Raw genomic sequence first — 115,343 nt, 5'->3', positions numbered from 1 at the left:
ATATTCAGGGTTCTCCCTTAACATTTCCATCTCCGCAACCGGCACGAACTGCAGTGTCCCATCTTCCATCACGCGCACTTCCCGCGGAAGATTGAAAAAACCGCACCAGCCTTCCTTATACGTCGGGCCCCAGTCCTTCCACAGCGGCATCCACTCCCATTCATTGGACCAGCCGACCATAATCCGCCTTCCATCCGGTGCCAGGAAGGACTGCGGCGCGTAAAAATCAAAGCCCCAGTCAATCTCGCCATTGACATGGTAGTCGAACTTCCCGGTCTCATAGTCGAAGTCACCGACCAGATACACCGCGGTATGCTCTCCTGAACCCATCGGTGAAAATGTGAGGACATATTTATCACCTAATCTATAAAAGTCCGGGCATTCCCACATAAATCCCCATTCACCGCGGCTCTCGGCCAGCACATTGAAAAAGTCCCAGTGGAACATATCCTCCGACCGGTAGAGCAGCGCCAATGCATTATTATCCCGGCTTGCGCCGCATACCATATAGTACATATTCCCGTGTTTCCACACCTTCGGGTCCCGGAAACGGTCTGTCGGAATGCCGTCCGGGGCAGTCAGTACCGGGTTTCCCTCATATTTCTCGAAATGGATTCCGTCTTCACTGTATGCGATGCACTGTGTCTGCTCGAACCCGTCCCCTTCATTGGTAGTTCCTGTAAACATCAGGAACAGCCTGCCGTCATGCTCGATCGCACTGCCTGAAAAGCAGCCGCCCCGCAGATGATTGTCATACGGTTCACTCGGAGCCAGTGCAAGGGGCAGGTACTCCCAGTGCAGCATGTCATCACTAACCGCATGTCCCCAGTGCATACTGTCCCAGAATCCATTATATGGATTATACTGGTAAAAGAAGTGGTATTTCCCCTTATAATAAATCAGCCCGTTCGGATCATTCATCCATCCTGTCTGCGCCATAAAATGATAATGCTGACGCATTTTTCCGTTTTTTATCATCTCTTTCTTAGTGTCTATCTCACGCTGAGCCTTTTCTATATTCTGTTGCATCAATTCTCTGGACATAAGACTCCTCCATTGTTTCTACCCCTTAACGGCCCCGGCAGTCATGCCCTGTACAATATACTTCTGAGCCGCAAGAGAAATAATCATTACCGGGAAACTAAATAAAAACGCTCCTGCACACATTGGCCCCAGATCCAGGTTGTATGCTGACAAAAATCCGGCCAGTCCGACTGTAAACGTCTTTGCGTTCGTACTGGTCAGCAGCAGAGCTACAAGGAAATCGTTCCATGCAAGGAACAGTGTAAATATAAACGCCGTTGCCAGTCCCGGCTTGCAGATCGGCAGAATAACCTTCCTGAATGTCTGCAGACTGCTCGCCCCGTCTACAAAAGCCGCCTCATCCAGCGTTGTCGGGATTCCCTCATAAAAACTGAGCATCGTCCACATAACAAACGGCATGTTGATCGCCGCGTACACGATAATCAGTGCAATTTTTGTATCGTATAATCCCAGATTGCAGATCAGTTCATAAATCGGCACTACGATACTGGATGTAGGGATCATTTTAAGGCATAAAACCAAAACCACCAGAATGATAGACAGTTTTGCACCTGAACGCTGGATCGCATACGCCGCAAGGGAACCCAGAATCAGCGCAATGACCGTGCTAATCAGGGAGACACTCAGACTGTTGAATAAAAACTTCAGTGCGTCCATTCGATTGAGCAGTTCCGAAAAACTTTCTATTGAAAAAACTTTCGGGAAAAATCTGGGTGGAACTGCGATGACTTCTGCTCCCGGTTTAAAGGAGCAGCAAATTACATATATGTACGGGAAAAGCCAGAACACGGTGAGAATCACAGACAGAGTAATCCCCAGCTTTTTTCCGATTTCGCCTTTTTTCTTCACTTTTTTCGCCTCCTATCAGACCACTAGCTGCTCTTTTTCTTCGGATTCCAAAGGCTCTGCATGAATACGAGTGTAAATATTACCAGTACGGCAATGAATACGACTGCCATTGCACTTGCATAGCCAATATCGTTATATCGTGTCAGTGTCTTATAGATAATAATACTGATCGTTTCCGAAGAACTGTTAGGACCGCCCTCGGTCATCGCCCATATAATGTCAAAGGTTCTGGCGGCGTCAATAATTCTCACAGACAATGCCGTCAGCAAAACCGGTTTGATAACCGGAAGCTTAATGGCAAACACCTGCTGGACCATATTTGCCCCGTCTATCTTTGCAGCCTCCAGCATACTGGAATCCAGTCCCTGAAGCCCGGCCAGTATCATCAGCATCATAAATGGTGTGGTGAGCCAGATATCCGCAATACAGCACGCAATCAGCGACCATCTTTCGTCTGCGAGCCAGAGAATATCCGTGCTACTGGATAAAATTCCAACCCTTGTCAGGAGTTCATTCACAATTCCAAAACTGGAACTCATCATCAGTTTCCATGTAAGACCTGCAACTAATGGTGCTATCATAAGAGGAGCCATCATAAACGAACGTATAATCTTGCTTCCTTTATAATCTAATTCAAAAAATAATGCGAACAACAAACCCATAACCGTCTCAATTCCTACGGCAATTACGATATAAAGTAATGTATTTTTTAACTGTTTTAAAAAACCACCGGCTGTAAATGCATGGATGTAATTCTCCAGACCGATAAAGGTCTTATCACCTGTAATCCCAATCTTAAAGAAACTGTCGATTACCATTGTAATAATCGGGTATATCAGAAACGCACCCATAAATACCGCACCCGGCAGAAAGAATAATAATAAGGTTTTTCTTGAAATCAATCTCATTTTCACTACCGCCTTTTTAAACAGAGGGCGCTGCGGGCGTTATCCCTAACGCCATGTAACACCCTCTGCTGAACATTTCACCTGTTTGAACGTGCTCTTTTCACTGTCTTCCTTACTATCTGCCGATTGCTTCAATCTCTGTCTTAGCCGACTCCAGTGTTTCTTTCACATCAGCACCGCCAAGGCTGGACTCTACAACACCTGTCAGAACTTCTTCAATCTGGGACCATGTCGTTACCATAGGCCTTGCCTGTGACTGTCCTGCTTCCAGTGTCTCAAGAACTGCGGTTGTATGCTCATTACCTGCTGTTTTTCCGGCTTCCTCATATACAGATGTTCTTCCGGCGATCTTTAAAGTAAGATTCATATAATCTGCATTGTGATCATACATAAATTCCACATATTTTTTAGCCATCTCTTTGTTTTCAGAGTTCTTCATTACGCATTCGTACCAAGGGCCTGTCGTTGCCCCGACTCCTGCACTTCCGCCGATCATCGGCGCACAGCCTACTTTATCTGCCCCGAGAGCTTCTACTGCAGCCGGATACTGGTGGCTCCAGTTCAACTGCATGGCTACCTTCTCGTTCGTGAAGAGTTCCTGAGATTCCGTTGCTGCTGTTGACAGTGAATCTGCAGGTGTGTAATCGGCATTTGCATTCTCAACCATGAAGTTCAGTGCATCCACATAAGCCTGATCTGTAATGTTTACATTGCCATCTTTATCAAACACAAGCCCTTCCGCCCCTGCCTGACATGCAAAATCAAGAAATGAACATACTGCATCAGAACCGCTGCCGAAAACTGTTGTTCCAAACATATCATCCGTCTTCAGTTCTTTTGCAAGTGTCTGGTATTCTTCCCATGTCTTAGGAACCTTTTCTTCCGGAATCAGGTCTTTTCTGTAAATCAGCACTTTGGCGTTCACCCACATCGGATATCCAAGCAGTTTCCCGTCAATCGTTCCGCTCTCCTGCAGTGTCGGAAGGAAATCACTTGTATCCGCATCCGTAACTTCTTCAATTGCCTCTGAAAATGCCGCCAGCCATACAAAATCCATGCATGCTACATCATGTGCTGCCTGTTTTGCCTTAATCTCTGTGGAAAGCTTGTCATACATGCCTGTATAGGCAACCGCATCCACAACCACTTTACATCCGGTCTCCTCTTCAAAGGATGCCGCCGTCTCATTCGCCAGCGCCTCCGCGGGTGAACCACTTTCTACAAGGACCGTAATACTGTTCGCATCCCCCTTAGACTCCTTTTTGTCTCCGCCTGATCCACATCCTGCAGCCATTGTTCCTGCCATTACTGCCACAAGCATGATACTGAGAACTTTCTTCTTCATCTTTTTCCTCCTTTTACTTTACACATGAGTCAATTTCTATATAATGACCATTTATATGGTTCATCATATTCTTCTTACACCCATAATGTGGAACCCGTTCCATATTATGTAAAAAATATTGTCTTCTTTCGTTTTCTGACTATGGAACCCGTTCCATGTTTATGAAAAAAAATAAGACAACTGCTTTCTATAAATCTATTATATGCCAAACTTTTCATAAGTCAATACTATTTTTTACTTTACGAAATTTTAAGAACTAATATCCAAAAATAGACTGTCAGTTTTGTGCATTTTTTACATTTATATTATCGTTGTCTTTCCTTTACGCAATTCGACCTTAAGACTCACCTGCTTGTTTTTATAGACTTTTCCATTTACAAGACTGCACACAAGTTTCACAGACTCCTTTGCAAGGTCTTCAATAGGCTGGACTATCGCTGTCAGTGCAGGCTCTACCATCTCCGTAATAAACGTGCCGTCATATGCCACAAACTTCACGTCTTCCGGAACTCTCTTATGTCTTCTAATTACTTCATTCATGCATTCAATGACAGGCCTGTCCACGCCAAAAACGCCGTCGAACTCAATTCCTTTAGCGAATACGTCTTCCACGACTTTCTTATAATACTCTGAATCCAGACGGTTCCTGCCCAGCTCATAATTATAAGTCTGTATGTTATTTTCCTTCATAATACGTGTAAACTCAAAATGCCGCTCATGATATGGAGATTCCACTGTTACTTTTCCGCAGAAGTGAAGTACATGCTTACAGCCGTTCCTGATCAGCGTCTCGGCCGCCAGCCTTCCGCCTTCCTTGTGATTCACTGCAATAACAGGAATATCTTCACCTAAATATCTGTCCAGTGCAACAATCGGTTTATGGATTTTCCGGTACTCTTCCACTGCAAGGGAATGTGCCCCCGTAATGACGCCGTCAACGATATGGCGGTTCAGCATATCCAGATATTCCATCTCGGCATTGAATTCCTTCTCCGTCGTACAGAGCATCATCTTATAACCGGCTTTATAAAGTTCATATTCCACGTGGTCAACAAATCCTGCAAAGAACGTATTGGAGACATTTGGCACGAGAACTGCGATGATCCCTGTCCTTTTATGGTACAGGTTCCTGGCAAGTTCGTTCGGCGTATAATCCAATTCTTTCATTGCTGCTTCGATTCTGCTCCGGGTCTCCTCTGACACATACCCACTGTCATTGAGCATTCTTGACACCGTACCAAGTCCCACATTCGCCCTCTTTGCAACATCTCTCATACTCGCCATATATCTCACCTGCTTCTTTTCTCTCTTACTTACATTTTAGTTGCTTTTAGGTAAAAGTCAATCAGAAAACGTACGCCACTTTTAAGATTGTAAAAAGATTATGGAAAACAGTACATCAGGTAAGTCACTATTAGTTTGAAATCCTTATACAATATTAATATCATCAGCAAAAACATTATCCCTTTTTTACAGGGAAGCTTATATGATAATCCTAATTCAAATAAATCTATATAAGGAGAATATATCATGAAAAAATTAATATTTAAAGGTGTGGGTACTGCCCTTATTACCCCTATGAATAACGACTTTTCAATCAATTTTTCTGCTTTTGATGATCTGTTAGACATGCAGATCCGTGAAAATGCAGATGCCGTCATCATTGCCGGAACAACCGGAGAGGGTTCTACACTGACCGATGGCGAACACATAGAGCTCGTACAACATGCAGTCAGGCATGTAAAAGGACGGATCCCCGTGATCGCAGGAGCCGGCAGCAACAACACTGCCCATGCAGTCTATCTGTCAAAGGAATGTGAAAAAGCTGGTGCAGATGCACTACTCCATGTTACACCATATTATAACAAGGCTTCCCAGCAGGGATTATTTCTTCACTTCTCGGCATGTGCAGAAGCAGTAGAGCTTCCTATCATTCTCTATAACGTTCCGTCCCGCACCGGCGTAAATATTTATCCGACGACTTTCAAACGGCTCAGTGAAATTGAGAATATCGCGGCAGTGAAAGAAGCAAGCGGCAATTTTTCCCAAATTGCAAAGATCGCGGCGTTGTGCAAGGATGACCTCGCTATTTATTCCGGAAACGATGACCAGATAACCTCTGCACTGGCCCTTGGAGCAAAAGGTGTGATTTCCGTCCTCTCCAACATTGTTCCGTCAGAGGTGCACACCATCTGCGCCTCATACTTTGAAGGTAATACCAGTCAAAGTGACAGCCTGCAGCTGAAATATCTGGAACTGATTGAAGCTTTGTTTTTAGATATCAATCCAATCCCTGTCAAACAGGCTATGCGCGCATTAGGCTATCAGGCCGGCCCCTGCAGGCTCCCCCTTTGTGATATGTACCCGGCGATGGCTGAGAAACTATATTCCACACTGCAGAAATATGGCCTGCTGAGCTCCGGGAAACGTATGAATTCCGTTACTATACATACTCCAGAAAATTCGGGTTACATCTTAAAACATAATCAATAAGCAGTAGAAACAGGAGGTGCCTTATGAAAACTGCATATATTCTATTCAGCAAACAACTGCCGGAAAACCGTAAAGCGGTTCTGGATTTAATCAAACATTTCTGCCGTGAACATTGTTTAACATACAGAGTCTGTCCGGTTCCTGACTACAGTAGAATTACCATTGACGGATATGATTATAAGATCAGTCTGCTTGAAATCAACGATGCATCCGAACCCACATACTGGATGATATACTGTTCGCTTATAAATAAAACCTGTCACCTGAAACACCACACGGCGGCATAAAAAATATACTTTCATTCAAATTTTACAGAGACGAAAAGCCGGATGGGGGCTCTACCTTAATCTTTACGAGATGGCGCGTGGATCTGGACAGAGTATCCATATAATTCATATTTTTATATCGTCTGATCTGACTTTCCGTAACTCCCATCTCCTGTGCAACCTGGCCGGGGGCTGCATGATACGCAAACATGGCATAAGCACAGGAATTGCGAAGTGCCTCGGCACTGTAGGAAGGAATTCCCGCAATCCCTGTGTATTTCTTCATCATACGGCTGATATACATTGTATTCAGTTTATTTCCACGGCTGTTGTAAAACAGGAATTCATGGCCCTGATGTAAACTTAAATATTTTTCTAGTATTAAATAAACATCTTCTGAAATAAATACAGGTCGCAGACGTTCTGATATATTCAGATATACACCATTGTCATATGCAGTGAAATCTTCTGGACGGATTTCTATAATCTCGGTTGATGACAACCCCATGCGGTGGATCAGGGTTATGATGCAGTAAGACATATAGTCATCCTCCGCCGCTTCTAATAACTTATCTATGTGCTCAATCGGAATGGATCTTGCATGTTTGCTTATCTTTTCAATCTCTTTCATATACGGGTTAAAATAGTTCTGGTAAGCGTCAGGAACCTGATAATGTGACCTGTTTTCACATATGAATGATGCAAAAGAATTCAATTCACGCATCTTTTTCGAAAGCGTGCCCGGCTGGATCAGGCCTTTGCTTATCTTTTCTTTCATCGTCTTGTAGTAGTCTGAGACATCTCTGTCTGTGAGACTAAGAAAATCCTTTTTATACAGATTCATAATCTCGCAGATATCCCCGTGGTAAGATGCCGCGGTCGTATTATTCTTAAAATGTGCAGTGAAATCTGGCCAGATTAATTGCTTTATCTGCTCCGATGCATAGATACTGTTCATATTGGCCTCCCCCTGGCTTGTATGTAGTCCGCGAAGCGGAAAGATTTATTAGCGTTATAAGTATGTTCATACTATAACATATTAAAAAGAGCCTTGTAAAGAGATACTGCCGAATATCTCTTTACAAGGGCTCTTTTGGCAAAAATCTGGTTTTAAACCGTTTTATTTAATAAATCCTACCTGTTTGCATATCTCTTCAATGGCCTTATCTTTCCTCTCATTAAAGATTACCTTATTCTCCTCAAACAGATTACGTCCTTCTGTATCAATGGATACGATCAGCGGCCCAAATTCTTTTACACGGCAGTGCCACAATGTCTCCGGCATTCCAAGATCACGCCACTGGGCATCTATGATCTCTTCCACTTCAGTTGCCGCTACTACTGCATTTCCCGCCGGGAAGACGCAGTGGACTGCCTTATAGTTTTTGCATGCATATTCCGTGTTCGGCCCCATACCGCCTTTTCCAATAATTACCTTTACACCTGTCTGTTCCACAAATTCTTTTTCAAACTTTTCCATACGCATGCTTGTAGTCGGTCCTACAGATACCATTTCAAATTTATCATCCTCTAAAGGGCGAATGATCGGGCCGGCATGGAAAATAGCGGCATCTCTTACATCAACCGGAAGCTCACGTCCGGCCTCAACAAGCCGTCTGTGTGCCACGTCACGGCAGGTTGTCATGCTTCCGTTCAAATAAATAATGTCTCCAATATGTATATCAGACAAGTCTTCAGCGGATATTGGTGTTGTCAGTATTTTCTTTCCATTCTTCATTTCCAGCATTATAAAGTCACCTCCGAATGAGTCGTAATTGTATAGTTAAGATCCTTATCAAAAATGATATGCCCCCGCCTGTGTGACCAGCATCCAACGTTGACCGCAACACCGATTGTAGATGGATGCCTTGCTGTATTCTCAATATGAACACCCATAACAGAATACTTTCCGCCCATGCCCTGTGGTCCGAGGCCGATTGAATTAATGCCGTCTTCCAGCAGCCGCTCCATAGATGCCGCGCGCTCATTTTCGTTATGGCTTCCAAGGGGCCTCATCAGGGCTTTCTTGGAAAGCAGGGCCGCCGTCTCAACGGAAGTCGCCACGCCAACACCCACAAGAAGTGGCGGGCAGGCATTCAATCCATAAGATGTCATTACGTCCATAACAAATTTTGTCACACCCTCATATCCGGCCCCCGGCATTAGAACCATAGCCTTTCCCGGGAGTGTACATCCACCGCCTGCCATATATGTATAGATTTCACACTGGTCACTGTCTGGTACAATATCCCAGAATACAGTCGGCGTACCCTTCCCGACATTCTTCCCCGTATTGTACTCGTCGAATGTTTCTACACTATTATGACGAAGGGGCGCCTCGACCGTGGCTCTTACAACAGCCTCTTTTAACAGCGCTTCCAATTCTCCGATCAGAGGGAATTTTGCACCACATTTTAACCAGAACTGGAGGACCCCTGTATCCTGACAGCTCGGTCTGTTTAACTCTTTTGCCAGTACCTGATTCCTTTTCATTGTCTCATAGATAACCTTAGAAAGCGGGCCATCCTCTCTCTCCGCAAGCTCATCCAGCTTAGCAATAATATCATCCGGCAGTACTTTTCCAATATAAGACACAAATCCAGCCATATAATTGGTAAGCTGCTCTACCTGTTCTTTCTTATCCATATCTTTACCTCCTTGTTTTTGTATTCTGTTTTCATATCACGATCTTTTCCCTTATGGGAAGAATGGAAACGCAATCGGGAGAATAACCATGCTTACAATTGTTGCAATAATAATTAACGGGAATCCCGCCTTTACATAATCCATAAATCTGTACCCGCCGACACCTACCACCATCGTATTAGCCGGCATACCGATTGGTGTTGCATATGCACAGGAACCGCCGATTACGCAAGCCATCAGTACCGCTCTGGGATCTGCTCCCATCCCTTGGGCAATCGAAAGACAAATAGGAACCATAAGCGCCGTAGTTGCCGTATTGGACATGAAATTTGTCAATAAGCAGCAAAGCAGGAATACGGCTAAAGTCAATATGTATGGCGAAGGGTTATCTCCCAGTGCGCCGATTACTTTACCGGCAATCAGTCCCCCTGCCCCTGTTTCCTGCAGGGCCGCAGCCAGAGAAAGTGTTCCTCCAAATAAAAAGATTGTTTTTAGATCTATAGATTTTAATGCATCTTTTTCAGAAATAACACCTGTCAAAATCAATAACAAGGCTCCGATTCCACCGGAAATACAGAGTTTAATACCTATCTTGTCTTCAAAAATCATAGCCAGCAGTGTAAAAATCAAAATTACCAATGATAACCACTGTTTCCATGCCGGGACCTGGCTGAAATCTCTTTCTGTATCGTATGTCCCGTCATCCTTTACATCATTATTAGGAAGCAGCTTATAGCCAATGGTTGCATAGAATATAATTCCTACGATTAAAATGGGAAATCCAACAATGGCATATTCAAAAAATCCGAATTTCAGACCAATCTCCTGCAGTGCACTCTGCGCAATAAGATTTCCCGGTGCACCGATCAGTGAAAGATTACCTCCCATTGCCGCCGCAAATACCAGCGGCATCAGAAGCCGGGATCTTTTATACCCTGATTTCGCAGCAATTCCTATTACAACCGGAATCAGCACGGCAGCCGTACCTGTATTAGACAAGACACCGCTCATCAGGCCTACGATTACCATGATCGCAACTACAAGCATACGCTCAGTTTTCGCAAACCTCGTTACGATGCTGCCGATCTTGTTTGCCATGCCTGTCTCGAATAAAGCACCCCCGACAATGAACATTGCAACGAATAAGATGACATTGCTGTCAATAAATCCCGCAAAAGCAGTCTTAACATCCAGCACCCCTGTTATGACCAGTCCTATACAGACAATCATCGAAGTGACTCCAAGCGGAACCTTCTCAAACACAAACATGACTACCGCAAACAGGAGAAAGAGCAGGGTTATTATAGATGGACTCATTCTTTTACCTCCATTCCTTTTTATAATTGTTTATTACAGACCAGATGATCTTAGTCTTTGGCAAAATCAAAAGTAACAAGACGGCCGATTCATTACGATTTGCTATGCCTTTATTATATCGGCTGTATTTTTATTTGTACATTTATGAAAACTGATACTACTATAAAAAAAAATTAACACAATTTGGAACTTTGAGTATTTTTACCAGAAATATGCTATAATGCAGATTAACAGAAGATGGTTTTTCAGTAAATTTGTTCAAAACGACTATCTAAAAAAAGAAAGGGAATGTCATGAAAATCATTCAGTTAGAATACTTTTGTGCCGTGAGCCGTTATCACAGCATTACACAGGCGGCCCAGAAACTCTATGTAACACAGCCGGCAATATCCAGTGCAATCCGTGAATTGGAAAAGGAATTCTCAATTAGTTTGTTTACCCGTACGAAAAATCACATGACCCTGACAAAAGAGGGCGAGGTCTTCTATCAAAAAGCAAGTGAACTGCTCAATACTATAAATCAGACGTCCTCCGAGCTCCTTGACCTTGGCAGGAAGGTTACTCCGATCCGGATTGGCATTCCGCCGCTCTTAAGTACAATATTCTTCCCGGACATGCTCATCGCATTCCAGAAAGAATATCCTGACATTCCAGTAGAACTGCTTGAATATGGTTCCATCCGTGCCGCCAGCCTTGTACAGGAAGATATACTGGACCTTGCGCTGGTCAATATGAATTTTTATGAAATAGATAAATTGAATTCCTATCAGATTCTTTCTGACCAGATTGTATTCTGCGTGTCTTTTGAACACCATCTGGCAAAGGAAAAGGAAGTATCCATCGGGATGGTAAAGGATGAACCACTCATCATGTATAACACAGACTCCGTGCAGAACACCACGTTAAACTCACTGTTCGAAAGCATTGGAGTAAAGCCGAATGTAATTCTGCAGGCAAGCCAGCTGTATACGATTCAGAATTTTATTAAAAACAATCTGGGAGGTGCCTTCCTCTACTCTTCCATTCTGAAAAATATGCCTGATCTGGCCAGTATTCCTGTCTCACCGGCAATCAGACAGGAAATTGGGCTTGTATGGAAAAAGGGAAAATATATTAACAGCAGTGTAGAAAAATACATCTCATTTACCAGAAAATATGCGGCTGATATGAGATATGTCAAGTAAGTATACTTTTATTAAATGAATAGTGCAACGGCGCAATATACAAGCAAAAGCGCCATTACCATATTAACGGCCTTTGTATGCCTCGAAAGAACCCTGCAGAAAGCAGAACCAAACAGTGCCCACACAAAGGACCCCGATGCTCCAATCAACGTCAGAATAACTGTAAATGCAATCATGGAACTAACAGAATGATACATAGGCAGAATATAAAGGGACATTGCGGTTATTGCATAGATGTAGATTTTAGGATTCGCAAACTGCAGTAACATACCGGAAAGGAAACCTGCCTCTCTTCCGGCACCTGCATCCAAATCCGCAGAACTCCTCCAGACTTTCCATGCCAGATACAGCATGTAAGCAGCTCCCGCTATCTGCATGAACATCTTTACTTTTGGCAGAAGTGAATAGAGCGCTGCACTGAAGGCGGTACAAACAGACATCACTACTGCAAATCCGGCCAGTATACCGATATTAAAACGGATGCTCCGCCTAAATCCCATCCGTATTGCATTACTCATGGAAAGCAGATTGTTTGCTCCCGGTGTGTAGGCTGTAATAAAGCAGTAAATCAAAAAATCATATAAATGAAACATATCTGACCTCTTTCTACATTACACTTTACAATGCGCCACAAAAAACAGTATAATGTTATAAAATGAATATTATATCGCACTTGTACGATATAATGATACATCTCGTACATTATGTTGTCAATAGAAGGGAGTGTTTTTTTGGATTCAATGAATTTAATTGTTGCTAAAAATATTAAGAGACTGCGTGAAGAAAATAAATTAAGCATGGATGAACTCGCCAGACTAAGCGGGGTCAGCAAAAGTATGCTCGCACAAATCGAACGTGGTGACGGAAATCCGACTTTGTCCACACTATGGAAGATTTCAAATGGAATGAAAGTGCCATTTGACGCTTTAACCGTCCGGCCTGAAAGCCCGTACGAAATTGTAAAAACTGCAGAGATTCAACCAATACTTGAAGATAATGGGAATGTGAAAAACTACCCTCTTTTTCCGGACGATGAGAACCGCAGGTTTGCAGTTTACTATCTGGAACTGGATATGAATAGCTATTGGCAGTCGGAACCGCATTTAAAGGGAACCACTGAATTCATTACAATATTTACAGGGAAAATTGAAATTTTCGCTGACGGCGAAAGATTCGTAGTCGAAAAGGGTGAAAGCATCCGCTTTAAGGCCGATGTTGTCCACTCATATAAAAATACAGGAAAGGAAACAGCTGTTCTGCATATGATCCTTTATAACCCCTGACTCTTTTGGAGATTAAAAATGCATACCCCCAGTCTACGGTCTGCCCTTGTCAACTGGGGTATGCATTTGTATTACTGCGGATTCCCATTTACATCTGTAATCACATATCTGTTCCGCCCCTGCTTCTTAGCCTTGTACAAGGCATAATCAGCTGTCTTGTATAGGTTCTCGAAATCCGTGTCCCTCCCTATTGCCAGAGCTACCCCAATGCTTGCAGTGATATGAATTCCGTCAGTCTCTGTGCGCCTTTGCAGCACGTTCACCAGTTCCCCGGCGCGCTCTTTTGCCATCTCTGCCTTGGGAACCGGCATCAATGCAGTGAATTCATCGCCACCGATTCTTCCGACGATATCATTTTCCCGGAACTGGTTCTTAAGTGTATTGGAAAATTCTTTAAGTACCCGGTCCCCAGCCGCATGACCAAAATTGTCATTGACTTGTTTAAAGTAATCGATATCCAGTATGAAGAAAGCAAACATGCTCTCCGGCTGATCATTCAGTATCCGGCGGACATGCTCCTGCGCAGCTGCCTTATTATACAGCCCGGTAAGCGGATCCCTCTGCATCTGCTCCAGCATATACAATTCATGCTTTTTCTGTTCGTCAATATTCTGGCGGTACACCAGCATACGCACCGAATTATCTTCCTGCCACCGGAAAATCTGGGCCGTAATACGCATCCAGTAATAATGTTCACCATCTGTAGTAATCATGAAATCATACTGCAGGTTTTCAATCCCCTTCTCAAACGAATCCAGCACATGATTCGGGGAAAATGTCTGAATATAGCCTTCCCGGTACTCTTCCATGATCTGCTTTTCCGCAATGATGTAAAGAGCTTTTTCATAAGGTATATCAGGCGGGGCTCCCAGGCTTGCAAAATACTGGGCAGTAGCTTCACTGGCTGCCTGATTATGGGTAATATCAATTTCATAGATATTTTCATATAGCTGCTCGGTCGCCTGTTGAAACACTGCCTGATGCACTTTTTCAGCCCTGACAGTCAATTCTATGATCCTCTTGTTATAACGGCGTATCACGGAAGTAATCGTGACCAGCACAAGAACAATAATGACCGCCAGAATCAGTGTCTCCCGCAGAAGCTGTACCATCAGTTTCCTGCTTAAAGGTGTCGTATCATTGTCTATAATCAAAAACCATCCCAGATTCTCAATGAAACTGCTGACTACATAGCCGCTCCTGTTTTGGGAATGATACCACAGATTCTGTGTCTTTTCACGGCTTCCCAGAATTATGTCTTTCAGATCTGTAAAGGCACATCGCCCGAACAGGTTCGTTTTTCCTTCATATCTGGTATGGCTGCCGGAGATCTCTACATTGCCCTCTTCATCCACCAGATAAGCATTCACTCCAAAATCATTCTCATAACTTTTCAGCAGGGACTGGAGGGAATCTACCCGGAATCCCACACCGACCACCCCCATAACTGTCCCCCTGTCATCCATGATACGGCAGTTGATAAAGACAGTCACCTCATTCCCGGCCCCCTCAACCTGATCATTATCGATCTGTATGCCATAATCCGTATTCTGATCCAGAAAATCATAAAACCAGTTATTTTCCGGATCACCTTCCTCTAAAATACGGTCCAGGCCATTATAGTAATAGTAATTTTTCGTTTTAACCGAAGCCAGAAAGACCGAGTCATATTCATATTTATCCCTGTAAGCATTCAAGTAATCCCGCATTTTCCCAATAAATTCCTGTTCCTTAAGATGCTGCTCTTCCCCATCCAGAAACTCTTTCAACAGGCTGTCATTCGCCATAGTCATTGAGATATTGATCGGTTTTGTAAAAATGGAGTCTATCTGATGGTAAATGCCATCTGACGTCAGCATGGATACGTTCTCAATATCTTTTCTGAATATCCCCTGATTTGACTTGTAACTAATGGCAGATGTAATAATGAAACCAATAATAATGACGATACAGACCATTAAGTTAGTACGGAACAAAACATTTTTCTTCATAATAGCCCTCCACCCCCCTCAATATTATAGTGATCTCTCTGCCCACCGGCTCTGCTTCTGCCGGTACATCTTCCTGTCAGCCTCCTGAACCAGTGCCTTCCAGTCAGAATGAGAAGCGCTTTCCGCCACGCCAAAACTAATGGACAAAGGAAATTCCTCTTCGCTCATCGCATGCAGTTTCTCATTGACATTCTCCAGCCTCTCTTCCGCTGTCTTTGCTTCCATATTCCGGAAGAGTACCAAAAACTCATCCCCACCATAGCGGAAGAGAAGGTCTTCCTTATCCCGGCAGGCGCGGCAGAGCTGCCCCACTACAATATTAAGATAACGGTCCCCGGCAAGATGCCCGAACTGGTCGTTGACGTTCTTCAGGCCATCCAGATCCAGAAAACACAGCGTAAAACTTATGTTTTGTTCCATCATGGAGGCAATCGTCTCCTCTGCATACTGCCTGTTATAGAGCCCAGTGAGCATGTCGCGGATCACTTCCTGCCTGAGAAGTTCCTCTTCTCTCTTTTTTTCTTCCAGTTCCTCAAGAATCCGCCGGTTCTCCTCCCTGTAATCACTCAGCTCACAGATCCTTCTCGTATACCAGATTGCAATGTAAAAGCCGGTCGCACAGAACAGGCTGGATTTAATGCTCCAGATCTTTAAAAGCAGGCTGTTATTCGGCGTCGAATACAACAAAAGATTCAGAAACAGATAAAAGAACAATCCGATCATCATCTCCATTAAAAACGTCTGGTGCTGTGGATAGCTTAAGATCAGATTCAAACGTTTCTGGAAAACAGGACGGCTGAAAACATGCAGAATGACCCCCGCAAGCAAAAAGCCCCAGAAGATCGGAATACTCTTTAAGTTACCAACACTGGAAATACGGTTATCAAAATTCTGCAGCGGCTGCTGTATCAGAATCGCAATGACGCTTCGGCAGAAAATATTGACCGCCAGACCGCAGATAATACCAAGGGACGTGACAAACAACGCATTTCTCCACTCGCCCCTGTTAAACATGGCCGTCTCAAATAACAGCAGTACCGCGAAGAAAAGCCAGTTAATCACCAAAGAAAATTCCAATACGCTGCAGACATAGAAAAAGCCATAATTGACCACAAAGCTTAATAAAACAAACCAGCCACTCATACAGGAGTTCTGTCCGAGTCCTTTTGCCAGCCTGAAATAACGCCCGTGAAAATATAAATAGGCTGTTGCCGTCAGCAGCAGTTTCAGCATACACGCTCCCCCTTCCTACCTTGTTCTCGTCTGTTTATCCTGATACATGGCCAAATCAGCCCTTCTGAAAACCATTTCTACACTGTCTCCATCCTCTTCAGCCTTTTCCGGAAAAGTTGCGATACCATAGCTGAACGAAAAAGGCGGCTCAAGATCTTCCGCCAGATGTCTCCTGATCCCCTCCAGGCGCTGCATTGCCCTCTCAGGCATACAGCCCGGAAGAAGCACTGCAAATTCATCGCCGCCGATCCTGGCAAAAATATCTGTTGCTCTCAGGCAGGCACTGAATTCTCTGGCGAACCGGATCAGGTAAAGGTCCCCCGCATCGTGTCCCTCCTGATCATTTATCTGCTTAAGATGATCCATATCAATATAAACGACAGAAAATTGTTCCCGGTTTTTAAGCAGCCCCTCTGCCTGTTCCAGAATATACCGCCGGGAAAAGATGCCCGTCATTGGCTCCATAGCCGTTTTATTCCTCAATTCGGATGCGCTGCGGTCCTGATGTTCAAGTTCCCTCTGTAAATGATAGTGCTCCTCTTCCAAATATTGAACACTCAGAATAGAGTAGAGATGGCGCAGGAAACCGACTAAATAAAATTCCAGAAGCAGCGTGCTTCCGACCAGAAATAAAGGCAGCAGCTTCCAGCTGTTCCCAGATAAGCAAAGTATACTGTCAATCATAAGTGAGAAATTGGCAAACCAGAGAAACGTCATAAAGGGTTTGATTTCTTCGCTGTCCGCTCTGGTCTTTATGACTCCCAAAGGCGTTTTCAATCTGGGAACCAGACTAAACACAAGACTATCAACGGCCAGAGTAACCCCACATGTAGAAATCCGCCAAAACGGCTGCTGTAAAAGCTCCTTCATCGTCGCTTCCATAATCAGGGCAATTACACCAATCAGGATCAAATGAAATGCCATTGTCATCAAATGAGTAAGGTTGACAATAAAGAACTCCATATTCCGCTTAATCCCCTTCTGGAACAGGCGGAATATCTTTCCTGCAAATACCAGACCATACAGGAGCGGTATCGGAAAGTTACAGATGCACCATAGTGTAAGCAACAGCAGGACCGGAAGGGTCATCCATATTCTTTCAGTTACTCCGCCTTTTTGTGTATAACCAAGGGCCCGCATCGCCCTGTAACCCGTTATGCCATATAATAAAGAAAAAAGAACCGGTACAAGCAGACCCCAGCTGAAATATATCAAACGATCCCCTCCTCTCCTGCAGATGTCTTTAAGACATCACTTTATTGGCTTGATGCCATGCATTGGAGTACACGGCACAGTGTGAACAGAAACGATATAATTCATTTAATTATAGTTCAGGACGCATGAAAGTTCAAGTTAATATGTCCTTTACTGTCATCCTTCTGGTCTCCCCAGTCATTTTTATTTTTTCATAAGAAATTCCTAAAAAAATATTTACCTCCATTGTCTATAATAAAGAAAAAATTAAAAGGATGTGACTAATTATCATGAGGGAGAAAATCTTGATTGTAGATGATGAGAAAGAGATTGCAGATCTTGTAGAGTGCTATCTTGATAATGAAAATTATTTTATTCAAAAGTTTTATGATTCTAAAGAAGCTTTTAAATGTATCATGAATCATCCACCGGATCTGGCAATTATGGATGTAATGATGCCGGGGCTGGATGGGTATGAGCTTTGCCGCAGAGTCCGGGAGTCCTTTCATTTCCCGGTGATTATGCTGACAGCAAAAGGGGAAGAACTTGACAAAATAACCGGACTTACCCTGGGCGCGGATGATTATATATCGAAGCCATTCCTGCCTCTGGAGCTAGTTGCACGCGTGAAGGCACAGCTGCGGAGGTATAAAAGGTATAACAGTACAGCCCCGTCACAGGAAGATCAGGTCATTATGGTTTCCGGACTGGTACTCAATGCGAAAACACATGAATGTACCTTAAACGAACGCCCTCTCTCACTCACCCCTACGGAATTTAAGATTTTGTGGATTCTCTGTGAAAATCATGGCGCGGTAGTGAGTGCCGAAAGTCTTTTCAGACAGATCTGGGAGGACGAGTATTTCCGCAAAAATAATAATACGATCACGGTTCACATACGACATTTAAGGGAGAAAATGCATGATTCCTTTGAGAACCCGAGGTATATCAAAACAGTATGGGGGTGCGGATATAAAATTGAAAGCTAAGAGTATGAAATGGGTTAAGACAGCCGCCTTATTCGGGGCTGTCTTAGTATTATGTTACGGAATCTTTTATTTTGGTGATTACATACTAAATGGCAGCTTTGTTGACTGGTTTCAGGACAATTATGTATGGACACATACAGAACCACAGGATACATCCGGTCTTACAATGACTATATCAGAAATCAACTGGCCCAAATTCAAAATGCTGATACTGGAGCTGTTCTGCTTAGGAGCTTTACTTTCAGCCGCCCTTGCAGCCGGTGCAGCCAGATTCTACGGAAAGAAAATGTCAACCCGGACAATCTCAGGGGCCGGCCGGATGATACACAGCTTCATGGAACACGATATAGACGCAGACATGGTGTTTCCAACAGAATATGCAGAAATTGCAGTACAGATGACTCAAATCAAGACAAAAATGGAGCGGAACGCCCGGATTATGAAGGAGGAAGAAGCCCGGAAAAATGATATGATTACTTATCTCGCCCATGATCTGAAAACACCGCTGACTTCCATCATCGGCTACCTGAGCCTTCTGGATGAGGCCCGGGACATGCCTGCACTGCAGAGGGAAAAATATACGACTATTGTGTTTGAAAAATCCCTGCTGCTGGAACGGCTGATACAGGAGTTCTTTGACATTACCCGGTACAATCTCAATCAGATTATTCTGGAAAAGGAAACTTTAGACCTTTCTTATATGCTTGTACAAATGGCAGATGAGTTCTATCCGATCCTTCAGAAATGGAAGAATTCGATTGATTTAGATGTCGGAGAAGGAATCACGGTATATGGGGATACAGTAAAGCTAGCACGGGTTTTCCAGAACATATTGAAAAATGCAGCCGCCTACAGCTACCCGGAGTCTGTAATCAGGGTAAAGGCAGAGAAGGATGATAAAGAAGTAAGGGTTACCATTGAAAATGCCGGGAAAACCATTCCGAAAGAAAAACTGCCAGTCCTGTTTGATAAATTCTACAGGGCAGATGAGGCACGGCAGGGTAATACCGGAGGCGCCGGTCTGGGGCTGGCAATTGCAAAAGAAATCGTTGTCCTGCATGGAGGAAGTATTACGGCAGACAGTAAAAACGAGAAAACTACATTTCTTGTAAGTCTGCCCCAGATATAAATAGAACCTTAACCTTTTCTTAGGAAATCATCAACAGGAAGTTAAAGAATGACGTCCTGGAATCTTATATAATCTTCTTGTGAAAGGCAGGGTGGTTATATGAAAAAACAAAGAAGACAGCCATACCGGAGAAGGAAAAGGAAGGCTTCCCTCTACAATTATTTAGTAATTCTTATGATATTGGTGATTTTACTCACATTTCTACTGGCAGCGAAGTGGTATTTTCAGAAACCGGATGATCCTGTTTCATCTCCGGCAGGTACTTCGCAGATAAAACTCAATAATCTGGCCAGCCCCAATGCAGTACTTGTCAGGCTCAATTCTGATGGAACAGGAGAAATTATGGCACAAAGAAATGCCGCCGAAAGAATCTATCCCGCATCATTGACTAAGATTATGACGGCAATTCTGGCGATTGAAAATATAGACGATATGGGACAACGGCTGGAAGTACCATATGACTTCTTTCCCTATCTCTATGAAATGGATGCATCTATGGCAGGTTTTGAACCCGGGGAGACTGCCACTGCAGAAGCACTTGTATATGGGATCATTCTGGAATCGGGTGCGGAATGCTGTCTGGCTCTGGCAGACCTTATAGCAGGCTCAGAGGAAGCATTTACCGGACTTATGAACGACAAAGCAGAGGAACTGGGAATGACAGATACCCATTTTTCAAATACAACAGGGTTACATGATACAAATCATTATACGACAGTCAGCGATCTGGCAGTTTTACTGGAGTATGCATTAAAGAATCCAGAATTCCGAAAAATTTTCACAAGCAGTTATTATACCGTCGAACCGACTAATATGCACCCGGACGGTTTTACCATGCAGAGCACATTGTTTGAAAACCTCGGGGACCAGAATATAAAAGGTGGCAGAATCCTCGGCGGAAAGACCGGTTATACAGACGAAGCCGGCCTGTGTCTGGCAAGCCTTGCAGAGGTAAACGAAGAAGAGTACATCCTGATTACCGCACACGCCGCAGGTTCGCACGAAACGGAGCAGTACCACATAAACGACGCTTTAACTACCTACGGACAGCTAGAAAAATAATTTCATTATCCTATTGACATCTCTTTCTAAATGGTTTATATTAGCCTTGTAAGGTAGTTAGTTACTCAAGTAACTAACTCGCAAAGCGGGGTGATATATTTGAACATTGATACAAATTCAGATAAGCCCATATTCATCCAGATTGCAGAACAGCTGGAAGATTCGATATTTACAGGAATATTCCCGGAGGAAACAAAGATCCCTTCCACGAATGAAATATCCGCCCTGCTGAATATCAATCCCCATACAGTTCTAAAAGGTATGAATATGCTTGTCGACGAAGAAATCATTTATAAAAAAAGAGGTCTGGGTATGTATGTAAAAGAAGGTGCCGTAAAAAAAATCCGCGGTAAAAGGCAAAGCCAGTTTTACAATCAGTATGTGGCAGCACTGGTTGAGGAAGCATCGAAACTGCAGATGTCAAAAGAAGAAGTAATTAAGCTTATAGAGAGGGGCTATGAACATGAATGCAATCCAAATTAAGAATGTAACCAAACGATATCAAGATGTCACTGCACTGGACAATGTTTCCTTTACCTTTGAGCATGGTAAAATCTACGGATTTTTAGGGAGAAACGGGGCCGGAAAATCTACGCTCATCAACATCATCGCTAACCGGATCTTCGCAGATGAAGGAGAAGTCTTAGTCGATAACCTGCCTGCAAAGGAAAATATGGAAGTACACGAGAAGGTCTTTTGCATGAGCGAAGCTGATTTATATGATACTGGTTTAAAATTAAAGAATCACTTTAAGTGGACGGCACGCTTTTATGATAGCTTTGACATAGAAAAGGCCTTTTCCGTAGCAAAGAAATTTAATCTGGATACAGAGAAAAAATATAAAGAATTATCAAAAGGCTATCAGTCCATCTTTAAGCTTACAATCGCCCTTGCGCTTAACGTTCCATATGTGGTCTTCGATGAGCCTGTGCTGGGGCTGGACGCCAACCACAGAGAATTATTCTATGAATTATTATTACAGGACTACGAGGATAACCAGAGGACCATCATCATCGCAACACACCTGATTGAAGAAGTGGCCAACATTATTGAGGAAGTAGTACTTATTAACGAAGGAAAAGTACTGCTTCAGGAGACCGTTGAGGAGCTTATGAATACTGGATACTGCATATCCGGTCTTTCTGAGGAAGTAGATATCTACTGCAAAGACAAAAAAGTAATCGGATATGATGAACTCGGCAGCCTCAAGCTTGCCTATATACTGGGCGAAAGAGAACGTCTCCCGAAAAACAGCGGTCTGCAGATTTCTAATATCAACCTGCAGAAATTATTCGTCAAACTGACTGAGAAAGGCGGTAATTAATATGAAAAAGTTAGGTACGGTTATCCGGTACGAATGTGTCACTTCATTTAAGTTTATCTGGATATTTTATGCATGTGTATTTGGCGTGATTTCAATTATTTCCCTTCTGGTCTATATTGCCACAGGTGATTTTGAACAGATCGGTACAAATGCACTTGAAATAAATTCTATGATTTATGTGGGCATTCTGGGTATTATGGGATTCAAAGAAGATTTCAGGATGCTGATACAGAATGGATTTACTAGAAAGTATATCTATTTATCCACTTTCTCACTATTTGTCTTTGTTTCGGCAATCATGGCCCTTGTCGATACCATATTGGGAAATCTCCTGCACACGTTGTCCGACAGGTATTTCTCCTTATTTGCCGGACTTTATGGATATGGGCATTCGGTAGTTATAAACTGGCTCTGGCTCTTTCTCGCTTATATGCTAGTCTGCTGCCTGCTTTATTTAACGATCCTTGCCATAAACAAAATTGGAAAGACCGTTTCCATCTATGCGGGAATTGTCCTCGGTTTAACTGTTATTTTGATCATCCCCGCTATCTTCCGGTTTGTCCTTCCGAAAACATTTACACATAAAGCTGCGGAGTTTGCATTGAAAGGACTTGGTTTTATGACTGACGGCTCCATAAACTTTACTGCTCCTGTATTTCTGTTCATACTGCTTGCCGGCGTTCTTAGTATCTGTTCTTTCCTTGTTATACGCAGAACCGAACTCAAAATATAAATAGAAAGGATGAAATCCGATTTAGATTTCTGTCCTTTTTCTATATAAATACCGTGCACCTCTTCGCATAAAAAGTCAGGTAAACCAAAAAGATTTCCGCTATACTCTGTTACAGACAGGCGAAGGAGGAGCACTTATGAAGAAAAGCATGATAGATTTAGAAAGGTTAATAGAAACAAAATATGAAAACACTGCTGGTATTACCGTACTGAAAAATGGAAATACCGTGTATGAAAGCTATTTCAACGGATGCACGCCGGAAAGCCGGATCCATGTATATTCGGTGACAAAAAGTATTGTTTCTATACTAATTGGAATTGCCGTGGATCGTGGCTGCATCAAGAGTATTCATCAGAAAGTACTGGATTTCTTCCCGGATTACAGGGTAAAACAAAGAGAAAAAACAATCCAGAATATCACTCTGGAACATTTGCTGACAATGACAGCTCCGTATAAGTATAAATTCGCACCCTACATAAAGTATTTCACAAGTGAGGACGGAGTAACATTTTCTCTAGATTTGCTGGGTGGCAGAGGAAAGATCGGAGACTTCCGGTACACACCCCTTATAGGACCAGATATTCTATCCGGAATCCTTATAAAAACAGCCGGGCAGTCTGTGTTTGATTTTGCGTCAGAGAATTTATTTTCTCCTCTCGGAATCCATGTCAGCCGCAATATTACATTTCAGTCGAAAGAGGAACAACTTGCTTTTAATAAGGCAACAGATATCAGCGGATGGGTGGCTGATGAAGCGGGAACTAATACGGCAGGATGGGGCCTCACCCTCTCTTTGACGGACATGGCGAAAATAGGACAGCTATGCCTGCAGAAGGGGATATGGGATGGGAGGCAAATCGTCTCCGCCAACTGGATAAACGAAAGTACAAAGGAACACAGCAGGTGGGAAAAAAACGATCTGCCATATGGATACTTATGGTGGGTACATCCGGATGGATTTTCGGCAATGGGTGATGGGGGGAATGTCATTTATGTAAATACAGAGAAACACATAGTCGTCGCGATTGCCTCACTTTTTAAACGCAATGCCCGGGATAGAATCGAACTGATTAAAGAATATGTAGAACCCCTTTTCCTGTAACCGCCCTTGCAGCGGAACTAACCATTTCTCCGGGCTGCCACTATTTCAAGGCTATTTTATGGTAAGGTATTTCTTTACCAATGTTGTATCTGCGCCTTTTGTTTATTATAATATAAAGTCAAAGCCCCCGTAGCGAGCTACTGGGAATAAACGTTTCAGGAGGACAGAATTTTGATTTTATATTTTTCAGGAACAGGGAACAGCGAATATGCCGCCAAAAGGATCAGCAGCATAATAGACGATGAAGCAGTCAGCCTGTTTGAAAGGCTGCGTGACAATGATTTTTCCGAAATAAACTCTGAGCGGCCCTGGATCATTGCCGCACCGACTTATGCATGGAGAATTCCGCGTATTCTGCAGTCATGGCTGGAAAAGACAAGATTATCAGGAAACAAGAATATCTATTTTGTAATGACATGCGGCGGCAATATCAGTAACGCCGGAAAATATCTGGAAAAACTGTGTGCCGGGAAGTCTTTGAACTATATGGGCTGCATGGAAATTGTAATGCCGGAGAATTATATTGCACTGTTCTCCACGCCATCGCAGGAAAAAGCCAGTGAAATCATCAGACAGGCCGAAGAAACCATTGATAAAGCGGCCTCCATCATAAAAAAAGGCAGAACATTCCCACAGCATCCCCTTACTCTTATGGATAAATTAAACAGCGGGATTATCAATGATATCTTTTATCCTATATTTGTCCATGCAAAAAAATTCTATGCCACAGATGCCTGCATTTCCTGCGGAATATGTACGAATGTCTGTCCGACAGCCAACATCCGTCTTGAAAACGGGAAGCCTGTATGGTCGAAAAACTGCACCCATTGCATGGCTTGTATCAGCCGTTGTCCAAAAGAGGCGATTGAATATGGAAAACACAGTATAGGACTTCCAAGATATACCTTCCCAGAATAATCATTACTGTGCATGCCCGCCGGGTGTGCACAGTAATGGTATCTGCATCAGTTTTTGCTGTTCGGCCGTATCCCGGCTATCGTATCTGCCAGTCCTGCTGAAACAAGGGACCCGAGCGCCGCACCATAAGCGGCCTCCTCTTCACATACAGGAATAGTCATCGGCATCCGGAACATCTCCTCTGCGATTTCCCGCATGAGTGCATTTCTCCTGATACCATTTCCGGACCCAACCAGACGGCCGGCTTTTTTGCCTGTCATGCAGCACATTTTTTCATACATCTCGTATAATTCTTCCAGAATTCCCTGTATCATACCGATTGTCATGGCACCGGGATGAAAATTCAGCGGACTGATTCCGGTAATGCTCCCTGTTTCCTCTGGATTATCCCGTGTTCCTGAAAAAGTCGTCCTTATCTTCCATGCTTCATGCTTTCCATATTTCTCTATAAATCTTCTTGCCTGCTCTTCCATCAGGCTGTATCTTTCTTTGCCTTCTCCTGCCGCTTCACGGTAGAACTTTTCTAGCATCGCATAAGCCCTCCCTCCACACAGACTGGACCCGGCCATAAGAAAACTCTGCTTTGTAAAGGGTCGCAGTTCGATGGCCCCCTGTGTTTCCAGATAGCTGTCCGTTCCGAAGGATACCTGGCTTCCTGTCCCGATATTCACGAGAACCGTGTCCGATATATCTCCTGCTGCCCCCAGCACACTGGCCTGATTATCCCCATATGAAGCCGAAACCGGAATGCCCGCTGGAATTCCTTCTTCCTGATTCTCTACCGTCACCCCTACTATGATATGTTCATCCAGTAGTTCCGGCAAATATTCAGGATCTGCCCCTGACTCCTCCAGCTCTTTCCTGTAAAAATCACCCTTCCGAAGATCATAACACCCCCAGCTTGCGGCCATGTCCCGCACGATAAAAGGCATTCCCCGTCCGCAAAGCTTCATCGCAATATAATCACTAATCGTCGTCATTTTCCGTGCCGCTTCAGGGATCATCCCCTTTTTCCGGAGGTAAAAATGTGTCGTCATACCATATCCGGCAGATGCCGCCCCGGCCTTTTCCCGCAAGACCTGTGCATAGGTACGCCCATCTTCCATAAATTCATTCCCGCTGCCGTCCTGCCATGTGTAGAGGGGGCTCACTGCCCCACCCTCTTCATCCACATAAAGAACTCCGTGCATCTGCCCGGTCATGCCGATACTGTCTGGTTTTCCATATTCCCTGATGATCTCCCCTGCGGCCCGGACGCTTAACCGCCACAGTTTTTCCGGGTCCTGAATCCTGTTGAAATCTGATGGCCCTTTTAAAAATGCATTGTGTGGCACGCTCCTGCTGCCCAGAAGTTTACCACTGTCTTTGTCTATCATAATCACACTAATGGTCGTAGTGCCGATATCGATTCCCATTGCACGCATACAAATCCCCCTTCTTTCCTGCTTTATATACATATATCATACAACATGATGTTGCCATTTCCAACATCGTCTGTGTTATTTTGTTAATATTGGTAATGCTGCTATTTTTTAACATGCTAATCTGTAGTCAGTAACAGCAGGTAATATCAGGCATGAAAAACACTTTGCAGGAGAAACTAATAAGCATATACAAAATAAAATACCTTGGAGGCGTAATCATGGATAATAAACCGGAAATATTTACTTTTAATCCCGAGACAGCCCTGTCAGATTTTCAGGCTTATCTGTACGAACGCGAAAATGCAAAAGCCACAATATCTAAGTATATGACGGATATCCGTACTTTTTATAAATATCTGGACAGGAACTATCAGATTGATAAAAAATGTATCGTTGCATATAAGGAATGGCTGGAACCCCAATATGAAGTGACAAGTATTAATTCAATGCTCGTGGCACTAAATCAGTTTCTGGATTTTATGGGTTTTGGAAAGTGGAAGGTAAAAAGACTAAAAGTACAAAAACAGCTATTCATTCCGGAAGCAAAAGAAATGACAAAAGAAGAATACAAGCGCCTTATAGAGGCTGCCAAAAGCCAGAAAAAACACCAGCTGGCCATGAGTATAAAGACACTGGCCGCAACCGGGGCAAGGGTAAGCGAACTTATGTTCTTCACTGTAGAAAGTGTAAAAAAAGGTACGATAACCATTTCTAATAAGGGAAAACGCCGGACCATCTTAATCCCGCAAATACTGAAAAAAGAATTACTCTACTTTGCATCAAAAAACGGAATAGTACGGGGCTGTATCTTTGTAACGAAAAATGGAAAACCAAAAGACAGAAGTAACCTGTGGCGGGAAATGAAAGCACTCTGTGCCGTCTCAAAGGTTCCTGCACAGAAAATCTTCCCACACAATCTAAGACACCTTTTTGCCCGGTCTTATTATAAACTTACGAGTGATATTGCCGGCCTGGCAGATCTTCTTGGACACAGCAGCCTTGATGTGACAAGAATTTATACTGCAAACACAGAAGAAACCTATAGAAATCAGATCCAGAAACTGGGGCTTACACCTGAGTAATAAAAAACCCCCTTAAATGTCTAACAACATAATATTAGTTATGTTGTTAAACTAAGGAAGTCTTTTAGTCAGGCATACATATGAACATGCATTTATATCTTATAATTTATCAGTTTTGTCAAATTGTGTCAAGTTTTAGTTGATAAAAAGCTGCTATAAGGTATATAAAATACAAATCATATTAAATATTTACAACATAACTAATATTATGTTGTAACCTTTTCTATCCCCATTAAGCTTTTTAACAACATAACTAATATTATGTTGTTAAACCATAAAACAGGAAGAAAAGAGGAAGACAATAGAAAATGCCATGACAGAATCAACGCCGCTTCCTGTATCTGCGATCTCAGTCTACACAGAAAGCATCGCCAGAGACAAAGCACGTACTGTCATTCATTGAGTCATTCCGGCCGTTACAGTGCATACCCGAAAGGTGTGACCGTAACGGCTTAAATACGTTCATGCATATAAACAAAATGACGCTGTGTTTAATATAGATGTCCCGGCCGTGATTAATCCCTCCTAAGTATTAATGGCGGCCGGGGCTGGAATAAAGAGGTGCATGAAAGTGAAGATGAATTATCCGGTACATAAACTAAAATATTGCAGGAACTGTCTGAATGAGACCCTTGGAGTCAATTTACAGAGGAAGAATGTATACATCTATTCCTATCCTATGGAATGCCGCTGCTGCGGGGAATCAAAAAATATTGTTTATAAGACCAGATTCCCATATAATATGATTCTCCATTTCAAATTGAAACGCGTCTGGAAAGATTTATTTATTGAAGATGAACTAAATGACTGAATTAGAAATCTAAACATAAAAATTAAAACCTCACAGTGAGGTTTTAATTTTTAATGCGCACATTCAGAACATTTGTTCTTGTTTACATCAGTTGTTTTCCTGATTCATTAGAGTGCTGCCTGCAATCAATACTTTCTTTCCCTGAAATGCAAATCCGTATTTATAGATTCTTTCTTCGCATACCCCCTTTGCTTTCAGAGATGCGGCATAGTCTCTTTCCTCAATCTGGCGCAGTGCCGCCTGAGCAGTCTCATTCAAGTCTTTTTCTTTCATATCCTGAACCTTAAATTCCAGGAGCATAGCCGACTCCTTCCTGTCTTTCGGCTCCAGCATAACGTCATATCTGCCAAATCCACTTTCACGATTGGACGCAATCACATAGCGGTCTTCGAGTTCTACCATGAGTCCAAGTACAAATCCGTGATAAAAACGTTCCGGCTCACTTTCATGAGGCTTGCTTCCACTGTCAAAATAGCTGAATGTTGCAAGTGCGACCCTGTTCATATAAACATTCATTGCACTGATATCATTTTTCAGCAATGCCTGAATAAAATCATTATAGTTTGATGCAGCTAAAGCGAACCAATCCCGCACCATGTTCCGGAACATTACTTTCGTCTCAAAATTTGTAATTGCAAGCGTATACGTCTGGCTCCATCCCCCATACTTTGTCTCTTGGATTTCCGTACTGCATACTTTCAGATATCCGCTTGCAAGCAGCAGGCTCCAAATGGCACTCTCATCTATATCCAGCTGGTTATATACAATCTGCTCATCAAATTCCGTCGTTATAGTATTTCCGGACAATAGCAGTTCAAAGGTCTCCTTTACTTGTTTGGATCCTTTCTGAATTAAACTTGCTATCAGGCTATTACTGCTTGTATTTACCCAGTAGGGGCCCACCCTCTGGTTATCAAGATAACTGATAATAGACCAGGGATTATACATATCCAGCCTGTCTCCAAATCTGAAGCCGTCATACCAGCGCTTTACCTCTTCCTTCCGGTTTGAAATACCATACTCTTCCAGCGCTGCATCCACTTCTGCTTCTGTAAAGCCAAACGCATTCTCATATTTTTCCGACGTCGTTGTTACTACTACAAGATTATTCAGATCTGAAAAAATCGATTCTTTACTTACTCTTGTAATGCCCGTCATCAGTCCGCGTTCCATATAAGGATTTGTCTTAAAGGTACAGTTAAACAGACTCCGGATAAAGGAGGCCAGCTGCTCCCAGTACCCATATAAATAGGCTTCCTGCAGAGGAGTATCGTACTCATCCAACAGTATTAATACCTTTTTCCCGTAATAACGGTGCATACAAATGGACAGCCTTTGCAGAGACATAGCAGCTACCGCATCTGTCATCTCTGGTTTTACATAATTAAAATACTCTTTCTCCTGCTGATTCAGAGAATCCCCCTCTTGCAAAAAACTGCATTTTGCATATAGATTTATCAGAATCTGGATAATTCCATCTCTCGCCATCTCGTAAGTATTGCCTTTGATCCCTGCAAAGCTCAGTGAAATTACAGGATAACTCCCCTGAAGTTCCTGATACTGCTTATCCTGCCAGATATTCATCCCTTTAAAAATATCGGTATTTTTATAATTCACAGAGAAAAACTGTTCTACCATACTCAGCGTCAGGGTTTTTCCGAAACGTCTGGGACGCGTAATCAGTGTAACATCATCTTTCTTTTCCCACCAATCCCTGATGAACATTGTCTTGTCGACCAGAAAAACATTTTGCTTTCTGGCTTTTTCGAAATCCTGTATACCAATTCCAACAGTTCTTGACATAATGGCACCATCCTATTTCATAACATGTTAAATGTGTCGCTAAACTTATATAAAAATTAGTATACCACATTATAACTTTAAAAGGACTATGTTTTTCTTCTTTTTAGTCTTTTGGGGTTTCTGTCAAATCGTGCAATCACAATCCGTTCCTCTCCGCAGTCTCCAGCAAAAATGCCCTCTGCGTATCATCCAGTTTTTTAAAGGGCTTCCTGCAGTACCCGCAGTCGATGCCCTGCATTTTTAAGATTTCTTTGATACCTTTAAATATGCCGACACGACATAAGGCTGACACAACGTTATTTACTTCATTCTGTACCTCTGCCGCCTCTTTTGTTTTTCCCTGCATGAACAATTCTCTGATTTTTATGAATTTACCGGCCATAATATTATATGTACTGCCGATTCCTGCATGCGCCCCCACTGCAAGCGCGCTTAAAAATATTTCATCATGCCCGATAAAGAAATTTTTTTCCGGATACTGATGTATCAGCTGCTGGAGCTGAAACAGGTCATAACTTGTATGCTTAATCCCCGTAATTTTCTCATTAGCCAGAAGGCGTTTAAGATCATCGCCGGCGAATGTGACCGAGGACATCGCCGGAATGTTATACAGAAGTACTGGAACATCAGCAGAATCCGCCAGATCACTATAATACTCCACATATTCCTCCATCGTAAATGGAAAATAGAACGGCGGTACGGAGGAAACCGCCTTTACTCCTTGTTTCTCTGCATGTTTGGCAAGTTCTATGGCATAGTCCGTAGAAAACATTCCTACGTTTACAAGTATGTCTGCGTCATTTCCTGCCGCCTCGCAGACCGCTTCCAGAAGGTACTTCCTTTCTTCCTTCGTAAGCAGGTAAGATTCCCCTGTGCTGCCGCACACATAAAATCCAGAAACTCCTTGTTTTATATTTCTTTCCACAAGCCGCTGGACTGCCCCGGAATTTATACTTCCTTTCTGGTCAAAAGGAGTAACCAGTGCCGTGTATATACCATCAAATTTTTTCAATGTATCTTCCCTCCTTGAACCCTGCGGTTTTTACTTATACTCATTATACTTTTTCATTGCATATCTGAAGATAATAGATTTTTCCTGAGTCACTTCTTCCAGCACAGAGGACATACATTCTCTGCTGTTTCCGCTCATCTTCTTTCCGCCGCCAAAGGGGAGTTCCTGCGCCCTGAAACCTCCCGATCCGTTCACTGCCACCATTCCTGACTTCAGAGCCCCCGCTACTTTCATCGCATCCTGCAGATTATTCGTAATCACCCCTGCACTCAGACCGTAGTGAGAAGCCTCTGCAATTTCAATCGCTTCATCCAGTGTGTCAAATTCAATGATCGGGAAAAGTGGTCCGAATACTTCCATATCTCTCGCAATATCCATATCCACCGTAACGTGATCAAGGACAGTTGGTTCGAAAAAGGCACCTTCTCTTTTCCCGCCGTATACGAGCCGGGCCCCCTGCAAAATCGTATGCTGCACCTGATTTTCAACTTCGGCTGCCGCTTCTGGGCTGATTAAGGTCCCATAATCTGTCTCCATATCCAACAGGTCTCCCGTCTTAATCGTTTTCAACCGTTCCTCTATCAGGCGCCTGACGAATTCCTCCTTCACTGATTTATGTACGATGAACCGCTTCGCACCGGAGCAGCATTGCCCTGCGTTTCGGGTCTTATCCCCGGCCTCGTTGACAGCGAGATCCATATCGCAGTCTGCACAGATAATCAGGGGATCATTCCCGCCCAGTTCAAATTTATAATCGGTAAGGTTCTCCGCCGCCTTCCTTGCAATTTCGATACCGGCTTTTACGCCGCCTGTCAGGTTAACCTGTGCAATCATCGGATTTTCGACGATCCAATTTCCAACCAGGGAACCTCTTCCGGTGAGACACTGTACCGCCTGCGGGGTCACTCCCGCCTCCGCCAGAAGTCCCATTAATTTTAAAACACAGAGTGGATTAGACGTGGCCGGTTTCACGACGACTGCATTTCCCGCCATCAGTGCGGGACCCGCCTTAAACGCCCACAATGCAGCCGGAAAGTTGAATGGGACGATACACGCAATCACACCTAACGGCTCATGTACCGTCACTTGAAGGTCGTCATCATAACCGCCTTCAATGCCCATTGGCATAGTTTTTCCATACTGGTGCTTTACGATTTCGATTGCACTTTCAAATGTCATGTATACGGAGTCAATCTCTCCATAAGAGTCAAATACCGGCTTTCCGGTCTCTAACGTAAGTGTCCTCGCCAGAAGATCCCTGTTTTCTTTTACCAGTTCCAGAAATCTGCGCAGGATTCCTGCTCTCTCACGTATATTGTGGCGATACCATATTTTCTGTCCTTCCACAGCAGACTGGATTGCGAAATCAACATCAGCCTTTCCTGCTGCCGGTACCGTATCAAGTAACTCCCCTGTATATGGATTTGTCACATCTATCGTTTCTTTGTCTGCCGACTCCACCCATTCCCCGTTTATTAACATGTTCATAAATATTTTCACTCCTTATCTGTGATCCTGCACCTTATCAACTGCCTCCATATAGCTTATAAATCCTCTGTCCCACAGCCCACAATCCACAGGTACAAACTTTTCTGTTTCAAAATTATTTTCCACAATCCGCCGGATTTCCCTGAAAGAGCCGATTTCACCGTCTTCTTTCGCCTGTACCAGAAGATTTCCTATGCAGGCGCTTTCAACAGGACCTGTAAATACTGGCTTTCCTATGGCATTTGCAGCAAACTGGTTCAACATCCGGTTCTGGCTGCCGCCACCCACGATACGCAGTGCATCTAAGGAGTGGCCAGCGATCTCTTCTAATTTCCGGAATGTGATGCGGTACTGCATGGCCAGACTTTCATACACACACCTTGCCAGTTCACCGACCGACTGCGGCACTGCCTGACAGCTTCGCTCACAGTAACCCCGGATTTTCCCGGTCATGTTTCCTGTCTGATAGAACTCCGGAGACTCCACATCAATAAAAGACCTGAATGGTTCTGCCGCGGAAGCCTGTTTTACGATTTCATCCCAACTGTAAAAAATCTGCTGACTCTCAAATTCTTTCACCACCTGCTGCAGTATCCACATTCCCATAATATTTTTCAGAAGCCGGACTCCACCGTCCACGGTACCTTCATTCGAAAAATTAGCTTCATATACAGTTTTGTCTATAATTGGCTTCTCTAATTCTATTCCCAGAAGTGACCATGTCCCGCTTGAACAGAAAGCCTCGTTTTCGTGGAGCGGTGCGGCCGCAACCGCCGATGCCGTATCATGTGTTCCTACAGGCACGTACTTCAATTTTTCCAAACCTGTTTCTTCCAGAACATCCGGTACAACATCAAAGTGGACAGTTCCGGGCATCACGATATCCGAATAAATCTCCTCCGGCAGTCCCAGTGAACGCAGCATATCCCTGTCCCATTGCTTATCCCGATGATTGTACATCATAGAAGTCGACGCCATTGTATATTCATGTCTCATCTCTCCGGTCAGAAAATATGCAAGAAGATCAGGAAGCATCAGTAGGTTGGACGCCTCTTTTAATGCCGGGTCCTTGCAGTATTCTCTTTCAAACAACTGGAACAACGTATTTCCATAAATCGTCTGTATTCCGGTCCTGTAAAAAAGTTCTTCCGGTGTTATCTTTTCCTGAATCAGATCAACAAAGGTACTGTCTGCATTCCGCATACACCGGCAGCTGCCAATCAGCTGTCCGGTCCGGTCAATCAGCCCGTAGTCCGTTCCCCATGTATCAATCCCAAGACTAACGAGGTCCCCACCACACACTGCCTTGGCCTTCCGGCAGGAAACCAGAATCTCATGAAACAGCCTGAATATATCCCAATAACATTTCCCTTGTACCGGGACATAATAGTTCTGAAACCTGTGGACTTCCTGAAGCTCTAATTTTTCCCCGTCCAGTTTTCCTAAAATGCCCCTGCCCGTGCTTGCGCCAAAATCCATTGCTAAATAATATTTTGCAGACATTGAAACCTCCCTGATTTATAAAGAAATGAATATATATCTTTTTTATTGTTTTTGTTTCATTTCCTTTTCAAACTCTTCTACCCTTTTCAACCCATAAACGTTTGTGTCATAGTAATCCGAATTCAGCCACACTTTAACCATTTTTACGCCGTCTTCCGGAGACATCATCCACGCCCCGGTACAAAGCACATTTGTATTATTATCGGCACGGGACATTTTTGCCGCAAAAACGTCATACGCAATAGCTGAACGGATTCCCGAAAACTTGTTTGCAGAAATGTTCATTCCCTGTCCGGTCCCGCAAATCAGGATTCCCCTGTCATACTCCCCTGTCTGGACTGCTTTGCATACAGGCTCGGCAGCATCCAGATAATAACCCTCATTGTCCTGATAACTTCCTATATCTTTTACCTCATATCCCTCTTCCAAAAGTGCTTCTGCAACAGCTTTTTTCAGCGGAAAACCGCTTCCGTCACAGCCAATAATCACTGATAATTTCTGACTCATAATGATCCATTCCTTCCATTTATAATATAGCCTGCTTTATCTGTTCTTTACCCCTGCTTTACATGCTGCTTTCGATATATGCGGCCCTCTCCATTCCTTCCACATCACGGCCTGTATACTGGACGAGAATCCATGTCTCAATCATTTTCAGGCACTTTTCGAAGTTTTCCGCGAGCCACACTCCAGTACAGAGTACATTCGTATTATTATCCTGACTCGCAAGGCCCGCCGGAACAACGTCATATGCAAGTCCCGCCCGGACCCCTTTAAATTTATTTGCCGCAATACACATCCCGATTCCAGTTCCGCAAATCAAAATACCTCTCTGATATTCACCTGACTGTATCCCTCTGCAGACAACTTCCGCCGCATCTGAAAAGTCTCCCCCGTCTGCACTTGACGTGCCTGCATCAGTGATGTCATATCCTTTTTCCTTCATTGCTTTTACTAACTCTTCCTTCAAATCATGGGCGCAAATATCGCACCCAATCATTATCTTTATTCCACGGCGCATTTCATTTCCTCCTATTATTTCTTATTAACTCAAACTATCCTGCTCCTCTTTCATGTCAGAAGTCATGGCTTTAATCGCCTTATTCGATGTCTTTGCATAATGAATTGACAACGCAGTGCCCTCGGCAACCTCCAGCTTATCAAACGTTAACAACGGATTATCGCCCATTACCATGATCCCTGTATTATCAAGGGCAAAAAACGGTATATGTTCAATCCCGGCCTTTTCGGCAATCTTGTCCCAGTCTCCCAGCATTTCCTCAAAAGATATATGTGTAAAACTCCTAAGCACCCCGTACGACTCAGGAATCAGGGCTACTTCATATTCCTGCTTTGTTACCGCGTAAACCGATGCATATGCAGGGGCCGCCATAATGATAGCTTGTATGTCCGGATGTTTCTCGTAGATTAATCCATGTAATTTACTGTAGGCATCTGCTTCTTTCCCTTCCTCGCACCGTCCTGTTTCTGCCAGGACGAAGTCGCCTTCATCAATATATGCATTATCTCTGTACTCCGGTGAAATTAAAAATCTCTTTTCATCAACACGGGCTGAAATACACCCAAATCTGGCGTTAAAAAGTTTCTTCAGATTTGCGCGGCGGGCTAAGAGCTTTAGAGTCCTCCTGAGATCCAGTTCTTTCTCTGAATACCCCTCTCTTTTCATCGTCCCCGGTAATTTTTCTGCCTCCAGTTTCTCTGTCATTTCCTTCATTTTCACACTGCTCTGAGAAGTAATTTTATCCTCGGCCTCTGCAATTAACTGGATTCTTGCATTAAAATCAAATTCTTCAATTCTTGCAAATGCATCATACAGGCTGACGCGGCTGGCAAGAAATACAGCATGATTTTTTAGAACAGCAGCATCGTACCCCCGTTTAAAAACATCCATCACGCACTTAACCAGATTCAGTGTACCCGGCATTCCATATTCACACATTCCTGGTTCTCCCACCTCCTGAAATGATGGGAATAACGCCTGTGTCTTTGGCAGTTCATGGACAGCGCTCATTGTAACCAGGGCCGGTGAGTGTGCGTGAATAACAGCCCGCATTTCCGGACGTGTCCTCAGGATTCCTACATGGATCCTGTATTCCGAAGTCGGTTTCCATTTCCCGATTATCGTATCATCCGGAAGAATCCTGACGATATCATCTCTCTTTAAGTCACTTTTATCTATTCCGGTCGGAGATACCCATATGACGCCGTCATCATCCCTTACCGATACGTTCCCGCCTGTCAGTGTGGTGAGATCACTGTCATAGATTCTTTTTAAAATGTTACAGATCTGGTCTGCCGGATGCAGTGCCTGTATTTCTAGCATGTTTCATACCTCTCTTCCCTATCTACCGATTACCTTCAGCAAACAAATACTTCATTGCATGTACCGACTGTGATGCCTGTTCGTCGAGTCCTGCTTCGTCCGCCCATCTCGTCATATCCCTCCATATCCTGCAGCAGTCGCCTAAGGAACCCCCCGCCCTTACAAGACACTCCATCGTTAAAATGCCATCATAATGAATATAGTGCAGCGCATCCCGAAACTCATTTAACGGCAGATGCCCCGTCCCGAGAATGCCTCTGTGGTTTTCCATGAGGTGAAAATGTCCCAGCCTGCCGCCGGCCGTCAATATTGCATTCGTATAACTGGATTCCTCCACGTTCATATGAAAGGAATCCAATGTCATTCCTGCATTTGGCATATCAATCTCATCCAGCATCCTTTTTGCCTGCGCAGCTGTGTTTATAATATGGCTTTCATAACGGTTTACAATTTCTACGTTAATCCCAATGTCATATCCCTTCGCTGCCCCGGCTATTTTCCGGATAGAATCTATGGCAAATTCATATTCTTTTTCATGGTATTTATCATATGGGGCCGTGAACGGGGCATTCAGCATATTTCCGCCAACTGCTTTGATCCCCAGTTTTTCCATTCTGGGAAAAGCCTTTTTATAGAATTCAATTCCTTTTCTTCTTTCCTCCCTATCAAAGGAAGTCAGCCAGGAACCCGCAGGCGGGTCCAGTCCGAGTGCAAGCTCGATATCATAATATTGGGCTGCCTTTGCCAACTCTGTCACGTCATGATCAGAAATCTCGAAAAAAAGGTAGTCTCCTAACTCCAGTGCATCAAATCCTGCTTTTTTTGCTTTTTCAACATATGGCAGATATGATTTACAGTCTAAATCTTTTCTCCAGTATATGTAGTGAATTCCAAATTTCATATTTTTTGCAAACCCTCACTATTCCAGAACGTATCTCAATACGATTGACTTGCTCTGTGTCACCTCATCCATAACCGCTGACAAGCTTTCCCGGCTGTTTCCGCTCATACGCTTTCCACCGCCGAAAGGCAGCTCTGCCGCACGGAAGTTTCCTGATCCATTGATGGCAATGTGTCCTGTCTTCAGCTGTTTTGCAGCTTTCATGCATGTCTTTATGTCTCTCGAGAAAACACCGCCGCCTAATCCATATCTGGAATGATTTGAAATTGCAACTGCCTCTTCAAATGTATCGAATCCGATGATCGGCCACACAGGGCCAAATACTTCCATATCCCTCGCGATATCAGTATCCGGGCTTACATGGTCAATAATCGTTGGCTGAAAGAATGCCCCTGTTCGTTTTCCTCCGTAAATAACGACACCTCCCTGTTCTACGGTTAGTTTCACCTGCTCCTCAACTGTTTTTGCCGCTTTTTCACTGATCATGGGCCCCATTGTCACATTCTCATCCAGCGGATCACCCTGAACTTCCTTGCAGAGGTACTCTTCTATCAGCTTCTCAATAAACTCCTTTTTCAGGGAATTGTGGATGATGAACCGCTTTGAACCGGTACAGCACTGCCTGTTGTTCCGGCACTGGTCACCGGCTTCTTTTACTGCAAGGTCCAAGTCTGCATCCTCAAATACAATGAAGGGGTCGTTGCCGCCTAATTCAAACTGATACGGAATCAGATTTTTGCAGGCATTCTTCGCAATATCAATTCCCACCTCTGTGCTGCCGGTAAAGTTTACACCGGCGATGCGCTCATCCGCCATCAGCCAGTTTCCGATCTCACTGCCCCTTCCCGTGATGCATTGCACGACTGATGCCGGAACACCTGACTCTACAAGCATTTCATGCAGTTTTAAAAGTGTCAGCGGATTATAGGACGGTGCCTTTACAATCACCGCATTACCGGCCGCAAGCGCTGCCCCTACCTTAAATGACCAGATTGCAGGCGGGAAATTATATGGGATGATGCAGGCAAGCACACCCAACGGCTCGTGAATCGTAAACTGAATATCATGGTCATACCCTGGCTCAGTTCCAATCGGCATTGTCTTCCCGTAATAGTGTTTCGCCACTTCGCAGGAGCCTTCAATCGTGTATGCTACAGAATCAAGTTCCCAGACAGCTTCTTTCCAAAACGGTTTTCCCGATTCCATTGCCAGAATCTTTCCTAATTCTTCCCGGCGTTCCAGACACAGAGAAGCAAACTTTTTCAGTTTCTGTGTGCGTTCACGGATTGTCATTTCTTCCCACATTTTCTGTCCTTCGACCGCCGTATCAATCGCCAGCTTAACGTCTTCATATGTCGCGGCTGGAACAGTATCAATCACGGTGCCGTATGCCGGATTCACGATATTTATGACATGTCCGTCGCTGGAATCTCTGAATTCGTTTCCTACAAGCATTTGCATTTTACATTCCTCCTAAAGCTTTTCATCATATTCATTGATAAAATTCATATTTAATTCCAGACCAAGACCCGGTTTGTCCGGAATCGTCATCATGCCACTGACCGGCTCCGGTGCATCCACATAAATGTTTCTTGTAATTTCTTCAAATAAGAGTAATCTTTCAAGAAACAGCGCATTTGTACACGCACTCACGAGGTGGATGTGTATATTCTCCATTGCATGCGGTGCAAATTTTAAATTCCACGCCTGTGTAACCGCTGCCACTTTCAGCATCTCTGTAAAACCGCCCGCCCTCGTCCCGTCGAGCTGCACAATGTCCGCGGCCTGATTGATAACCAGATCCCTGACGCCGTACTTCGTATACTCATGTTCACCTGTTGCAAGCGGCAGGTCCGTGGACATTTTAAATTTTTTAAGCCCCGGAATATCATCGGCAAATACCGGTTCTTCCAGAAACATGATGTCATAGTCCTTGACACGGTTTGCAAATCTGGCCCCCGCTGCCGCATCCCAGCAGTTGTTGGCGTCCAGCATAATCCCGATACCTGGCCCCACAGCCTCTCGTACCTTCCGCACACGCTCCACATCCCTGGACGGACTGTTTCCTCCATTGAACCCAACCTTGAATTTAATCATTTGATAGCCCCGGGATACGAGTTCCTTCATTTCTTCCACTAACTCTTCATCTGAATAGGACGTCCAGCCGCCGCTTCCATATACTGGTACCTCTTTCTTATTTCCACCGAACAGGCGGTAAAGCGGCAGATTCGTTATTTTTCCTTTCAAGTCCCAAAGCGCGATGTCCACCGCACTAAGTGCACAAAACATCAGCCCTTTTCTTCCGACGCCCCGAAGGTACTGGAACATATCTGCCCAGATTACTTCCGTTTCAAACGGGTACCTCCCGATGATTCTGGGGGCGATATTTTTTTCTATCAGCAGCTTTGTTGCCTCTCCGCCGACTTCATGGTATGTAACACCGAATCCCTCTAAACCATCCTCCGTGATAACACGGACAATCGTATACCCTATCGTTTCGACTTTTCTGGTTGCGTCGGAAAATCCGCCTTGTACCGGCATAGATACTAAATGTACCTTTACATCTCTGATTTTATGATTCATCATATATCCTTTCTATCCTCTCTTGGATCTGGAGATAACGTCCATTGCGATTGCAAGCATTAATACGAGTCCCTTCACAATATACTGACTGCTCTGGCCCATATTCAGCAGGCTCATTCCGTTGTCCAGGCTTGCCATCAGCATCGTTCCTATTACCGCACCGACAATCGTTCCTCTTCCTCCTAAGATACTTGTTCCGCCGACTACGCAGCCTGTAATCGCTGTGAATTCGAATGATGTACCCGCTGTTGGCGTAGCCTGTCCGACTCTTCCGAGATAAATTACGCTTGCAACACCTACGATCAGGCTGTGAAGCATATAAATCTGCATATTGATTTTCTCCGTCTTAATTCCTGACAATTTGGCCGCCTCCGCATTGCCGCCCACCGCAAAGACATACCGGCCGAAAACCGTATTGTTGACGACATAATGGAACACTGCCGCAAGGGCTGTTAAAACAACAATCGCATAGGGGAAGCCCTTATAGAAGATAAAGATCCCGGAAACAACAAAGATTGCAGCAACGACTATCACTATTTTAATGATCTTCTTATTCCAGTTTGCTTCGATTAATCCCTGCTGTATTTTTCTTTTTTCACCACGGACGCTTATAACAATGAAGATTACACATCCGGCCAGCGCTATAACAAGGCTTGTAATATGTACGGAGCTTTCACCGAGATTTGGGAGATAGGAACTGCCGAACTTTGAAAAACTATCCGACATCGGTCCAATAGAGGCCCCGTTTCCGACTGCAAGTATGATCCCTTTCAGAACCAGCTGTGTTGCAAGGGTTACAATGAATGCCGGAAGCTTTTTATACGCAATCCAGAATCCATGCCACAATCCTAAAACCAGACTGCATGCCGCAACCACCAATAGTGTTGCCGCGGTCCCAAAACCCGCCTTTACCTGAATCACGGCAGCAATCGTTCCCATGCATCCCAAGGCTGTCCCTGCCGAAAGATCACAGTTGCAGGATACGATTACCAGTGTCATCGTAATTGCGATAATCGAACACGTAACACCCTGCATCATTAAATTGGACAGGTTTCTTGTTGATATAAAGGTTCCATTTGTAAGAAAACTAAACAATGCAAAAATAATAATCAACTCAATCAACAGGCTGTTTTTATATAGCACGCCTGTGATATTCGCTCTTTTTTCTCTCATCAAAAATACTTCCTTTCTTTTATTTCCCAGTAGAACACTGCAGCAGCGTCTCCTGTGTTACCAAGGATTCTTTTGTATCAAATTCACCTGCGATCTTCCCATCGCTCATAACATAGACCCTGTCACTCATATTGATAACTTCTGGCAGTTCTGAAGAAATCATAATAATAGAAATTCCGTCCTTTGCCATTTTATCCATAAGCTGGTAGATTTCATATTTTGACCCGACATCAATCCCCCTCGTCGGTTCATCTAAGATCAATAAATCCGGTTTCGTCAACAGCGCTTTTACAATCAATACTTTCTGCTGGTTGCCGCCACTTAGGTTTTTGGCCAGCTGCAGCACGGACGGAGTCTTAATACTCAGGTCTTTAACTCCCTGCATTGCCTGTTCTGTTTCCAAATCCAGGTCAATCACACCGCCTTTTGAAATCTTATTCAGGCTCGAGAGGGTCATGTTTACCTTTAAATCAGAATTCAAAAGAAGTCCGAACCTCTTCCTGTCCTCCGACAGATACATCAGTCCGCTGTCAATGGCCTCTCTCGGATGTCTGAATCGTTCTCTTTTCTTTCCTTTGAAATAGATCTCCCCCGAACACGGCTTATCCTGCCATGCTCCAAACAGGCTCATTGCAAACTCCGTCCTTCCGGCCCCCATGAGTCCTGAAATCCCAACAATTTCCCCTTTTCTCACACTGATGCTGATCTGGTCCAGCAAGTTTTTTTCGGGGTTTTTCCTCGTCGGCACTGTCCAGTCTCTGACTTCAAACAGCACTTCCTCTCCCGGCGTGTGTGTTTTTGCAGGATAAACATCCGTCATTTCACGCCCCACCATATAGGAAATCATCTTATTTTCATCCAATTCCCCAATCGGCCTTGTCGTAATCGTCCTGCCATCCCTCAAAACCGTAACGGTATCTGAAATTTCTTTCACCTCATTTAATTTATGTGAAATATAGATACATGTCATGCCCGATTCCCTGAGCTGTTTCAATAAATCGAGCAGATTTTTGCTGTCCTGTTCCGTAAGTGAAGAGGTCGGCTCATCTAAAATCAATATATCTACATTTTTATTCAATGCCTTGGCAATTTCGATTAACTGCTGCTTGCCTGTGCCGAGTGTTTCAACCACTGTATTCGGCTTTTCATCTAAATTAACCCGTTTTAACATTTCTACACATCTTCTGTTTTGTGCATCCCAGTCGATATGCCCGTTCTTCACTATTTCATTTCCCAGAAATACGTTTTCGCAGATTGTCATAGTCCCTACCAGTCCCAGTTCCTGATAAATGATAGATACCCCTGCTCTTTCGCTGTCTTTTACACTATTGTATTCTTGCTCTTTCCCGCTTATTTTCATGATGCCGGTATATTGTCCCACGGGGTAAACACCACTGAGAACCTTCATTAGTGTTGATTTTCCTGCCCCGTTTTCACCCACCAGAGAATGAATTTCTCCCTTTTTAACACAGAAGGTAACATCATCCAGTGCCTTGACACCCGGAAATTCTTTCGTAATATTCTGCATCTCTAAAATATAATCTTCCATTAAAATCTCCTTTCATCATAATTGATCCCCCTGTACTATCTGTAACTGTTCAGGACTGTGCTTTTACTGCACAGCCCCCCGCTGAACAGTTACATGACTGGATAAACTGAGATTATTTCCCGGAAATTTCTTCTTCTGTATAAATACCTTTATCAATTAATTCTGTCTGGATGTTATCCTTTGTAATGATTGCAGAGCTTACAATCACATGGGGCATTTCATTGACACCAAAATCAATGGTATTATCGCTCGTAATCTTTTCACCTTTTGCCAGAGAAACTGCTGTTTCAACAGCTGCTCTTGATAATGCATCACTATCTTTATAAAGCGTTGATGTCTGTGTCCCCTTTGAGATTCTCTGCACTGCTGTCAGTTCGCAGTCCATTCCTGTTACCACAACCTTACCGTCCATGCCTACTTCCTCTAATGCCTGAATCGCACCCGATGCAATTCCATCGTTCATGCAGACAAATGCAGTAATATCATTATTCTGTTCTGCAAGTGCGTTCTGTGCATACCCAAGAGCTGCTTCTGCTCCCCAGTTGGTACAGTACTGTTCCATCACAATCTCTACATCCAGGTCTTCTAATATTGACTTTTCGCCTTCAATAATCTTCTCAATACCGGAAGACTTATCACCATGCAGGAGCACTACTTTTCCGCTTACGTCCTTATCCGCCAGTATCTGGGCGATCAGTGTGCCGTTTGAATAATCACTGTATCCTACAAACGCATCTCCGTATGTGTTTTCAAGCTGCTGGTCATATACAAGAACCTTGATACCATCATCCGCTGCCTCCTGCAGTACATTTGACAAAGCCCCTGCATCCACGGCGGTAACCATGATAACGTCCACTCCCTGGGTAATCAGATTCTCAATCTGTGAAACCTGTGTCTGTGCATCCCCGTTTGCAACCTGATAAAGAAACTCAACCCCTAAATCATCTGCCGCTTTCTGGCAGCCATCCAGTTCTCTCTGCCAGCGTTCTTCCTGAACCGTCTTAAGCGAATACCCGATCGTAATCTTTCCACTATCCTTTGAATCTGTCTCACCTGTTTCCGACGATTCCGTCTTATCCTTTGTTTCGGTTCCGGAATTGGACGCTCCGCATCCTACTAATGCACTAAACGAAAAAGCCAATACCGTAATCAACGCTGCCACCCTTTTTTTGTTCATAAATCAAATCCTCCTAAAATAATTTTCTTGTGTATCTCTTGCACACCTTTGTTGTATTTATATAATATCCAATTAACGAAATATATTGAATCGAAAAAAATAACCAATTTCTTGAAAAATATTACCTTTTATATTGTCTTCATTTCATAACTTTTTTAATATTTCCATACAAAAAAGAGGCATATTTACCATATTGTGTAAATTGCCTCTTTCTTATATATGTACTTATTGTGATATTTCAAAAAAAGTGATACGTTTTAATAACAAATATTTTCCACGGTTACTCTTGTGGCTGATGAAACTTCATGTAATACAGTTCTGCTTTTTCCCTGCTCAGGGAAAATATCTTCTGCAGCTTTTCCAGAATCTTTTCTCTGTCGTATCCTTCATCAAGATAATCCTGCATCAATGCCCTGATCCCTTGCTCTCTCCCTTCGTTTACACCATCCTGATACAAATCATCCAATGCCTTACACATATCAATTCCTCCCGACTCCTGTTTTTCTGCTTTTAAACTGCTTTCCGAGCCAAGCAGCACTTTGGCTGCATTATATGAATCTTCGTCGATGTTACTAAAATATTCTTTATTGGAATTCATATAATTCTGTAATTCCGTCTTGCTTTTTCTATATTTTAACATACCAAAAATAATCTGTAAATCTGTTTGAAAACACTTCAGATTTTCCAGCCGTTTAGGTTCAATCAGATTAATTCTATAGTTGGGGACATATGTTTTTAATAAACTATATTCTTTCCTGTCGATTCCGAGAAGTCCATGCAGATCTATCTTCCCATCCCATTTTTCCTCACCATAATAAAAAATGATTGTTATTACAGGATATAGGTGATCTGTTTTTTTCAATCCTGACAGAAATTCAGCTGAGCCCTCCAACTCTTTATTTTCCCTTCGCAATTTCTTAATTTGGCTGACCTGATCCACATAGCTTAACGCATCATACAGCATCCCGCGAACAGGCATTGCGTAATGGATTATTTCATTTTTCTTTGACAAGTTCATACACTCAATACGCATCACCCACTTTTTTGTGTTACTGAATACCATTAACCATTTTCATTTTTCAAACATTGAATACTTGGACGAACATGTCCTTTGGAATGAAATCATAATTTCATCAAGTCAGATATAAAGAATGTTTGAAACGCACCTGTGATTTCAGGTGAACTAATTTTAGCATAACCTCTTTCATATTACAAGCTCAAATTTCCAGATTTTGAGCCCATATTTTAAGTTCTCTCCCCCTAACAATCTATCCTCGTAAGTAGTTTTTCTACAAAATGCAGACCTTAGCTCTACATCTGGATGAACCAGTGAAAAGAAGGGACGGCTGCAATCCTCCCGGGGGAGCACATGCCGTTTTGAAACGCTTAAGCAGGACATAGAAATTCTTGAAGAAAACAGCTGGGAAAGTGGGGAGATTTTGTGATCCCGAATCACAAAATCAGCAGACCCAGAGCGGGAAATCATCAGATTTCCCGCTCTGGGTCTGCTATGCCCCATTTTCCCGGCTGTTTTCTTCTTAGAATTTCTCAGGCCTGCGTCCGCATTTCAAAACGGCATGTACTCCCCCGGGAGGATTGCAGCCGTCCCTTCTTTTCACGTCCCTTCTCGATTCGCAGGCCTGAGCCTACCTCCCCATTTCGCGGACCGAATACCCGAATTTCTTTTTAAAGCACACGCTGAAATAATTCGGGTCCTGAATCCCGACCTTGTCAGCGACCTCATATCCCTTCAGTGAAGTCTGCCGCAGTAATATCATTGCTTTTTCCATGCGGTAATCCAACAAATATTCCCTAAATGTTTTCTTTGTCTTCTTTTTGAATACCCTGCTGAGATAATTGGGATTCATATAGAATGTCTCTGCAATCTTTGTCAGCGATAAATCCGGCTCTTCGTAATGAGTTTTTATATAGTCCTCTATACTTGCCAGCACATTCGCGTGATTTGTTTCATTTACTTTTCTGAATGTTTCAAACAACTTGTCCAGTAAGTTTAGTATGCTCTTCTCCATCTCGAAAAGATCTGTCATCGTTAATATATCAGCAACCATCTTTGTGCGGATTTTTTCAATATTGTCTAAATCAATCTTCAATTCTTTTGCCGCTGTATAAGTTTCCATAATCAGGTTGATTGTCATAAAAATTGCCTGATCCCTTGTCAGGTTCTGATTCACTGCATTATCATAGATATCTTTTAATACCTCCTTTGCTTCGCTGATCATTCCCTGACTGATGTAATCACTGTAATTTTTCATAACAACATCGTGAACCGACTGCTCCTGACTTTGATTTTTCAAAATTTCCTGAAAATAAATGCATTTTCCGCTCTGCCTCGTAAAACTATATTTCAGTGCACTTTTTGCCTCGCGGTAAGATATGGACAGCTGCCAGAGACTTTTATAAAAAGAACCGACTCCAATGCAGACCTGAATAGGAACTGTTTCCGCTATAAAACGGCATACATCCTGACAGAGTCTGTTAAAATCCACATCCTTCTGATTATTGATAATAACAATATATGGATAACTTCTCTCAAATAAAAAGATATGGTCATATCTGGAAAAAAAGTCATCCACAATTTCACGGATCCGGATGGCTTCTAGCAGTTCCTTCTCCGTTTCATATTCGATTCCCTGCCCGTACTCCAGCACGGCGACCTGAAAAATATCCTCATTTAATTCAATATGAAATACCTTTAAGTTCTCAGCCGCGGATTCCGCCTCCGATGAATACACAAGCCGGCTGATTGCCTTTTCCCTTATTTTATTGTAATTAAGTTCAAATTCTCTTTTATAGTGTTCAAACTCCTCATTATGCCGGCGCTGTGACAAGATAGCGTCCCTTACCTTACATCCGACCTCCCTTAAGGCATCTTCTGCAATCGGCTTTAAAAGATAGTCAAAAATACCGATTTTCAACCCCTCATTGACATAAGCAAATTCATCATATCCGGAGATTACCACTACTTTTATCATCGGGTATTTATCAACGATAGTTCTCGCCAGATCGAGTCCTGTCTGCCCCGGCATCCTCACATCTGTAAAGACAACATCCGGCTTTAGTTCATCTACCTTCTCGATCCCCTCTTCCGCGGTCGATGCAGTCCCTACTATAGTGAAGCCTATTTCTTCCCAGTTTACACTTAACCGGATCAGCTCTCTTACAAGCCTCTCATCATCAACAATCAATAATTTTATCATGTAATTCATTCCCCCTGTTCTTTCGGAATTCTTATTTCGATGGTAGTGTAAAGACCGGGCTCAGAATAAATATGAACAAGATTTTCCTGCCCGTAATGCAGTGTAATTCTTTCAGCCGTCCCGTAAATACCAAAACTTTTTTCTTCCCCGTTTACCTCGCCGTTTAAAATTCTTTGAATCGCATCCTCAGACATGCCCATCCCCGAGTCTTTTATTCTTAACACAAGATATCCATCTTCCATCTCCGCCGCTATTGTAATCTTTCCGCCGCCTTTCGTCTTCAGTCCATGATAAATTGCGTTTTCGATAAATGGCTGTAAAATCAGTTTCAGTACCTTTAATTCGTTAAGATCATCTGGAATACGATATTCGATTTCGAAAAAGTCTTCAAATCTATATTTTTGTATTACTATGTAATTTTTAATAATTTCAATTTCTTCCTTTAAACGGATTGTTTCGTCACCTTTATGAAGACTGATCCTGTAGTATTTACCCAGTGCCTGCATTAAAAGGTACACATCCTTGCTCTTCCCCATTAATGCAAGCGCACATACCGAATCAAATGTATTATACAGAAAATGGGGTCTGACCTGGGCATTCAGAACTTTTAGTTCATATTGCCGTTTTTGCTTCTGCTCCCCCTCGATCTGCCTCAGTAAAGAAACTGTTCTTTGAATCATATGATTGAACCCTGTCTGAAGACTGATCATATCCTGATTCGTTTCTAAAACATCTATTTCCTGCAATTGATTTTTTTCCATAACTTTTAATACATGGCTTAATGGTTTTGCAATCGAATTATCCAGAACACTCATGCATAAAAAGATAAAAATTGTATATATAATCAAAATTGCAAGCAGTCCGATATTGAACACTTTATATTGGTCATGAACTACGGCCTTGTCCATCGCAATACTGACAGTGATGGCCGCCGGTCCATAAATCCGTTTATACTCCTGCCCTTCTTTTAACCGTTCAATCGGTTCGGAGATGTAATACACATTTTTAAGTCCGTCCATGATGCTGCAATAAACACTTGAACTTTTAATCGGCTTCAGGATCTGGTCTATGGATATATTACAAATCATCACACCCTTAGGGAGAGATGTTGCCGGCTCCTTAATCAGGCTGACCACAGAAAGAAATCCATCCTCTTTTCCTTCAAAAAATCCGCCGCCACCGAAATAAACCGAACTTTTCCCCTTCTTCGCATACACAGTATGGTACCACGATGCCTCCTGTACCGAATTCATAATGGGGGTATATGTTTGACCCCGGGTTTTATGATAATAATTCCCTTCCAGATCATAAATATAAATAGCATCAATATCCGAATTCAACAAAATTCCGGAGAGTATAGATTGATCCAGATCCTCTTTAAGCTGAGTTTCCTTCGGATTATTCAAAAATGCCTGTATTTCATCCACCGACTCCATCAATTTGGAATAACCCTCGGCCTTTTCCACTGCATTGTTCAGCGCATTCTCAATCTTCAGCCACTCAACTTTTAGATTCGTTTCCATTTCTTTATTCGCATATTTGATTGTTATTCCAAAATAGAATATTAAGAAGAACAATATGATACATAATACACTTAATCCATATACATATACAATCTGCTTACGAAACGCAAAATGTCGCCATTTATTTAACAGATTCTTAACCATAACAGTTCTCCTCCTGCAATCAAATTGTTCATATTTTTCCCAAAGTACTGGATTCTGGACCTTTCTGAATTAAGTGTAATTGTACATCATAATATTTCTTAAATCAATTAGATTATCCCCTTTTGATTTTTCTCTTAAATTTTCGTTTTTTATTGTTTCAAAGCACATACAAAACACCTCCTGCGCTACAGGATTCCATGCATTTAAAGAAGTTGACAAACCTCTGGATCTACAATATAATCATTGTTATATAACACTTGTTATATTCGAGGTGAAAAGATGCCAAAACAGAAAATCACGAAAAAAATGATATTGGATGCAGCCTTTACGCTCCTCCGTACACAAGGGTACGAATCCCTGAATGCCAGAAACATTGCCAGTCAGACCGGCTGTTCTGTGCAGCCGATATATAGCTGCTACTCCAACATGTCAGAGCTGATGGAGGAATTGTTTTTATATACCCAGCAATACCTGACTGCATATATAGAAAAAAACGCAGACAAAAATTATTACTTTGCATCCATCGGGCGGTGCCATATCGGATTTGCCAGAGAGGAAAAGTATTTATTCTGCTTTCTGTTCCTATCCAAATACATGCATGTTAACAGTCTGGAAGATATCTACAGACAATGTGCAAGGCAGGACGTTGCAAAGGATATCATGAAAACGCTGTCTATCAGTGATGCCTCCGCGAAGCAGCTCTATCTGCATATGATGCTGTACACACACGGAATCGCTTCTATGATAGCTGCCGGCGCCGCAGATATCCCGGATGAAGAAATACACAGGCTTGTTAATTCTGCATTCCATGCATTTTTGAAGCAGGCCAAAGAACCCGTAGGAGTTAAGGACCTTTCTGGAATAAAGGAGGAACAGATAAGATGAAATTAATTATCCATGATTTGACCGAAGATACCCTGCAAAAGATTTATCCTGAAATCGCCGCAGAATATATCATTATTTCGGATTGTGATAATATACAGCCCTGTATCGGCTGTTTTGGCTGCTGGCTGAAAACTCCGGGAGCCTGTATCATCAAGGATGCATATTGTGAGATGGGTAAAAACATCGCCATGTGCAGTGAAGTGCTGATTATCAGTAAATGCGTCTATGGCAGCTACAGTCCCTTTATAAAAAATGTACTGGACAGAAGCATTTCCTATATCCATCCATATTTTACATTTAAAAATGGAGAAATGCACCACCAGCAGCGTTATAAGAGAGACTTTGATCTAAAGGTCATCTTCTATGGTGGTGATATAACTACAGAGGAAAAAGAAACCGCCCAGAAACTGGTAAGGGCAAATGCAGTCAACCTTTACTGTACCGTAAAATCTGTGACTTTTTTGGATTCTATACAAGAAATGGAGGCACTGGACATATGAAGATTGCTCTGATAAACGGAAGTCCAAAGGCAAAGGGCAGCGCTTCCGGCCTTATATTAAAAGAACTGCAGGAACTGCTCTCCCCTGAAAATAAGATTGTAAATCTTCACTTTAGAAAAAAACAGCCCGGCAGCAGTGATTTACAACTCCTTAGGAACAGTAATGTAATGGTCTTTGCATTCCCTCTTTACGTTGACTCTCTCCCCTCGCACCTGCTGTCATGCCTGATTCAGTTGGAGGATGAGCTTAAAAATGCTGCCTTTTCAAAGGACTGCACGGTTTATGCCATTGCAAACTGCGGTTTTTACGAAGGCTGTCAAAATATCCTTGCCCTGAATATCATGAAGAACTGGTGTGCCAGAGCCGGAGTAATCTGGGGCGGCGGGCTCGGAGTCGGTGCCGGGGGAATGATGCCTGTCATAAACAGTATTGCTGCCGGAAAAGGGCCCAAGAAGAACTTTTCCGGTGCATTAAATACGCTGTCTGACAGGATTTCTCGTCAGGAAACCATAGAAAATATATGTTTCTCCCCGAATTTCCCACGGTTTCTATATAAACTGGCCGGTGAAATGGGCTGGCGTAAGGCAGTGAAAGACAACGGGCTGAAACGCCGCGACCTGTCGCGCAAACAAGTCTGAGCACCAGACTTGTTACTGTCCGCGTTACTATTGTTGCTGTTTGCGCTCTTATAAGGTGCACGTCATGGTCTAAACTAAGGAGATACTTATGAAACTGGAAGAATTAGTAATTGAAAATTGCAATCGCCTGAATGAAAATGATTTACTCATCTGGAAATATATACAGAAGCATAAAAAGGAATGCTGTGAGATTGCGATTGAAGATCTGGCGAAGAAATGCAGCATTTCAAGGACTACCATATCCCGGTTTACAAAAAAATTGTCCTTCGATGGATTCCGGGAGTTTAAAGTCCATCTAAAGATGGAATATAATGAAGAATTGACTGAATGCGGAGTCATCATTGATGATGGATACCATATTCTTCTTCCAGATTTTCGCTGTCTGCTAAAAAATTCTCTTTTGAAGAAAGCAATTGATGCAGGAACATCCGGCGGAAATTTTTTTGTCTCTCTTCTGATTACAAATCAGCTTGCCCGGCTATTTAACTCAGGCAGACAATGATAGAACAAATATGGTGATTTCTTTAACTCCTGATATCTATTCCATAGCAGACATATCAAAACATATTTGTAAATTTACCGTATAAATTGAAGGATATCTTGCATTATATATAATTTTTATCGTATTAATAAGTTGTAAAGTATATTGTTTTGAATTTTTTCCTGCATTTTGTACCCTAATATTTGTTTTTCAAGCTGATTAAATAATTTATTTGAAACTAATTATAATATAAATTAAATATTTTTGTTTCTTTTTCATCTTAATAATTTACTTGCATTTATTATTTAATCTGCAGTCATCTTTTGTATGTCAAAAATCCTGACAAATTTCTGGTTCCCCTCCAGCCAATCTCTTCTTCCTGTCCTTTCCTTATCTGCAATTCATAAGAAAGTATCGTTTGCAAATACCATCTGCATGCTATATAATTAGAATTTAGATAATTATAACTATAACTATTGAGGTGAATCTAATGGTTGATACCACAAATGAAAGCCAATATGAAAAATGTAAAAAAATGGCACACTTTATCCAGCCGAATATCCACCCCCACATCATGACCACCTATGAAAAGGTGATCAAGGAACGCCAGCCCGGTATATACATTTATAAGAACTATATACGTGATCTGGACCCTTCTGCTTCTAAAGCCCCTTTGTTGGAAGATATCATTGCAATGTCCACTTATATTGCCCTTTCCAAAGAAAGCATTGACCAGGCAATTAAGACATACCATGAAAACCGAAGAGTTTACAAAAGGAATTGGCTTAACAGCATAAAAGAAGAAATCACCTCTCCAGATAAGATGAAGCCAAAAAATCCACAGCTACTGCGGAAATTTGCAGAATCGAAACACATGATGGATGCCCTTGACCGGTCCAATCTGCAGGAACAGACAATCGAAGAAATTATGTTGGAAAAGTATGAGGAATTAGAGAACTGGAGAAGTGATACAACGGCTCCTATTACAGATTTTTACTTTCTTGGAAAGAAACCGGTCAAATCTATTTCCAATGGCTTTGTAAATGATATTACTTTTGAATCTCTTACGATCATTAAGAATTTATTTGGAGGGTCGATTGAGGGATTCAATGTAAAATATCCTACGAATATGTCAGAATATCCGGTCTTTAATTACAGGAGTTCCTGGCTGGATTTTGAGCCCGCCCTGATCGAGAATGAGCTGATCTTTCTAAATCAGTATGAATTTGAGGATGACGATAAGAATGTATTTGGAGATATTAAGGTACAGTACAGCCCTGAGCAGAAACTGCCCGCCACTACATCAAAAAAGGCTATATCCAGAATAGAAAAGGATTATCAGGTCGATTATTTAAAACAAAAGGAGCTGGACATGAAGGATCATGAAATCATGACCCAGTTATTTAACCTGATTAATGGCGAAAACCTGAATGACCAGTATATAAGCTGTGATCTGCGGGATTTTGTAAGAAAGATATTTCATATAAAGGTACCCCGAAAAGTGCATTATGATGATGTAGAAAACAGATTAAAGAAACTTAAGAGTTTCGATTATACCATTACAGTGAAAAGTAAAGAAACTGGCGAAATCGTCGAAACAACGAGTCTTGGACTGCTGAACTATATTAATATCAACTACAAAGACAATATCCTGCAGTTTACACCTTCTGAGCAGTGGAAGCGTACCTATGTCCAGAAAAAATATATCAATATACTGGCCGATTCTTATACTACGATAGCCTCGACCCAGACAAAAGGTATTATGATGATCCTTCAGCAGGAGCGTCTGACAGAATACAGCAAGGGTTCGTCTTCCAAGACATTCAGCCTGAAGTTCTTCCGTGCCCATATGAAGCTGCAGCGTATTGGAAATGCTGCACTGATCAAAGAGCTGACCCACCATCTCTCTATACTGAAAAACGAACAGATTGTTGTAAAAGACTTTGATTTCATCAATAAAAATTCTGCACTGCATATCGAATTTATGGATCTGGAAGACAAAGAATTGTTTGCTTATGAGTATAACACAAAAAATGCCCTGGAATCATCAGATGTAATTGATACAGATTTTAAAGAAATATAGTCGTCTCTGCCCAATAATGCCGTGTACCCCCAAAAAATGCGTACAGCAGCCTACAGAGCCGCCAAAGGACCTAAATCTGCTTTAAGGTTTATGGTCCTTTTTTTCAATACTATTCTTGAATCCTTGCTTCAGACTCTTAAACCCATGATTTAGTCGCTATCTTTCCCTAAAAGCCACCTTAGGCCTATCTGGAATTCGTATATTTCCCTCGTAAATTTAGTCGCTATCTCCCTGATGTCCTTTTCTACATTTAGTCGCTATCTTTGTTCAGTTTCGGTAAAATATACCGGCCAAGCTTGTTTTTCTGCGCCTATTATTTGCATTTAGTCCGTGATTTTGTGCGTATTTTTTTTATTTTACTTCATTCAACGTATTCAGTCCGCTTTTTTGTGCGTATTTTTTTATTGGTGAATATGTGTTAACTATCTCTCCTTTTCTCTTCTGCCCTGTTTTTTTATACCGAAGGAATAATTAGTCCGTAATTTTGTGCGTAATTTTTCAACGAATTTTTCCAACAGACATCTGTTGCAGCCAATTTTGTCGCTATCTTTTTCAAAATTCTTGGTTTTCAATTTTGTCGCTATCTTTTCTTCACAGAATATATGACAACTGGATACCTTTCTTTGAAAGGCCTGAATATCATAATTTTTTTGGTTGAGCGAGGCTTGTATTCTATTCATTATCCATAATTAGTCCGCTTTTTTGTGCGTATTTTTTTATTTTATTCAATTTAGTGCGGAATATAGTGTGTGTTTTTTCGTTTTTTAAAATTTAGTTCGCAATTTTGTGTATGATTTTTTAAGTTTTTTAGTTTAGTCCGAGATTTTGTGCGCATATTTTTTATAAAAATATTTGGTCCGCTTTTTTGTGCGCGACTTTTCTAAATGAAAAATTTTTAAGATATTCATTTAATTTTTTATAACTTATTTAGTCCGCTTTTTTATGCGCGACTTTTTAACAATTATCAATTCTTAGTAATTTAGTCCGCTTATTTGTGTGTATTTTTTTATTTTAACTAAGTAATTAACATTTAGTACGTTATTTTATGCGTTATTTTTTTTTATTTTTTTTCTATTTTTTTTTCTCTTGTTTCCCCTATGTGCCAAATGCCCGTAACCCTTGTATTTTAGGCATTTTTTCTGAATTCTCCTTAGAAACTGTCTGAATTTACACAGGGAGAAAAACGCGTAATTTACGCAATTTTCCATATTTGGTTCGCTATTTTGTGCATGGTTTTCTAATTTTACAAATGCTCAAATATATAGTATATTAAAAAACATGGATAACCTAATTAAAAGTTGCAGCTTCTAATTAAACTATCCATGTCTTGAAATTATAATTTGTAGCTTTTCTCACCAGTTGAGCTACATGTTGCAACACCGACGAATCGTTAACATTATGAGGCTAATGTGAAACCAATTGCCGATACTGTGATAATATTATAGTCTATTTTATATTCTATTTCAAGTATTATTACACTTCTGGTCGATAATTGGTGTTATTGTTGTACCCGGATTTGCTTTTGCATATTCTGTCACAGCATATTGGCCGGACGGGGTGATGAACTTGGAATTGTCAAAATACGCACGCATCGGTAAAGCTCCTCTTATAAAAGCTATTGGAGTACAGGAAAATCATAAAGAAACTTATTATACGGAAAGCCAGGAGCTGGATCGGACAGCATCTGGCTGTTTTGCGTGTCCTAATTACAAGAATATTGATTTCTATGAATATATGCCTGCAGAAATTCAAAAAGAAGCCTGTAATAACTGCAAAAATTGCCCTCATGCCGTATATAAGACTATAACTCATGAGCATGTAAAGTATATAAATGAACGGAATATGTACGGAAACGCCCCCCGGCTGAAGGCTATTGCCCTGAAACTCCTTGTTATCTATCATTTTTCCTGCCCGGACGAACGTGGTTTTGTCCGCAGCCTGTCTCCTAAAGAGCTGGCCTCTTATCTGGGCTGTACGGTTCGCTCCATTAAGAATGCTAACCGCAAACTGGAGAATTATGGATACATTATGTACTGCAATGACGGCTCTAAAAACCGTTTTCATGTTATTCTTTCAGAATACACTACTTATGCACTGAGCGCCAAAGAAGGCGGACGCGGTTATGCAACTTTTAACCGCTGTTTTCTGGACGAGTTGGTCAAATTGCAGGATCTGAATCAACTGCGTGTTTTCTTACGTGCAGCCTTGGATATGGATACAAATCGTAATCCGGAACGTGAATTGATACAGGAAAACCAATATTCCTTCCTTCGCAGCTTCCTGCCTCGTTATTGTAAGCCTAATATCATTAAAAAAGCCTTATCTGCCGCCTCTAACCTCTTTCAGGTTGCTTTTGGAGAAGACGTTATTGCTTTAAAAATGAATCCAGAATGCCACGGCCGGCGTGATTTTGAGAAAAATAATAAGGAAAACACCGATATTATCAAGAAATACATAGAAAAATTAGATTCCGTAATGAAACATGCCAATGCTGCAATCATGAAGAAACAGCCTGTTACAGAGGACGATCTTGATGCATTAAAGCAGGCGGGTATCCAGAGCCGTGCCGGTTCTCTCCGTAAGCTGTATGTTCCTTTTAATCTGACTGACGATGATCTAAAGGACCTTGGCTGTCTGGGCAGTACATATTCTGTAGAATCAGTGCTTGAATGTGTTGGATATGTCTATGAACAGTATCAAAGTAAGTTTAAAATGAGCAGTATTGGAGCTCTGATCCGTACTATCTTAAAAGAAAACAATTCACAAACTGAACTTTTTTATGCTTTTAGCTAAAAAAAGGGGGTTTTTTTGCGCTTTTTTTCAATTATATGGCCTTTTCCTATTTCTAACATCTATTTTGCACCTTAAATATTTGTTTTTTAATTAAAAAAGTTATATTACTGTGAATATACTATATTTTTTTATAATTTATGCGGAAAAAAATCATCTACACCTGCACTTTATCATCTTCATTGGAAAAAGAACGTCTACACTTTAAAAAATTCATCACCATGCAAACATTTTTGTCCACACATAGAAGAAAGCATTCCTTCAAATTTTCATTTTTTCCAGTAATATCAAGGGATTGCGGTGATTTGATTTATCAATTATATCTTTTTAATTATATTATATAACTCTATCTATAAATATATGTATATAGAAGACCTCTTCTTTTCTTCTACACATTCTTTAATAAATAACTATAATTTATTAAGATAAAAATGATTATTAAATGAGAAAGTAAATTGTTATTTTTCTGAATACTTAGTAACACGTATATGTAGATAATGTTAAAAATACTATTTATAGTATAGCATATTATAGACAGTATGAACAGAATAAATTTACAATATTTAGATCCTATAAAATATTAATTAATTTATTATTTTATGAAAGTTCATATCTTAAACAAGTATTTATTATCTTATGACACATTTGTAAAAGGAATACTTATAGCTGACGAGAATAAATATCATTTTAATCATTTTGAGTATAATAAAATTGAGTTTTAAATTTATACTGATATGTAAGTGTAATATTTTACTTTCTGCAGTAACAAATTAAAGTCTGGATTTCTGAAACTTGATGAGTTGTATAAAGGTTAAGGACCTCGTAATCTGATACTTTACAAATTTATTCCTGACAATTTGCTCCATTATTTTTGAATTATAATAGAGTGCATACCTTTGGTAAATTTGCTTTTATTAGTTTATACTTGTTTTTAAACTAGATCTTGTTACTTATACTTGAAATAAATAGATCATATTAAGTCACTATAAGCTTTTATAAAAGTAGTTGTTATTTTTTCGGATGGGAGTATCAGCTTATTTTTTTCCCTTAATCTTATTTATAATGTATGAAGATCATAAAAATTTTATTAGAGTTTTATGATCTTATATTTCCAAAGTATATTAAAAAATAAAATATAAATACAATAAATACTTTAATAGTAAATATATTTAGAATATAGTATAAAAGAATAAGATATAAGTGCATTTAATTTAGTTTAATAGCTTGTAATATATGTTATATTGTAATCTATTTGTAGATTTTAATGAATACTGATGGTGGAAATTTTTTAGAAGTGATTTATTACAATTGCTTTATTATATTATATCTATTAATTAAAATAATTACTTCCTCAATTTATTCTACACTTATATATATTTACATTCTTTATATTGCCGTATAAAACTATTTTATTACTTGTCTTCTCTCTTAACTATTTTTATATTATCGCAAATTGTGAATATCAAAAATTGATTTTTTATAGATATAGTTGATTTATGAATAAAACTAATTGTGCTTATGGAAAAGTAGGGGGGATTATGGATCAATCTAATTACTTTTATTTACTATAAGTATATATTGTGATTTGATTAATGAATTTTTATTTATTAAGAACTTATTTATGATATAATAAAATGAAAATTATAATAATGGATTAAGTGATGAACCTCACCGTGAGGTTTTATGGTTTAAAAGTGAACAATTGTTATATTATATACTTATAAAATACTGTAAAGATATTAGATATGTTATTTAATTTTCATCATTCTTTTATAAACAAAAATAACTTTCTATTTTTTTATAGAATATAAAACAGAAAAGCGTATAAATTAGTTAAGAAATTTACTTTTATAAATAATATATTGACATAAGGCATACTATTATATGAAATAAAAAATATAGAAAAGTTTTAAACTATAATATGTGATAAATGTAGTTAATATTTTTTGTTAGCTAGAATAATGTGAAGAAAATAAAAATCAGAACCTCACCGTGAGGTTCTGATTTTTACAGTATTAGCTAATATAGCAATAAAATAAATGTTAAATAGCAGTTTATAGTACCTATATATAACAACAAACAAATTTAATAACTAAAAAATTAAGACTTACAGTTTAAATTATTTTATAAAATATTAAATGCAAATAATAATAAATAAAGTTAATAGATGCAATTCATTACGTTTTAAATCTAATATAATTACGTATTTAATAACAGTACAATCAAAAATACTAAATATAATATATACATATTATTACCTTTCTAATACAATAATAAATAAGTTATGTATATTCAAAATAAAAGTCGAAACCTCACCGTGAGGTTTCGACTTTTATTTTGAATATATTATTATATCTATTATGGCTCTAATAGTGATCTGGATTAAGTTCATAGGAATTGGCTCTAATTATAAATAGAAGCAAAGATTTGTCGCAGAATAGCTATATTTATATAATTACACTAGAAAGTATATAAATATAGCTATTGACATAAAATACTGTATACAATATACACTTATTCCAATTTAAATATTAATATATGTTATAAAATCATTACTGCATAATAAATACTCGTAAAGTAATAACTTTAAGCTGTTACTTTATATTTAAACTTTTCAATAAATAATAAAAATAATTATTTATTGAAATATCTATAGATATGTGTCATAATAAAAAAAGCTACTGAATTAATAGAAATAAAACGAAAAACCTCACCGTGAGGTTCACGTACAAAAGGAGGCTGTGTTGTGGCATATGTAATAGGCGATTATAACAGAAAAGGTGGCGTAGGAAAGACTAGTTCAATCATTAATATCGCAGCTCAATTCGCATTAGATGGTAAAAAGGTACTTTTAGTTGATGGCGACTCTCAAATGAACCTGACTCAATTTTTCTTTGAGGGAAATGAAGAGGTTTTTGATGATAATGGGGAGATGCGCGAAGGTATTGAAACATTATACGAGATTCTGGAGCAAGATTTGAATATTTTTAATCATATTAAGAGCCTTGAGTTCAGCGCAAGAAGAAAATGGAGGAATAAATTTCGGAAAATAAGTTTAAAACTCGATATTGTATTAGGCAGCGGCGATATGGACTACTATGGACCGGAGAATATAGATATTCTTAAGGAAAAGCTGAAATTAGCAGGAGAAGAATACGATTATATCTTTATAGATTTTCCTCCGGCTCATAACGTTCTGACAATGATGTACCTGATAGCCTGCGATTATATTATTGTACCGCTTCATTTGGCGAAAGGATCAAGTATACATGGGTATAAAGACGTAATCGGAAGATGCAGGGAAGCTCGTGAGGAGTATGGAAACCGTGATTTAGGCGTTTTGGGACTCTTTTATATTAATACGCAGCTATATAAGTCTGATCAAAGTATTTTATACGAGGAAAGTATGGAAGAAGAGACTAAAAATGCTATGAGACTGTTTACTACAACAATACGTCATGATTATGCATCCATGCAGACAAGCGAAAACATGCAAGAACCTTTATGCATATGCAGTGGAAGCAGTGAAATCACAAAGGACTATAAAACACTTGTAAAAGAAATGGAAAAAAGGATAAAAGAGGAAAGGGGTAAGGCAAATGGCTAAAAAAAGTTTGGCAAATCAGACGTTAAAGAAAAAAAGTATGCTGCATAAGGTTGCCAATCTTTCTGGGGAGTTCCAGCATGAAGTAACACAGGAAATGGTTGAGGAATCAAAGGTTTCTGAACTGCCTGAAGATGTAAAAAAAGGAATTCAATATCTACCTGACGAAAAATTGTTGGATGATCCATTAAATAAAGAGTATTATAGCGATCTGGAAGTGGAACAATTATCACTCACGATGAAAAAGTATGGTTTTCAAGGTGTAATACTGGCTTATCCATGCGGTGATGATACATATATGATTGAATCTGGTCATCGCAGACGTTTGGCCGGACGACAGGCTGGTCTTACAGAATTCCCAGTTCTTCTTACAGAACCCCCAAAACATTTATGGGAAAGAAGAATCCGATTGTTAGGAGCGAACCTTCATGGAAGAGGCGAGGGAAGCCCTCTCGAAAAGGCCCGTATTGCCCAGGGACTATATGAATCCCATAAAGATGAAATTGAATTTAAAAGGAAAGAGAATCTACTAACAGACAATGAAATTACAGCATTAAATCAATTGGTAGCACTTGATATGGAACTTACAGATAAAACAGTAGAAAAATACCGAAGATTACTGAATTTAATACCGGAGCTCCAAAGTATGGCGGATTCAGGGAAATATCCGTGGTCCTATCTTGCAGAAGCCAGCAATTTAAGTAGTGAAAAGCAAAACGAACTTGTGAGGCTGATTCTGGAAAGAGAAGAAAAGGGCAGAAATAGTGCTTCAAACGCCTGGATCAAGAATATTATCAGTAAATTAAAACTAAATCAAATGGCTGAAAGCGCAGAAGAGATAACAGAGGAAAAGAGTGTAAGCAGGGTAAGAAGAAAAAATGGTACAAAAGTAGTTATTAAGAGCGCAAAAGAACTGCATGAAGTGCTCGACAAAGATGCATTGTTCAAGAAGGCTGAATTACCTGTGGTTATTGATACACTCGAGAGCCTCAAAAAGAGTATTGAAGCTAAAATCGATGAACTAAGTAATAAAATCTAAAACCTCACGGTGAGGTTTTGAGAGGATAGTATTTGTCTATCCTCTTTTTTGTTACAAAAATTCAAATTTAAAATAGTTCGTTCAGTATATTTTCTTTTTAAAAAAGTAAGAAATCAACTTTATTATTAAAACTAATAAAGCTTGAGATTAACAATAAAGTAAATTTTGTAATTTGGCTAGTAACGTTATGAAAATGGAAAAGAATAGCAGGAGATAAAACAAGCAGGTAGAAGACAAGCTGACTGAATAATTTTCATAAGAACCTCACGGTGAGGTTCTTATGAAAATAAAAATAAGTGTTAAAATAATTAAAAATTTATTATAATAAAAGATGACTTAATAATTTATACAAATATAGTGGGAATGTGTAATTTATAATAAAAAATAAAAACAAATATAAAAGAGAAATTTATTTGATTAGAGAAAAACAAACTGAAATTAATAAAGAAATTATAAAGGTAGATTCTAACTCGATCAAACTGAATTAGCATTTTTTAAAAATAGAAATATATGCTAATATAATGGTAATATTATCTACTATAAATTTACTCTTACCATGAAATTGAAAGGAAGAATATAATATCAATATTTGATTTAAATAAGACAATTACATTTCTGAGCAGATTTCATTATAATTATTACTTTTTTACCAACTGTTAAAAGTGCAATTTATTAACATAAAATCATCTTATAATGAAATTTCCTAAAATATGAAATCGTAAAAATGAAATATGACAGAAAGTGACTTTTAAATGTTTTGGTGAAAATTCCTGCCAGTAAAAGATTTTTTGCGGTAAAGTAGGGATGGTATTCAATCATATGCGACTGGCCGTTAAAATAAAAAACTATAAATAATGCAATTTTATAAAATTCAAATTAATAAACAGGCGCATTATTTATAATTGCAGAGTATTTGAAAAATATCCAGACTCAAGAAATCATATATACACAGTGAAATCAACACTTAATGTAAAAGCAGAGCTGCTCCACATTTCTGAAGACTTCACAAATAAAATGTTATATAGAAGGCAGACATAAAAAATAAAGTTTTAAATAAACTTAAAATAATATTTAATGAATTTAATAATTAAATTATTATAATAACATAGCAAAAATGCTATAAAAACAAAAAGTAATCGCAGAATTGCAATCGAGAAAGCAACAGAAATAAGAGGAAATTTAGGGTAAAAATTAGCAGTAAAATACTAAAAAATTAAAAATTAGCTAAATTAAAAAAATACAAAAATTGTAGTACGTACGTAATACTTTGTAATGTATTACAATAAAATATGGAAATTTAATTGAGTATCATCTATAATAGATTTAGAAGAAATGATTACATATAAATTAGGAGGAAAAATATGAAGGAATTTCAGGAAGGCAGAAAATCAAAGGACCTTACGCCAAAATCTTTTAGAATAGATGATAATACAGCAGAAAAAATAAGAGAAATAACAGGAGAACTTGGTGCAGGTGCAAATACACAGGAAGCGTTTGCCAGAATGATTGAGGCATATGAGATTCAAAAAGCTAAATTTGCACTCGGCAAAGACAGTGAATCAGTAGAGGAGTTTGAGGCACATGTAAATATACTGTCACGTCTCTTTATGGGAATGGTAGAAAAAAAACAGATGCTGTCAGCAACCGTACGAACAGAATATGAGGCTATGCTTACATCTAAGGAAAAAACCATTCAAGGCCTGCAGGAGGAGATGGAATCCCTGACGGAGTCAACTAACGCAGCTCTATCCGAAAAAAGACTGCTCCGGGAGGAAAATACAAGATTGAGTGAAGAGATAAAGGAGCTTCAGAATAAAGTATTAGAACAGCAGAGTGATTTCTGGGACAAGCTGGCTGACAAGGATGCTCTGAACCAGACATTGAATGATTCCTGCATCGAACTGCGGGAAAAGAATGAACAGATGAAGGCTGCAGTTTCAGATGCAGAAAGCAGCCTGAAGGAAAAAGAGAATCTGGTTACTGTTGTAAGTGATCTAGAAAGAAAGATACAGGAATTAAAGAGCCAGATTGAAAGCAGGAAAAAAGAGGCGGCTCTTGAAAAAGAACAAGCATTGCTAGAGCAGCAGAGACAATTTGATGGAAAGTTATCACTGTTGGATGAAGAATTTCAAAAACTGGAAACAGCTATGGAAAAGCAGAAAGATGAAAATGAAAGAACAAAAGATAAGTTACAGTTAGAGATGGATAAGAAATTAATGGAAACTAACAGGCAGTTCACTGAAGCAATGGAAGAAGTTAAGAAAAAGGCACAAAATGAGATTGACTTATATCAGGAAAAATATCTGAAGCTGTTAGAACGGATGAGTAAAGAACGAGAAAATCTATAATAGAAAGCTTTAAGGAGAGAGAGTCCTGGGCTCCCCCTCTCCTTAAAGTAAAAGTTTCGTATAGTCTATACTTCTGATGTACAATGTGCACAGCGCGTTGCATCCAACGGAATCTCGCTCTTGCAATAAGGGCAGATTTTAGTCGTAGGAGCTGTTTCTTCTACTTTTTTTCCTAGGCTGGCTGCCTTATTAAGTGCTTTCATCATACAAAACAGAATAAATGCCATTATGATAAAGTTTACCACTGCAGAGGCAAACGAAGAGGCAAATCCTAATATATCGTTGGCCGTGTAACTTGTCTGGCCGGTTATAAAATTAAGTACTGGATTGATGAAATTATCCGTGAGTGAAGTTACAATTCCGGAAAAGGCACCGCCAATAATGATACCAACTGCCATATCCATCACATTTCCGCGAAGTGCGAAGTTCTTAAATTCCTGCATAAATTTTTTCATATGTATCGTTCCTTTCTTTTTCCTATTGTTAATAAATCTAACATAACATAAATATTCTTTTTATTCTAGAAGAGTGGACTATTTTGGAAAATTAAAATAGTTTTCGGTCCAGGTCAGGTTCATTCTAATCTCTTTTATTTTATCTACTTTATTTTTAATAATCAAACCGGCTGTGTTATCAGTATATTTTTTCATCGGAGAAAGTTTATTCGAAAGCCAGATCGGACCACTGCTATTGGGGGGGGCATTGTAATAATATATAAAAATGCAGTTGAAATATTGTTAAAGATTACCGAAAAAACATCTGTAATCAAATATGTTATTGACAAAAAGAGATGTAAAAACTATTATGATATCAAGTTATGAAACATTATTACAAAACTAAAAATCATAACGCAGAAAGGAGCTATGATGGAACTATTTACATCAGAATTAGTGGATGACCAAGTGATCCGGATCAGTGATATAACGGGAGTATTCCTTTATCTGGTACTGGGAAGTGAAAGAGCCTTATTGATCGACACAGGCTGCGGGATCGGGGATGTAAGGACATATGTCGAAAGCCTGACGAACCTGCCTGTAACAGTAGTCTGTACACATGGTCATATGGACCATGCAGGAGGAGCGGACCAATTTGAAGAAGTGTATCTGAATCATGCAGACTGGGAGTTATCGATCACACATTGTTCCATAGATAACCGGAAGGAATACGCCGATATAATGCGTGGTATATTACATCCGGAAATCACTTCGGAGCAAATGGAGTCCTTGTCCTATAGTAAAATAAGGACAAAAGATTATCAGGATCTAAGAAACAATATGGAATTTGACCTCGGGGGGATTACGGTTCAGCCGATTCCGCTGCCGGGACATACGCAGGGAAGTATGTGTATGCTGCTTAGGGAGAAAAGGGTCCTGCTGACAGGGGATGCCTGCAACCCAAGTGTTTTCTTATTTGACCGGGAAGCACTTTCTGTTGAAGAATACAGGAAAAATCTGGTCCGGTTTTTGAAATATGAAGAATTCTATGACAAAATCTGGATTTCTCATGGAGATGGAAAACCGATGCCGAAGAGACTTTTACAGGAATGTATCGGCGTCTGCGACTCCATCACCAACGGGGCCGATGACAGTATTGATTTTCAGTTCATGGGGATTACATGCAAATCTGCATTTGAGATGTTTCCGAACCAATTAAGGAAAGACGGAGGGCTGGCAAATATTATTTACAATCCGCAGAAGATCAGAAGAGGGAGATAGAAAACGATGATTCGGGAAAATGTAACGGAACAAGGAAATATATATGGGAAGTGGCAGATTACAGAGGATACATGGTGTATCACGGACGGCTGGCATAATTTTGTTTATCTGCTGATCGGGGAAGAAAAGGCTTTGCTGATTGATTCCTGCAGCGGTGAGGGCAATATAAGGGCCGTAGTCGAGGGAATTATAGAAAAACCAGTTATGGTACTAAATACGCACGGGCATTTTGACCATACAGGAGGCAACTCATGCTGGCCGGAAGCGTGGATGACAAAAGAGGCGGCAGTACACGCAAAAGAGCCATTCGGGCCAATACATGAAAAATGGTTCCGTTCGAAGCCATATCAGGATTACAAAATACATTATATTGAAAACGGTCAAAGGATTGACTTAGGGCAGAAAATTGTGGAAATCATTTCAATCCCCGCCCACAGTGAAGGAAGCGTTGCAGTACTTGATAAGAATACACGGTTTCTGTTTACAGGGGATGAGATAGAAAGCGGTCAGGTAATCTGGATTGTTAGAAACCAGTCCGTTTCACTGAAAGAGCTGGCGCAGATGCACAAAATGAACATGGAAAAACTGTTGGAATTCAGGCAAGATTATGATTACATCTGGCCTGCACATAATGGTGTTCCACTCTATCCTGACAGGTATATACAGGATTTTATAGAATTAGACAAGCTAATCATAGAAGGCAGACAGCAGGTGATGGAGGATACGGCAGGATTCGGGTTTCCCGCAGATAATCAGACGATAGTGAATCCATTTCAGGATTATGGAAAATTATGCCGTACGCAGTATGGAACTGCGTCTGTGATTTATTCGGAATCTTCCGTAGTTTATCATAATAAGTAAAAGGATAATAGTGTTTGTGGATTATGAACAGTTGCAGTAATATCAGGAAATGATGGAACTTGAAGAAAATGTTTAAAAGAAACAGGGGGATTTTATATGGAACATAATAAAACGTATACGGAGAATATAACGCTGGTAGAAAAAATTGCTCTGATGCTTGGCGGTATGGGAGGGGTACCACTTTTTGCAATTATTTCGGGATTTCTTACATACTTTTACACGAATGTTATCGGCTTGAATGCGGGTGTAGTCGGAGCAATCATTTTAGTATCAAAGGTATTTGACGGTGTATCCGACTTGATTTTCGGCAATATTATTGATAAGACAAGGACAAAATACGGGGTCTGCAGACCGTGGGTTATGCGGATTGCTTTCTTCGGGGCAATTGGCATTCTGGCATTGTTTACGGTGCCTGACATTGGAACAACAGGGCAGTTTATCTATGTTTTTATCAGCTATAACTTATCACAGACTGTTATCTATACTATCATGCAGTTGTCTGTCATCAGTCTTCCGACCTATATGACCCGTGATACTGTCCAGAGAACCGGTCTTTTTGTCTGGGGCAGTATTGGCCAGAGTATTATGACAATCATCATCACGAGCGTCACATTGAGCCTGGTTTCGGCTTTTGGCGGCGGCCAGAAAGCATGGATCATGGCGGGATGTATTTATGCAGTCATGAGTGCGGTCTTCTTATTTGTAACAGGCTGGGTATGTATAGAGAGAGTAAACCCAGATGAGATTGCAGGAAAAGAAGCAAAAGTTCCTTTCCTGACCGTGTTGAAGAGTATTTTAAAAAACAAATACTGGTTTGAAGTACTTGGCATTGTAGTAGTAGGAGCGGGGGTTTATGCGTCGAGCCTGCAGATGCACACGTATTATGCACAATATATTCTGGGAGACATCAATATTGCCAGCATATTAAATATGGCATATACGATTCCACTGCTGGTTGTCGGGTTCTTACTTCTGCCGCTTAGCCAGCATGTGGGTAAAAAGACTATTATGCTTACCGGAATCGGTATCCAGCTTCTTGGATGTATCTTGATTATCATTGTTCCCAGAGTGCTTCCGGTGCTGATACTGGCAACTGTTATGAAGAGTATCGGGCAGAGCTGCGCGGCAACGATGTACCAGCCTATGCTCGGTGATGCGATTGAATATGGGCAGTGGAAAACAGGCATCAGGAGTCAGGCGGCAATGATGGGGGCAAACGGGGCAGGACAGAAGATCGGGCAGGGCCTTGTTTCAGCAGTACTTGGAGGTGTTATGGCTATGGCCGGCTTTAATGGAACCGCGGCGGTCCAGTCTTCTCAGGCAATCGGAAGTGTGTCGGGATTATTCCTTTTTATCCCGCTCGCATTTACAGTAATAGAATTTATCATTGCATATCTATATGATCTGGACAAACATTTTAGCAGCATTATGAAGGACCTTCAGGAGAGAAACAAATAGGCAGTATCAGTTATGTGGAAAGGGGATAAAATGAAGTATCTAATTACAAGAGCAGATGATTTCGGAAGTGCACTGTCAGCGAATCATGCAATGATTCAGGCAGTCGAATATGGAAACTATATAAAAAATGTTTCCTGTATGGTGGCGGCACCTAGGATAGAAGAGGGATTGGACAGACTGATTGGGTTGAAAAAGAAAAAAGAATTTTGCATTGGCCTGCATGCGGTATTGAATAGTGAATGGGAGAGTATACACTATAAAAGTGTGCTGTCCCCTGAAACAATCCCTTCTCTAGTCGATTCAAACGGAATCTTTGCGTTCCATCCGATGAAGTATCAGGAGAAAATGCCGGATGTGGGGGAAGCGGTTCGTGAAATTTCAGCCCAGTTGGATAAACTGGCAAAACTAGGGGTATGTGCAGACTATGTAGATACACATATGCTGCCGGAGGCGGCTGTGCCGGGGCTGTTGGATGCACTTTCAGAATTTATCAAATCGAAGGGACTGATTGACCAGAGATATTTCTATACGTTTCCGAGGGCCCACCAGCCAGAATTAAGCGGCAGAGCAATGCCGGAAGAGGATTTGGCAGCATACAGGGAATGGTTCCAGACGTTTGAGGAAGAAAAACAGTATATCAATATTCTGCATCCGGCTTTCTATTCAGAAGAAACGGAATTATTCTGCAACAGTGTGCTAACAGGAAACCAGACTGCAAAGACGAGAGACGCAGAACAGAGAGTTATAAACAGCTGGGTTCTGGAAGAATACTGTGAGCGGATGGATATCAAACTGTTAAAATATACAGAAGCGGTACCTCAGGGAGATACTACGATGGAGGCTGTAAAATACTTCTAATATAAAAGGGAGCACTCTGGTTTACAAATTTACCTGTAAACCAGAGTGCTCCTTTTTAGTATAGCGTTTTTTCCCAGTCTGGTTTATAATTAGTTATGAAAATATGTTATAAAACTAATAAATGGAAAGGAACATAGCCGATGGGAGAGAAAAGAAGAGCAGCATTACCATCCAACTTAAGACGTAAGAATTATTTATCCATATTGAATATATTCCGTACTGGCAAGGCTTTGTCGGCAAATGACATTTCGTACCAGACAGGGATCAGCCGTGCCACGGTGATGAAAGCCATTAACAGCTTTATTTCCAAGGGGCTTGTGGAATCCGCAGGAAAAGGGGATTCCACGGAAATTGGAGGAAAGAAGCCGGAGCTGTTTCGATTCTGTATGAATAGATATCTGCTCTGTATTGGATTGTGGAGTACGGAAATGGTTGTTGCACTGTATGATCTGACAAACACACTGATTGCACAGAAAACGGCAAATTATAATATGAAAGACGATGTCCATACATTTCTCGATACGATTCAGAGAGCAGCGGAGAACCTGCTGAATGAGGTGAACAGCGAAAGTGAACTGCTATATGGAGTCAGCCTTTGTCTTGGAGGCTATCTGGATGAAGAGACCGGAGTCCTCCAGTATTCGATCCTGACGCCTGAATGGGGGAAAAAGGTCCCTCTGAGGCAGCTGCTTTCCGAGCGATTTCCAAATGCCGAGATTACAGTGGATAATGTGGCACGAATGTCAGCCTGTGCGGCGGTTCTGGATAATCCGGAGTATCTGGATAAAAGGGTCGCGACCATTTATACGGACATCGGTGTGTCGGCCTGCTACATAAACCGGGGACATGTAGAACATGGTGCCCGTTCCCTGATCGGCGAAATCGGTCTGACTGCAGTGGCACTCAATAGTGCAAAGGCATATGAATCAACGGCACCGGCCCTGTTTTCCACACTTATAAACGATCATACAATCTGTGGGGAAATACTGGAAAACAAGGAGAAACTCAAGACGAGTGTCCTGAGCAGGTATCAGGATGACCTGAGAATAGATCATGTATTTAAATCCGCGGAAGAAGGCGATTCATTTGCAAAAGAGACCGTTCGGAAAACCGCATGGCTGTTTTCTGCTGTACTAAACAATATGATTGTAAACTTTGATCCGGATTGTGTTATCATGCAGGGAACATACTCCCGGGCCGGCGAGTGGTTTGACCAGTGCCTGAGGGAGGGGCTGGAATGCTTCAGCCGGATGACGTCAGCGTCTGGACTGGAAATCATATATGATCAAAGATCCCTGATATCCCTCCAGATGAGCGGGATGACAAAGGTGATGAGCAGAAAATTTTTCTCATCTGAGGAGTGGCTGTGACCAAAGGTAGATAAATGTAACAAAAATAACCAACAAAAAATAGTAAAAAGTAATAAAAATAAGCAAATTACCTAAAAGCAATTGACAATAAAATGAGTAATGCCTATAATAAAATCACAACTTGAGAACGTTCTCAAGTTTTTAATTAAAGATAATTGAGAACGTTCTCAAAAATGGAGAGATGAAAGGGGGAACCAGAATGGAACCCAATATTACAATAGAGGATGTGGCAAAGCTGGCAGGTGTATCAAGGGCTACAGCGGGCAGAGTTGTCGGTGGCTATGGGAATGTATCTGCGAAAAGCCGTGAAAAAGTGATGAAAGCAGTACAGGAGCTGGATTACAGGCCGAATCTTGTAGCACAAGGGCTGAGAGGCCAGAGCACGAAAACAATAGCAGTTATTTTAGGCAGTATAAAGAATAATTACTGTAACAAACTGATTTATGCGGTAGAGAAAGAGGCCCAGAAGTATGGATATAACGTCATTGTGTGTAATACCCATGAAGATATTGCACAGGAAGTAGGGCATCTTCAGAATATGTACGGACGCCACGTGGATGGTGTGATCCTGATGTCGGCATGTAAAAGCGGCGATGAGTTGAAAGAACAGCACAGAGATCTTTATCAGGGAAAAACCCCTATTGTATTTGTGGATAGACGGATTAAAGGGTTGGATTCAAGGGTGATTCAAAGCAATAATGCAGAGGCCTCCTATCAGGCCGCAAAGTATCTGCTGGAGCTGGGCCATCGAAACATAGCCGTACTGGCAACAGACGAATATTCTACAGTGAATGAGAGAATTAAGGGATATAAACGGGCACTGGGTGAATATGGAATCGAATTCAGATCACAGAATCTGGCATTTGCCCCCCATAATGACAAAGAAAAGATACGGCAGGTGACGGCTACGATTCTGGATGCAGAAGAACGGGCAACCGCATTGTATGTGCTGAATAACAGTCTGTGCATCGGAGTTCTGATGGAATTAAAAGAAAGGCATATGTCAGTACCGGAAGACCTGTCACTTCTTGTGTGGGATGATGAAGAACTCAATGAACTTCTGGAGATTACCACGGTAGTTCAGCCGATCGAAGAAATTGGAAAAGTCGCGGTACAGGACTTAATGAGACAGAAAGAAAATATTGCTGATCCGGAAGGCGAGAAACGTGAGGTACTGGATGCTTCCATCGTGTTTCGGCAGTCCTGCAAAGCGTATGAAAAATGCTAATAACACTTTCAGGAGTGTTATAAATAAACAAATTCAAGGAGGAAGAAAAATGGATTTAATTATGGGAATGAACAGCGGCTCATCATTTGACGGAATCGATGTGATTCTGGCAGAAACAGAGCTGGACAGTGACGGCTTTCCGAAGGCTCCCCGCTTTATCTGCGGAGGTTCTTATGACTGGCCTGACGAGGTAACGAAGATTGTAAGAGATGCTTTTGAGAACCGTGTAGATATGGTCGGCATCAACAGGCTGAATTACATCTGCGGTGCCGTGTTTGCAGAAAAGGCGGTTCAGTTTATGAAGGAGAATCATATTGATCCGCTGGATATCAAAGTATTAGGACTGGATACACAGACCATTTATCAGGAACAGCCAGACCATGCGAAAATTGCAGCTATGACGGAGGAGGAAAAATCTGACTGGCTGCACAGGTGGCTGAATGGCCCGTATCCGGCAGGGATGCAGATGGGTGATAATTCGGTTATCGCGAATCTTACCAATATCGATACCGTTACACACTTCAGACCTGCGGACCATGTCTGGGGAGGCGCGGCGGCACCGCTGATGCCGTATCTGGACTTTATATTATTTAGAAAAGAAAAGAATCCGGTTATGACACTAAACATAGGAGGCATTGCAAACCTTCATGTTGCAAGTAAAGACAGAAGGGAAATGTTTGGTTTTGACACAGGGCCGGGAAATGCAGTTTCAAACTACCTTTGTAAAAAACTGACTGGAAAAGATTATGATAAAGATGGTGAACTGGCAGCAAAAGGAACCGTAAATGAAGAAATGCTCGATTTCTTTATGCACCATCCATTCTGGGACAGACCGGTACCGAGATCAGGCTGGGTAGGAGACTATAACGAGGAATACATAGACAGCGTATTGAAAAAGTTTGGACATCTTGCAACAGAAGACATTCTTGCAACGGCATGTGCGTTCACAGGTGCGGCAGTGGCTAAAAGCATGCTTGATAACATTCCAAAGGATATTATTGAGAAGACGGATAAGCTTTATGCAAGTGGGGGCGGAGTCAGAAATCCCCAGATTATGAAAGAAATCCAGCAAAGGATTCCGGGAAATATAGAAGTTACAACCTCTGCTGAAATCGGTATACCTCCGGAATATAAAGAAGCGGTTAAGTTTGCGACCATCGCTTACTCTACAATCCATTGCATACCGGGTAATATTCCAGCAGCAGGCCATGCATCACAGTACTCAATCCTTGGTAAAATAGCTCTGGCACCACGTCATATTGTAGGTGGTCCGCAGCTCTAATTGAATACATAAATAATCATAACATGGCACTAAAAAAAAATCTAGTGGTTTAGCGGGCAATGCGACCTGTCCGTCAGACAAGAAATGGAGAAAATAAATGAGGAAGAAAAGAATAGCAGCTTTGTTCTGTGCAGTATCAATGGCAGTCATGTTAGCCGCATGCACAAGTGAGGCACCCGGAAAAAGTTCCGATGATACAAAGGATTCCAGCCAGACAAAGAATGAAAATGTAAAAACACCGGAAGAAATTACAATAGGCGTTTCGTTTGGGCAAAATGTTCATCCGTTCTTTGTTGCCATGCAGAAAGGGATTGAGCAGGCATGTGAGGATAATCATATAAAGAAGTGTAATATCCTGTCTTCAGACAGTTCCCTTGAGACACAGAATTCACAGATCGAGAATCTGGTTACAATGGGATGTGATGTTATCCTGCTGAACCCTTATGATTCAGAAGGGGTTGTGAATGCCGTAAGCAATGCGAAAAATGCAGGTGTGGGTGTATTCACGATGGATGTTGACTGCGAGGGTTCGACTGCGTTTATTGCATCTGACAATAAAGAAATTGGAAAAATGCTGGCAGAATACGTGAAAGAACAGCTTGGTGATAAAGGAAAAATTGCAATCATAGATGGTATTACGGTTAGTTCCCTGAAGGATCGTACAGAGGGGTTCAAGGAAGCCCTGGAAGGAAGCGGAATTGAGATAGTGGCAGAACAGCAGACTGCACATGCGAGAGACACTGCACTGGCTTCTGCAGAGAATATACTGCAGGCAAACCCGGACATAGATGCTTTCGTTGGTGTCAATGAAAATTCAGGTATGGCAATTTTAAGCGCAGCAACATCTGCAAAGCTGAACCCGCTTATGACAACCGTGGATGCAACCTCTGAAAATATGACGGCAATCCGTGACGGCAAGGTAGCAGTCGGAGTCTCCCAGGATCCTTACCAGATGGGATACAAGGCTGTCGAGCAGGCCATCGCATGGTGTCAGGGAAAATCGGTTGATGAATTTATAGAGGTTCCTGTTGAATATATGAATATTGATAATATTCAGGAATTTATAGACCGTGAAAAAGGATATGGGGTCGAAGTAGATTAATGATTAGCTGAAAGTGTTGAAGAGACCGCCATAAAATGAATTTATGTTATTTTGCGGCGGTCTCTTTGACTATAAATGAAGAGGTGAAGAGATGTCGGATGTAATCGTAAAAATGGAGGGAATTTCGAAGGCGTTTGCAGGTATCAAGGCTTTGGACAATGTGCAGATAGAACTGCGCAAGGGTGAAGTTCATGCACTGATGGGGGAAAACGGGGCCGGGAAATCAACTCTGATGAAAATTATGACAGGTGTTTACACAAAAGACGAAGGCACAATGTATCTCTTGAATGAGGATAGCGGCCGGATGGAAGAAATCGAAATGAAATCACCGCTTATGGCCCAGAAGGAGGGGCTGAGCATGGTATTTCAAGAACTAAACCTGTTGGAGAATATGAATATTGCTGAAAATATTTTTATCGGCAGAGAGCCTGTTGGAAAATCAAAGTTTATCAATAAAGAGGAACTGAATAAAAGGGCATCTCAGGAACTTGCGAAAGTAAAGCTGGATATCCGCCCGGATACTCCGGTTTCCGGCCTGAGCTGCGGGCAGATGCAGTGTGTGGAAATTGCAAAGGCATTATCCTTTCAGGCCAGAGTCGTTGTTTTTGATGAACCGACGGCAAGCCTTTCTGAAAAGGAGTCGCAGGTATTATTTCAGATCATTGAGGAATTAAAGTCACAGGGAGTATGTATTGTCTATATCTCACACAGAATGGAAGAGGTGTTTGAATTATCTGACCGGATCACTGTATTCAGGAACGGAACCTATATCGATACAGTTGAAACGAGCCGAGTAACTGAGGCTGACCTGATCAAAATGATGATCGGACATGATATTGCAGGAAAAAAAGAATGCGGAAGTGCATTTATAAATCAGGACCAGGTTATCATGGAAGTAAAAGATGTAGTGGTATACCCGGAAAGCCGCCCGGTCAGTTTTAAACTATATGAAAAGGAAATACTGGGATTTTTCGGACTTGTCGGTGCAGGGCGGACAGAACTGATGAGGAAAATATTTGGCATCGATCCGATAGGAGAAGGTGAAATTTACATAAAGAACAATAAAGTACACATTACTTCCCCAAAAGATGCGATTTCAGCAGGAATCGGACTTGTCCCGGAGGACAGGAAAGGGCTGGGACTGATACTGGGAATGAGCATCAAGGATAATATGTTGATTTCTAAACTGGGACAGCTGAAAAGCGGCTGGCTGAACCGGCGGGTATTAAAACAAATCACAGGCAGCTATATCAGTGACCTTGGGATATCTCTTCGTAATGAGGAACAGGCAGTTAAAGAATTAAGCGGGGGAAACCAGCAGAAAGTAGTAATTGCAAAATGGCTTGCCATGACTCCTGATATTTTAATTCTGGATGAGCCTACACGCGGAATTGATATCGGCGCAAAAAGTGAAATATATGCATTGATGAGGAAACTGACGGAATCCGGGAAAAGTATCATCATGATTTCCTCTGAAATTGCAGAGGTCATGCAGGTCAGCGACCGCATCATTGTCATGCATGAAGGCAATATTTCTGGGGAGATTACGGCGGAAGAGGTAACGAAGAATAATATAATGCAGGCTGCGTTTGGAGGAATAGAAAATGAATAAAACAAAGAAGATGAATTTTGGAGCATTTCGGGAACTGCTTTTAGTTGGTGTTGTACTTTTGCTGTGTGTTGTATGGACAATTATGAATTCGCAGTTTTTATCTGCCAACAATATTTCCAATATACTGCGGCAGGCATCTTATACAGCAATAGCAGCGGTTGGAATGACGATGGTTATTATTATAGGTGAGATTGACCTGTCGGCGGGATCTCTTGTATGTGCAGCAGGACTGGCCGGGGCGGTTGTTTGTAAGAATACCGGAAATGTATTTTTAGCTGTCCTTGCATCCATTGCAGTAGGGGCACTGATCGGAGCGGTCAACGGTACTTTGTGTGCCATCGGTAAGTTACCTGGCTTTATTGCCTCACTGGCAAGTATGACAGTTCTGAGGGGGCTTGCGTACATTATAACAGGAGGAAATTCAGTTGTATGGAGTAACGAAAACTTTACAATGATTGGTACAGGATATATTATGGGGATTCCTGTCCCTGTTATTATTATGGTAATCGTTATTATTTTCGGAGTGGTGCTTACGACAAAAACAAGATTTGGACGCTATATCTACTCGGTCGGGGGAAATATGGAAGCGAGCCGCTGGTCAGGGATCGCGGTTGAGAAAGTCAAAATTTTTGTTTATATGATTATGGGAATACTAACTGCCATAGCAGGCCTGATCATCACAACCCGTCTGGGTTCAGGGCAGCCGTCGGCCGGACTTAACTTTGAGATGGACTGCATAACAGCGGCGGTTGTCGGAGGAACCAGCATGGCAGGCGGACGGGGAAAAGTCATGGGGACGATTGTTGGAGTCCTGCTGCTTACCGTACTGACGAACGGGATGACGCTGGTGGGGATGAATACATACTGGCAGCAGGTTCTGAAAGGGGTTATCATCGTGATTTCCGTGCTTGCAGATACGAGGGGGAAGAGGTAGGAGAAATATGTAATTGTGATATAAGTCGTATAGAGGATACTGTATAAGGAAGTATCCTCTATACGTTTTTTAATTTTCATAGGTGACTATAAAATTTACTACACACATTGTTAATTATGAGTATTACTACATAGATTCCGGAATCTGGTCATTTGAAATCAATCCGGAGTGCTGTTTCAGCGCAGTCCTGAGTTTCGCAAGAGAAACTTTTTAAGACCCTGCGTTATACCCTGCGCTATTACGAGGCGGCCCCGGGGTAAAAGGACTATTCTTTTTTAGGCAGCCTTCCAAACCGCGGATTAGAAGGGACATGCATCTACTGTAATCATTGCCAGGCATGTCCTGCAGGGGGCTGGTTAAGTTAAATATCAAAGGTATCCAGTTGCTGCAGTTTGTTCCTTTTTTCTTTCCTTTTTTGATCATTCTGTTCGAGCAGAATAGTTACCTTCTGCGCTAGATCTTCTGTGAGGCGCAGACATTCCAGAGCATCGTCTTTATTAACCTCAACGAAGTTATCGCCGGGATATCTGGCATCAAAATAAAAGTCACCCAACCATTTCATGTCTTTCGTAGAAAGGGGCAAGTCCGGATATATTTCTTTTAGCTTATTGGTAATTGCACGGAGGTTATGAGAATGCAGTAATCCTAAAGCTTCTTCTGAAAAAGTGATTTCAAGAACTGCTTTTAAATACTTTTCTGCGGACTGTGCACAAAGGGCGGCAACACCGTTATAGTTACCAAGCTGTTCGCCGACTTGCATTCCTGCCTTGGCATAGCAGTAATCATTGTAAGCCATACCATAATATGAATTTATTTTTGTCTCCATAATATAATCCCCTCCTTTTTTATTTGAGATATGAAAAGACAATCAGATTCGCGGAAAATATTTAAATCGTAAAAAACCAAATCAATATTTTCCTGCTCAAATTCACTGCATAAATCACCACGCAGTAGTCTGTCAGGCATACCGGATGATATTACTAACAAATCAATGTCACTTTTTACGGTTTGTTCCATTCTGGCATAGCTGCCGAATAAAACAATGTATTCCAGATTGGGAATCTTTCTTACTAAATATTCAACTTTTTCTCTTATAAGATATTGTATAGAGCTGTCTAAAAAGGTCATATTTTCATCAATTTTCATATTTGTTATCCTAAATTTATTTTATAAAGTTTCCCGGGGATGAGATACTGCTTTATTATAGCATATTTTATATGGTTAAAACAATCATGTGTCAGCTGAAGATTCAGCGAAGATTCAGGCAGCAGGCTATTCGTTACTGTTCACACAATGCCGTGCACTCTGTTGCACGGCATCGGGCCAGTAAAGTGATAGTCTCAAGGTACTGCTATTTTGACCGAGTTACAGACAGTGGATTTATAAAGATTTATAAAGATAGCAATTTATATTAAGACTGCCTTAATACAGCGTGTTATAATAAAATAACATCGTGAAGGGAGTTTAAAATGATGGAACATACAAATATCATAAAAAAGACAATTGACTATATAGAGAATAATCTGGATAGCCAGTTAAATCTGGATACAATTGCGAAAGAGGCGGGATATTCTAAATTTCATCTGAACAGAATGTTTTTGGAATGTGTTGGCTGTACAATATATAAATATATTCAGATGCGCAGGCTCACTGTAGCGGCTGAAAAACTTGTTTATACGAAAAAGCCTGTAATAGATATCGCCTATGAGGCAAATTACAGTTCACAGGAATCATTCACTTTTGCATTCCGACGATTGTACGGGCATCCCCCGCAGGAGTATAGGGCGATAAACGTCTATACTCCTAAATTCCATAAATTTGAGCTGAAAGGTAATCTCGTTATGTTTTATAAGCCAGCTGTGAAATGTGAGGTGATTGCTGCATGAGTACATTACCGTATGTGATAGAAACAACAAGCAGGGGGGAAAGGAGTTATGACATCTATTCCAGACTGTTATCTGACAGAATCATCTTTTTGGGTGAAGAAGTGAACGATACAACTGCCGGTCTGATCACTGCGCAATTATTATTTTTGGAGGGGCAGGACCCCGGCAAGGATATAAGTCTTTATATTAACAGCCCGGGCGGTTCAGTGACCGCAGGGTTCGCTATATTTGATACGATGAATTATATAAAGTGTGATGTATCTACTATCTGTATCGGACTTGCAGCAAGCTTTGGTGCCTTCTTGCTGGCAGCAGGGACTCAGGGTAAACGATTCGCTTTGCCAAATGCTGAAATTATGATCCATCAGCCAGCCGTATCCGGGGGGATTCAAGGACCGGCCAGCAACATTAAGATCATGTCGGACCATATACAAAAAAATAAGCAGAGATTAAATCGACTGCTTGCAAAAAATACTGGCAGGACAATCGAAGAGATAGAGCGTGACACCGACAGGGATAATTTTATGACGGCAGAAGAAGCGAAGGCATATGGTTTAATTGATGCGGTTATTTCAAAACACGGGTAAAGAGAATAAGGTAAGTTAAAAAAGCGGGGCAGGCGGGGAGAAGTCTTTGACCACAATATCATATGTAAGATACACATTCAGCACTCAGGCGAACCCCCGGGTGCTGAATCATACATTTATGAACTGTTTTATTTTTTAAGGCAGCAGTTTATTCCCGCAATCGTTCAATGACTGTCCCATTATACAATCTTTTTAGTATTAATACAGGAGCTGTGATGCATATAATTATGATGGCTATAACTAAAACCAGATTGCTGAACAGGGGAATGGAAAATGGTATCCCGTAAATATTAAGGTTATAAAATACAGCATAGCTTGACGGGATTCCTGTGAACATGGCCAGAATCAGTGATATGCCGGCATAGCCAGCACCTTCCCCGATTATCATTTTTTGAATCTGTTTTGTTGTCATTCCAATGCTTTCTAAAATTGCTAATTCTTTAGAGCGGTTCTGGATACTTGCGGCCATCATATTTATATAATTTAATATGGCAAGTATCATAACAATGATACCAATACTGTTTCCCAGTATTTTCACCTGATTTTCAGAAACTTTCATTTCGGAATATCTCTCGAGTTTGGAATCATATGATAATGCATGATTTTCTTTTATAAGCTTTAAGATTGTATTTTCTGTCTTTATTGAGTATGATTCGTCATAATCGATCTGTAGGAGTTCTGTTATTACATTATCCATGATTTTCTCCAGATAGGAATTGCTTACGATTAACTCAGGATTATAACCGCCCGCATAATAAGCCGGGCAGTCTTTTATAACAGCACCTATTTCAATATTTTCTTCCTTGTTCGTTTCAGAATTTCCGCGCGGAGTAAAGTTCAGTTTTTTGTGGACTATATGATTGTCTATGTCTACTAAATTCATTGATATGAGAGCAATCTTTCCGTTTTTAAAATCGTCCTTGTCAAGTTTGATTCCGAATTCGCGGGTTAGCTTATCGAATTGTTGCTCATCAATCCCGACTAAGCGGCAGGTAAATAAATCGTCATCCGGGTTTTGTTTGTATGATTTCATATCATCCTCATAATTTCCGGGTGAATATCTTGACTCATATAGTTTTTTGTAGTATTCACCATACATATCTTCCTGATAGGGAACAGAGGCTGCCGCAGATTTTACGACCCGTACATCTTTTACACGGTCCAGACTCCGTATTGTTTCAATCAGGTCATCGGTGATGGCCTGATATTCATCCTCATCTAACATCGTCTGATTCAGGACGCGCAGATCATAGTCATAGCTGCTGTTTAAAATCCATTTTGCGTTATTTATGCGAATTACAACATTTACAACCAGAAATAAGGATACAGCAAGGCTGAGAGAAAGCAGGATGACCACAAACTGCTTCTTATCACGGAGCAGGTTTTGTTTGATCATAGATGTAATATTGCCGCCGCGTCTATGTATCTTTTCTTTTCCAGAAACACCTGCATATCTCATTGCTTCGACCGGGGAGCAGTCCTTCGCCATATTGGCCGGTTTATTACTGCTCACAAAGGTCGTGAGAAGCGAAAATACAGCTGCGATTATGAATACCCCGGGCGAAATCATGACTACGTCTTTTTCGCTAATAGTCGGATTAACAACATGCAGGGCCTGTGGGATAATCAGTTTTGCGATGACAGCAGAAAAAGCCAGTCCCAGAGGGATTCCTTTCAGGGAATTCCAGATAACATGCCGGTAGATCAGTGCCTTTATTTGAGCAGAGGTTGTTCCCAGAGTTTTTAACTGTCCATAATAATGAATATCTTTCGAAATGGATATATACAAGGTATTATAAATGAACAGACAGCCGCTGAAAAAAATAAGAAGCAGCAGACCGAGCAGAGCGGCAGTTACTTTACAGAAGTTAGAAATCGTATCATAGTCCGCATCTATAAATTGGGTTCTGGACAATCCGATCTTATTCTGCATCTGTATGATATCTTCTTTCGAATAAAGCGAATTCCTGAGTGATATTTTTAGCATACCCTGTGTTAAATCCGTCTGTTTAACCCCGGTCTCCTGATAAAATTCTTTAGATACAAACCCCTTTGAAGAACCCGTATAATCGGTGAACCATCCGCTGAGAATAAAATTCTTTTGTGTAACTGTATTGTCTGAAATTTCTGATAATGTCTGGTACATTAAGGGGATGGCAATACCTGTCCTGGGTGAGGAAATCCCCATATCTTTTAAAGCACTTAAAGACAGCATAATTTCATTTTCCTTTTGAGGATAAGTTCCAGTATAGGTTTCCAGTGCAGGTATGGTCTGCTTCTCCCAGCAGATATCGTCCATCCAGAACAGCCGTAGTTTATCTAACAGCCGGTCCTGATACTGAGAAACAACGGCACACTTTACATAAAGCCCGGCATAAGTTACAGTATCCATCCGGCGGATAACGGAAACCTGTTCCTCTGTGGGTTCTGACAACTCGATATCGTAATCCATGCCGGTCATTCTTGTCTGGCGCAGAGAAATTGTGTTCCAGTAGCTCAGCCCCAGAGACAGTACGGTACTGATTAGGAAAGTAGTCAGGAAGATAGCTGTGACAGTCAGCAGATTTCTTTTTTTATTTGCTTTGTAAGTTAATTTTGCAAGTTCTGATATGACTTCTCTATTTTTTACTTTTAACATAAACAGCACCACCCGTTAAAATTTTTCCGTCCTCGAGGCGGATAATCCGATCCGCCATTTGAGCAATTTCATCATTATGTGTAATCATGACAACTGTCTGGGCGAAATTAGTGCTTGATATTTTCATCAGACCTAATACATCCTGACTAGTTCGGCTGTCGAGATTTCCTGTCGGCTCGTCGGCAAGAATCATGGCAGGCTTTGCTGCCAGAGCTCTTGCCAGTGCAGTACGCTGCTGTTGGCCGCCGGATAATTGGCCTGGCATTGCGTATTTTTTCTTCTCCAGACCAAGCAGCCTCAATATGTTTGCGATATACTCCTGATCAGGTCTTATTCCGTCCAGTTTTATGGGAAGGACGATATTTTCATAGACATTCATTAGTGGCAGGAGATTATAGTTTTGAAAAACAAATCCGATTTTCCTTCTGCGGAATATGGTCAGCTCATCTTTGCTCAATTTTGAAATATCTACCCCATCTATCATGATTTCCCCGGATGTTGGAATATCCAGTCCGCCCAGCATGTGAAGCAGTGTTGACTTTCCGCTTCCGGAGGTGCCGACAATGGCGAGAAATTCCCCCTTTTGAATAGTTAAGTCAATGCCGTCCAGAGCTTTTACGGTATTTTCGCCCGTGCCATAATATTTTTTTAGATTTCTGACTGATAAGATTTCCATATATGTGTCCTCCTCGTTACGTTACAATACTTTCTGTAAAACTATCATAACAAAAGCTTCTTTCTCAATTCTTTCTAAAAAGTGACAAAAATGACACTTTTTAAATAATAGAAAAAGAAGCCGGATTAAAAATATTATGTGACTGGACGCAACAAAAAAATATGGAAAACAGTACCCTCATGCAAAGCTGATTCTAGTTTTATATATCCATTCTGCCTTGAAATCACTTCTCTTGCAAGGTAAAGGCCTATGCCAAAGCCCTGCTCACCAGATACATTGGTTCCGCGATAAAAGCGCTGGAAGATCTTTCCCTGTTCCTCTTCCGGAATACCGATCCCCTGATCCCTGACCTGAATACAAATAAAGGAATCATAAGCAGCAGAATCTATCCATACATTTGAACCGGCAGGAGAGTATTTCACTGCATTTTCAATTACATTGCCCAGAGCCTCTTCTGTCCATTTACGATCCGCAAAACATGTATATCCATGATAACTGCAAATGAGGTGGATTTTCTTTTTCAATGCAGGAAGCTCTGCCAGCTGACAGGCTTTCTTTATCATGGTATCCACATCAGTGATTTGCGGGCAAACGGAAATTAGCTCCTGTTCGGTATAAGATGTCCGGATCAATTCTTTCATAAAGAATTCTAGTTTTTCAGCATTTTTTTCTATTTTAGTAGATAGCATCAGAGACTTCTCGTCTGATACATGTTCCTTCAGTAAACCGGTATAGAGTGTTATATTTGACAGAGGGGTCCTGATCTGATGGCTGATATCAGAAATTAGGGATTTTATGATATCTCTTTCTTCCTCTGCCTGTCCTTTCTGGATACAGGAGATTTCTATTATTCGATTTAACCGTACTGTAATCGCGCTGTCCAGTGATTCATCATAACTGGTTTCCAGATTTTGACCGGCGATTGCCTGGTCCAGTTTCTGTAGAAGCACATCATACTGATTCACCATATTCCGCCTGTAAGAACGTATGATAAGTGCAGAAATAAGGAAGCAGCAAGCTAAAAGGAGTACAACTATAATGATATAAAGTCTCATCTATACACTCTCCCACATATATCCTTTTCCATAAATTGTTTTGATAAAAACAGGGTTGGACGGGTCCTCTTCAAGCTTGTCCCTTAACCTGCGTATGCCTACTGACAGTGCATTGTCTTCCACATACTCTGTTCCCTCCGGCCATACCCATTCCAGAAGCCGCTCTCTGGATAAGATCTGCTTTGGATTTGAAACCAGGAGATATAAGATTCTCTGCTCTGTCTTACTCAGTTCAAAAGAGGAACCATTTTTATAAAATTCCATCGACTCAAATCGGAATAAAAAGGTTGGATCCCTGTATTCCTTTGGGCATTCTGCCCCATTTCTTCTGAGAAGTGCCCGTATCCTTGCACGCAGGACCATTAAACTGAAGGGTTTTGTAATATAATCATCTGCCCCGCTCTCCAGCCCCTTCACAATATCCAGTTCCATATCTTTTGCCGTTAACAAAGCAATCGGGAACTTCACATATTTTCGTATTTCACGGCAGAAATCCAGACCGCTGCCGTCCGGAAGACAGATATCGAGAATCAGCAAATCAAAAACGTTGTTTTTCAGAGATTCTCTTGCTTCTGCTATGTCTCGGCAGACTATAAATTCTAACTCTTCGCTTTGAAGTGATAGTACAATACCCTCTGATAAATCATCGTCATCCTCTAAAATCATAACAGATTTTCTGTTTTTTTGTAACATAACCCCACCTCGCTGTCTTAACTATGTTTACAAAACAAAAAGTTACTGCCTTTTCAAAGCCTCATATGCATGTCTTGTAAAGCGGTGATACTGCAATCCGAATTCTTCCTGTTCCAAATAATAAACGTAAGGGTCAATCTCAGGATCGAGGAAGAATACACCCCATTCGTGTTCATCTACTTTTTCGACAGCTACATCATCGGAGAATGCCTTAAATACATTCACGATATCATCCACGGAGTTCCCCGGCTTAAATATTTCATCCAGAAAAGCCTTTAAAAACGGGCTGCCTGCTGTGTTTTCATGAATATATTTTACGCCCGAGGAAGGGACATGGATACAATAGCGGCCTTTTTCTCCGGTTTCTTTTATAGTCAGTGCACCCAGCTCGGGCCCAGTGGATTTGCAAAATTCTACAATCGCATCCGGAAGGTTTCCCGGGGCAGCAGGGAGCAGCTCGAGGAGAGATTCCAGCGGGTAATACAGATTCATATCCTCTTCGCGATAGCCGATTTTTATCTCACATTCTTTTATGTTATCGATGATATTTCTCTTTAAATCCATCATGTATACTCCTGTTCTTTCATTTGATTGTGTACCATCATGTATATAGTCTTTTTCTAATATTATTATCATAACATTAGAAAATCTATTGCTCAATGTATTTCTTGTGTTTAGAGTATGCTTGACAACTATCATGCATTGAAAAAACTGGAGCAGGGCAAGGCGTATTTGCAATTCATTATTCAGTAGCACTATTGACAGCGTTAAGCGAGGTAAAAGAGAAAAATGGCTTTGAGTAAACACAGTTGTAGAAAATAATCCGGAAAATGCGGAAAAATACGTCAAATGTAATAAAATTCCAGATTTTTCATGAAACTAATTGACAATACAAAAAATGCAGACTATACTTGCACTAAATTCAAACCGGCCGGGTCATACAAAAATTGTGGGCTGGATAACGGCGGGCAGAGAATTCATATAACACGTGAACAAGGGCGTTTACTTCTTTTGAGGTAAGCGCCCTTTGTGTATGCCTGTTTTTCAGGGAAAGAGAGGAGAATTATGATGAAGAGAAAGATAATCAGCACAATGATCGCGGCAGCAATGGCGGCCGTACTGGCGGCAGGATGCGGCAGTTCGAAAGCAGCAGGGACTTCTGCCGGGGTGAAGGATTCTTCAAAAACTACAGCAGAACAATCGTCAGAAGGAGCATCAAAAAAGGTATTGAGAGTGGGTATGGAATGTGCGTATGCTCCTTTTAACTGGACCCAGGAAACAGACGAGGTCGCTAATGATGATAAAGCGGTTCCGATATATGGCACAAATTATTACGCATACGGCTATGATGTCATGATGGCTAAGAAGATTGCCGATGGACTTGGATGGGATCTGGAAGTACATAAGGTTGAATGGGATTCTATTGGTATGGGGCTGGACTCGAAGGAGTATGACTGCATCATAGCCGGTATGGGAAAGACGAACGAGAGGGAGCAGGCCTACGATTTTACGGAACCCTATTATTACAGAGATATTTGCATTACAGTCAAAAAGGGCAGCGGGCTGGAGGATATCAAGAAGCTGTCGGATTTCAAAGGAAAGGATATTACCGTGACAACACAGCTTGGTACGGCATGGGTAGATCTGCTGGACCAGATACCTGATGTACAGCTTGGAGCAAATTATGCAACGACGGCGGAATGCTTTATGGCTGTTTCAAACGGTGCAGCGGATGCCTGTGTGATTGATCTGCCGACTTCCCAGTCGGCTGCACTGACAAACGATGACCTGGTACTGCTTGATCTGGATGAGAGAGACACGATTGAAGACCCTACGGGTTCAACCAACGTATGTATTGCAGTACGCAAAGGGGATACGGAACTGAAAGACAGCATTCAGGGGGTAATGGATCAGATTTCATGGAATGATAAAGCAAAAATGGATGAGATGATGGGCGAAGCAATCAAACTACAGCCTGCGGCTAATTAAGTATTTGGGGCAGGATGCTTCTGCCCCCGCATAAAGGAGGGATAAAATATGGGTTCAGGAATCTTGCTTTCGGCGAATCCCGGGAGTTCCTTGGAATGGATGATTTTTCTGGCGCAGAAGTATTCCGGCTTGTTTATAGAGGGGACGCTCAATACCCTGTATGTGGCAGTGACAGGGACGATTGCAGGTTTCCTGCTGGGATATCTGATAGGAATCATTGAAGACATAAAACTGAATAAGGAAGATCACATCTTTAAAAAAGTATTTATTTGGATTCTGAAGGGAATCTCATGGATTTATGTAGAGTTGTTCCGCGGAACGCCGATGATTGTACAGGGGATGATCCTGTATTACGGGCTTTTGCAGGCAGATGTGAAAATCGCATCTGTTACCGCAGGTATTTTAGTTACGGTTTTGAATACGGGGGCCTATATGTCTGAAACTGTCCGGGCGGGGATTAAGTCTGTCGAGGGCGGACAGCGGGAGGGGGCTCTGGCTCTGGGAATGTCGCCTATGAAGGCAATGTTTCAGGTAATCCTCCCACAGGCATTTAAAAACATAATTCCAGAAATGGCTAATATGTTTTTAACTAATTTAAAGATGACATCTGTGCTGAATGTAATCGGCGTATCAGAGCTCTTTATGATGGCGAAAACCGCGGGAGGAACGTATTACAAATATTTTGAGTCATATCTGGTGATTGCCCTTATCTATCTGGTGCTCTGCTTCATCTTTAACCGGCTGTTTATCCTGCTTGAGAAAGCAACGGCAGGAAAGAAGGATTATGTACTGGCAGTGGAATACATGGAAAATCAATAGCGGGGAGTATCTGAAAAATAGAAGAGGAGGCAGCTATGAGCAGGGAATATATAATCAGTATCGAAGAACTGAGCAAGTCCTTCGGAAACCATGAAGTTTTGAGAAAGATTGATTTTTCGGTGGAGAGGGGGGAAGTGATTTGTATTGTAGGGTCTTCCGGGTCCGGGAAATCTACGCTCCTGCGGTGTATCAACCGGCTGGAGCACCAGACATCAGGGAAGGTCCTTTACCACGGCAGGGAAGTGCGGGATGTCCAGAAGGAAGTGAACGAATACCGCTCCAAAGTCGGGATGGTATTCCAATCCTTCAATTTGTTTAATAACATGAGCGTTCTTCAGAATTGTATGGCAGGGACGAGAAAGGTCCTGCACCTGTCCAGACAGGAGGCGTTTGCACGGGCAATCGAACATTTGAAACAGGTGGGGATGGCACCGTTTATCAATGCTTACCCATCACAGCTTTCCGGCGGCCAGAAACAGAGGGTAGCCATCGCCAGGGCATTATGCATGAATCCGGAGGTCCTGCTTTTTGATGAACCGACCAGTGCACTGGATCCCGAGATGGTAGGGGATGTATTAAATGTCATGAAAGAACTGGCGCTGACGGGACTGACGATGATCATTGTGACACATGAAATGGGATTTGCCAGAGATGTATCCACACGGACCATCTTTATGGATAAGGGATATATCGCTGAAGATGACACACCTGCCCGGCTGTTCACGAATCCAAAGAATCCAAGGACAAGAGAGTTTTTAAGCCGGTTTATGGCAGGGTAAGGAGAAGGAGAGGGTGAGATGGAACAATTTGTAGTGACATTTGCCAGAGGATTCGGCAGCGGCGGGAAGGAGATCGCCTCCAGACTCGCGGCAGATCTCGGGATTCATTGTTACGAGAACAGAATCCTGACACTTGCGTCCCAGATGAGCGGACTGGACGAAAATGTATTTACCGAGGTGAATGAGAGGATACGGTCAACCGGCGGTTTCTCAGGCTTCCTGAGGGGGCTCCCGAGATCCAGGCAGTATATTACGAGGAATGATGAATTTGTATCGGATGATACGCTGTTTGAATATCAGAAGAAGATCATCAGGGACCTTGCGGATACAGAATCGTGTGTTATCGTAGGAAAATGTGCAGACTGGGTTCTCAGAGGCAGGGAGAATGTAGTGAGCATCTATATAGAAGCACCACGGGATTTTTGCATTAAGCGGACGGTGGAACATATGAAGGTAACAGAGGAAACTGCAAATGCGACGATTGAGCATACCGACAAGTACCGTGCGGATTATTATAAATATTATACAAGGGGAAATGACTGGAACAATCCGGTTAATTATGATATGACTCTGAACAGCGAAAAGGCGGGTATCGATAATTGCGTACAGATCATTGAGTCTTATTTAAAAATCAAACAGTTGATTTAAGAAGAAGCCGTTTAAAAATATGTAGATTGAAAGGGAGGAGAAACAAAATGAGATTAAAGGATACGGGGCTGACGGAGCAGGATATCAAGAATAAAGTGAAGAAATATATGATTGAAACATATGACAGATTTGATTTTGTGGCAGAGACTGCGAAGGATATGTATATGTACGGAACAGACGGGACTGCTTATCTGGATTTTTATGCGGGAATCGCGGTAAACAGTACAGGAAACTGTAATAAAAGGGTGGTTGACGCTGTCAGGGACCAATGCAAAGACCTGATGCAGACATTCAACTATCCATATTCCATCCCGCAGGCATTGCTCGCGGAGAAAATCTGTACGACAATCGGCATGGACAAAGTATTCTTTGAGAATTCAGGCGCCGAGGCAAATGAGGCGATGATCAAGATGGCAAGGAAGTTCGGAGTTGAAAAATACGGGCCGCACAAATATAATATCGTGACTGCCAGAAATTCCTTTCACGGGAGGACATTCGGGGCAATGAGTGCCACAGGGCAGCCGGATAATGCCTGCCAGATCGGTTTTGGCGAAATGACTCCCGGCTTTTCCTATGCAGAATATAATAATCTGGCATCATTCCGGGAGGCCGTAAACGACCATACGATTGCTGTCATGATAGAGCCGGTCCAGGGGGAAGGCGGCGTTCATCCCGCCACACAGGAGTTTATGCATGGCCTTAAGAAGCTGTGTGATGAGAAGGGGCTGCTCCTGCTGCTGGATGAGGTGCAGACTGGATGGTGCAGAACGGGAAGCGTTATGAGTTACATGAATTATGGAATCAAGCCTGATATTGTTTCAATGGCAAAAGCACTGGGCGGCGGGATGCCGGTCGGAGCCATCTGTGCAAAGGCAAAAGTAGCCAAGGCTTTTACAAAAGGCTCCCACGGAAGTACCTTCGGGGGACATCCGGTCTGTTGTGCCGCGGCACTCGCAGAGATAAACGAACTGCTTGACCGCCACTGTGCCGAGAATGCCAAGAAAATGGGGGATTATTTCTCCGGCCTTCTGGAAACACTCCCGCATGTCCGGGAAGTCCGCCATCAGGGGCTATTTGTAGGAGTAGAGTTCGAGGACGGCGTGAGAGGGGAAGATGTGAAACACGAGTGTTTTGAACGGAAGCTGCTGATTACGGCAATCGGCTCCAGTATCATCCGTATGGTCCCCCCACTGATTGTGACAGAAGAGGAATGCGATAAAGCATTCGGAATTATATACGATGCGGTGATGGCTCTGACGGGACAGGAGGTACAGGCATCGTAGGATGCGGATTATAATTCCCTGCCCCGATTTGTCTTAAAACTCAAATGTTTATCTGGTAACAACACCAAGCTCGGCCAGTTTTTCAACCGTATCTTCATAGGAGGTAAAAAGTATACCGTGGAGGCCGAGTTTTTTTGCATCCTCAACATTTTCAAAATAATCGTCTATAAATACTGCTTCGTCCGGCTCAATTCCGTAGCGTTCCATTAAAGTCCTGTAAATAGCGGGTTCCGGCTTTACCATCTTCTCCCTGAAGGACAGAATGCCGCCGTCAGTATACTTTAAAAAATTTAACTCGTCCTGTGTCTGGTTGTACATATGTTCTGCATAATTAGAGAGGACATAGACGTTCAGCCCTTCCTTCTTCAGTGCACATATCCACGGGATGGCGTATTCAAACTGATGAATACATCTCCCAATAGAAGCGAATACGCTTTCGATTTCTGACTGATATTCAGGAGCATTTTTGATAAAAAGGGCTAACATTTCTTCCGTGGAATATGTTCCGCGGTCGAATTCGTTCCATTCAGGACTCAGGAACATGGCCGTGCTTATGGCCTCTTTTGTTTCTTGTGAATATGGAAAGGTGTCCAGGGCAGCCCTCCAATTATAATCAACCAATACATTGCCGATATCAAAGATAATTGTTTTTATCATATTGTCCTCCTGCAAATAGAATATATAGATTTACTTATTCATTGTATCATTCAACGTATATACAGGCAAATTATTTTTTCATCTTGACTTTGTAAAGAAGAATTATAGTTACTGTTCACACCGTGCCGTGCACCCTGCTGCACGGCATCGGGCCAATAAAGTGATGGTCTCAGGGCATCTGCTTCTCGCCGAAGGCGACTTGAAATAAGCAGATGCCGTTACTGTGCACGCCCGCAGGGTGTGAACAGTAACGAATTATAAATGGCTTTCCAGAGTGTTGACAAAATGATATCAAAATGATATCATTTGAATATAAACAAAGAGGGATATTGGTCTTGATTTGAAAGGAAGGCACTATTATGACTGAAAAGATTCTGGGTACTAAAAAGAATGGTATGCTTGTATTGGTTGTCACGACACTGCTCTACATGGCAGCTGTGGCAGGATGTATTGCTGGGGGATTTATCATGGACGATAAGGGCTCGCCAGTACTGCTGATTGTCAGTATAGTCTGGCTTGTTATCGGATGGGTTCCGTTTTGCGGACTGCGGGTCCTTAAACCCCAGGAGGCACTGGTATTGACACTTTTTGGTAAGTATGTGGGTACGTTAAAGGAAGACGGCTTCTATTTTGTAAATCCTTTCTGCACAAGTGTTAACCCGGCAGCAAAGACGAAGCTGAACCAGAGCGGGGATGTGGACGGAGGAGCACGTAAAACCTTGTCCCTTACTATGAAGAATGATATTCCGGCGGCGGAGGCACCCAGTAAGAAGATTTCTCTTAAAATTATGACACTGAATAATAATCGGCAGAAGATTAATGACTGCCTCGGCAACCCGATTGAAATCGGCATTGCAGTCATGTGGCGGGTGACGGATACGGCCAAGGCTGTATTCAACGTGGATAATTATAAGGAATATCTCTCACTGCAGTGTGACAGTGCGCTTCGGAATATCGTAAGGATCTACCCATACGACGTGGCACCTAACATAGATACTACAGGTGACGGGGTTGCGGACGAGGGCAGTCTGCGTGGCTCCAGTGAAGTAGTTGCATCAAGGATCCGGGATGAGATCCAGCAGAAGGTAACGGAAGCAGGATTAGAGATCATTGAGGCACGCATTACCTATTTGGCTTATGCGCAGGAGATTGCAGCCGTTATGCTCCAGAGGCAGCAGGCTTCAGCTATCATTGACGCAAGGAAGATGATCGTAGACGGGGCAGTGGGCATGGTAGAGATGGCCCTTGACCGTCTGAATGAGAAAGAGATTGTGGAACTGGATGAGGAAAGAAAAGCGGCTATGGTTTCCAATCTGCTTGTAGTGTTGTGTGGAAGTCACGACACACAGCCTATCGTTAATACAGGAAGCCTATACTAAGTATGACAGAGTCAAGAAAAAAACAGGTTCCCCTGAGGCTTTCCGAAAAATTGTACAATGCCATTGCCGCATGGGCCGAAGACGATTTCCGCTCTGTGAACGGACAAATTGAGTATCTCCTGACAGAATGTGTACGGCAGAGAAAGAAAGATGGGAAATATGTTTCAGAGCATTTGGATGAACCTCCGGAACTGGATATAAAATAAGAAAACAGGAAATATAAAAGGTGCGGTTTTTCGCACCTTTTATATTTCCTTATTCAATTACAACAGCATATCCATCCTCAATTTCAGAAGATGTTGTCTTCCGTCCATGTTCTTTTGCAAATTTTTCAACATTCATCTTCTGATGCGGTTCTGTAACAAGAATTTTAACAGGTTCTTTAGTGCCTTTTATAGCTTCCGCCGTCAGCATCAGGGGCTCCGGGCAGGAAAGACCTCTTGCATCTACTTCCTTCATAACAAATACCTTCTTTCATAAAATAAGATTATGCTTTCTCGCGCTTATTTGTAAAGGCGATGATAAAACATGCAGCAATGCATATGATCAGTGCCACTTTTCCATTGAACGGTACAGCACCTGCGACGATTTCCTGTGTTTCTGCGTTCATGGATGTTCCGCTGGCTGCCAGCCCAAAGTTGTGGCAGAGTGCTGCTCCGACGAACATTCCGATTACAGTTACCGCGGAGTCGGATGATCCCTGTCCTGCCAGTATCAGCTGTCTTAGCGGGCACCCTCCTGCCAGGACTGCGGCAAAGCCTACCGCATACATTCCAAGTATGTTCCATAAATGTTCGGAATGTGCAATGATTCCGGGCGTATTGAATCCAAATACAAATCTTCCTGTTGCAATGTTGAAGATCAGCATGACGACAAACAGTCCGCCGATTACAGTCAGCAGGTCAAAGTTTCTCATCAGAATCACGTCACGGATTCCGCCGGCGAAGCACATTCTTGATTTCTGTGCCATTGCTCCGAAAATCAGTCCGCCGACCAGGGACATGATGATTGGGGCGTGAAGGCTTCCCGGGCCAGTCTCGCTTGCTTTCAGCAGAGTGGTTGCTGTGGCAAGGATCAGGATTCCCAGCATCAGTGCCGGAAGCACCCCGCCGCTCATTTTGTTTGTAAGATGGGCTCTGCCAAGGCTGAACCCTTTTTTCAGGGCAAAGACTCCTGTAGCGATACCCAGAATAAAGCCAATCAGTGCTACCCATGCGTTCAGATCGCCTGCGGACATCCTGATAATCATACGCAGCGGGCACCCTAAAAATACAAGGGAACCGATCATGATAACCATACCCAGAATAAAACGGATCATCGGTGATGAGCCCGCTGTGGAACGATATTCCTTCGTAGCCACCGAAATAATAAATGCACCTAATACAAGCCCGATTATTTCCGGTCTTGCATACTGGACAACCTCAGCCTGATGCATGCCAAGCGCTCCCGCCGTATCACGAATAAAGCAGGCGATACAGAACGCCATGTTTGCAGGATTGCCAAAATACGCCAGACAAGCCGCAACAAGTCCGCATACCACACCTGCAATTGCCAGTTTCTTTTTTGAATCTGAAAAATTCATCTCTCTTCCTCCTCGGATGTGTTTGATAATTCACGCACAATGCCCCTGCTCCCCAGGCAGCAGCATATATTGTACATGAATTAGCAAGTACACCCACAGTAATTTCCACATATATCCAGTATATCGTTCATTTTTATGAGAGTCTAATTGAAAACTTACATGTTCAAAGGATCTTATAGAAAAATCCTATAATCCGCGTAAAAAATTAAGAAAACCTAAATCATTTCTAAAACCTGAATCGTTATGATATATAGGGGACGCCCTAAGGAGGTTCAATTGACTCGGGAAGATGAAATTTTCAGGCAGATAAAACAGGGAAATAAAGAATATGTGGATGAATTGGTAAGGATGTATTACCCGGAAATATTCAGGTATTGTATCTGGCATACAAAAAGCTATGCCAATGCAGAGGATGCGGTTCAGGAGACATTTCTTAAAGCAGTGAGGTATCTGGACAGGTATACCCATAAGGGGAAATTCCGTGCTTTTTTATACCAGATTGCAGCAAATACATGTATTGACATGAACCGCAGGAAATATGAGGAGCCAATGGACACAGAAATTCTGGAGACATTTATGGAACCGGCCGGTGTCATGGATGATGTGGAGGAAACAATGGATTTCTTAAGCCTTGCAGAAAACCTGCCGGGGGAGGCAAAAGAAATCATACTGCTCAGGTTCGGGCAGGAACTGAAGCTTAGAGAGATTGCGGATGTGATGGGCCTGCCGCTTCGGACAGTACAGTCAAAGCTGCGGTCTGCAGTCAGACAACTGAGAGAACGGATTATGGAAAAAGAGGCAGCCGCCTCTAAAAAACAACGCAAAAGAAAATTAGCAGAAGGGAAGAGGGGTGAATAGTTTGAAACTTAGCAAAAAAAAGCTGGCTGGAGAAATTAATGCAGAGATCAGGAGGCGTACTCCCGAAATACATCAGGAACATCTGGAAGATACCATACTGCATGCGAATGCCTTGTATGAAAGGCGCGGAAAAAGAGAGCGGATTGGATTCTGGGGACTTCTCCTGCGTCAGGTCAGGTTTATAGGCTGGAAGGTATGGTTTATACAGTTTGTGATTCTGATTATCTTAATACGGATGATCGGCTTTATATTTCTGGCTTCGGGACCCGCGAGGCATATACCTTATGTACTGTGCGCAAGCGGAATACTGATGGTCTGGACAGCAGTACCAATGATTGAGAGAAGTATCCGGTACAGAATGTTCGAAATCGAGAATACGACGCTATTTTCCGCGGGAAGGCTTACGACAGCACGCCTCATAATCATATCAGGCGGGATTTTTGTTATGGCTGCAGCTGTTATGTGCCTGATGACCATAAAGTTTTTGTATTCCTTCAGCGAAGTAGTTTTTTCTTTTATTCTGCCGTTGATGGCGGCATCCGCTTTATTCCTGTATCTGTTCAGGCGGCTGAAGATACAGTCACTTATGAAAGGCTGCAATCTTGCAGGAGGAACCAGTATCACGATTGTATTATTACTGGACAGGGTAAGCGGATATAATCCAATGGATCTGCCAAAAACAGCCGGGTGGATTTTGTGTATTCTCTGCCTGATGCTTAGTATTGTACAGGTCATAAAAATGTGGGAAAAGGAATGTTATGAGGAAATCCCGGAATTTGGTTAAAATGGACAGAAAATATATGGGTTAAACCCCCATGAGGAGGCCAAAATGGAATTAAAAATAGAACATCTTACGAAGAAATACAAAGATAAAACGGCGGCAGATGACGTTAACTTAACCATCACTCCCGGGATTTGGGGGCTGCTTGGTGCAAACGGGGCCGGAAAGACTACGCTGATGAGGATGATTGCAGGAATCATGAGGCCGACATCCGGCTGCGTGAAGTTTGACGGTGTAAACATCGAGAGTCTGGGAGGGGCTTACAGGGATATTTTCGGGTATCTGCCGCAGGAATTTGGTTTTTACCCTGAATTTACGGTACAGGATTATCTGGAATATGTTGCCGCGCTAAAAGGGCTTACTAAGAAGAATACGAGAGATAAAATTGAAGAACTTCTGACACGTCTGACACTGGAAGATGTAAGGCGTAAGAAAATTGTTAAGCTGTCAGGAGGGATGAAGCGAAGAGTAGGTATTGCACAGGCACTTCTGAACGAACCGGAGGTATTGATTCTGGATGAGCCTACAAGTGGGCTGGACCCGGGAGAAAGAGTCCGTTTCCGGAACCTGTTGTCAGAATTTGCCCAGAACAGAATTGTCCTGATCTCCACCCACATCGTGCCGGATGTGGAATATATTGCTTTTCGAAATGCCATTATGAAGGACGGGGGTATTGTTTCAGAGGGGACAACGGAAGAACTGGTCGGAATTATGGAAGGTAAGGTCTGGAGCACAGAGATGCCGCAGTGTGATGTACACAAAGCAGAGCAGAAGGCAAAAGTCGTGAATCTGCGCAATATCAGCGGCAGTGTTGTATTTGTCCGGTATCTTTCCGAAGAAAAAATATTTCCGGACTCAATAGAGGAGCAGCCGCGGCTTGAAGATCTTTATTTATGGCTCTTCCCTCAGGAAGAAGCGGGGAAGGAGGGGGTTAGATGAGGCTTTTATGGCTGGAATTGAAACGGGTACTGAAAACAAGATATGTGCAGTTTGTGTTAGTGGCAGTTATTGGATTAACAGGGCTGCTTTCCTATGCACCGATTAGTTTTGCACGGTACACATATGAAGATTCCAACGGGAAAGAAATAACCGCTAAAGGATTAGATGCTATCCGTCTGGAGAAACAGTCCCAGAAGGCATATTCAGGGACCATAACGCCGGAGCGCATTGCACAGGCGCTGAAACAATATCAGGACTGCAGCAGTAAGTATGAAAACGGAGTCTATGATGAAAATATGCCGGTAAGCGAGTATACGGAAAAGATTGCACCGATCTCCATTTTTATGCGAAGAATGACAGAAGTGTATGCGGACCCGGTTACCGGTATGGGCGCCGATGTTATGGATCTGACAGAAGAAGATGCAATGGGATTCTATGAGCAGTGCAGACAACATCTGACTGACCTGATGAATATGGAACAGAAAAAACATCCGGAGGCGCGGGAAAAGGCCGCGGCGATGTATGATAAGGTTGAGATGCCGTTTTCCTATTATCCCGGCGTGGATAGTAATAATATCGATTATTTGGGGATGGTTGTTTTTCTGATGACGGTATTAAGCGTTGTAATTACTGCGCCTATTTTCTCGGGAGAATACCAGACAGAGTCCGACCAGATCCTGCGCTGCACCAGACACGGCAGAAGACGGCTTGCCATAACGAAGCTGGCAGCAAGTGTCCTGATTATGACAGCTATGTATATTGTCTGTATTGCTATTTACATGATAGTGATAAATACTGCCTTCGGATGGGAAGCAAGGCAGGCGGATATACAGTTCCTCTTCTCGGCGGTCAGTTTTCTCCCGATGACGATAGGGACGCTGCAGAATGCCGTGATTGCGGCAGGATACCTGACCATGCTTGCGACGATATTTTTCACCCTCTTTTTATCCAGCAGGTGCAGATCCGCAGCAGCCTCTTATCTTGCAGGGATCGGATTCTGTATTCTTCCGGTATTTATTGCGAATTTTATGGGAAATAATATTGGCGAATGGATTCGCTGTATCCTGCCTTCGGGCGGGACAGGGCTGAATAACAGCTTCCTGTATGCCCTTCTGGACACCGGCTTTGTATACTTCGGAAATCATGCGTTCTGGATTCCTTATGTCATGATTCCGGCAGAAGCTATAGGGGCAGCTGTATTTATGATATGGACGGTGCGTTCTTACTGCAGGTACTCACAGTAAGAGGCGGAAGATTAGCATGGTGCCGGATTAGGCCGGGAGACATGTATACGTTGTCGCTACTGGCATCTGGTCCGGTATTCCTGTGGAGAACACTGGTATTTCTCCCTGAATAATTTATAAAAGTAACTTACATTTTCATACCCCGTCTGGATAGAGACTTCTGTAATCGGCAGATCTGTGTTTTTCAGCAGTTTTGCCGCGTACAGGAGTTTTTGATTTTGTACGAGATACTTAAATGTATTACCAGTATGCTTTTTGATGTAGTTGGACAGATAGTTCGGGTTCATATTAAAAAACGCTGCTGTCGTTTTTAATGTGCAGGAAGTAAAGTTTTCTTCGATATACCGCAGGATGGGAAGGACATACTGCCCGCTGCTTTTTTCCTTCCTGTTTTTTAGATCATGGCCGTAGGCCCCGGCAAGCTCTAAAAGGATCAGGGTGGTATAGCTGTCAATGTAATCTTTGGAATGGATACTTTTATCAAAATATTCGCAGAGAAATTCCCGGACAAAAATGGGCAGACGGCGGCTTTCTTCTGTATGGAAGAGAATATAGTGGTCTTTTTCCTTCTTATCCTGAAGCATCTGGATAAAAAGTTGTGAGAGATAGCTCTCATCGGAAAAACGGTTGAAAAAATTCTGGTTCAGATAATTTCTGCGGATCAGAAAATTAATCAGGATATCATCTTCCCCGCAGGCCCTGCAGGAATGTGCTACATTGCTGTTAAGCAGAAGGGTCTGTCCCTTTGTGAGCCAGATTTCTTTTTCATGTACGGTAAGAAGTGCATGGCCGGAATACATATAGACAAGCTCTATCCAGTCATGTTTATGTTCCATGACATCTATAAAACGGTCCTGTTTAACGGCCATTACACCATCCACATACCGGAAATTCGTGAGCATTTCCTCGAAAAAATGTAAATTTTCAGAAAGAGGGAAGTCAGACGGCAGTTTATGGTCCGGATCGGAAATATATTCGAGAGGGTCTATTTGAGATAAGGCCGGAAATTTTGAAAGGTTTGTAAGAAAATTATAAAAAGAGGACCCTTTTGTGAGTTCGTTTTCTGTTTTTTTCCTTAAATATGTATCAAGATGAGCGATATTCATAAGTATTATTTCCTCCTGCATTTTATTATAGCAAAATCTGTAGTTTGGTCAATAGAGAGATGTAGAAAAGTGATTAAAATACAGCTCGGAATCTATTAAAATAGTAGAATAAAGGAGGAGCTATGCAATGAACAGTAAAATAAAAAGATTGTTAAAGAACCAGGGAGGAAATTATATTTTCCCGTTTTTCTGGCAGCACGGGGAGACGGAGGAAGTGCTCCGTGAGTACATGAAAGTCATTGATGAGAGCAATATCAAGGCGGTTTGTGTGGAAAGCCGCCCGCATCCCGACTTCTGCGGTGAAAAATGGTGGAAGGATATGGATGTGATTCTGGATGAGGCTAAAAAACGTAATATGAAGGTATGGATTCTGGACGACAGTCATTTCCCGACGGGATTTGCCAACGGGGCGATGGCAGACCAGCCGAATGAGCTTTGCAGGCAGAGTATTTGCTGCCGGACATATGACCTTGCCGGAGTAAAGAATGTACATATCAGCAGGGAAGAAATCAGTCATCCAGATGAATTCCAGAAAACGATGATTGAAAATTATACAATGCAGGAAGAACAGAGACATTTTGATGATGACAGACGGCTGGCTGTCTTTGCGGTGCGTCAGGATCATGCAGAAAATGGGTTTGTGAATCCCGGATACAGAATCAATCTGGAGCCGTTTATAACAGAGGCAGGACTGGATTGGGAGGTTCCGGCCGGAAAGTGGAAGATTTACGCACTGCATTTATCACGGAACTTCGGATACCACAGGTCTTATATCAATATGATGGACCGGGCCTCCTGTAAAGTACTGCTTGACGCGGTTTATGAACCTCATTATGCACATTACAAAGATGAATTCGGAACTACGATTGCCGGATTTTTTTCGGATGAACCGGAATTGGGAAATGGACATATGTACAATATGGATGATCCGTTCGGAAGTCCGAATGATTATCCTTGGAGCCGCGAGCTGGAGGAAAAGCTGAAGGTAAAGCTGGGAGATGATTATGGCATTCTGCTGGCCCTGTTATGGGAGAAAGACGGTGATGCTTGTGTGACGGCAAAAGTGAGATACGCCTTTATGGACGCAGTGACAGAACTTGTGCGGGACGATTTTTCCTGGCAGATCGGGAACTGGTGCAGGGAAAGAGGGGTGAAATATATCGGTCATCTGATCGAGGATGATAACCATCATACAAGGACCGGATCTTCGCTTGGACATTTCTTCAGAGGGCTTGCGGGTCAGGACATGTCAGGCATTGATGACATCGGGGGACAGGTATTCCCGCAAGGTGAGGATATCAGCTATAATGAAGGCCTTTTCCAGCACAGGAACGGTGAATTCTATCACTATATGCTTGGAAAACTGGGCAGTTCTGCCGCTGCAATTGAGCCACTGAAAAAAGGGGATTCCATGTGCGAGATTTTCGGGAATTATGGCTGGTCAGAAGGTGTGCGGCTGGAGAAATATCTGGCAGATCATTTCCTTGTAAGGGGAATTAACAACTATGTGCCCCATGCATTCAGCGCGAAAGCGTTTCCGGACCCGGATTGCCCGCCGCACTTCTATGCCCACGGACATAATCCGCAGTACCGGCATTTCGGGAGCCTGATGGCATATATGAACAGGGTGTGCGAGTTGATCAGCGGTGGGAAACATATCGCGCCGGCAGCAGTCATTTACCATGCCGAGGGTGACTGGACAGGGGAGCATATGACAGCAGACAAAATCGGGCATGTGCTTGCCGATGCCCAGATCGAATATGACTATATACCGCAGGATGTATTTTCGGATATGGATACATATGGCAGCAGGATCGAGGAGAATCTATTCAGGGTAAATACTCAGGAATATAAGGTGGTTATTGTTCCATATATGCAGTATGTTACGAAGGCGTTTGCACGGGCATTAAGAGAAATGAAAGAAAAGGGCATTCCGGTTATTTTTGTAAATGAACCGCCGCATGGAATCTGCGATACGTCAATAGCAGAACAAGAAGCAGACAGAGAAATAGCTGAAAAAATGCGAGATTGCGGCAATGTTGCAGAACTTGGTGCACTGGCTGCATCTCTGGAAAATATCCGGGAAATCATGCTGGTGCCCGCAGATAACAGAATCCGTTATATTCATTATGTCCATGAGGATGGGAGTGAAGTCTGGCTGTTTGTAAATGAAGGAACCGACACTTATAAAGGGGAGATCCGGATTCACAACATGGCAAACGAAGAAGATAGGAAAGAAGCCGCGGTTTATCTGTATGATGCGTGGGAAAACTGTCTGGAGGCCGCGGATTACCGCAAGGGTGTGCTGAAACTGGAGATAGAGCCACTCAAAAGCCGGATATTTATCATGGATGGGACAGAGACACCAGAGGATATGAAAGCTGAAAAGGCTATGTGTACAAAGAAATCCCCGGTCTTTCTTGTGGAGAACAAAGTAGAAAAGACATTTTCTTCTGGATGGGAACGAAGTACATGCAGGAGCATAGACTATCCAGCTTTTGAAAATAAAAAAGCAGTAATACTGCCGGATCATCTGGCGGAAGAAGAACCGGAATTCTCAGGATTTGTACGCTATGAAAATACTTTCATGGCAGCAAAGATGGAAAGGATGTATATGGAAATTACGGATGCATATGAAGGCGTTGAAGTGTTTGTGAATGATAAAAGCCTTGGAATCCAGATCGTTCCGGTTTATAGATATGATCTGACAGAAGCATTGCGGGAGGGAGAGAATCATATCAGAATAGAAGTCGCCACTACTCTGGAGAGGGAAATGGCAAACGTTCCGACTAGCTTTGGACAAATGGCGGAGGCAAAGTCGTTGTCAGGAATCACAGGGGACGTGAGACTTTGGAGTATTGAGTAAAATGGATTATGAAGAACGGTCTTGATATTTTTCGAGATCGTTCTTTATTATGTTATAGTATGAATATTACTTATAACATTATCCGGATGCTTTGGTTTTTCGGAATTATCTGAACAATAATCAGGAATGAATTTCAAGTAATTTAATTTCGTCAAATTGCCTAATTGTACTTTTCCTTACCTCATGCTATACTCTCATCAGAAACTTCGAAAGGTAGTCACCTTTCATTTTTCAATCGGCAGTTCGCCGGTTTACCCAATTAATTAACTTATTAGAACCGCAGAAAACAATGAATCTTCTACATTTTTAAGGTACTTCTGTCTTTTACATATCCATATATCATGATATGATAATAATAAATCAGAATAACTCCTTACATGTGTGCCATTCGTTTTCTGCACAGGAAAGGAGATTTCATTTTATGACCCAAAGCAATTTTATTATGTTACCCACTGTAGACTTTTGTTTCAAGGAACTGATGCAGAACCCCAAAGTCAGGAAGGGCTTTATTTCAGCATTATTGAACCTGTCTCCGGACGAAGTGGAAGACACCGTCCTTCTGCCCACACTGCTTTCGAGAGACTCAGCTGATGACAAATTAGGAATCATGGATGTAAGGGTACTGCTTAAAGACGGAACACAGATGAACATGGAAATGCAGGTCAAATACTTTGAATACTGGGATGAACGCGCCTTGTTCTACCTTAGTAAGATGTTTGACAGCCAGATCCGTAAAGGTGAGTCCTATGAAAAGCTGCAGAAGTGTATCCATGTAAGTATTTTAGACTTCATCCATTTTCCCAATGACAAGGAATGTTACCGCAGGATTCATTTCCGGGATGATCAGACATCAAAACTGTATTCCGATAAAATGGAACTTCAGATACTGGAGCTGAAAAAACTGCCTCCTGAGGTTAAGACCGGAGAAGATGTTCTTGCATGGATGAGGTTCTTCAGTAGCAAAAACAAGGAGGAATTTCAGAATATGGCTAAAACAAACGAATATCTCGATGAAGCATACAATACACTGCTCCAACTGAGTGCAGATGATAAAAAGCGGCTGGAATATGAGGCCCGGGAAAAGGCATTAAAAGATTATAATACCCAGATCAGCAGCGCTGAAAAAAGAGGGCTTAAAGAGGGGGAGGAGATTGGAGAACGCCGTGCCCGTCAGGTTTTTAAACTGCATATGCAGGGCAAATCTCCGGAGGAAATTGCAGACATCTGTGATATCAGTGCAGATAAAGTAAGGCAGATATTAGATTAACTCAGTACCCGCTGGAATCAATGCGATGATAACTTTGATACCAGCGGGAATGCCTTGTTTTGAATTAATATTGTTACAATCAGACCGAAAGTGACCAGCCGAAGTCATCGGAATATATCATTTGTTTTGTCATACCGCCGTCAATGCAGATGTTTTCTCCTGTAATGAATCCGGCCTTGTCTGAGCAGAGATATAGGATCATATTGGCAATATCAAGCGGATTGCCTACCCTGTGTACAGGATGCTGCAGGGCGTCGGGACCTGTGTATTCCTTAAAATCAGTGTCAATCCATCCCGGTGAGATAGAATTTACACGGACTTTTCCGGCCAGGCTGATAGCCAGGGCATGGGTTAAAGCAGATATTCCGCCTTTTGCCGCTGTATAGCTTTCCGTATTGGGCTGGCTCATCCGGTCGCGGGATGATGCAATGTTAATGATGGATGCTCCCGGTGCAAAATATGGCAGAAAGAGCTTTGATAAGTAGAATGGGGCAGTGATGCCTACATGTAAAGCGTAATTGAATTCTTCGTAAGAACACTCATCAATTCCTTTCATTAAAGGAAGGGCATTGTTAATCAAATAATCTATGTGGCCATATTCAGAGATCACTTTATCCTTAAAACGGATAAGTGTTTCTTTATCTGCCAGATCTCCGGTGAAGCAGCTGTTGGCTTCTTTATCAATGATACAGACTGAGGCGCCGGCTTTTCTGAATTCTTCGGCTGTAACTTTTCCAATACCGTTTGCACCCCCAGTGATAACGGCAACTTTATTTTTAAACATTTCAATACTCCTCCTATTAATTATCTATCATGATTGTAAATCTATTTCGTTTTCACAGGATGTCTGATCACGGTTTTTTGTTTTGAAGCCACTGTCTTTCTCGGATCAGATAAGTAGATTTCATGGTGCAGGCGGTGATCACTGAAGTCGTTTTCATAACCGTTGGCAGAGAGGTATTCATCCATAATGGCAACCGTGGCAGGTTCATCATCATATACGCCATAGTGCATCATTTGTACACACAAGCCTTCATCAATAGTCAGATATTCGGCAGAGGAGCAGTCGAGCTTTTTCTTTCTTGCCGCTTCCTGAACCGCCCAGTCAAAATCATCTTTTTTTACGAAATCCGGTAACCGGATCACACTAATCCAGTTAAAACTGCTTTTGTCTGAATAATCTACACCGTCTACATCTTCCTGCCACCAGAAGCCTTCCAGCGGAGGCACGACATATTCAAAAAAACCGTCGATTTTATGCGTTCCTTTATAACTCATTCTTAAGGTATAGGCGACAGCATACAGAATCCCCACTGCCTGTTGGTATGCGCCTCCCTCCTCGTTTGGATTGCCGGTTCCTTGTACAGCAATATAGTTTATTGGCGGAACCATAACGATCTCCGGTTTATTTTTGGGCATGTAAAATTGTTTATACTCTTTTTTGAAATCAAATGCCATTGCGAACACCATCCTTTATATTTTTCTATAGTTTAACATACATAACAGGACATAAGTGTGTCATGTTATGTGAAAATCCAAGTCCGGATGATTAATGTTTCCCAAGCAGAAGCCGGACGGTACAGCCTTCTCCCGGGGCAGACTGGATTTTTACGCCACAATTATCGCCATAGTAGAGCTTCAGACGTTCATCTACATTTGATATATAATGATACCTCATTCTCATCTTATTTATCAAATATCGATTTTAAGTATCCATATCCTTCTGCATCCAGATCTTTATAAGGAATAAACCGGATCGAGGCACTGTTAATGCAGTAACGCAGCCCGCCAAGTTCTGACGGCCCATCATTAAAGACATGGCCGAGGTGAGTATCACCTGCACGGCTTCGCACTTCTGTACGTATCATATTAAAGCTGGAGTCTGTTTCCTCAGTCACGACTTCCGGTACGATTGGTTTTGAAAAGCTTGGCCATCCGCAGCCGGATTCAAACTTATCCTCTGAACTGAACAGCGGCTCTCCTGTCACGACATCTGTGTAGATTCCTTTTTCAAAATTATCGGCATACTCATTGTTGTAAGGACGCTCAGTACCATTGTTCTGTGTCACCTGATACTGGATATCTGTGAGCTTTTCTTTCAATTCTTTCTCGCTTGGCACCGGATAATTCTCCGGGTTAATCTGACCGGAGAGATCATTCATGCCAAGCCCTTCTTCTTCAATAAAGTCATCAGCATCTTGCAGATTGATATGGCAGTAGCCTCCAGGATTATTATCCAGGTAATTCTGGTGGTATTCTTCTGCCAGGTAAAAATTATCCAAAGGAACAACCTCTGTTGCAATTTCTTTTTTATATTTTGCTTTTTGTTCTTCAACTGCCATTTCTGCCGCAGCCTTATCTTCCTCATCTACATAATAGATACCGGAGCGATACTGGCTGCCTCTGTCATTCCCCTGCTTATTAACACTTGTCGGATCTACGACCTTGAAAAATCCATCTAAAAGTTGTCTGGTTGTAATCAGGGAAGTGTCATACATGACTTTGACTGTTTCCGCATACCCTGTGTTGTTGCGGCATACTTGCTCATAGGTTGGGTTTTCCGTATTCCCGTTGGCATACCCTACTTCTGTATCATACACACCGGGAAGTTTCTTAAAGTAGGCTTCAATTCCCCAGAAGCATCCTCCCGCCAGATAAATTGTATGTGCATTTTCTTCATTTACCATAGTATCCTCCTTTTTCGTGGACAGGCTATTCGTACTTTCTTTCGTTTCTTTCTGTACTGCAGCGCATCCGGATAATGCAGTCAGGACAATAGCCAGCATTCCTGCTCCAACAGATTTTACCAAATGATTTTTTATACCATTCATATCGGCCACCTCTTTTGCTTTTTGATACTCATATTTTACAGCCGTCCGGATGAGATTGTAATGGAATGGCTTTTGCATTTTCTTTGATTTCTTTGGGTCCAGATGCATAGATGCTGTGTGTCAATGATAACACCTGCAGTAATATTTTTCAATCGGCTGTTACAGTAATACTGAACCATAACTATTTACGATTTATGTTGCCAGTAACCATAGATAACGATACAATGATCCTGTAAATTAGAGATTGAAGAGGAATAGGATATGAAAATAATTGAAGGGTGGTAAAAGCAATGAAACGGATTTTTTTAGTTGAAGATGATAAGGCAATTGCAAAGAACCTGATGCTTCTGCTTGGCTCGGAAGGATTTACAGTTACTCCGGCTGCGACACAGAAGGAGGCCCTTGCTGTGTTGGAAGAAGGGAAGTTTGATCTGGCGCTGGTAGATCTTTTTCTGCCTGATGGGAATGGATTCACGGTATGTACGGAAATCAAGGAAACACAGGACATTCCGGTTATTTTCCTGACGGCTTCGGGCGATGAGGCGAGTGTTGTCACCGGACTGAACATGGGGGCTGACGACTATATCACGAAACCTTTCCGGCCGCGTGAACTGATTGCGCGAATTAAAACGGCTCTTCGTAAGAGTGGGAGGTCACCGTCGGCTTTTGATATCTGTGGTCTTCATGTCGATACAACGAGTGGTATTGTAAAAAAGAACGGCGCCGAGATTTTTCTTTCTGCTTTGGAATACCGCCTGCTTCTGGTGTTTATCAGTAATCCGCAAGTGATCATTACGCGGGACCGGCTGCTGAATGAATTGTGGGATGCTGCGGGAGAGTTTGTCAATAATAATACACTGACTGTTTATATAAAACGATTGCGGGAGAAAATAGAAGATGATCCTGCCGACCCGCGGATTATCCTGACCGTCCGTGGTACAGGTTATAGATTGGGGGGCGGAAATGTTACGGAATAAAGAATTTCGCCATTTTGCCATTTTGTTTATCATCATGGCTGCTGTTACGGTAATGGCAGGATTTGCAGTCAGCCCTGCAGCAGGAATCCTTGTCCTTATCACAGATGCAGCCTTTGGAATTGCATTTTATGTGTTTACGAAGGCACGGTATAAGAGTATTGCGGAGACAGCGGATCAGATCGACCTTGTGCTGCATAACGCGGACCGTCTGTATATCGGGGAATCAGAGGAGGGGGAGCTTTCTATTCTGCACAGTGAGATCACAAAAATGACACTGCGTATCCGGGAGCAGAATGATGCACTGAGGAAAGAAAAACAACATCTTGCAGATTCGATGGCTGATATCGCACACCAGCTCCGTACTCCGCTGACATCAGTGAATCTTATTCTGTCAATAATAGAAAACAGTTCGGATGAAAATGAGCGGAAGGCTTTACTGCGGGAAACAGAGGAATTGTTTGTGCATATGGACTGGCTGATCACTTCGCTGCTGAAAATCTCCCGTCTGGATGCGGGCATTGTGGTGTTTCAAAGTGAAAATATCGATGTAAGTGCTTTAATCAATTCTGCGCTTCGTCCGTTACTGATACCAATGGAACTGCACAATATTACCTGCCATACCAATGTGCCGGAAGGGGCCGCTATTTTGGGGGATTCCGGCTGGTTATCGGAGGCCGTCCAGAATATTCTGAAAAACTGCATGGAGAGCGCAGGAGATAATGGGACGATTCAGATTGTCTGTGAGGATACACCGCTGTTTACCGGGATTAATATCCGCGACAGCGGACAAGGCATTGAAAAGGAAGACATTCCCCGTCTGTTTGACAGATTTTACCGGGGAAACAGTGATAAAGCGACCGGTTATGGAATCGGTCTGGCCCTCTGCAAGATGATTATTACACGGCAGGGAGGGACCATCACTGCAAAAAACCATCCTGAAGGGGGTGCGTTATTTGTGATTCGTTTCCCAAAGTGACGGATCTCTCACTTGAAAGTCACGGAGATGTAAGCTGAAAGTTCTATTATATGGGTAGTATCTGTTAAGAACCATATTTAAAGGAGGCTCATATCATGGAGTTTTTAGAAATCAAAAATTTATGTAAGGTCTATGGCAGGGGGGAAAACCAGGTTACTGCGCTCGACCACGTTTCGCTTACCATCAATAGAGGGGAGTTTACGGCAATCACCGGATCTTCCGGTTCCGGTAAGTCTACTCTGCTTCACATCATTGGAGGCGTGGATGTACCAACCAGTGGAAAAGTGTATCTGGAGGGGCAGGATGTGTATGCCGGAAGTAATGAGAAGCTTGCTATTTTCCGAAGAAGGCAGGTGGGGCTGATTTATCAGTTCCACAATCTTATCCCAACGCTGAATGTAGTGGAAAACATTACGTTACCGATCCTGATGGACAAACGTAAAGTCAATAAACAGCGGCTGGAGGAATTACTGGAACTGCTCGGACTGGAAGAACGGAGGACGCATTTGCCCAACCAGTTATCGGGCGGACAGCAGCAGAGGGTCTCTATCGGGCGGGCCCTGATGAACGCTCCTGCGGTCATGCTAGCGGACGAACCAACAGGCAGTCTGGACAGCCGGAATGGACATGAGATCATCACTCTGCTTAAGAAAAGTCATAAAAAATACCATCAGACCCTGATTATCGTTACACATGACGAAAATATCGCACTGCAGGCGGACCGTATTATCTGTATTGCGGACGGAAGAGTTGTGCGGGATGAGAGGCAGGTGAGACGGTAATGAATATTTTCTGCAAAGTTGCCCTCAAAGGACTGAAAAAGAACCGCACGCGGACGATTGTAACAATCATCGGGGTAGTTTTGTCTGCGGCTATGTTTACGGCAGTTACTACGTTTGGTGTTTCCCTTCTGGATTACATGGCAGAGGGGGCGGTCATGAAATACGGCAGCTGGGATGTCGGGTTTTTGGATGCCAATGCTTCTTTTGCACAGGAGCAGAGCCAGAACAATGATGTTGAGGAGATAACAACGATTGAAAATATCGGATATGCACCACTGAAAGGCGGGCAAAATCCCGACAAGCCCTATCTTTACGTGGCCGGATTCAGCAGGGAGGCTTTTGACGCCCTGCCCATAACCCTGACTTCAGGAAGACTTCCTGAAAACGGCAATGAGGTTCTCATTTCCGGGAAAATTGCGACAGACGGCGGCGTTTCCTATGCAACGGGAGATACCATTTCGCTTGCTGTAGGAAACCGTATGGAAGGAGAAAAGAAGCTTACCCAGAACGACCCATATACATCAGGTTCTGAGACCTTTGTACCACAGGAAAATAAAACCTATACCGTTGTCGGCATATGCCGGACGCCTGTTTTTGAACAGGACCATTCTCCGGGATATACCCTGATCACAAGATCCGACCAGACCGGTGCAGGGAAAGACCTTAGTTTATTCGTGACTCTGAAGAATCCAAGGCAGGTGTATTCCTATGTGGACAGTACAGCAGCCGGCAGTTCCTATATCCTGAATACAGATGTGCTTCGCATTATGGGACTCTCGAGAAATCCGGGAGACAGGATATTCAATGCATTTATGTACTCGGCCGGTGCCATTGTGATCGCTATCATCATGATTGGTTCGATCTTCCTGATTTACAATTCCTTCAGTATTTCACTGAGTGAACGGACACGGCAGATCGGAATTCTTTCTTCCGTGGGTGCCACTGCAAAGCAGCTGCGCAATTCCGTGCTCTTTGAGGGTATGTGTATTGGGGCCGTAGGGATTCCGATTGGTATTCTGACAGGTCTGGGAAGTATCTGGCTTGTAATTTCCGTCGTTTCCAGAAAATTTTCAAGCCTGCTATATTCGGGGGTTCCGTTAACAATGAGTATGTCTTTACCTGCCATAGCCGGTGCGGCAGCGGTGAGCATCATTACTATTTTAATTTCGGCTTATATTCCTGCTAAAAAAGCAGTCAACATGCCGGTTATGGAATGCATCCGCCAGACAAACGAGGTGAAGGTAGAAGCCAGAGCCATGAAAATATCGAGGCTGGAAAGGCGCACCTATGGTCTGGAGGGAATTCTTGCACTGAAGAATTTTAAGCGAAACAAGAAACGCTATCGCAGTATCGTGATGTCACTTGTGCTGAGCATTGTGTTGTTTGTTTCAACCAGCGCCCTCGTAACAAGTATGCAGAAAGGCGCGGAGCAGACAAAAATAGTTACCAGCTATGACATTGGTTTTGGCACACAGGATATGGATGACAGCGAAATGCTGCAGATTTTTGACAGACTGAAAACTGCCAATGGTGTTACCGGAAGTTCATATCAGGAAGTGATAAATTATTCCTGTGCTGTTAAAGCGGATGAACTGACAGATGAATACTGGAAATCAGCGGGGGTGTATTCACCGGATGAAACGGTGAATCTGCACATGGAAATTCAGTTTCTGGATGATAATACTTATCTGGATATAGTTAAAGGACAGAATTTGCCTGAGGAGGAATATACGGGTCAGGATGCACGAGTGATTGGCGTAGCAAAATTAGGGGACGACAGCGCAGAAGGTGTAGATGATCTTGCTGATATGTTCAGGAATCCAGTCATGAATTTAACCATTGCACCTGAAATAAACGGTGTAGCGGACACAGAAGAGTGGGATCATATCGGGGTCAGGTTTGTTACTATGGTACCCCCGGATACACCTCCGATGCTAAAGGCGGCCGGACAACAGTCTACTTTTTTCTCAATTATAGCTCCCTGGTCACTAAAAGAGAGACTTGTACCAAAGGGTGCATCTGTGGATTCCAGGGTAAAGGGACTGACCTTCCAGTCAGATCATCCGTCACAGTCGGCAGATGAAATGAAAAGTATGATACAGGAAATGAACATTTCATCCGCATATATCATGTTAAATACGGACGAGGTGCTTGAGGAAAGCCGGAATTATATATTTATTGCCAACGTTTTTGCGTATACCTTTATCATCATGATTTCGCTGATTGCGGTTGCCAATGTATTCAATACGATTTCCACGAATATTAAGCTGCGGCGCAGAGAGCTTGCCATGCTGCGTTCAGTGGGAATGCCTGACCGTGATTTTAATAAAATGATGCGCTTTGAATGTGCCTTTTACGGTATAAGGGCCCTGCTTTTTGGAATCCCCATATCGATCCTTTCTTCCTGGCTGATTTGTAAGGGCATGTTGTCGGATGATATCAGATTTGTACTGCCGTGGGGCAGTATCGGAATCAGCGTCATCAGTGTACTCCTTGTAATTTTTGTCACCATGATGTATGCAGTCAGCAAGATGAAAAAAGAAAATATTATCGATGCACTTCGGGATGATATGGCATAAGCCTGTGAAACGTTTTCATGCCGGAAACGATTCCTGTAACAACAATAAATATCTCCAGCCGACCTAAAATCATACCAAACATTTCTACAAGTAATGTAGCAGTATTGGTGTCGGGGCCGGTCAAACCGATAGAAAGGCCGACTGTTCCAAGCGCAGAGGCAAATTCAAATGCGGCCTCTGTCAGGCTGGAGTCTGCCGTCAGTGTCAATAAGAATGTACCAATAAGGAATAATCCAAGGTAACACACCGTAAATCCTGTAGTATCTGCCGCAAGGCCGGAATCAATCGGTGTCTTTCCTTGGGCCCTTATGTAATACGGGGTATCTATACGGCGGGCCGGTGACAGGCGCTTGCGGACATTTGCAGCCGCGAGGCGCAGCATCAGGTATACACGGGTCATTTTCATACCTCCTGCCGTAGAACCCATTCCGCCTCCGACCAGCATCATGAGGATCAGTATGCCAATAGCGAAGTCAGGCCAGGCGGAATAACTCATACTGGAGTATCCAGTGGTGGATAGTGCAGATGAAACATCAAATAGTGACCTGCGGAATCCTTCTGTTATCGGTATGTTAAGACTGCCTGAAAGAGAAAAGGCTGTCAAAGGAACAAATATAAGTAACAGACCAATCATGAAACGTACTTCGCTTACACGGAATGCCTGCTTCCATTTGCGTTTGGTAAGCAGTAATAGTACAGCAAAATTTGTCGTACCAATCAGCATTAGAATAATCGTTATTATTTCAACAGGCAGGTTATTGTACTCGCCAATACTGCCGAGCCTGGTGGAAAAGCCTCCTGTGGAGAGGGAGCACATGGCATGGCATATACTTTCAAACAGGCTCATGTCTGCAAAACAATAGGAAACCGTACCAATTACCAAAAAACCAGAATACATAATAAAAATTGTCCGGGCAGTTTTTTTTAGATTCGGCATCAGTTTATCAGGGTGTCCCTCTGCACTGAACAGACTCATAGACTGCTTTCCGGAAATGAGCATAATCATCATCAAAACAAATCCAAGACCACCGCAGAACTGCATGAAACTTCGGTGAAACAAGAAGATTTTGGGGACAGTACTGACATCCATTACGGAAAGTCCTGTCGTTGTCCATCCGCTGACGGATTCAAATAAAGCCTGCACAACAGACATCTGTCGGGCCAGTACAAATGGGGCCGCACCTGTTACGATACCCCAGCTCCATGCAAAGAGAACCGTCAGGCTGCTGCGCTGCATAGCTGACTGCCTTGCTGTCGTATCAGTGCCGCCTTTTTTGCCCAGGCGGCAAACAATAATTCCCGAAAAAATAGAAAATAAGGCCGGAATAATGAATGACAGCGCATATCTGGCATCCTCCGGATAAAATGGAAGAACTAACAGCGGTACGGAAATCATAATTCCTACTAAAAGCATAAGTTTTCCATAGTCCGAACAGTTTGAAAGATTTTTAGCCATGTCTACTCCCTCCCGGTTAATTCTTTCACCGCGGCAAGCTCCTGACCGTTGCCGGAAATCAAAACAAGCACATCCCCTGCAAGAATTTTTGTGTCTCCGCAGGGAATTCCGATCTGGTCACCGTGCAGTATACAACCGATAATAACCTCTTTTGGTAAATTGATTTCCCATAACTTTTTGCCGGCGGCTGGTGCGGTAGAAGAGATGGGGATCTCTGCAATCTGTACCCGGCCTTTTCCGATAGGAATGACATTGGCCATTTGTTCCATGAAGGCCTGCTGTTCGATAATGTTTGTAACTGCTGAGATGGCACATACAACGCTGTCGATACCCATTGCATAGAAGAAATCTGTTTTTCTCGGATCAGATACCAACGCCACGGTTTTGTGTACGTGAAACCGTTTCTTGCACAGCTCGCAGATAACTAAATTGTCTTCATCCTTCGATGTAAGTGCGATTGCAATTTTATAATCGGATGCATTGGCATCCTCCAGAATAAAAGGTTTGGTGCCATCCCCTTCAAAGACGTTTAACTTATTGATTCCAGCCAGTTTCAGACATTCCTCATGGGAATCATTGATGGCAGTAACCTGATACCCGCGGCCTAACAAGGAAACCGCCAGAGATTTTGCTTTACTCTTGCCGCCGACCAGTAATACTTTTGTTTTCATACGGCTTCCTCCCGAATGTGTGCGGCTGCCTGGCCAAGGAGTTTATCAATCTCTTTTGCCGACAGTATGGCGGGACAAATGGTATCAATTCCGAATTCGCGGTAAATGCAGTCCCTTTCCGGATCATACAGACGGGCAATGACCCGTTCCACTTTGAATATTTCGCGTGCGATCTGCGCCAGCATGATATTTGTGTTGTCATTGTTCGTTACTATAATTACCGCGTTTGCCTGTTGGATACCCGCTTCCTGCAGGACATCGTAATCGGTTCCGTCTGCATTCAGGGTCAGCCCTCCGAAGGAAGGAGAAAGTTTCCGGAATGCATCCTTATCCCGGTCAATGATGAGAACATCAAAACCCTCATCGGACAGTGTGTTTGCCAGATTTGCACCTAAGCGTCCGCAGCCAATGATGATATTGTAAGTTCCATGAACTTTAAAAAGATACTTTTTCATTTCTGTGACCTCCTCTTCATATGTCCGATTCCGCATGAATCATATTCCATGACATAAGTACTTTCTTCCTCTTTGATGTCGCTTTCGTCATATGCGCATTCTCCTCTGGAAAAAAAGGTTCCGAATTTCTCAAGGTTTTTTCGTGCAGGGAGATAAGTAGGATCAAGCGCCCACGCAGCCCGGAAGTGCTTCATGGCAGCGCTGTGTTCACCTTCCTTTTCCAATAATATGCCGATGAGATTATGGGGCTGTGCTGAATGCGGGTATTGACCCATAGCAGTACAAAGCAGCTGCTCACATGCTGTGTAATCTCCCGATAAAATAAGATTCTTTGCATTCGTACACAATGCTTTTAAAGAGTCTGTATTTATTGTTGAACTTTTCATTTTTTCATACATCCTTTCTAAGGCTTATTGATTTTTACAGTCTTATCATAGAACATATACTGTGACCTTGGTGTGAGAGTGAAGATACCTTTGTGAGAATCCTGTGAGAATCGAACGGCTGCAGCGGGTGACTCAGCAGGAGGCACACCCCACGGATTTATATTTTCAGCATCCGGTATCCGACACCAACATGCGTCTGGATATACTGTACCGAATCGGGGGACGGCTCAATCTTTTTACGCAGGGTTCCCATAAAAACCCGCAGGGAAGCTACATCATTATCCCAGGAAGTCCCCCATATTTCTTTGGTAATATATCGGTGTGTTAACACCTTTCCGACATTCTTAGCCAGCACGGACAGCAGTTTATATTCAATGGGGGTCAGATGTAGTTCTTCATTCTTCAGATAGGCACACCCGGCCGCATAGTCGATTTTTAACTCACCATTTTGGAAAACCGCATTCTGGACAGGCAGTACATTTTGTACTGAATTTAACCGGCGTACCGTGGCACGCAGTCTGGCGAGCAGTTCCTCCACGGAAAAGGGTTTTGTCAGGTAATCATCGGCACCGGCATCCAGAGCATCGATTTTATCGGTATCTTCACTCCTTGCACTGACAACGATAATGGGCATGTTGGACCAGGTCCTCACTTTCCGGATAATTTCGATGCCGTCCATATCCGGGAGCCCGAGGTCCAGAAGCAGAATGTCAGGATTATGGGACACTGCCTCCAGAACAGCATCCGCACCAGTAGAAGCAGAGCGGAAACGATAGTTTTGTGTATCTAGTGTTGTTGTTATGAGGCTGCGGACTGCTTTGTCATCCTCCACAACTAAAATAAGCGGTTTACTCATGTAAATGCACCTCCCATGCAGGTAATGTAAATTGGAATATCGTGCCTTGGGGCAGATTGTCTTTTACAGAAATGGTTCCTCCGTGTAAATGGATGATTGACTTGCAAAGTGCAAGTCCCAGCCCGATCCCGCGATGGCTGTCGGTAATTTTTGTACTGGAAGTATAAAACATGTCAAAAACATGGGGCTTCTCTGCATCTGGAATTCCGGGACCGTCATCAGAAACCTCAGTAATCACCTGTTTGTTTTTTATATAGGTCTGAATAGTGATATGAGAACCGGCAGGTGTATACTTGACAGCATTGTTTATAAGGTTAATTACAACTTGAACCATAAGCCGGGCATCCATTTTTGCAAAAGCCGTATCGGCATCTTTTACGAGAATGACATGTTCCTTACTATTACGGTCCGCATGCCGCAGTGCCTCTGCAATGATTTCCTCCATTAACTCCGGTTTCATCTGCAGGCTTGTACTGCCGTCCTCAATTCGCGTAACTGTCAGCAGGTTTTCTACCAGTCTTATGAGCCATAGTGAGTCCTCATAAATGTCGTTATAGATCGGCTTACGTTTCTCCCATTCCATCTGTGCGCCATTCGCCAGCAAAAGATTCGCATTTCCGGAAATAGAGGTTAACGGGGTACGAAGATCATGGGATATGGACCGCAGCATATTGGCCCGGAGCTGTTCATTTTTAGCCAGGACTGCAGCGGCCTGTTTTTCTCTTGCCGTTTTTTCATTTTCCAGTGCCATTGCACATTCTCCAAGAAGTGAAAGAAGCATACTTGTTTCTTCCGGTGTCAGGGAATCACCACACAGTGCGATCCCAACTACCCCATATACATGGCTGCCAATCCTTGTGGCAAGGTAAAGGCATTTTGCATTAGACAGTATGTTTGTGGATGCCCCTGCCCGTTTATTATTCTTGAACACCCAAGCAGCTACCGCCTGTTCATTGACGCTCAGACAGCTGTCATCCATCATGGCTTCGCCAACAGGGAACGAATGGGGAACGAGAGGTTTGTCATTTGTTTTCATATAAAATACAATATCACGGCCCAGCAGGCGGACAAGCTGCCGTGCCGTAATAGTTATAATTTCATCTTTGCCTTCTGCTTTCTGCAGGGCCTGATTGCAGTCGAACATAACCCGGGTGCGGTATGCCGTGTAAGCAAACTGCTGTGTGTGCTGTTTCAGCTTTGCGGCCAGATTGCCTGTAATCAGTGAGGCAATGAACATGATTAAAAAAGTGGCCGGATAGCCGGAATTATAGGCATTCAATGTAAAACGCGGCTCTGTAAAAAAGAAATTAAATACCAACACGCTGGCAACAGAAGAGAAGAGGCTGCATATGCGTGATGTGGTCAATATGGAGTTTATCAATACCCCGAGAATATAAATTGTAATAATATTTGATTCGCTAAACCCGAGCGTATCAAAGATAGTGCCGATGCCGGTAGCCGCAGCCAGCAGCAGGATGCTTTTTCCAAAATCGGGAAGAAGGAAAGGTCCATAGTCTGATGTATTCATAATTTACCTCCTGTGCAGACTTACTCTATCACAGATGCTGTGAGACGGATGTGAGAGAACGTCCGTCCATGTGAGAATCCTGTGAGAATCGAAAAAAGCCGCTTCGATCAAACGAAGCGGCTCTCAATGATTTCCTGCACATTTTTCTATATTTTCCATCTGCTGGATTCTCTCCAGTACCAACGCGGCTTCATCCAGCATGGCAGATATAATATTGTACTCAAAGGTGCCAATTTCCCGCCTTTCTTCCAGTACCATGCCAACGACCGCGGATACATTGTCATCGTCTGCCACTGGAAGATAGATTGCTTTCGCATCCGGCAGTGTATGGGTGGTGCAGCCTGCCCGGTGCCCGTTTTCAAATACCCAGGAGACAACAGCCTGTTCGGCCCGGTTTATGTAGTCACACTTTAAGTCATCCTGCATATTCTTTTCAATTCCGGTTCTCATATAAATAGACGGCTCCTGAAGTTTTCCGTCCTTTTTCATATAAATAATAACGGTGAAATTCATCAGTTTCTGAATTTGTGAAGCCAGTTCGTCACCGATATCTTTTCTGCTTTTTGCGCGCCTTAGTCTTT

Annotated in this window: 106 protein-coding genes (2 of these 106 cut by a window edge); 52 read left to right on the top strand and 54 right to left on the bottom strand. The window is 42.2% G+C overall.

Features of this window, described 5'->3' with window-relative positions; all coding sequences use genetic code 11:
- The 5 genes from A8806_RS13940 to A8806_RS13920 form a co-directional block, all read right to left on the bottom strand.
- Positions 1–1,044 carry the 5' portion of a glycoside hydrolase family 32 protein gene (locus tag A8806_RS13940; protein ID WP_109731818.1) on the bottom strand. It extends 441 nt beyond the left edge of the window, so 1,044 of the gene's 1,485 nt are visible here — the first part of the coding sequence; it begins with the start codon at positions 1,042–1,044; its stop codon lies off the left edge, out of view.
- Between the two features lie 18 nt (positions 1,045–1,062).
- A complete protein-coding gene (locus A8806_RS13935) occupies positions 1,063–1,893 on the bottom strand; it encodes a carbohydrate ABC transporter permease (protein WP_109731817.1) in 831 nt (276 codons plus the stop codon).
- A 23-nt stretch (positions 1,894–1,916) separates the two neighbouring features.
- Complete coding sequence (locus tag A8806_RS13930) at positions 1,917–2,801, bottom strand: carbohydrate ABC transporter permease (RefSeq protein ID WP_109731816.1); 885 nt, start codon at positions 2,799–2,801, stop codon at positions 1,917–1,919.
- 115 nt (positions 2,802–2,916) lie between these two features.
- Complete coding sequence (locus A8806_RS13925) at positions 2,917–4,146, bottom strand: ABC transporter substrate-binding protein (protein WP_109731815.1); 1,230 nt, start codon at positions 4,144–4,146, stop codon at positions 2,917–2,919.
- A 300-nt stretch (positions 4,147–4,446) separates the two neighbouring features.
- Complete coding sequence (locus tag A8806_RS13920) at positions 4,447–5,430, bottom strand: LacI family DNA-binding transcriptional regulator (RefSeq protein ID WP_109731814.1); 984 nt, start codon at positions 5,428–5,430, stop codon at positions 4,447–4,449.
- A gap of 246 nt (positions 5,431–5,676) precedes the next feature.
- Between A8806_RS13920 and dapA the strand changes: the two genes are divergently transcribed.
- Complete coding sequence (gene dapA / locus A8806_RS13915) at positions 5,677–6,639, top strand: 4-hydroxy-tetrahydrodipicolinate synthase (RefSeq protein ID WP_109731813.1); 963 nt, start codon at positions 5,677–5,679, stop codon at positions 6,637–6,639.
- A 23-nt stretch (positions 6,640–6,662) separates the two neighbouring features.
- Complete coding sequence (locus A8806_RS13910; protein ID WP_109731812.1) at positions 6,663–6,926, top strand: hypothetical protein; 264 nt, start codon at positions 6,663–6,665, stop codon at positions 6,924–6,926.
- Positions 6,927–6,948: 22 nt separating this feature from the next.
- Here the strand turns inward: A8806_RS13910 and A8806_RS13905 are convergent, their stop codons facing one another.
- From A8806_RS13905 to A8806_RS13890, 4 genes are all read right to left on the bottom strand, one after another.
- Complete coding sequence (locus tag A8806_RS13905) at positions 6,949–7,863, bottom strand: tyrosine-type recombinase/integrase (protein ID WP_109731811.1); 915 nt, start codon at positions 7,861–7,863, stop codon at positions 6,949–6,951.
- 162 nt (positions 7,864–8,025) lie between these two features.
- The gene (ttdB, locus tag A8806_RS13900; protein WP_109731810.1) at positions 8,026–8,652 is read right to left on the bottom strand and encodes a L(+)-tartrate dehydratase subunit beta; all 627 of its coding nucleotides are present in this window, start codon (positions 8,650–8,652) and stop codon (positions 8,026–8,028) included.
- Positions 8,652–9,551 (bottom strand): L(+)-tartrate dehydratase subunit alpha, encoded by a 900-nt coding sequence (gene ttdA / locus A8806_RS13895; protein ID WP_109731809.1) that lies wholly within the window; start codon positions 9,549–9,551, stop codon positions 8,652–8,654. Before ttdA ends, ttdB begins: the two co-directional genes overlap by 1 nt.
- Before the next feature lie 51 nt (positions 9,552–9,602).
- A complete protein-coding gene (locus tag A8806_RS13890) occupies positions 9,603–10,868 on the bottom strand; it encodes an SLC13 family permease (protein WP_109731808.1) in 1,266 nt (421 codons plus the stop codon).
- Positions 10,869–11,161: 293 nt separating this feature from the next.
- Between A8806_RS13890 and A8806_RS13885 the strand changes: the two genes are divergently transcribed.
- Positions 11,162–12,052: a LysR family transcriptional regulator gene (locus tag A8806_RS13885; RefSeq protein WP_109731807.1), complete on the top strand. Its 891-nt coding sequence runs from the start codon at positions 11,162–11,164 to the stop codon at positions 12,050–12,052.
- 11 nt (positions 12,053–12,063) lie between these two features.
- On the opposite strand, the gene A8806_RS13880 is transcribed toward A8806_RS13885, so the two are convergent.
- The gene (locus A8806_RS13880; RefSeq protein WP_109731806.1) at positions 12,064–12,645 is read right to left on the bottom strand and encodes a LysE family transporter; all 582 of its coding nucleotides are present in this window, start codon (positions 12,643–12,645) and stop codon (positions 12,064–12,066) included.
- 147 nt (positions 12,646–12,792) lie between these two features.
- Here A8806_RS13880 and A8806_RS13875 point away from each other — a divergent pair, with 147 nt between their 5' ends.
- Positions 12,793–13,335: a helix-turn-helix domain-containing protein gene (locus tag A8806_RS13875; RefSeq protein WP_330405376.1), complete on the top strand. Its 543-nt coding sequence runs from the start codon at positions 12,793–12,795 to the stop codon at positions 13,333–13,335.
- 71 nt (positions 13,336–13,406) lie between these two features.
- Here A8806_RS13875 and A8806_RS13870 read toward each other — a convergent pair whose 3' ends face one another.
- From A8806_RS13870 to A8806_RS13860, 3 genes are read right to left on the bottom strand one after another with little or no spacing between them, the layout of a single operon-like run.
- Positions 13,407–15,326 (bottom strand): sensor domain-containing diguanylate cyclase, encoded by a 1,920-nt coding sequence (locus tag A8806_RS13870; RefSeq protein WP_109731804.1) that lies wholly within the window; start codon positions 15,324–15,326, stop codon positions 13,407–13,409.
- Positions 15,327–15,350: 24 nt separating this feature from the next.
- Positions 15,351–16,559 carry a GGDEF domain-containing protein gene (locus A8806_RS13865; protein ID WP_242996086.1) on the bottom strand — a complete coding sequence of 403 codons (1,209 nt, stop codon included), beginning with the start codon at positions 16,557–16,559 and terminating at the stop codon, positions 15,351–15,353.
- 15 nt (positions 16,560–16,574) lie between these two features.
- Positions 16,575–17,774, bottom strand: coding sequence for a GGDEF domain-containing protein (locus tag A8806_RS13860; RefSeq protein WP_109731803.1), 1,200 nt, complete (start codon positions 17,772–17,774; stop codon positions 16,575–16,577).
- 269 nt (positions 17,775–18,043) lie between these two features.
- On the opposite strand from A8806_RS13860, the gene vanR reads away from it, so the two are divergent.
- The 8 genes from vanR (at position 18,044) to A8806_RS13820 (ending at position 25,010) form a co-directional block, all read left to right on the top strand.
- Positions 18,044–18,742 (top strand): VanR-ABDEGLN family response regulator transcription factor, encoded by a 699-nt coding sequence (vanR, locus tag A8806_RS13855; protein WP_109731802.1) that lies wholly within the window; start codon positions 18,044–18,046, stop codon positions 18,740–18,742.
- Between the two features lie 4 nt (positions 18,743–18,746).
- The gene (locus A8806_RS13850) at positions 18,747–19,871 is read left to right on the top strand and encodes a sensor histidine kinase (RefSeq protein WP_181368725.1); all 1,125 of its coding nucleotides are present in this window, start codon (positions 18,747–18,749) and stop codon (positions 19,869–19,871) included.
- A gap of 99 nt (positions 19,872–19,970) precedes the next feature.
- Positions 19,971–20,933 (top strand): D-alanyl-D-alanine carboxypeptidase family protein, encoded by a 963-nt coding sequence (locus A8806_RS13845; RefSeq protein WP_109731800.1) that lies wholly within the window; start codon positions 19,971–19,973, stop codon positions 20,931–20,933.
- Between the two features lie 99 nt (positions 20,934–21,032).
- The gene (locus A8806_RS13840; protein ID WP_109731799.1) at positions 21,033–21,416 is read left to right on the top strand and encodes a GntR family transcriptional regulator; all 384 of its coding nucleotides are present in this window, start codon (positions 21,033–21,035) and stop codon (positions 21,414–21,416) included.
- On the top strand, positions 21,397–22,257 hold the full coding sequence (locus A8806_RS13835) for an ABC transporter ATP-binding protein (RefSeq protein ID WP_109731798.1): 861 nt from the start codon (positions 21,397–21,399) through the stop codon (positions 22,255–22,257). Before A8806_RS13840 ends, A8806_RS13835 begins: the two co-directional genes overlap by 20 nt.
- 1 nt (position 22,258) lies before the next feature.
- Positions 22,259–22,990 (top strand): hypothetical protein, encoded by a 732-nt coding sequence (locus A8806_RS13830; protein ID WP_109731797.1) that lies wholly within the window; start codon positions 22,259–22,261, stop codon positions 22,988–22,990.
- 136 nt (positions 22,991–23,126) lie between these two features.
- A complete protein-coding gene (locus A8806_RS13825) occupies positions 23,127–24,092 on the top strand; it encodes a serine hydrolase domain-containing protein (protein WP_109731796.1) in 966 nt (321 codons plus the stop codon).
- 171 nt (positions 24,093–24,263) lie between these two features.
- A complete protein-coding gene (locus A8806_RS13820) occupies positions 24,264–25,010 on the top strand; it encodes an EFR1 family ferrodoxin (protein ID WP_109731795.1) in 747 nt (248 codons plus the stop codon).
- Positions 25,011–25,057: 47 nt separating this feature from the next.
- Here the strand turns inward: A8806_RS13820 and A8806_RS13815 are convergent, their stop codons facing one another.
- Complete coding sequence (locus tag A8806_RS13815) at positions 25,058–26,434, bottom strand: sedoheptulokinase (protein WP_181368724.1); 1,377 nt, start codon at positions 26,432–26,434, stop codon at positions 25,058–25,060.
- 218 nt (positions 26,435–26,652) lie between these two features.
- On the opposite strand from A8806_RS13815, the gene A8806_RS13810 reads away from it, so the two are divergent.
- Entirely contained in the window at positions 26,653–27,516 is an 864-nt protein-coding gene (locus tag A8806_RS13810) for a tyrosine-type recombinase/integrase (RefSeq protein WP_109731793.1), read from the top strand.
- 571 nt (positions 27,517–28,087) lie between these two features.
- The gene (locus A8806_RS13805) at positions 28,088–28,327 is read left to right on the top strand and encodes a hypothetical protein (RefSeq protein WP_181368723.1); all 240 of its coding nucleotides are present in this window, start codon (positions 28,088–28,090) and stop codon (positions 28,325–28,327) included.
- 87 nt (positions 28,328–28,414) lie between these two features.
- Here A8806_RS13805 and A8806_RS13800 read toward each other — a convergent pair whose 3' ends face one another.
- The 16 genes from A8806_RS13800 to A8806_RS13725 form a co-directional block, all read right to left on the bottom strand.
- The gene (locus A8806_RS13800; RefSeq protein ID WP_109731791.1) at positions 28,415–30,130 is read right to left on the bottom strand and encodes an AAA family ATPase; all 1,716 of its coding nucleotides are present in this window, start codon (positions 30,128–30,130) and stop codon (positions 28,415–28,417) included.
- Between the two features lie 136 nt (positions 30,131–30,266).
- Positions 30,267–31,142, bottom strand: coding sequence for an N-acetylneuraminate lyase (locus tag A8806_RS13795; protein WP_109731790.1), 876 nt, complete (start codon positions 31,140–31,142; stop codon positions 30,267–30,269).
- A 30-nt stretch (positions 31,143–31,172) separates the two neighbouring features.
- On the bottom strand, positions 31,173–32,630 hold the full coding sequence (locus tag A8806_RS13790) for an aldehyde dehydrogenase family protein (RefSeq protein WP_109731789.1): 1,458 nt from the start codon (positions 32,628–32,630) through the stop codon (positions 31,173–31,175).
- A 15-nt stretch (positions 32,631–32,645) separates the two neighbouring features.
- Complete coding sequence (locus tag A8806_RS13785; RefSeq protein WP_109731788.1) at positions 32,646–34,133, bottom strand: rhamnulokinase; 1,488 nt, start codon at positions 34,131–34,133, stop codon at positions 32,646–32,648.
- A gap of 42 nt (positions 34,134–34,175) precedes the next feature.
- The gene (locus A8806_RS13780) at positions 34,176–34,640 is read right to left on the bottom strand and encodes an RpiB/LacA/LacB family sugar-phosphate isomerase (RefSeq protein WP_109731787.1); all 465 of its coding nucleotides are present in this window, start codon (positions 34,638–34,640) and stop codon (positions 34,176–34,178) included.
- A gap of 58 nt (positions 34,641–34,698) precedes the next feature.
- The gene (locus A8806_RS13775; RefSeq protein WP_109731786.1) at positions 34,699–35,154 is read right to left on the bottom strand and encodes an RpiB/LacA/LacB family sugar-phosphate isomerase; all 456 of its coding nucleotides are present in this window, start codon (positions 35,152–35,154) and stop codon (positions 34,699–34,701) included.
- Between the two features lie 24 nt (positions 35,155–35,178).
- Positions 35,179–36,477 (bottom strand): class II aldolase/adducin family protein, encoded by a 1,299-nt coding sequence (locus A8806_RS13770; RefSeq protein ID WP_109731785.1) that lies wholly within the window; start codon positions 36,475–36,477, stop codon positions 35,179–35,181.
- 22 nt (positions 36,478–36,499) lie between these two features.
- Complete coding sequence (locus A8806_RS13765) at positions 36,500–37,378, bottom strand: sugar phosphate isomerase/epimerase family protein (RefSeq protein WP_109731784.1); 879 nt, start codon at positions 37,376–37,378, stop codon at positions 36,500–36,502.
- An 18-nt stretch (positions 37,379–37,396) separates the two neighbouring features.
- Positions 37,397–38,839 carry an aldehyde dehydrogenase family protein gene (locus tag A8806_RS13760; protein WP_109731783.1) on the bottom strand — a complete coding sequence of 481 codons (1,443 nt, stop codon included), beginning with the start codon at positions 38,837–38,839 and terminating at the stop codon, positions 37,397–37,399.
- A 12-nt stretch (positions 38,840–38,851) separates the two neighbouring features.
- A complete protein-coding gene (locus tag A8806_RS13755; RefSeq protein ID WP_242996084.1) occupies positions 38,852–39,964 on the bottom strand; it encodes a mandelate racemase/muconate lactonizing enzyme family protein in 1,113 nt (370 codons plus the stop codon).
- A gap of 9 nt (positions 39,965–39,973) precedes the next feature.
- On the bottom strand, positions 39,974–41,134 hold the full coding sequence (locus A8806_RS13750) for a sugar ABC transporter permease (protein ID WP_109731782.1): 1,161 nt from the start codon (positions 41,132–41,134) through the stop codon (positions 39,974–39,976).
- Positions 41,135–41,153: 19 nt separating this feature from the next.
- Positions 41,154–42,683 (bottom strand): sugar ABC transporter ATP-binding protein, encoded by a 1,530-nt coding sequence (locus tag A8806_RS13745; protein ID WP_109731781.1) that lies wholly within the window; start codon positions 42,681–42,683, stop codon positions 41,154–41,156.
- Positions 42,684–42,795: 112 nt separating this feature from the next.
- Positions 42,796–43,860, bottom strand: coding sequence for a substrate-binding domain-containing protein (locus tag A8806_RS13740; RefSeq protein ID WP_109731780.1), 1,065 nt, complete (start codon positions 43,858–43,860; stop codon positions 42,796–42,798).
- Positions 43,861–44,140: 280 nt separating this feature from the next.
- Complete coding sequence (locus A8806_RS13735) at positions 44,141–44,872, bottom strand: hypothetical protein (RefSeq protein WP_181368722.1); 732 nt, start codon at positions 44,870–44,872, stop codon at positions 44,141–44,143.
- 634 nt (positions 44,873–45,506) lie between these two features.
- Positions 45,507–47,078: a response regulator gene (locus A8806_RS13730; protein WP_181368721.1), complete on the bottom strand. Its 1,572-nt coding sequence runs from the start codon at positions 47,076–47,078 to the stop codon at positions 45,507–45,509.
- Between the two features lie 5 nt (positions 47,079–47,083).
- Positions 47,084–48,745 (bottom strand): cache domain-containing sensor histidine kinase, encoded by a 1,662-nt coding sequence (locus A8806_RS13725; RefSeq protein ID WP_109731777.1) that lies wholly within the window; start codon positions 48,743–48,745, stop codon positions 47,084–47,086.
- A 279-nt stretch (positions 48,746–49,024) separates the two neighbouring features.
- Here A8806_RS13725 and A8806_RS13720 point away from each other — a divergent pair, with 279 nt between their 5' ends.
- From A8806_RS13720 to A8806_RS13700, 5 genes are all read left to right on the top strand, one after another.
- On the top strand, positions 49,025–49,630 hold the full coding sequence (locus A8806_RS13720) for a TetR/AcrR family transcriptional regulator (RefSeq protein ID WP_109731776.1): 606 nt from the start codon (positions 49,025–49,027) through the stop codon (positions 49,628–49,630).
- Positions 49,627–50,130 carry a flavodoxin family protein gene (locus A8806_RS13715; RefSeq protein WP_109731775.1) on the top strand — a complete coding sequence of 168 codons (504 nt, stop codon included), beginning with the start codon at positions 49,627–49,629 and terminating at the stop codon, positions 50,128–50,130. Before A8806_RS13720 ends, A8806_RS13715 begins: the two co-directional genes overlap by 4 nt.
- Positions 50,127–50,768, top strand: coding sequence for an NADPH-dependent FMN reductase family protein (locus tag A8806_RS13710; protein ID WP_109731774.1), 642 nt, complete (start codon positions 50,127–50,129; stop codon positions 50,766–50,768). The genes A8806_RS13715 and A8806_RS13710 overlap by 4 nt, the downstream gene beginning before the upstream one ends.
- Positions 50,769–50,856: 88 nt before the next feature.
- Positions 50,857–51,270: a MurR/RpiR family transcriptional regulator gene (locus A8806_RS13705; RefSeq protein ID WP_109731773.1), complete on the top strand. Its 414-nt coding sequence runs from the start codon at positions 50,857–50,859 to the stop codon at positions 51,268–51,270.
- 469 nt (positions 51,271–51,739) lie between these two features.
- Positions 51,740–53,332 carry a hypothetical protein gene (locus A8806_RS13700; protein WP_109731772.1) on the top strand — a complete coding sequence of 531 codons (1,593 nt, stop codon included), beginning with the start codon at positions 51,740–51,742 and terminating at the stop codon, positions 53,330–53,332.
- Between the two features lie 1,463 nt (positions 53,333–54,795).
- Here the strand turns inward: A8806_RS13700 and A8806_RS26765 are convergent.
- Positions 54,796–54,924, bottom strand: coding sequence for a hypothetical protein (locus A8806_RS26765; RefSeq protein ID WP_278321112.1), 129 nt, complete (start codon positions 54,922–54,924; stop codon positions 54,796–54,798).
- A 436-nt stretch (positions 54,925–55,360) separates the two neighbouring features.
- On the opposite strand from A8806_RS26765, the gene A8806_RS13690 reads away from it, so the two are divergent.
- The 4 genes from A8806_RS13690 to A8806_RS13675 all read left to right on the top strand — a co-directional run bounded on the left by A8806_RS13690 (position 55,361) and on the right by A8806_RS13675 (position 63,113).
- Positions 55,361–56,125: a hypothetical protein gene (locus A8806_RS13690; protein ID WP_181368720.1), complete on the top strand. Its 765-nt coding sequence runs from the start codon at positions 55,361–55,363 to the stop codon at positions 56,123–56,125.
- A 2,743-nt stretch (positions 56,126–58,868) separates the two neighbouring features.
- The gene (locus A8806_RS13685; RefSeq protein ID WP_109731769.1) at positions 58,869–59,729 is read left to right on the top strand and encodes a ParA family protein; all 861 of its coding nucleotides are present in this window, start codon (positions 58,869–58,871) and stop codon (positions 59,727–59,729) included.
- Positions 59,722–60,765: a ParB/RepB/Spo0J family partition protein gene (locus tag A8806_RS13680; RefSeq protein ID WP_109731768.1), complete on the top strand. Its 1,044-nt coding sequence runs from the start codon at positions 59,722–59,724 to the stop codon at positions 60,763–60,765. The genes A8806_RS13685 and A8806_RS13680 overlap by 8 nt, the downstream gene beginning before the upstream one ends.
- A gap of 1,361 nt (positions 60,766–62,126) precedes the next feature.
- The gene (locus tag A8806_RS13675) at positions 62,127–63,113 is read left to right on the top strand and encodes a coiled-coil domain-containing protein (RefSeq protein WP_109731767.1); all 987 of its coding nucleotides are present in this window, start codon (positions 62,127–62,129) and stop codon (positions 63,111–63,113) included.
- 65 nt (positions 63,114–63,178) lie between these two features.
- Here the strand turns inward: A8806_RS13675 and mscL are convergent, their stop codons facing one another.
- Positions 63,179–63,568 (bottom strand): large conductance mechanosensitive channel protein MscL, encoded by a 390-nt coding sequence (mscL, locus tag A8806_RS13670; protein ID WP_109731766.1) that lies wholly within the window; start codon positions 63,566–63,568, stop codon positions 63,179–63,181.
- 408 nt (positions 63,569–63,976) lie between these two features.
- Between mscL and A8806_RS13665 the strand changes: the two genes are divergently transcribed.
- The 10 genes from A8806_RS13665 to A8806_RS13620 all read left to right on the top strand — a co-directional run bounded on the left by A8806_RS13665 (position 63,977) and on the right by A8806_RS13620 (position 75,533).
- Complete coding sequence (locus A8806_RS13665; protein ID WP_109731765.1) at positions 63,977–64,828, top strand: MBL fold metallo-hydrolase; 852 nt, start codon at positions 63,977–63,979, stop codon at positions 64,826–64,828.
- Between the two features lie 6 nt (positions 64,829–64,834).
- A complete protein-coding gene (locus A8806_RS13660) occupies positions 64,835–65,689 on the top strand; it encodes an MBL fold metallo-hydrolase (protein WP_109731764.1) in 855 nt (284 codons plus the stop codon).
- A 96-nt stretch (positions 65,690–65,785) separates the two neighbouring features.
- Positions 65,786–67,147: an MFS transporter gene (locus A8806_RS13655; protein ID WP_109731763.1), complete on the top strand. Its 1,362-nt coding sequence runs from the start codon at positions 65,786–65,788 to the stop codon at positions 67,145–67,147.
- A gap of 30 nt (positions 67,148–67,177) precedes the next feature.
- Positions 67,178–68,005, top strand: coding sequence for a ChbG/HpnK family deacetylase (locus tag A8806_RS13650; protein WP_181368719.1), 828 nt, complete (start codon positions 67,178–67,180; stop codon positions 68,003–68,005).
- A 140-nt stretch (positions 68,006–68,145) separates the two neighbouring features.
- Positions 68,146–69,375 (top strand): ROK family transcriptional regulator, encoded by a 1,230-nt coding sequence (locus A8806_RS13645; protein WP_109731761.1) that lies wholly within the window; start codon positions 68,146–68,148, stop codon positions 69,373–69,375.
- 199 nt (positions 69,376–69,574) lie between these two features.
- The gene (locus A8806_RS13640; RefSeq protein WP_181368718.1) at positions 69,575–70,603 is read left to right on the top strand and encodes a LacI family DNA-binding transcriptional regulator; all 1,029 of its coding nucleotides are present in this window, start codon (positions 69,575–69,577) and stop codon (positions 70,601–70,603) included.
- A gap of 49 nt (positions 70,604–70,652) precedes the next feature.
- The gene (locus tag A8806_RS13635) at positions 70,653–71,885 is read left to right on the top strand and encodes an anhydro-N-acetylmuramic acid kinase (protein ID WP_181368717.1); all 1,233 of its coding nucleotides are present in this window, start codon (positions 70,653–70,655) and stop codon (positions 71,883–71,885) included.
- Between the two features lie 97 nt (positions 71,886–71,982).
- Positions 71,983–72,987, top strand: a complete 1,005-nt coding sequence (locus tag A8806_RS13630; protein ID WP_109731758.1) for a sugar ABC transporter substrate-binding protein — start codon at positions 71,983–71,985, stop codon at positions 72,985–72,987.
- A gap of 91 nt (positions 72,988–73,078) precedes the next feature.
- On the top strand, positions 73,079–74,599 hold the full coding sequence (locus A8806_RS13625) for a sugar ABC transporter ATP-binding protein (protein WP_181368716.1): 1,521 nt from the start codon (positions 73,079–73,081) through the stop codon (positions 74,597–74,599).
- Positions 74,592–75,533 carry an ABC transporter permease gene (locus A8806_RS13620; protein WP_109731757.1) on the top strand — a complete coding sequence of 314 codons (942 nt, stop codon included), beginning with the start codon at positions 74,592–74,594 and terminating at the stop codon, positions 75,531–75,533. Before A8806_RS13625 ends, A8806_RS13620 begins: the two co-directional genes overlap by 8 nt.
- Positions 75,534–75,894: 361 nt before the next feature.
- Here the strand turns inward: A8806_RS13620 and A8806_RS13615 are convergent, their stop codons facing one another.
- The gene (locus tag A8806_RS13615) at positions 75,895–76,359 is read right to left on the bottom strand and encodes a HEPN domain-containing protein (protein WP_109731756.1); all 465 of its coding nucleotides are present in this window, start codon (positions 76,357–76,359) and stop codon (positions 75,895–75,897) included.
- Positions 76,344–76,679 carry a nucleotidyltransferase family protein gene (locus A8806_RS13610; protein WP_112132950.1) on the bottom strand — a complete coding sequence of 112 codons (336 nt, stop codon included), beginning with the start codon at positions 76,677–76,679 and terminating at the stop codon, positions 76,344–76,346. The genes A8806_RS13615 and A8806_RS13610 overlap by 16 nt, the downstream gene beginning before the upstream one ends.
- Positions 76,680–77,002: 323 nt before the next feature.
- Here A8806_RS13610 and A8806_RS13605 point away from each other — a divergent pair, with 323 nt between their 5' ends.
- Positions 77,003–77,419, top strand: coding sequence for a helix-turn-helix domain-containing protein (locus A8806_RS13605; RefSeq protein ID WP_242996082.1), 417 nt, complete (start codon positions 77,003–77,005; stop codon positions 77,417–77,419).
- Positions 77,416–78,006 (top strand): ATP-dependent Clp protease proteolytic subunit, encoded by a 591-nt coding sequence (locus A8806_RS13600; RefSeq protein WP_109731755.1) that lies wholly within the window; start codon positions 77,416–77,418, stop codon positions 78,004–78,006. Before A8806_RS13605 ends, A8806_RS13600 begins: the two co-directional genes overlap by 4 nt.
- Before the next feature lie 148 nt (positions 78,007–78,154).
- Here A8806_RS13600 and A8806_RS13595 read toward each other — a convergent pair whose 3' ends face one another.
- From A8806_RS13595 to A8806_RS13575, 5 genes are all read right to left on the bottom strand, one after another.
- The gene (locus tag A8806_RS13595) at positions 78,155–80,644 is read right to left on the bottom strand and encodes an ABC transporter permease (RefSeq protein ID WP_109731754.1); all 2,490 of its coding nucleotides are present in this window, start codon (positions 80,642–80,644) and stop codon (positions 78,155–78,157) included.
- On the bottom strand, positions 80,625–81,320 hold the full coding sequence (locus A8806_RS13590) for an ABC transporter ATP-binding protein (protein ID WP_109731753.1): 696 nt from the start codon (positions 81,318–81,320) through the stop codon (positions 80,625–80,627). Before A8806_RS13590 ends, A8806_RS13595 begins: the two co-directional genes overlap by 20 nt.
- Before the next feature lie 134 nt (positions 81,321–81,454).
- Entirely contained in the window at positions 81,455–82,375 is a 921-nt protein-coding gene (locus A8806_RS13585; RefSeq protein WP_109731752.1) for a sensor histidine kinase, read from the bottom strand.
- Positions 82,376–83,068, bottom strand: coding sequence for a response regulator transcription factor (locus tag A8806_RS13580; RefSeq protein WP_109731751.1), 693 nt, complete (start codon positions 83,066–83,068; stop codon positions 82,376–82,378). It abuts the gene before it with no gap.
- Between the two features lie 42 nt (positions 83,069–83,110).
- The gene (locus A8806_RS13575) at positions 83,111–83,635 is read right to left on the bottom strand and encodes a DUF3877 family protein (protein ID WP_181368715.1); all 525 of its coding nucleotides are present in this window, start codon (positions 83,633–83,635) and stop codon (positions 83,111–83,113) included.
- A gap of 498 nt (positions 83,636–84,133) precedes the next feature.
- Between A8806_RS13575 and A8806_RS13570 the strand changes: the two genes are divergently transcribed.
- Genes A8806_RS13570 through A8806_RS13550 form a run of 5 tightly spaced genes read left to right on the top strand, consistent with a single transcriptional unit; the run spans position 84,134 to position 88,586 of the window.
- The gene (locus tag A8806_RS13570; protein WP_109731749.1) at positions 84,134–85,057 is read left to right on the top strand and encodes a transporter substrate-binding domain-containing protein; all 924 of its coding nucleotides are present in this window, start codon (positions 84,134–84,136) and stop codon (positions 85,055–85,057) included.
- Positions 85,058–85,105: 48 nt separating this feature from the next.
- Positions 85,106–85,876, top strand: coding sequence for an amino acid ABC transporter permease (locus A8806_RS13565; RefSeq protein WP_109731748.1), 771 nt, complete (start codon positions 85,106–85,108; stop codon positions 85,874–85,876).
- A gap of 35 nt (positions 85,877–85,911) precedes the next feature.
- Complete coding sequence (locus A8806_RS13560) at positions 85,912–86,655, top strand: amino acid ABC transporter ATP-binding protein (RefSeq protein ID WP_109731747.1); 744 nt, start codon at positions 85,912–85,914, stop codon at positions 86,653–86,655.
- A gap of 18 nt (positions 86,656–86,673) precedes the next feature.
- The gene (locus A8806_RS13555; protein ID WP_109731746.1) at positions 86,674–87,303 is read left to right on the top strand and encodes a cytidylate kinase-like family protein; all 630 of its coding nucleotides are present in this window, start codon (positions 86,674–86,676) and stop codon (positions 87,301–87,303) included.
- A 47-nt stretch (positions 87,304–87,350) separates the two neighbouring features.
- Positions 87,351–88,586: an aspartate aminotransferase family protein gene (locus tag A8806_RS13550; protein WP_109731745.1), complete on the top strand. Its 1,236-nt coding sequence runs from the start codon at positions 87,351–87,353 to the stop codon at positions 88,584–88,586.
- Between the two features lie 48 nt (positions 88,587–88,634).
- On the opposite strand, the gene A8806_RS13545 is transcribed toward A8806_RS13550, so the two are convergent.
- Entirely contained in the window at positions 88,635–89,243 is a 609-nt protein-coding gene (locus tag A8806_RS13545) for an HAD family hydrolase (protein WP_109731744.1), read from the bottom strand.
- A gap of 359 nt (positions 89,244–89,602) precedes the next feature.
- Between A8806_RS13545 and A8806_RS13540 the strand changes: the two genes are divergently transcribed.
- Together A8806_RS13540 and A8806_RS13535 are read left to right on the top strand one after the other, a co-directional pair.
- The gene (locus A8806_RS13540) at positions 89,603–90,622 is read left to right on the top strand and encodes an SPFH domain-containing protein (protein WP_109731743.1); all 1,020 of its coding nucleotides are present in this window, start codon (positions 89,603–89,605) and stop codon (positions 90,620–90,622) included.
- Positions 90,623–90,624: 2 nt separating this feature from the next.
- Positions 90,625–90,828: a type II toxin-antitoxin system antitoxin gene (locus A8806_RS13535; protein WP_109731742.1), complete on the top strand. Its 204-nt coding sequence runs from the start codon at positions 90,625–90,627 to the stop codon at positions 90,826–90,828.
- Positions 90,829–90,877: 49 nt separating this feature from the next.
- Here A8806_RS13535 and A8806_RS13530 read toward each other — a convergent pair whose 3' ends face one another.
- A complete protein-coding gene (locus A8806_RS13530) occupies positions 90,878–91,081 on the bottom strand; it encodes a sulfurtransferase TusA family protein (RefSeq protein ID WP_109731741.1) in 204 nt (67 codons plus the stop codon).
- A gap of 28 nt (positions 91,082–91,109) precedes the next feature.
- Positions 91,110–92,204, bottom strand: a complete 1,095-nt coding sequence (gene yedE / locus A8806_RS13525; protein ID WP_109731740.1) for a YedE family putative selenium transporter — start codon at positions 92,202–92,204, stop codon at positions 91,110–91,112.
- 276 nt (positions 92,205–92,480) lie between these two features.
- On the opposite strand from yedE, the gene A8806_RS13520 reads away from it, so the two are divergent.
- Genes A8806_RS13520 through A8806_RS13505 form a run of 4 tightly spaced genes read left to right on the top strand, consistent with a single transcriptional unit; the run spans position 92,481 to position 96,026 of the window.
- Positions 92,481–93,062 carry an RNA polymerase sigma factor gene (locus tag A8806_RS13520; protein WP_242996080.1) on the top strand — a complete coding sequence of 194 codons (582 nt, stop codon included), beginning with the start codon at positions 92,481–92,483 and terminating at the stop codon, positions 93,060–93,062.
- Between the two features lies 1 nt (position 93,063).
- Positions 93,064–93,846, top strand: coding sequence for a hypothetical protein (locus A8806_RS13515; protein ID WP_109731738.1), 783 nt, complete (start codon positions 93,064–93,066; stop codon positions 93,844–93,846).
- 45 nt (positions 93,847–93,891) lie between these two features.
- Positions 93,892–94,782 (top strand): ABC transporter ATP-binding protein, encoded by an 891-nt coding sequence (locus A8806_RS13510; RefSeq protein WP_109731737.1) that lies wholly within the window; start codon positions 93,892–93,894, stop codon positions 94,780–94,782.
- Complete coding sequence (locus A8806_RS13505) at positions 94,779–96,026, top strand: ABC transporter permease subunit (RefSeq protein ID WP_109731736.1); 1,248 nt, start codon at positions 94,779–94,781, stop codon at positions 96,024–96,026. Before A8806_RS13510 ends, A8806_RS13505 begins: the two co-directional genes overlap by 4 nt.
- 56 nt (positions 96,027–96,082) lie before the next feature.
- Here the strand turns inward: A8806_RS13505 and A8806_RS13500 are convergent, their stop codons facing one another.
- Positions 96,083–97,132, bottom strand: a complete 1,050-nt coding sequence (locus A8806_RS13500; protein WP_181368714.1) for an AraC family transcriptional regulator — start codon at positions 97,130–97,132, stop codon at positions 96,083–96,085.
- A 127-nt stretch (positions 97,133–97,259) separates the two neighbouring features.
- On the opposite strand from A8806_RS13500, the gene A8806_RS13495 reads away from it, so the two are divergent.
- Together A8806_RS13495 and A8806_RS13490 are read left to right on the top strand one after the other, a co-directional pair.
- Positions 97,260–99,998 (top strand): glycosyl hydrolase, encoded by a 2,739-nt coding sequence (locus tag A8806_RS13495; protein ID WP_109731734.1) that lies wholly within the window; start codon positions 97,260–97,262, stop codon positions 99,996–99,998.
- Positions 99,999–100,419: 421 nt separating this feature from the next.
- A complete protein-coding gene (locus tag A8806_RS13490) occupies positions 100,420–101,265 on the top strand; it encodes an Rpn family recombination-promoting nuclease/putative transposase (protein WP_109731733.1) in 846 nt (281 codons plus the stop codon).
- 79 nt (positions 101,266–101,344) lie between these two features.
- Here A8806_RS13490 and A8806_RS13485 read toward each other — a convergent pair whose 3' ends face one another.
- The 4 genes from A8806_RS13485 to msrB all read right to left on the bottom strand — a co-directional run bounded on the left by A8806_RS13485 (position 101,345) and on the right by msrB (position 104,087).
- On the bottom strand, positions 101,345–102,049 hold the full coding sequence (locus tag A8806_RS13485; protein WP_109731732.1) for an SDR family NAD(P)-dependent oxidoreductase: 705 nt from the start codon (positions 102,047–102,049) through the stop codon (positions 101,345–101,347).
- A 41-nt stretch (positions 102,050–102,090) separates the two neighbouring features.
- Positions 102,091–102,723, bottom strand: a complete 633-nt coding sequence (locus tag A8806_RS13480; RefSeq protein ID WP_109731731.1) for a GyrI-like domain-containing protein — start codon at positions 102,721–102,723, stop codon at positions 102,091–102,093.
- Between the two features lie 91 nt (positions 102,724–102,814).
- A complete protein-coding gene (locus A8806_RS26760) occupies positions 102,815–102,943 on the bottom strand; it encodes a sensor histidine kinase (protein WP_278321111.1) in 129 nt (42 codons plus the stop codon).
- 7 nt (positions 102,944–102,950) lie between these two features.
- Positions 102,951–104,087 carry a peptide-methionine (R)-S-oxide reductase MsrB gene (gene msrB, locus A8806_RS13475; RefSeq protein ID WP_109731925.1) on the bottom strand — a complete coding sequence of 379 codons (1,137 nt, stop codon included), beginning with the start codon at positions 104,085–104,087 and terminating at the stop codon, positions 102,951–102,953.
- 299 nt (positions 104,088–104,386) lie between these two features.
- Here msrB and A8806_RS13470 point away from each other — a divergent pair, with 299 nt between their 5' ends.
- The 4 genes from A8806_RS13470 (at position 104,387) to A8806_RS13455 (ending at position 109,410) form a co-directional block, all read left to right on the top strand.
- Positions 104,387–105,073 (top strand): response regulator transcription factor, encoded by a 687-nt coding sequence (locus A8806_RS13470; RefSeq protein ID WP_109731730.1) that lies wholly within the window; start codon positions 104,387–104,389, stop codon positions 105,071–105,073.
- Positions 105,060–106,049, top strand: a complete 990-nt coding sequence (locus A8806_RS13465; RefSeq protein ID WP_109731729.1) for a sensor histidine kinase — start codon at positions 105,060–105,062, stop codon at positions 106,047–106,049. The genes A8806_RS13470 and A8806_RS13465 overlap by 14 nt, the downstream gene beginning before the upstream one ends.
- A 95-nt stretch (positions 106,050–106,144) precedes the next feature.
- Positions 106,145–106,831 carry an ABC transporter ATP-binding protein gene (locus A8806_RS13460; protein WP_109731728.1) on the top strand — a complete coding sequence of 229 codons (687 nt, stop codon included), beginning with the start codon at positions 106,145–106,147 and terminating at the stop codon, positions 106,829–106,831.
- The gene (locus tag A8806_RS13455) at positions 106,831–109,410 is read left to right on the top strand and encodes an FtsX-like permease family protein (RefSeq protein WP_109731727.1); all 2,580 of its coding nucleotides are present in this window, start codon (positions 106,831–106,833) and stop codon (positions 109,408–109,410) included. Before A8806_RS13460 ends, A8806_RS13455 begins: the two co-directional genes overlap by 1 nt.
- On the opposite strand, the gene A8806_RS13450 is transcribed toward A8806_RS13455, so the two are convergent.
- The 7 genes from A8806_RS13450 to A8806_RS13420 form a co-directional block, all read right to left on the bottom strand.
- Positions 109,379–110,866, bottom strand: a complete 1,488-nt coding sequence (locus tag A8806_RS13450; RefSeq protein WP_109731726.1) for a TrkH family potassium uptake protein — start codon at positions 110,864–110,866, stop codon at positions 109,379–109,381. The genes A8806_RS13455 and A8806_RS13450 overlap by 32 nt on opposite strands.
- A 2-nt stretch (positions 110,867–110,868) precedes the next feature.
- Positions 110,869–111,537 carry a potassium channel family protein gene (locus tag A8806_RS13445; protein WP_109731725.1) on the bottom strand — a complete coding sequence of 223 codons (669 nt, stop codon included), beginning with the start codon at positions 111,535–111,537 and terminating at the stop codon, positions 110,869–110,871.
- Positions 111,534–111,992, bottom strand: coding sequence for a potassium channel family protein (locus A8806_RS13440; RefSeq protein WP_109731724.1), 459 nt, complete (start codon positions 111,990–111,992; stop codon positions 111,534–111,536). Before A8806_RS13440 ends, A8806_RS13445 begins: the two co-directional genes overlap by 4 nt.
- On the bottom strand, positions 111,989–112,378 hold the full coding sequence (locus A8806_RS13435) for a hypothetical protein (RefSeq protein ID WP_109731723.1): 390 nt from the start codon (positions 112,376–112,378) through the stop codon (positions 111,989–111,991). The genes A8806_RS13440 and A8806_RS13435 overlap by 4 nt, the downstream gene beginning before the upstream one ends.
- Positions 112,379–112,535: 157 nt before the next feature.
- Positions 112,536–113,234, bottom strand: a complete 699-nt coding sequence (locus tag A8806_RS13430) for a response regulator (RefSeq protein ID WP_109731722.1) — start codon at positions 113,232–113,234, stop codon at positions 112,536–112,538.
- Positions 113,227–114,762: an ATP-binding protein gene (locus A8806_RS13425; RefSeq protein ID WP_109731721.1), complete on the bottom strand. Its 1,536-nt coding sequence runs from the start codon at positions 114,760–114,762 to the stop codon at positions 113,227–113,229. Before A8806_RS13425 ends, A8806_RS13430 begins: the two co-directional genes overlap by 8 nt.
- 123 nt (positions 114,763–114,885) lie before the next feature.
- Positions 114,886–115,343: the end of a DUF4118 domain-containing protein gene (locus A8806_RS13420; RefSeq protein ID WP_109731720.1), read on the bottom strand. It continues 1,585 nt past the right edge of the window; 458 of the gene's 2,043 nt are visible here — the last part of the coding sequence; its start codon lies beyond the right edge, outside the window; the stop codon is at positions 114,886–114,888.

Source organism: Faecalicatena orotica (genome assembly GCF_003149245.1).
Lineage (GTDB): Bacteria > Bacillota > Clostridia > Lachnospirales > Lachnospiraceae > Faecalicatena_A > Faecalicatena_A orotica.
The sequence above is the reverse complement of the archived record's forward strand: the minus strand, read 5'-3'. Positions and strand labels throughout refer to the sequence as shown.

Coding starts and splice junctions, on each gene's coding strand:
- A8806_RS13570 (WP_109731749.1), top strand. CDS start 84,134: ATGATGAAGAGAAAGATAATCAGCACAATGATCGCGGCAGCAATGGCG.
- A8806_RS13565 (WP_109731748.1), top strand. CDS start 85,106: ATGGGTTCAGGAATCTTGCTTTCGGCGAATCCCGGGAGTTCCTTGGAA.
- A8806_RS13540 (WP_109731743.1), top strand. CDS start 89,603: ATGACTGAAAAGATTCTGGGTACTAAAAAGAATGGTATGCTTGTATTG.
- A8806_RS13715 (WP_109731775.1), top strand. CDS start 49,627: ATGAAATTAATTATCCATGATTTGACCGAAGATACCCTGCAAAAGATT.
- A8806_RS13775 (WP_109731786.1), bottom strand. CDS start 35,154: ATGCGCCGTGGAATAAAGATAATGATTGGGTGCGATATTTGCGCCCAT.
- A8806_RS26760 (WP_278321111.1), bottom strand. CDS start 102,943: ATGAGGTATCATTATATATCAAATGTAGATGAACGTCTGAAGCTCTAC.
- A8806_RS13740 (WP_109731780.1), bottom strand. CDS start 43,860: ATGAACAAAAAAAGGGTGGCAGCGTTGATTACGGTATTGGCTTTTTCG.
- A8806_RS13825 (WP_109731796.1), top strand. CDS start 23,127: ATGAAGAAAAGCATGATAGATTTAGAAAGGTTAATAGAAACAAAATAT.
- A8806_RS13460 (WP_109731728.1), top strand. CDS start 106,145: ATGGAGTTTTTAGAAATCAAAAATTTATGTAAGGTCTATGGCAGGGGG.
- A8806_RS13660 (WP_109731764.1), top strand. CDS start 64,835: ATGATTCGGGAAAATGTAACGGAACAAGGAAATATATATGGGAAGTGG.
- A8806_RS13920 (WP_109731814.1), bottom strand. CDS start 5,430: ATGGCGAGTATGAGAGATGTTGCAAAGAGGGCGAATGTGGGACTTGGT.
- A8806_RS13810 (WP_109731793.1), top strand. CDS start 26,653: ATGGATAATAAACCGGAAATATTTACTTTTAATCCCGAGACAGCCCTG.
- A8806_RS13765 (WP_109731784.1), bottom strand. CDS start 37,378: ATGAAATTTGGAATTCACTACATATACTGGAGAAAAGATTTAGACTGT.
- A8806_RS13485 (WP_109731732.1), bottom strand. CDS start 102,049: ATGTTTAAAAATAAAGTTGCCGTTATCACTGGGGGTGCAAACGGTATT.
- A8806_RS13665 (WP_109731765.1), top strand. CDS start 63,977: ATGATGGAACTATTTACATCAGAATTAGTGGATGACCAAGTGATCCGG.
- A8806_RS13700 (WP_109731772.1), top strand. CDS start 51,740: ATGGTTGATACCACAAATGAAAGCCAATATGAAAAATGTAAAAAAATG.
- A8806_RS13480 (WP_109731731.1), bottom strand. CDS start 102,723: ATGGCATTTGATTTCAAAAAAGAGTATAAACAATTTTACATGCCCAAA.
- A8806_RS13580 (WP_109731751.1), bottom strand. CDS start 83,068: ATGTTACAAAAAAACAGAAAATCTGTTATGATTTTAGAGGATGACGAT.
- A8806_RS13535 (WP_109731742.1), top strand. CDS start 90,625: ATGACAGAGTCAAGAAAAAAACAGGTTCCCCTGAGGCTTTCCGAAAAA.
- A8806_RS13710 (WP_109731774.1), top strand. CDS start 50,127: ATGAAGATTGCTCTGATAAACGGAAGTCCAAAGGCAAAGGGCAGCGCT.
- A8806_RS13910 (WP_109731812.1), top strand. CDS start 6,663: ATGAAAACTGCATATATTCTATTCAGCAAACAACTGCCGGAAAACCGT.
- A8806_RS13705 (WP_109731773.1), top strand. CDS start 50,857: ATGAAACTGGAAGAATTAGTAATTGAAAATTGCAATCGCCTGAATGAA.
- A8806_RS13725 (WP_109731777.1), bottom strand. CDS start 48,745: ATGGTTAAGAATCTGTTAAATAAATGGCGACATTTTGCGTTTCGTAAG.
- A8806_RS13615 (WP_109731756.1), bottom strand. CDS start 76,359: ATGGAGACAAAAATAAATTCATATTATGGTATGGCTTACAATGATTAC.
- A8806_RS13630 (WP_109731758.1), top strand. CDS start 71,983: ATGAGGAAGAAAAGAATAGCAGCTTTGTTCTGTGCAGTATCAATGGCA.
- A8806_RS13925 (WP_109731815.1), bottom strand. CDS start 4,146: ATGAAGAAGAAAGTTCTCAGTATCATGCTTGTGGCAGTAATGGCAGGA.
- A8806_RS13555 (WP_109731746.1), top strand. CDS start 86,674: ATGGAACAATTTGTAGTGACATTTGCCAGAGGATTCGGCAGCGGCGGG.
- A8806_RS13435 (WP_109731723.1), bottom strand. CDS start 112,378: ATGAAAAGTTCAACAATAAATACAGACTCTTTAAAAGCATTGTGTACG.
- A8806_RS26765 (WP_278321112.1), bottom strand. CDS start 54,924: ATGCGTGCGTATTTTGACAATTCCAAGTTCATCACCCCGTCCGGCCAA.
- A8806_RS13505 (WP_109731736.1), top strand. CDS start 94,779: ATGAGGCTTTTATGGCTGGAATTGAAACGGGTACTGAAAACAAGATAT.
- A8806_RS13425 (WP_109731721.1), bottom strand. CDS start 114,762: ATGAATACATCAGACTATGGACCTTTCCTTCTTCCCGATTTTGGAAAA.
- A8806_RS13640 (WP_181368718.1), top strand. CDS start 69,575: ATGGAACCCAATATTACAATAGAGGATGTGGCAAAGCTGGCAGGTGTA.
- A8806_RS13930 (WP_109731816.1), bottom strand. CDS start 2,801: ATGAGATTGATTTCAAGAAAAACCTTATTATTATTCTTTCTGCCGGGT.
- A8806_RS13875 (WP_330405376.1), top strand. CDS start 12,793: ATGAATTTAATTGTTGCTAAAAATATTAAGAGACTGCGTGAAGAAAAT.
- A8806_RS13590 (WP_109731753.1), bottom strand. CDS start 81,320: ATGGAAATCTTATCAGTCAGAAATCTAAAAAAATATTATGGCACGGGC.
- A8806_RS13790 (WP_109731789.1), bottom strand. CDS start 32,630: ATGAACATGTTAATAAACGGGGAATGGGTGGAGTCGGCAGACAAAGAA.
- A8806_RS13440 (WP_109731724.1), bottom strand. CDS start 111,992: ATGAAAAAGTATCTTTTTAAAGTTCATGGAACTTACAATATCATCATT.
- A8806_RS13680 (WP_109731768.1), top strand. CDS start 59,722: ATGGCTAAAAAAAGTTTGGCAAATCAGACGTTAAAGAAAAAAAGTATG.
- vanR (WP_109731802.1), top strand. CDS start 18,044: ATGAGGGAGAAAATCTTGATTGTAGATGATGAGAAAGAGATTGCAGAT.
- A8806_RS13850 (WP_181368725.1), top strand. CDS start 18,747: ATGAAATGGGTTAAGACAGCCGCCTTATTCGGGGCTGTCTTAGTATTA.
- A8806_RS13785 (WP_109731788.1), bottom strand. CDS start 34,133: ATGTCTGCAAAATATTATTTAGCAATGGATTTTGGCGCAAGCACGGGC.
- A8806_RS13865 (WP_242996086.1), bottom strand. CDS start 16,559: ATGCTGAAACTGCTGCTGACGGCAACAGCCTATTTATATTTTCACGGG.
- A8806_RS13870 (WP_109731804.1), bottom strand. CDS start 15,326: ATGAAGAAAAATGTTTTGTTCCGTACTAACTTAATGGTCTGTATCGTC.
- A8806_RS13530 (WP_109731741.1), bottom strand. CDS start 91,081: ATGAAGGAAGTAGATGCAAGAGGTCTTTCCTGCCCGGAGCCCCTGATG.
- A8806_RS13885 (WP_109731807.1), top strand. CDS start 11,162: ATGAAAATCATTCAGTTAGAATACTTTTGTGCCGTGAGCCGTTATCAC.
- A8806_RS13650 (WP_181368719.1), top strand. CDS start 67,178: ATGAAGTATCTAATTACAAGAGCAGATGATTTCGGAAGTGCACTGTCA.
- A8806_RS13500 (WP_181368714.1), bottom strand. CDS start 97,132: ATGAATATCGCTCATCTTGATACATATTTAAGGAAAAAAACAGAAAAC.
- A8806_RS13545 (WP_109731744.1), bottom strand. CDS start 89,243: ATGATAAAAACAATTATCTTTGATATCGGCAATGTATTGGTTGATTAT.
- A8806_RS13610 (WP_112132950.1), bottom strand. CDS start 76,679: ATGAAAATTGATGAAAATATGACCTTTTTAGACAGCTCTATACAATAT.
- ttdA (WP_109731809.1), bottom strand. CDS start 9,551: ATGGATAAGAAAGAACAGGTAGAGCAGCTTACCAATTATATGGCTGGA.
- A8806_RS13720 (WP_109731776.1), top strand. CDS start 49,025: ATGCCAAAACAGAAAATCACGAAAAAAATGATATTGGATGCAGCCTTT.
- A8806_RS13430 (WP_109731722.1), bottom strand. CDS start 113,234: ATGAGTAAACCGCTTATTTTAGTTGTGGAGGATGACAAAGCAGTCCGC.
- A8806_RS13800 (WP_109731791.1), bottom strand. CDS start 30,130: ATGTCAAGAACTGTTGGAATTGGTATACAGGATTTCGAAAAAGCCAGA.
- A8806_RS13655 (WP_109731763.1), top strand. CDS start 65,786: ATGGAACATAATAAAACGTATACGGAGAATATAACGCTGGTAGAAAAA.
- A8806_RS13455 (WP_109731727.1), top strand. CDS start 106,831: ATGAATATTTTCTGCAAAGTTGCCCTCAAAGGACTGAAAAAGAACCGC.
- A8806_RS13600 (WP_109731755.1), top strand. CDS start 77,416: ATGAGTACATTACCGTATGTGATAGAAACAACAAGCAGGGGGGAAAGG.
- mscL (WP_109731766.1), bottom strand. CDS start 63,568: ATGAAAAAATTTATGCAGGAATTTAAGAACTTCGCACTTCGCGGAAAT.
- A8806_RS13760 (WP_109731783.1), bottom strand. CDS start 38,839: ATGCAAATGCTTGTAGGAAACGAATTCAGAGATTCCAGCGACGGACAT.
- A8806_RS13450 (WP_109731726.1), bottom strand. CDS start 110,866: ATGGCTAAAAATCTTTCAAACTGTTCGGACTATGGAAAACTTATGCTT.
- A8806_RS13815 (WP_181368724.1), bottom strand. CDS start 26,434: ATGCGTGCAATGGGAATCGATATCGGCACTACGACCATTAGTGTGATT.
- A8806_RS13845 (WP_109731800.1), top strand. CDS start 19,971: ATGAAAAAACAAAGAAGACAGCCATACCGGAGAAGGAAAAGGAAGGCT.
- A8806_RS13730 (WP_181368721.1), bottom strand. CDS start 47,078: ATGATAAAATTATTGATTGTTGATGATGAGAGGCTTGTAAGAGAGCTG.
- dapA (WP_109731813.1), top strand. CDS start 5,677: ATGAAAAAATTAATATTTAAAGGTGTGGGTACTGCCCTTATTACCCCT.
- A8806_RS13465 (WP_109731729.1), top strand. CDS start 105,060: ATGTTACGGAATAAAGAATTTCGCCATTTTGCCATTTTGTTTATCATC.
- A8806_RS13445 (WP_109731725.1), bottom strand. CDS start 111,537: ATGAAAACAAAAGTATTACTGGTCGGCGGCAAGAGTAAAGCAAAATCT.
- A8806_RS13470 (WP_109731730.1), top strand. CDS start 104,387: ATGAAACGGATTTTTTTAGTTGAAGATGATAAGGCAATTGCAAAGAAC.
- A8806_RS13635 (WP_181368717.1), top strand. CDS start 70,653: ATGGATTTAATTATGGGAATGAACAGCGGCTCATCATTTGACGGAATC.
- A8806_RS13495 (WP_109731734.1), top strand. CDS start 97,260: ATGAACAGTAAAATAAAAAGATTGTTAAAGAACCAGGGAGGAAATTAT.
- A8806_RS13880 (WP_109731806.1), bottom strand. CDS start 12,645: ATGTTTCATTTATATGATTTTTTGATTTACTGCTTTATTACAGCCTAC.
- A8806_RS13625 (WP_181368716.1), top strand. CDS start 73,079: ATGTCGGATGTAATCGTAAAAATGGAGGGAATTTCGAAGGCGTTTGCA.
- A8806_RS13620 (WP_109731757.1), top strand. CDS start 74,592: ATGAATAAAACAAAGAAGATGAATTTTGGAGCATTTCGGGAACTGCTT.
- A8806_RS13585 (WP_109731752.1), bottom strand. CDS start 82,375: ATGAGACTTTATATCATTATAGTTGTACTCCTTTTAGCTTGCTGCTTC.
- A8806_RS13510 (WP_109731737.1), top strand. CDS start 93,892: ATGGAATTAAAAATAGAACATCTTACGAAGAAATACAAAGATAAAACG.
- A8806_RS13595 (WP_109731754.1), bottom strand. CDS start 80,644: ATGTTAAAAGTAAAAAATAGAGAAGTCATATCAGAACTTGCAAAATTA.
- A8806_RS13490 (WP_109731733.1), top strand. CDS start 100,420: ATGACCCAAAGCAATTTTATTATGTTACCCACTGTAGACTTTTGTTTC.
- A8806_RS13780 (WP_109731787.1), bottom strand. CDS start 34,640: ATGAGTCAGAAATTATCAGTGATTATTGGCTGTGACGGAAGCGGTTTT.
- yedE (WP_109731740.1), bottom strand. CDS start 92,204: ATGAATTTTTCAGATTCAAAAAAGAAACTGGCAATTGCAGGTGTGGTA.
- A8806_RS13835 (WP_109731798.1), top strand. CDS start 21,397: ATGAATGCAATCCAAATTAAGAATGTAACCAAACGATATCAAGATGTC.
- A8806_RS13905 (WP_109731811.1), bottom strand. CDS start 7,863: ATGAACAGTATCTATGCATCGGAGCAGATAAAGCAATTAATCTGGCCA.
- A8806_RS13605 (WP_242996082.1), top strand. CDS start 77,003: ATGATGGAACATACAAATATCATAAAAAAGACAATTGACTATATAGAG.
- A8806_RS13550 (WP_109731745.1), top strand. CDS start 87,351: ATGAGATTAAAGGATACGGGGCTGACGGAGCAGGATATCAAGAATAAA.
- A8806_RS13890 (WP_109731808.1), bottom strand. CDS start 10,868: ATGAGTCCATCTATAATAACCCTGCTCTTTCTCCTGTTTGCGGTAGTC.
- A8806_RS13675 (WP_109731767.1), top strand. CDS start 62,127: ATGAAGGAATTTCAGGAAGGCAGAAAATCAAAGGACCTTACGCCAAAA.
- A8806_RS13745 (WP_109731781.1), bottom strand. CDS start 42,683: ATGGAAGATTATATTTTAGAGATGCAGAATATTACGAAAGAATTTCCG.
- A8806_RS13830 (WP_109731797.1), top strand. CDS start 22,259: ATGAAAAAGTTAGGTACGGTTATCCGGTACGAATGTGTCACTTCATTT.
- A8806_RS13770 (WP_109731785.1), bottom strand. CDS start 36,477: ATGCTAGAAATACAGGCACTGCATCCGGCAGACCAGATCTGTAACATT.
- A8806_RS13560 (WP_109731747.1), top strand. CDS start 85,912: ATGAGCAGGGAATATATAATCAGTATCGAAGAACTGAGCAAGTCCTTC.
- A8806_RS13750 (WP_109731782.1), bottom strand. CDS start 41,134: ATGAGAGAAAAAAGAGCGAATATCACAGGCGTGCTATATAAAAACAGC.
- A8806_RS13575 (WP_181368715.1), bottom strand. CDS start 83,635: ATGATGGATTTAAAGAGAAATATCATCGATAACATAAAAGAATGTGAG.
- A8806_RS13645 (WP_109731761.1), top strand. CDS start 68,146: ATGGGAGAGAAAAGAAGAGCAGCATTACCATCCAACTTAAGACGTAAG.
- A8806_RS13755 (WP_242996084.1), bottom strand. CDS start 39,964: ATGATGAATCATAAAATCAGAGATGTAAAGGTACATTTAGTATCTATG.
- ttdB (WP_109731810.1), bottom strand. CDS start 8,652: ATGCTGGAAATGAAGAATGGAAAGAAAATACTGACAACACCAATATCC.
- A8806_RS13690 (WP_181368720.1), top strand. CDS start 55,361: ATGTACTGCAATGACGGCTCTAAAAACCGTTTTCATGTTATTCTTTCA.